The organism is Nitratireductor rhodophyticola (genome assembly GCF_019891355.1).
Taxonomy (GTDB): Bacteria; Pseudomonadota; Alphaproteobacteria; order Rhizobiales; family Rhizobiaceae; genus Nitratireductor; species Nitratireductor rhodophyticola.
Genome location: NZ_JAHSSF010000002.1, coordinates 115,344 through 227,225, shown reverse-complemented (window position 1 = coordinate 227,225; position 111,882 = coordinate 115,344). Strand labels below are relative to the sequence as shown.

111 protein-coding genes, 1 tRNA gene and 1 other RNA gene (2 of these 113 running past the window's edge) are annotated in these 111,882 nt (G+C 62.4%); 54 read left to right on the top strand and 59 right to left on the bottom strand.

Translation table 11 applies throughout. The features are described from left to right. A protein-coding gene (gene mutS / locus KUG85_RS06850) for a DNA mismatch repair protein MutS (RefSeq protein ID WP_223005212.1) crosses the window boundary here: on the bottom strand, nt 1-1,860 show its 5' portion. The gene continues 789 nt to the left of window position 1, outside the view; the window shows 1,860 of its 2,649 coding nt (coding positions 1-1,860); its start codon is at nt 1,858-1,860; its stop codon lies beyond the left edge, outside the window. Nucleotides 1,861-2,086: 226 nt separating this feature from the next. Here mutS and KUG85_RS06845 point away from each other — a divergent pair, with 226 nt between their 5' ends. Beyond that, nucleotides 2,087-4,372 (top strand): NADP-dependent malic enzyme, encoded by a 2,286-nt coding sequence (locus tag KUG85_RS06845; protein ID WP_223004651.1) that lies wholly within the window; start codon nt 2,087-2,089, stop codon nt 4,370-4,372. 74 nt (nt 4,373-4,446) lie between these two features. Here KUG85_RS06845 and KUG85_RS06840 read toward each other — a convergent pair whose 3' ends face one another. The 10 genes from KUG85_RS06840 to sppA form a co-directional block, all read right to left on the bottom strand. Further along, nucleotides 4,447-5,811, bottom strand: coding sequence for a hypothetical protein (locus KUG85_RS06840; RefSeq protein ID WP_090329216.1), 1,365 nt, complete (start codon nt 5,809-5,811; stop codon nt 4,447-4,449). A gap of 208 nt (nt 5,812-6,019) precedes the next feature. After that, on the bottom strand, nt 6,020-6,895 hold the full coding sequence (locus tag KUG85_RS06835; RefSeq protein WP_223004650.1) for a GNAT family N-acetyltransferase: 876 nt from the start codon (nt 6,893-6,895) through the stop codon (nt 6,020-6,022). Nucleotides 6,896-7,139: 244 nt separating this feature from the next. Continuing rightward, on the bottom strand, nt 7,140-9,428 hold the full coding sequence (locus KUG85_RS06830) for a PAS domain-containing hybrid sensor histidine kinase/response regulator (RefSeq protein ID WP_407673649.1): 2,289 nt from the start codon (nt 9,426-9,428) through the stop codon (nt 7,140-7,142). A gap of 73 nt (nt 9,429-9,501) precedes the next feature. Continuing rightward, nucleotides 9,502-10,497: an acrylyl-CoA reductase (NADPH) gene (gene acuI, locus KUG85_RS06825; RefSeq protein WP_223004648.1), complete on the bottom strand. Its 996-nt coding sequence runs from the start codon at nt 10,495-10,497 to the stop codon at nt 9,502-9,504. 63 nt (nt 10,498-10,560) lie between these two features. Then, a complete protein-coding gene (gene lspA / locus KUG85_RS06820) occupies nt 10,561-11,058 on the bottom strand; it encodes a signal peptidase II (RefSeq protein ID WP_223004647.1) in 498 nt (165 codons plus the stop codon). Then, complete coding sequence (locus KUG85_RS06815) at nt 11,055-11,915, bottom strand: TrmH family RNA methyltransferase (protein ID WP_223004646.1); 861 nt, start codon at nt 11,913-11,915, stop codon at nt 11,055-11,057. Before KUG85_RS06815 ends, lspA begins: the two co-directional genes overlap by 4 nt. Beyond that, nucleotides 11,912-12,940: a class I SAM-dependent rRNA methyltransferase gene (locus KUG85_RS06810; protein WP_223004645.1), complete on the bottom strand. Its 1,029-nt coding sequence runs from the start codon at nt 12,938-12,940 to the stop codon at nt 11,912-11,914. The genes KUG85_RS06815 and KUG85_RS06810 overlap by 4 nt, the downstream gene beginning before the upstream one ends. 99 nt (nt 12,941-13,039) lie before the next feature. Then, nucleotides 13,040-13,366, bottom strand: a complete 327-nt coding sequence (locus tag KUG85_RS06805) for a lipopolysaccharide assembly protein LapA domain-containing protein (protein WP_065817265.1) — start codon at nt 13,364-13,366, stop codon at nt 13,040-13,042. A 40-nt stretch (nt 13,367-13,406) separates the two neighbouring features. After that, entirely contained in the window at nt 13,407-13,697 is a 291-nt protein-coding gene (locus KUG85_RS06800; RefSeq protein WP_007008125.1) for an integration host factor subunit beta, read from the bottom strand. A gap of 75 nt (nt 13,698-13,772) precedes the next feature. After that, nucleotides 13,773-14,735 carry a signal peptide peptidase SppA gene (gene sppA, locus KUG85_RS06795; protein ID WP_223004644.1) on the bottom strand — a complete coding sequence of 321 codons (963 nt, stop codon included), beginning with the start codon at nt 14,733-14,735 and terminating at the stop codon, nt 13,773-13,775. A gap of 487 nt (nt 14,736-15,222) precedes the next feature. On the opposite strand from sppA, the gene lptC reads away from it, so the two are divergent. The 6 genes from lptC (at nt 15,223) to ptsN (ending at nt 20,262) form a co-directional block, all read left to right on the top strand. Beyond that, entirely contained in the window at nt 15,223-15,927 is a 705-nt protein-coding gene (lptC, locus tag KUG85_RS06790) for an LPS export ABC transporter periplasmic protein LptC (RefSeq protein WP_065817267.1), read from the top strand. A 44-nt stretch (nt 15,928-15,971) separates the two neighbouring features. Continuing rightward, nucleotides 15,972-16,529, top strand: a complete 558-nt coding sequence (locus KUG85_RS06785; RefSeq protein ID WP_065817268.1) for an LptA/OstA family protein — start codon at nt 15,972-15,974, stop codon at nt 16,527-16,529. 6 nt (nt 16,530-16,535) lie between these two features. After that, nucleotides 16,536-17,339, top strand: coding sequence for an LPS export ABC transporter ATP-binding protein (gene lptB / locus KUG85_RS06780; RefSeq protein WP_007008121.1), 804 nt, complete (start codon nt 16,536-16,538; stop codon nt 17,337-17,339). Between the two features lie 94 nt (nt 17,340-17,433). Next, a complete protein-coding gene (gene rpoN, locus KUG85_RS06775; protein WP_223004643.1) occupies nt 17,434-18,927 on the top strand; it encodes an RNA polymerase factor sigma-54 in 1,494 nt (497 codons plus the stop codon). Nucleotides 18,928-19,151: 224 nt separating this feature from the next. Next, nucleotides 19,152-19,727, top strand: a complete 576-nt coding sequence (gene hpf / locus KUG85_RS06770) for a ribosome hibernation-promoting factor, HPF/YfiA family (RefSeq protein WP_007008119.1) — start codon at nt 19,152-19,154, stop codon at nt 19,725-19,727. Nucleotides 19,728-19,797: 70 nt separating this feature from the next. After that, nucleotides 19,798-20,262 (top strand): PTS IIA-like nitrogen regulatory protein PtsN, encoded by a 465-nt coding sequence (ptsN, locus tag KUG85_RS06765; protein ID WP_007008118.1) that lies wholly within the window; start codon nt 19,798-19,800, stop codon nt 20,260-20,262. 53 nt (nt 20,263-20,315) lie between these two features. Here ptsN and KUG85_RS06760 read toward each other — a convergent pair whose 3' ends face one another. The 3 genes from KUG85_RS06760 to KUG85_RS06750 form a co-directional block, all read right to left on the bottom strand. Beyond that, on the bottom strand, nt 20,316-21,371 hold the full coding sequence (locus KUG85_RS06760; protein ID WP_223004642.1) for a C45 family autoproteolytic acyltransferase/hydolase: 1,056 nt from the start codon (nt 21,369-21,371) through the stop codon (nt 20,316-20,318). 154 nt (nt 21,372-21,525) lie between these two features. After that, on the bottom strand, nt 21,526-21,783 hold the full coding sequence (locus KUG85_RS06755) for a BQ00720 family protein (RefSeq protein WP_007008116.1): 258 nt from the start codon (nt 21,781-21,783) through the stop codon (nt 21,526-21,528). Between the two features lie 108 nt (nt 21,784-21,891). Continuing rightward, a complete protein-coding gene (locus tag KUG85_RS06750) occupies nt 21,892-22,317 on the bottom strand; it encodes an Hsp20 family protein (RefSeq protein WP_007008115.1) in 426 nt (141 codons plus the stop codon). Between the two features lie 113 nt (nt 22,318-22,430). On the opposite strand from KUG85_RS06750, the gene KUG85_RS06745 reads away from it, so the two are divergent. Further along, nucleotides 22,431-23,372 carry a nucleoside hydrolase gene (locus KUG85_RS06745; protein ID WP_223004641.1) on the top strand — a complete coding sequence of 314 codons (942 nt, stop codon included), beginning with the start codon at nt 22,431-22,433 and terminating at the stop codon, nt 23,370-23,372. Between the two features lie 25 nt (nt 23,373-23,397). Here the strand turns inward: KUG85_RS06745 and KUG85_RS06740 are convergent, their stop codons facing one another. The 3 genes from KUG85_RS06740 to KUG85_RS06730 form a co-directional block, all read right to left on the bottom strand. Beyond that, on the bottom strand, nt 23,398-24,294 hold the full coding sequence (locus KUG85_RS06740; RefSeq protein ID WP_223004640.1) for a ribokinase: 897 nt from the start codon (nt 24,292-24,294) through the stop codon (nt 23,398-23,400). Nucleotides 24,295-24,380: 86 nt separating this feature from the next. Further along, nucleotides 24,381-25,265 carry a methylated-DNA--[protein]-cysteine S-methyltransferase gene (locus KUG85_RS06735; RefSeq protein ID WP_223004639.1) on the bottom strand — a complete coding sequence of 295 codons (885 nt, stop codon included), beginning with the start codon at nt 25,263-25,265 and terminating at the stop codon, nt 24,381-24,383. Nucleotides 25,266-25,371: 106 nt separating this feature from the next. Then, nucleotides 25,372-25,857, bottom strand: coding sequence for a DUF2244 domain-containing protein (locus KUG85_RS06730; protein WP_223004638.1), 486 nt, complete (start codon nt 25,855-25,857; stop codon nt 25,372-25,374). Nucleotides 25,858-25,878: 21 nt separating this feature from the next. On the opposite strand from KUG85_RS06730, the gene nth reads away from it, so the two are divergent. Beyond that, nucleotides 25,879-26,619, top strand: coding sequence for an endonuclease III (gene nth / locus KUG85_RS06725; RefSeq protein WP_223004637.1), 741 nt, complete (start codon nt 25,879-25,881; stop codon nt 26,617-26,619). A 13-nt stretch (nt 26,620-26,632) separates the two neighbouring features. On the opposite strand, the gene KUG85_RS06720 is transcribed toward nth, so the two are convergent. Beyond that, nucleotides 26,633-27,367 (bottom strand): sulfate transporter family protein, encoded by a 735-nt coding sequence (locus KUG85_RS06720; RefSeq protein ID WP_223005211.1) that lies wholly within the window; start codon nt 27,365-27,367, stop codon nt 26,633-26,635. Between the two features lie 167 nt (nt 27,368-27,534). Here KUG85_RS06720 and KUG85_RS06715 point away from each other — a divergent pair, with 167 nt between their 5' ends. After that, nucleotides 27,535-28,527, top strand: coding sequence for an adenosine kinase (locus KUG85_RS06715; RefSeq protein ID WP_065817275.1), 993 nt, complete (start codon nt 27,535-27,537; stop codon nt 28,525-28,527). On the opposite strand, the gene KUG85_RS06710 is transcribed toward KUG85_RS06715, so the two are convergent. The 3 genes from KUG85_RS06710 to hrcA all read right to left on the bottom strand — a co-directional run bounded on the left by KUG85_RS06710 (nt 28,519) and on the right by hrcA (nt 31,121). Beyond that, nucleotides 28,519-29,151 carry a trimeric intracellular cation channel family protein gene (locus KUG85_RS06710; protein WP_065817276.1) on the bottom strand — a complete coding sequence of 211 codons (633 nt, stop codon included), beginning with the start codon at nt 29,149-29,151 and terminating at the stop codon, nt 28,519-28,521. The two genes, KUG85_RS06715 and KUG85_RS06710, sit on opposite strands and share 9 nt — an antisense overlap. 104 nt (nt 29,152-29,255) lie before the next feature. After that, the gene (gene grpE, locus KUG85_RS06705) at nt 29,256-29,915 is read right to left on the bottom strand and encodes a nucleotide exchange factor GrpE (RefSeq protein WP_065817277.1); all 660 of its coding nucleotides are present in this window, start codon (nt 29,913-29,915) and stop codon (nt 29,256-29,258) included. 120 nt (nt 29,916-30,035) lie between these two features. Then, nucleotides 30,036-31,121 (bottom strand): heat-inducible transcriptional repressor HrcA, encoded by a 1,086-nt coding sequence (hrcA, locus tag KUG85_RS06700; RefSeq protein WP_065817278.1) that lies wholly within the window; start codon nt 31,119-31,121, stop codon nt 30,036-30,038. A gap of 164 nt (nt 31,122-31,285) precedes the next feature. On the opposite strand from hrcA, the gene rph reads away from it, so the two are divergent. Genes rph through hemW form a run of 4 tightly spaced genes read left to right on the top strand, consistent with a single transcriptional unit; the run spans nt 31,286 to nt 34,238 of the window. Beyond that, nucleotides 31,286-32,002: a ribonuclease PH gene (rph, locus tag KUG85_RS06695; protein ID WP_065817279.1), complete on the top strand. Its 717-nt coding sequence runs from the start codon at nt 31,286-31,288 to the stop codon at nt 32,000-32,002. An 18-nt stretch (nt 32,003-32,020) separates the two neighbouring features. Then, complete coding sequence (locus tag KUG85_RS06690; RefSeq protein WP_223004636.1) at nt 32,021-32,434, top strand: VOC family protein; 414 nt, start codon at nt 32,021-32,023, stop codon at nt 32,432-32,434. Beyond that, complete coding sequence (gene rdgB / locus KUG85_RS06685; protein ID WP_223004635.1) at nt 32,431-33,078, top strand: RdgB/HAM1 family non-canonical purine NTP pyrophosphatase; 648 nt, start codon at nt 32,431-32,433, stop codon at nt 33,076-33,078. The genes KUG85_RS06690 and rdgB overlap by 4 nt, the downstream gene beginning before the upstream one ends. Further along, nucleotides 33,075-34,238 (top strand): radical SAM family heme chaperone HemW, encoded by a 1,164-nt coding sequence (hemW, locus tag KUG85_RS06680; protein ID WP_223004634.1) that lies wholly within the window; start codon nt 33,075-33,077, stop codon nt 34,236-34,238. Before rdgB ends, hemW begins: the two co-directional genes overlap by 4 nt. A gap of 3 nt (nt 34,239-34,241) precedes the next feature. On the opposite strand, the gene KUG85_RS06675 is transcribed toward hemW, so the two are convergent. Beyond that, nucleotides 34,242-35,459, bottom strand: coding sequence for a penicillin-binding protein activator (locus tag KUG85_RS06675; RefSeq protein WP_223004633.1), 1,218 nt, complete (start codon nt 35,457-35,459; stop codon nt 34,242-34,244). Between the two features lie 88 nt (nt 35,460-35,547). Here KUG85_RS06675 and rsmI point away from each other — a divergent pair, with 88 nt between their 5' ends. Both rsmI and KUG85_RS06665 read left to right on the top strand, forming a co-directional pair. Beyond that, a complete protein-coding gene (gene rsmI, locus KUG85_RS06670) occupies nt 35,548-36,456 on the top strand; it encodes a 16S rRNA (cytidine(1402)-2'-O)-methyltransferase (RefSeq protein WP_223004632.1) in 909 nt (302 codons plus the stop codon). After that, nucleotides 36,446-36,814: a YraN family protein gene (locus tag KUG85_RS06665; protein WP_223004631.1), complete on the top strand. Its 369-nt coding sequence runs from the start codon at nt 36,446-36,448 to the stop codon at nt 36,812-36,814. Before rsmI ends, KUG85_RS06665 begins: the two co-directional genes overlap by 11 nt. A 1,118-nt stretch (nt 36,815-37,932) precedes the next feature. On the opposite strand, the gene KUG85_RS06660 is transcribed toward KUG85_RS06665, so the two are convergent. After that, the gene (locus KUG85_RS06660; protein WP_223004630.1) at nt 37,933-39,303 is read right to left on the bottom strand and encodes a cytochrome P450; all 1,371 of its coding nucleotides are present in this window, start codon (nt 39,301-39,303) and stop codon (nt 37,933-37,935) included. 165 nt (nt 39,304-39,468) lie between these two features. Between KUG85_RS06660 and KUG85_RS06655 the strand changes: the two genes are divergently transcribed. Continuing rightward, a complete protein-coding gene (locus tag KUG85_RS06655; RefSeq protein WP_223004629.1) occupies nt 39,469-39,666 on the top strand; it encodes a CsbD family protein in 198 nt (65 codons plus the stop codon). A gap of 77 nt (nt 39,667-39,743) precedes the next feature. Here KUG85_RS06655 and aztD read toward each other — a convergent pair whose 3' ends face one another. Together aztD and znuA are read right to left on the bottom strand one after the other, a co-directional pair. Beyond that, nucleotides 39,744-40,967 carry a zinc metallochaperone AztD gene (gene aztD / locus KUG85_RS06650; RefSeq protein WP_065817288.1) on the bottom strand — a complete coding sequence of 408 codons (1,224 nt, stop codon included), beginning with the start codon at nt 40,965-40,967 and terminating at the stop codon, nt 39,744-39,746. A gap of 399 nt (nt 40,968-41,366) precedes the next feature. Then, the gene (gene znuA, locus KUG85_RS06645; protein WP_223004628.1) at nt 41,367-42,419 is read right to left on the bottom strand and encodes a zinc ABC transporter substrate-binding protein ZnuA; all 1,053 of its coding nucleotides are present in this window, start codon (nt 42,417-42,419) and stop codon (nt 41,367-41,369) included. A gap of 156 nt (nt 42,420-42,575) precedes the next feature. Here znuA and KUG85_RS06640 point away from each other — a divergent pair, with 156 nt between their 5' ends. Genes KUG85_RS06640 through KUG85_RS06630 form a run of 3 tightly spaced genes read left to right on the top strand, consistent with a single transcriptional unit; the run spans nt 42,576 to nt 44,663 of the window. Beyond that, nucleotides 42,576-43,448 carry an ATP-binding cassette domain-containing protein gene (locus tag KUG85_RS06640; RefSeq protein WP_223004627.1) on the top strand — a complete coding sequence of 291 codons (873 nt, stop codon included), beginning with the start codon at nt 42,576-42,578 and terminating at the stop codon, nt 43,446-43,448. Continuing rightward, nucleotides 43,438-44,271, top strand: coding sequence for a zinc ABC transporter permease subunit ZnuB (gene znuB, locus KUG85_RS06635; RefSeq protein WP_223004626.1), 834 nt, complete (start codon nt 43,438-43,440; stop codon nt 44,269-44,271). Before KUG85_RS06640 ends, znuB begins: the two co-directional genes overlap by 11 nt. Beyond that, nucleotides 44,268-44,663, top strand: a complete 396-nt coding sequence (locus tag KUG85_RS06630) for a Fur family transcriptional regulator (RefSeq protein WP_223004625.1) — start codon at nt 44,268-44,270, stop codon at nt 44,661-44,663. Before znuB ends, KUG85_RS06630 begins: the two co-directional genes overlap by 4 nt. Nucleotides 44,664-44,675: 12 nt before the next feature. Here the strand turns inward: KUG85_RS06630 and KUG85_RS06625 are convergent, their stop codons facing one another. Next, a complete protein-coding gene (locus KUG85_RS06625; protein ID WP_223004624.1) occupies nt 44,676-45,611 on the bottom strand; it encodes an Abi family protein in 936 nt (311 codons plus the stop codon). A 189-nt stretch (nt 45,612-45,800) separates the two neighbouring features. Between KUG85_RS06625 and KUG85_RS06620 the strand changes: the two genes are divergently transcribed. From KUG85_RS06620 to KUG85_RS06610, 3 genes are read left to right on the top strand one after another with little or no spacing between them, the layout of a single operon-like run. Beyond that, nucleotides 45,801-46,259 carry an Rrf2 family transcriptional regulator gene (locus tag KUG85_RS06620; RefSeq protein WP_223004623.1) on the top strand — a complete coding sequence of 153 codons (459 nt, stop codon included), beginning with the start codon at nt 45,801-45,803 and terminating at the stop codon, nt 46,257-46,259. 2 nt (nt 46,260-46,261) lie between these two features. Further along, complete coding sequence (locus KUG85_RS06615) at nt 46,262-47,149, top strand: NAD(P)/FAD-dependent oxidoreductase (protein WP_065817294.1); 888 nt, start codon at nt 46,262-46,264, stop codon at nt 47,147-47,149. Between the two features lie 23 nt (nt 47,150-47,172). Continuing rightward, nucleotides 47,173-47,847 (top strand): class I SAM-dependent methyltransferase, encoded by a 675-nt coding sequence (locus KUG85_RS06610; RefSeq protein WP_255606284.1) that lies wholly within the window; start codon nt 47,173-47,175, stop codon nt 47,845-47,847. On the opposite strand, the gene KUG85_RS06605 is transcribed toward KUG85_RS06610, so the two are convergent. The 7 genes from KUG85_RS06605 to KUG85_RS06575 all read right to left on the bottom strand — a co-directional run bounded on the left by KUG85_RS06605 (nt 47,810) and on the right by KUG85_RS06575 (nt 53,977). After that, a complete protein-coding gene (locus KUG85_RS06605) occupies nt 47,810-48,382 on the bottom strand; it encodes a P-loop NTPase family protein (RefSeq protein ID WP_223004622.1) in 573 nt (190 codons plus the stop codon). The genes KUG85_RS06610 and KUG85_RS06605 overlap by 38 nt on opposite strands. Nucleotides 48,383-48,484: 102 nt before the next feature. After that, nucleotides 48,485-49,816 carry a histidinol dehydrogenase gene (hisD, locus tag KUG85_RS06600; RefSeq protein WP_223004621.1) on the bottom strand — a complete coding sequence of 444 codons (1,332 nt, stop codon included), beginning with the start codon at nt 49,814-49,816 and terminating at the stop codon, nt 48,485-48,487. Between the two features lie 90 nt (nt 49,817-49,906). Then, the gene (locus KUG85_RS06595) at nt 49,907-50,404 is read right to left on the bottom strand and encodes a GAF domain-containing protein (protein WP_223004620.1); all 498 of its coding nucleotides are present in this window, start codon (nt 50,402-50,404) and stop codon (nt 49,907-49,909) included. 12 nt (nt 50,405-50,416) lie between these two features. Then, nucleotides 50,417-51,169, bottom strand: coding sequence for an ABC transporter ATP-binding protein (locus KUG85_RS06590; RefSeq protein WP_223004619.1), 753 nt, complete (start codon nt 51,167-51,169; stop codon nt 50,417-50,419). Further along, nucleotides 51,166-52,011, bottom strand: a complete 846-nt coding sequence (locus KUG85_RS06585; protein ID WP_223004618.1) for an ABC transporter ATP-binding protein — start codon at nt 52,009-52,011, stop codon at nt 51,166-51,168. The genes KUG85_RS06590 and KUG85_RS06585 overlap by 4 nt, the downstream gene beginning before the upstream one ends. Beyond that, the gene (locus KUG85_RS06580) at nt 52,008-52,904 is read right to left on the bottom strand and encodes an ABC transporter permease (protein WP_223004617.1); all 897 of its coding nucleotides are present in this window, start codon (nt 52,902-52,904) and stop codon (nt 52,008-52,010) included. The genes KUG85_RS06585 and KUG85_RS06580 overlap by 4 nt, the downstream gene beginning before the upstream one ends. Next, nucleotides 52,901-53,977: an ABC transporter permease gene (locus KUG85_RS06575; protein ID WP_223004616.1), complete on the bottom strand. Its 1,077-nt coding sequence runs from the start codon at nt 53,975-53,977 to the stop codon at nt 52,901-52,903. Before KUG85_RS06575 ends, KUG85_RS06580 begins: the two co-directional genes overlap by 4 nt. A gap of 235 nt (nt 53,978-54,212) precedes the next feature. On the opposite strand from KUG85_RS06575, the gene KUG85_RS06570 reads away from it, so the two are divergent. The 7 genes from KUG85_RS06570 (at nt 54,213) to queF (ending at nt 60,098) form a co-directional block, all read left to right on the top strand. Further along, complete coding sequence (locus KUG85_RS06570; protein ID WP_223004615.1) at nt 54,213-54,878, top strand: helix-turn-helix domain-containing protein; 666 nt, start codon at nt 54,213-54,215, stop codon at nt 54,876-54,878. 22 nt (nt 54,879-54,900) lie between these two features. Beyond that, entirely contained in the window at nt 54,901-56,487 is a 1,587-nt protein-coding gene (locus KUG85_RS06565; RefSeq protein ID WP_223004614.1) for an ABC transporter substrate-binding protein, read from the top strand. Between the two features lie 87 nt (nt 56,488-56,574). Then, a complete protein-coding gene (locus KUG85_RS06560) occupies nt 56,575-57,672 on the top strand; it encodes a M24 family metallopeptidase (protein ID WP_223004613.1) in 1,098 nt (365 codons plus the stop codon). Nucleotides 57,673-57,809: 137 nt separating this feature from the next. Then, entirely contained in the window at nt 57,810-58,538 is a 729-nt protein-coding gene (queC, locus tag KUG85_RS06555; protein ID WP_223004612.1) for a 7-cyano-7-deazaguanine synthase QueC, read from the top strand. Then, a complete protein-coding gene (gene queD / locus KUG85_RS06550; protein ID WP_223004611.1) occupies nt 58,531-58,887 on the top strand; it encodes a 6-carboxytetrahydropterin synthase QueD in 357 nt (118 codons plus the stop codon). Before queC ends, queD begins: the two co-directional genes overlap by 8 nt. Continuing rightward, the gene (queE, locus tag KUG85_RS06545; protein ID WP_223004610.1) at nt 58,884-59,615 is read left to right on the top strand and encodes a 7-carboxy-7-deazaguanine synthase QueE; all 732 of its coding nucleotides are present in this window, start codon (nt 58,884-58,886) and stop codon (nt 59,613-59,615) included. The genes queD and queE overlap by 4 nt, the downstream gene beginning before the upstream one ends. Nucleotides 59,616-59,630: 15 nt before the next feature. Then, nucleotides 59,631-60,098: a preQ(1) synthase gene (queF, locus tag KUG85_RS06540; protein WP_223004609.1), complete on the top strand. Its 468-nt coding sequence runs from the start codon at nt 59,631-59,633 to the stop codon at nt 60,096-60,098. Nucleotides 60,099-60,184: 86 nt separating this feature from the next. On the opposite strand, the gene KUG85_RS06535 is transcribed toward queF, so the two are convergent. Together KUG85_RS06535 and KUG85_RS06530 are read right to left on the bottom strand one after the other, a co-directional pair. Beyond that, nucleotides 60,185-60,634 carry a GNAT family N-acetyltransferase gene (locus tag KUG85_RS06535; protein ID WP_255606283.1) on the bottom strand — a complete coding sequence of 150 codons (450 nt, stop codon included), beginning with the start codon at nt 60,632-60,634 and terminating at the stop codon, nt 60,185-60,187. 638 nt (nt 60,635-61,272) lie between these two features. Next, the gene (locus tag KUG85_RS06530) at nt 61,273-62,484 is read right to left on the bottom strand and encodes an HNH endonuclease (protein ID WP_223004607.1); all 1,212 of its coding nucleotides are present in this window, start codon (nt 62,482-62,484) and stop codon (nt 61,273-61,275) included. A 433-nt stretch (nt 62,485-62,917) separates the two neighbouring features. Here KUG85_RS06530 and KUG85_RS06525 point away from each other — a divergent pair, with 433 nt between their 5' ends. Further along, nucleotides 62,918-64,105: a glycoside hydrolase family 5 protein gene (locus KUG85_RS06525; protein WP_223004606.1), complete on the top strand. Its 1,188-nt coding sequence runs from the start codon at nt 62,918-62,920 to the stop codon at nt 64,103-64,105. A gap of 128 nt (nt 64,106-64,233) precedes the next feature. On the opposite strand, the gene KUG85_RS06520 is transcribed toward KUG85_RS06525, so the two are convergent. After that, a tRNA-Ser gene (locus KUG85_RS06520) sits at nt 64,234-64,323 on the bottom strand. Nucleotides 64,324-64,553: 230 nt separating this feature from the next. Between KUG85_RS06520 and KUG85_RS06515 the strand changes: the two genes are divergently transcribed. From KUG85_RS06515 to KUG85_RS06490, 6 genes are all read left to right on the top strand, one after another. Then, nucleotides 64,554-64,865 carry a hypothetical protein gene (locus KUG85_RS06515; RefSeq protein WP_223004605.1) on the top strand — a complete coding sequence of 104 codons (312 nt, stop codon included), beginning with the start codon at nt 64,554-64,556 and terminating at the stop codon, nt 64,863-64,865. 276 nt (nt 64,866-65,141) lie between these two features. Next, nucleotides 65,142-66,134, top strand: coding sequence for a BMP family lipoprotein (locus tag KUG85_RS06510; protein WP_223004604.1), 993 nt, complete (start codon nt 65,142-65,144; stop codon nt 66,132-66,134). A gap of 127 nt (nt 66,135-66,261) precedes the next feature. After that, on the top strand, nt 66,262-67,644 hold the full coding sequence (locus KUG85_RS06505; protein WP_223004603.1) for a dipeptidase: 1,383 nt from the start codon (nt 66,262-66,264) through the stop codon (nt 67,642-67,644). 15 nt (nt 67,645-67,659) lie between these two features. Beyond that, entirely contained in the window at nt 67,660-68,277 is a 618-nt protein-coding gene (locus KUG85_RS06500; RefSeq protein WP_065817318.1) for a ribonuclease D, read from the top strand. Nucleotides 68,278-68,386: 109 nt separating this feature from the next. Beyond that, nucleotides 68,387-70,609, top strand: a complete 2,223-nt coding sequence (locus tag KUG85_RS06495) for a transglycosylase domain-containing protein (RefSeq protein ID WP_223004602.1) — start codon at nt 68,387-68,389, stop codon at nt 70,607-70,609. Nucleotides 70,610-70,684: 75 nt separating this feature from the next. Continuing rightward, a complete protein-coding gene (locus KUG85_RS06490; protein WP_065817320.1) occupies nt 70,685-71,428 on the top strand; it encodes an SDR family NAD(P)-dependent oxidoreductase in 744 nt (247 codons plus the stop codon). A gap of 44 nt (nt 71,429-71,472) precedes the next feature. On the opposite strand, the gene KUG85_RS06485 is transcribed toward KUG85_RS06490, so the two are convergent. Next, on the bottom strand, nt 71,473-71,919 hold the full coding sequence (locus tag KUG85_RS06485; RefSeq protein ID WP_065817439.1) for a baeRF12 domain-containing protein: 447 nt from the start codon (nt 71,917-71,919) through the stop codon (nt 71,473-71,475). A 226-nt stretch (nt 71,920-72,145) separates the two neighbouring features. Between KUG85_RS06485 and cysG the strand changes: the two genes are divergently transcribed. The 6 genes from cysG (at nt 72,146) to rpsU (ending at nt 77,364) form a co-directional block, all read left to right on the top strand. After that, complete coding sequence (cysG, locus tag KUG85_RS06480; RefSeq protein WP_223004601.1) at nt 72,146-73,573, top strand: siroheme synthase CysG; 1,428 nt, start codon at nt 72,146-72,148, stop codon at nt 73,571-73,573. Continuing rightward, nucleotides 73,573-73,881 (top strand): DUF2849 domain-containing protein, encoded by a 309-nt coding sequence (locus KUG85_RS06475; protein WP_065817321.1) that lies wholly within the window; start codon nt 73,573-73,575, stop codon nt 73,879-73,881. The genes cysG and KUG85_RS06475 overlap by 1 nt, the downstream gene beginning before the upstream one ends. 16 nt (nt 73,882-73,897) lie before the next feature. Continuing rightward, nucleotides 73,898-75,568: a nitrite/sulfite reductase gene (locus tag KUG85_RS06470; protein ID WP_223004600.1), complete on the top strand. Its 1,671-nt coding sequence runs from the start codon at nt 73,898-73,900 to the stop codon at nt 75,566-75,568. Beyond that, nucleotides 75,543-76,310 carry a phosphoadenylyl-sulfate reductase gene (locus KUG85_RS06465; RefSeq protein WP_223004599.1) on the top strand — a complete coding sequence of 256 codons (768 nt, stop codon included), beginning with the start codon at nt 75,543-75,545 and terminating at the stop codon, nt 76,308-76,310. Before KUG85_RS06470 ends, KUG85_RS06465 begins: the two co-directional genes overlap by 26 nt. Nucleotides 76,311-76,319: 9 nt before the next feature. Further along, nucleotides 76,320-76,841 (top strand): DUF934 domain-containing protein, encoded by a 522-nt coding sequence (locus KUG85_RS06460; RefSeq protein ID WP_223004598.1) that lies wholly within the window; start codon nt 76,320-76,322, stop codon nt 76,839-76,841. Between the two features lie 295 nt (nt 76,842-77,136). After that, entirely contained in the window at nt 77,137-77,364 is a 228-nt protein-coding gene (rpsU, locus tag KUG85_RS06455) for a 30S ribosomal protein S21 (RefSeq protein ID WP_007010888.1), read from the top strand. A gap of 105 nt (nt 77,365-77,469) precedes the next feature. Here the strand turns inward: rpsU and KUG85_RS06450 are convergent, their stop codons facing one another. From KUG85_RS06450 to KUG85_RS06425, 6 genes are all read right to left on the bottom strand, one after another. Then, a complete protein-coding gene (locus tag KUG85_RS06450) occupies nt 77,470-77,673 on the bottom strand; it encodes a hypothetical protein (RefSeq protein WP_065817325.1) in 204 nt (67 codons plus the stop codon). Nucleotides 77,674-77,793: 120 nt separating this feature from the next. Beyond that, nucleotides 77,794-78,822, bottom strand: a complete 1,029-nt coding sequence (locus KUG85_RS06445) for a trans-3-hydroxy-L-proline dehydratase (protein WP_223004597.1) — start codon at nt 78,820-78,822, stop codon at nt 77,794-77,796. A 3-nt stretch (nt 78,823-78,825) separates the two neighbouring features. Next, on the bottom strand, nt 78,826-79,938 hold the full coding sequence (locus KUG85_RS06440; protein WP_223004596.1) for a cis-3-hydroxy-L-proline dehydratase: 1,113 nt from the start codon (nt 79,936-79,938) through the stop codon (nt 78,826-78,828). 9 nt (nt 79,939-79,947) lie between these two features. Then, nucleotides 79,948-80,949: a 4-hydroxyproline epimerase gene (locus KUG85_RS06435; RefSeq protein WP_223004595.1), complete on the bottom strand. Its 1,002-nt coding sequence runs from the start codon at nt 80,947-80,949 to the stop codon at nt 79,948-79,950. Between the two features lie 12 nt (nt 80,950-80,961). After that, nucleotides 80,962-82,221 carry an NAD(P)/FAD-dependent oxidoreductase gene (locus KUG85_RS06430; RefSeq protein WP_223004594.1) on the bottom strand — a complete coding sequence of 420 codons (1,260 nt, stop codon included), beginning with the start codon at nt 82,219-82,221 and terminating at the stop codon, nt 80,962-80,964. 16 nt (nt 82,222-82,237) lie between these two features. Beyond that, nucleotides 82,238-83,695 (bottom strand): aldehyde dehydrogenase family protein, encoded by a 1,458-nt coding sequence (locus KUG85_RS06425; RefSeq protein WP_223004593.1) that lies wholly within the window; start codon nt 83,693-83,695, stop codon nt 82,238-82,240. A 296-nt stretch (nt 83,696-83,991) separates the two neighbouring features. Between KUG85_RS06425 and KUG85_RS06420 the strand changes: the two genes are divergently transcribed. After that, a complete protein-coding gene (locus tag KUG85_RS06420) occupies nt 83,992-84,666 on the top strand; it encodes a GntR family transcriptional regulator (RefSeq protein WP_223004592.1) in 675 nt (224 codons plus the stop codon). 9 nt (nt 84,667-84,675) lie between these two features. Here KUG85_RS06420 and KUG85_RS06415 read toward each other — a convergent pair whose 3' ends face one another. The 6 genes from KUG85_RS06415 to ffs all read right to left on the bottom strand — a co-directional run bounded on the left by KUG85_RS06415 (nt 84,676) and on the right by ffs (nt 89,771). Next, nucleotides 84,676-85,074 (bottom strand): Kazal-type serine protease inhibitor domain-containing protein, encoded by a 399-nt coding sequence (locus KUG85_RS06415; RefSeq protein WP_007009202.1) that lies wholly within the window; start codon nt 85,072-85,074, stop codon nt 84,676-84,678. Between the two features lie 385 nt (nt 85,075-85,459). Next, nucleotides 85,460-86,692 carry a lytic murein transglycosylase gene (locus tag KUG85_RS06410; protein ID WP_223004591.1) on the bottom strand — a complete coding sequence of 411 codons (1,233 nt, stop codon included), beginning with the start codon at nt 86,690-86,692 and terminating at the stop codon, nt 85,460-85,462. Between the two features lie 17 nt (nt 86,693-86,709). Then, a complete protein-coding gene (gene recR / locus KUG85_RS06405; RefSeq protein ID WP_223004590.1) occupies nt 86,710-87,315 on the bottom strand; it encodes a recombination mediator RecR in 606 nt (201 codons plus the stop codon). A gap of 52 nt (nt 87,316-87,367) precedes the next feature. Beyond that, on the bottom strand, nt 87,368-87,691 hold the full coding sequence (locus KUG85_RS06400) for a YbaB/EbfC family nucleoid-associated protein (protein WP_007009199.1): 324 nt from the start codon (nt 87,689-87,691) through the stop codon (nt 87,368-87,370). 17 nt (nt 87,692-87,708) lie between these two features. Next, complete coding sequence (locus KUG85_RS06395; RefSeq protein ID WP_223004589.1) at nt 87,709-89,547, bottom strand: DNA polymerase III subunit gamma/tau; 1,839 nt, start codon at nt 89,545-89,547, stop codon at nt 87,709-87,711. Nucleotides 89,548-89,674: 127 nt separating this feature from the next. After that, an RNA gene (ffs, locus tag KUG85_RS06390) (signal recognition particle sRNA small type) lies at nt 89,675-89,771 on the bottom strand. Nucleotides 89,772-89,900: 129 nt separating this feature from the next. Between ffs and KUG85_RS06385 the strand changes: the two genes are divergently transcribed. Together KUG85_RS06385 and nudC are read left to right on the top strand one after the other, a co-directional pair. After that, entirely contained in the window at nt 89,901-90,320 is a 420-nt protein-coding gene (locus KUG85_RS06385; protein WP_223004588.1) for an HIT domain-containing protein, read from the top strand. A 31-nt stretch (nt 90,321-90,351) separates the two neighbouring features. Next, complete coding sequence (gene nudC, locus KUG85_RS06380) at nt 90,352-91,320, top strand: NAD(+) diphosphatase (RefSeq protein ID WP_223004587.1); 969 nt, start codon at nt 90,352-90,354, stop codon at nt 91,318-91,320. Here the strand turns inward: nudC and KUG85_RS06375 are convergent. Both KUG85_RS06375 and KUG85_RS06370 read right to left on the bottom strand, forming a co-directional pair. Continuing rightward, nucleotides 91,317-92,189 (bottom strand): prephenate dehydratase, encoded by an 873-nt coding sequence (locus tag KUG85_RS06375; protein ID WP_088941562.1) that lies wholly within the window; start codon nt 92,187-92,189, stop codon nt 91,317-91,319. The two genes, nudC and KUG85_RS06375, sit on opposite strands and share 4 nt — an antisense overlap. Continuing rightward, nucleotides 92,189-92,935 (bottom strand): 3-deoxy-manno-octulosonate cytidylyltransferase, encoded by a 747-nt coding sequence (locus tag KUG85_RS06370; RefSeq protein ID WP_223004586.1) that lies wholly within the window; start codon nt 92,933-92,935, stop codon nt 92,189-92,191. Before KUG85_RS06370 ends, KUG85_RS06375 begins: the two co-directional genes overlap by 1 nt. A 197-nt stretch (nt 92,936-93,132) precedes the next feature. Here KUG85_RS06370 and KUG85_RS06365 point away from each other — a divergent pair, with 197 nt between their 5' ends. From KUG85_RS06365 to KUG85_RS06335, 7 genes are all read left to right on the top strand, one after another. Then, entirely contained in the window at nt 93,133-93,885 is a 753-nt protein-coding gene (locus tag KUG85_RS06365; protein ID WP_223004585.1) for a c-type cytochrome, read from the top strand. A gap of 152 nt (nt 93,886-94,037) precedes the next feature. After that, nucleotides 94,038-95,918, top strand: coding sequence for an extracellular solute-binding protein (locus tag KUG85_RS06360; protein ID WP_223004584.1), 1,881 nt, complete (start codon nt 94,038-94,040; stop codon nt 95,916-95,918). Further along, nucleotides 95,915-97,804 carry an extracellular solute-binding protein gene (locus KUG85_RS06355; RefSeq protein WP_255606282.1) on the top strand — a complete coding sequence of 630 codons (1,890 nt, stop codon included), beginning with the start codon at nt 95,915-95,917 and terminating at the stop codon, nt 97,802-97,804. Before KUG85_RS06360 ends, KUG85_RS06355 begins: the two co-directional genes overlap by 4 nt. Before the next feature lie 54 nt (nt 97,805-97,858). Continuing rightward, the gene (locus KUG85_RS06350; protein ID WP_007009192.1) at nt 97,859-98,971 is read left to right on the top strand and encodes a microcin C ABC transporter permease YejB; all 1,113 of its coding nucleotides are present in this window, start codon (nt 97,859-97,861) and stop codon (nt 98,969-98,971) included. Continuing rightward, nucleotides 98,971-100,122: an ABC transporter permease gene (locus KUG85_RS06345; RefSeq protein WP_223004582.1), complete on the top strand. Its 1,152-nt coding sequence runs from the start codon at nt 98,971-98,973 to the stop codon at nt 100,120-100,122. The genes KUG85_RS06350 and KUG85_RS06345 overlap by 1 nt, the downstream gene beginning before the upstream one ends. Further along, complete coding sequence (locus tag KUG85_RS06340; RefSeq protein ID WP_223004581.1) at nt 100,119-101,750, top strand: ABC transporter ATP-binding protein; 1,632 nt, start codon at nt 100,119-100,121, stop codon at nt 101,748-101,750. The genes KUG85_RS06345 and KUG85_RS06340 overlap by 4 nt, the downstream gene beginning before the upstream one ends. A gap of 17 nt (nt 101,751-101,767) precedes the next feature. Next, nucleotides 101,768-102,718 carry a 2-hydroxyacid dehydrogenase gene (locus KUG85_RS06335; protein ID WP_223004580.1) on the top strand — a complete coding sequence of 317 codons (951 nt, stop codon included), beginning with the start codon at nt 101,768-101,770 and terminating at the stop codon, nt 102,716-102,718. A 262-nt stretch (nt 102,719-102,980) separates the two neighbouring features. Here the strand turns inward: KUG85_RS06335 and KUG85_RS06330 are convergent, their stop codons facing one another. The 3 genes from KUG85_RS06330 to KUG85_RS06320 all read right to left on the bottom strand — a co-directional run bounded on the left by KUG85_RS06330 (nt 102,981) and on the right by KUG85_RS06320 (nt 105,669). Then, a complete protein-coding gene (locus KUG85_RS06330; RefSeq protein ID WP_223004579.1) occupies nt 102,981-103,835 on the bottom strand; it encodes a C40 family peptidase in 855 nt (284 codons plus the stop codon). Continuing rightward, nucleotides 103,832-104,182, bottom strand: coding sequence for a MarR family transcriptional regulator (locus tag KUG85_RS06325; protein WP_025029895.1), 351 nt, complete (start codon nt 104,180-104,182; stop codon nt 103,832-103,834). Before KUG85_RS06325 ends, KUG85_RS06330 begins: the two co-directional genes overlap by 4 nt. A 113-nt stretch (nt 104,183-104,295) precedes the next feature. Continuing rightward, on the bottom strand, nt 104,296-105,669 hold the full coding sequence (locus KUG85_RS06320) for a leucyl aminopeptidase family protein (protein WP_223004578.1): 1,374 nt from the start codon (nt 105,667-105,669) through the stop codon (nt 104,296-104,298). 121 nt (nt 105,670-105,790) lie between these two features. Between KUG85_RS06320 and KUG85_RS06315 the strand changes: the two genes are divergently transcribed. Continuing rightward, nucleotides 105,791-106,615 carry a tetratricopeptide repeat protein gene (locus tag KUG85_RS06315; protein ID WP_065817342.1) on the top strand — a complete coding sequence of 275 codons (825 nt, stop codon included), beginning with the start codon at nt 105,791-105,793 and terminating at the stop codon, nt 106,613-106,615. Nucleotides 106,616-106,678: 63 nt separating this feature from the next. Here the strand turns inward: KUG85_RS06315 and KUG85_RS06310 are convergent, their stop codons facing one another. The 5 genes in view from KUG85_RS06310 to KUG85_RS06290 are tightly spaced (at most 41 nt apart) and all read right to left on the bottom strand, a layout consistent with a single transcriptional unit that may run on beyond the window. Continuing rightward, the gene (locus tag KUG85_RS06310) at nt 106,679-107,668 is read right to left on the bottom strand and encodes a type II secretion system F family protein (protein ID WP_065817343.1); all 990 of its coding nucleotides are present in this window, start codon (nt 107,666-107,668) and stop codon (nt 106,679-106,681) included. Nucleotides 107,669-107,671: 3 nt separating this feature from the next. Further along, complete coding sequence (locus KUG85_RS06305) at nt 107,672-108,685, bottom strand: type II secretion system F family protein (RefSeq protein ID WP_065817344.1); 1,014 nt, start codon at nt 108,683-108,685, stop codon at nt 107,672-107,674. A 41-nt stretch (nt 108,686-108,726) separates the two neighbouring features. Beyond that, nucleotides 108,727-110,253, bottom strand: coding sequence for a CpaF family protein (locus tag KUG85_RS06300; protein WP_223004577.1), 1,527 nt, complete (start codon nt 110,251-110,253; stop codon nt 108,727-108,729). A 19-nt stretch (nt 110,254-110,272) separates the two neighbouring features. Then, nucleotides 110,273-111,553 (bottom strand): AAA family ATPase, encoded by a 1,281-nt coding sequence (locus KUG85_RS06295; protein WP_007010844.1) that lies wholly within the window; start codon nt 111,551-111,553, stop codon nt 110,273-110,275. Nucleotides 111,554-111,567: 14 nt separating this feature from the next. Next, nucleotides 111,568-111,882, bottom strand: the 3' portion of a protein-coding gene (locus KUG85_RS06290) for a CpaD family pilus assembly protein (RefSeq protein WP_255606280.1). The gene runs 447 nt beyond the window's last position; the window shows 315 of its 762 coding nt (coding positions 448-762); its start codon lies off the right edge, out of view; the stop codon is at nt 111,568-111,570.

Sequence of the window (111,882 nt, the reverse complement as noted above, 5' to 3'; positions counted from 1 at the left end):
TGTCGGCGAGAGATCGCAGTCATTGGCGACGAAAGGCTCGGCCAGTTGCCTGCGCAACGCCTGCTCCACCACCGGATGACGCCCGCCCTCAATGTGAAAGTCGAGACTGTCATCCACCTGCGGGCGGCAGTAGTTTTCCGCTTCCGCCAGCTCGGCAAGTGCTGCCGAAACATCGAGCACCGCTAGCGCATCCGCGGCAGCGCGGATGCGGTCGGCGGCGGACACGGCTTCCGACAGCAGCCGATCGAAGACGCCGAGCTCGATCTGCAGGGCCCGGTCGGCGGCATTGGCGATCTTCGTTTCCAGTTCCGCCAGCTCCGTCGTGGTGAAGCGCATGGCGTTGGCCATGGTCTGACGGTGGATGAAGCGCGCCTTGGCCTCGTCCGTGCCATTCATCACGCCGGCATTGTTGGCCGTCACCTCGATATAGTAACCAAGCACATTGTTGTGCCGGATCTTGAGCGACTTGATGCCCGTCTCCTCGGCAAGCTGCCGCTCCATCCCGGCGATAACCCGGCGCGACTGGTCGCGCAGCGCGCGCATTTCATCGAGCTCGTCATTGTAGCCAGCGCGGATGAAACCGCCGTCTCGCTTCAAGAGCGGAAGCTCATCGGAAAGCGCTCGCGACAGATGGGCAGCAAACTCCATGGGCAATCCGGCAATACCCGACAGCGCCCTGGCGATCTCCGCAGGCGTATCCCTGCCCTGAAGCAGCTCCGCCACGCCATGCGCGGCCTCGAAACCGGAGGCGAGTGCGCCGAGATCGCGCGGGCCGCCACGGTTGAGCGCCAGCCGCGAGAGCGCGCGGGCAATGTCCGGCACACCTTTCAAAAGCCGGCGCACATCTTCGCGCAAACCCGCCTCGGCGAGGAAGAACGAGACCGCATCGAGCCGACCGCCAATCGCTTCCGGATCGGTGAGTGGCGACATGAGCCGCTCGAACAGAAGCCGGCTGCCCGCGCCCGTCACCGTGCGGTCGATGGCCTTGGCAAGGCTGCCCTCGCGGCTGCCCGAAAGCGTGCGGCCAAGCTCCAGATTGGCGCGGGTGGCGGGGTCGATGAAGAGGCTCGCGCCTTCATCGTCGCGTTCGGGGCGGCCAAGCGGCGGACGCTCTGCCTTTTGGGTCTTCTCCACATAGGCGACAGCACCGGAAATGGCGGAAAGCTCGGCGCGGGAATAGCGGCCAAAGCCTTCCAGCGTCGCCACGCCATAAAAGCGCGTCAGGCGCATTTCGGCGGAGGCGGAATCGAACATGTTGGCCGGTTGAGGGTTCGCCACCCGGCCCAGAACATCGAAGGCAGGCCGGAAGGCCTCGTCATAATAGACGGCCTCGGGCACGATCAGCTCGCGCGGGTCGATGCGCAGCACATCGGCCAGAAGCCGGTCGGGCCGCGTCGGCGCGACGCGGAACGCGCCGGTGGAAATGTCGATCCAGGCGAGCGCAAGGCTCTCATCGCCGCCCTTCACCCGGCCAAGCGCCATCAGGTAATTGGCCTCGGATGGATCGAGGAGCTTTTCCTCGGTGATGGTGCCCGGCGTGACCAGCCGGATTACATCGCGCCGCACCACGGATTTGGAGCCGCGCTTCTTCGCCTCGGCAGGATCTTCCATCTGCTCGCAGACGGCCACGCGGTGGCCAAGGCCGATCAGCTTTTGCAGATAATCGTCTGCCGCGTGCACCGGCACGCCGCACATGGGAATGTCGTCGCCCTGGTGCTTGCCGCGCTTGGTGAGTGTGATTCCAAGCGCGCGGCTGGCAATCTCCGCATCCTCGAAGAACAGCTCGTAGAAATCGCCCATGCGGTAAAACAGGAGCGAATCGGGATTGGCCGTCTTGATCTCGATATATTGCGCCATCATGGGCGTTGCCCCGGCGGCGGCCTGCATTGCCTTGTGGCGCATGGGCGTTTCGTCGTTCAAGGAGGGCTCCCCAGCCTTTTGCATTGGCTTTGTACTGGCTTCAAATCAACAGCTTCAATCTGCTTGGCCATTTACTGGGCAAAAGTGTAGCCTTATGCACCCGTCACTGGCAAAACTCCACAGAAAGCATAAGCCAGAGCCCGTCTCCCGGAGGAAACAAGCCAACATGCCCAACGATAAAAAGTCCGAACGTCAGGGACCGTCCGTCAGCCCGCAGGAAGCGCTGGACTTCCACTCATCCGGCAGACCCGGCAAGCTGGAAATCACCCCCACCAAGCCCATGGCGACACAGCGCGATCTCTCGCTCGCCTATTCTCCGGGCGTTGCGGTTCCCGTTCAGGCCATTGCCGAAGACCCGAGCCGCGCCTTCGACTACACGACGCGCGGCAACATGGTGGCCGTCATTTCCAACGGCACGGCGATCCTCGGCCTCGGCAATCTGGGCGCGCTTGCCTCCAAGCCGGTGATGGAGGGCAAATCCGTGCTCTTCAAGCGCTTCGCCGATGTCGATTCCATCGATCTCGAGGTCGACACGGAAGACGCCGACGCCTTCGTCAATTGCGTCAAGCTGCTCGGCCCCTCCTTCGGCGGCATCAATCTGGAAGACATCAAGGCGCCCGAGTGCTTCATCATCGAAAGCCGGCTGCGCGAGCTGATGGACATTCCCGTCTTTCATGACGACCAGCACGGCACGGCCATCATCGCGCTGGCCGGCCTCATCAACGCGCTGCACCTCACCGACCGCGACATCAAGACGACCAAGCTTGTCTGCAATGGCGCGGGGGCTGCCGGCATTGCCTGTATCGAGCTTGCCAAATCGCTTGGCCTTGCGCCGGAAAACGTCTTCCTCTGCGATACGAAGGGCGTGGTCTACAAGGGCCGCGAGGAAGGCATGAACCAGTGGAAATCCGCCCATGCCGTGGAAACCGACAAGCGCACGCTGGCCGAGGCGCTGGAAGGGGCGGATGTGTTTTTCGGCCTTTCGGCCAAGGGGGCGCTTACGCCGGCCATGGTGCAGTCCATGGCGAAAAACCCGATCATCTTCGCCATGGCCAATCCCGATCCGGAGATTACGCCGGAGGAAGTGGCCGAAATCCGCACCGACGCCATCATGGCGACGGGCCGCTCGGACTATCCCAACCAGGTCAACAACGTCCTCGGCTTCCCCTATATCTTCCGAGGTGCGCTCGATGTGCGCGCAACCACCATCAACGACGCGATGAAGGTGGCCGCTGCCGAGGCGCTGGCCGAGCTTGCCCGCAAGGACGTGCCGGACGATGTGGCCGCCGCCTATCAGGGCAACCGCCCGAAATACGGCCCCAACTACATCATTCCCGTGCCGTTCGACCCGCGCCTCATCTCGGCCGTGCCGGTGGCTGTTGCTAAGGCGGCGATGGATTCGGGCGTTGCCCGCCGCCCCATCCTCGACATGCAGAAATACGAAAACGAGCTTTCGGCCCGCCGCGACCCGCTCGCCTCGACGCTCCAGCGCATCTACGACCGGGTGCGCCGCCAGCCCAAACGCGTGGTCTTCGCCGAGGGCGAGGAAGAACAGGTGATGCGCGCTGCCGCCTCCTATGTGAACCAGAAGCTCGGCACCGCCATCCTGCTCGGCCGGGAGGAGCAGATCCGCGAGACGGCGCGGCAGGCGGGCGTCGATCTTTCCAAATCCGGCATCGAGATCATCAATGCGCGGCTTTCGCGCCGCAACAGCATCTATGCCGACTATCTCTATGAGCGCCTGCAGCGGAAGGGCTATCTCTTCCGCGACGCGCAGCGCCTGATCAACAACGACCGCAACCATTTCGCCGCCACCATGGTGGCGCTGGGCGATGCGGATGCGATGGTGAGCGGCGTGACGCGCAACTATTCCACCGTGCTCGACGATGTGCGCCGCGTGATCGACGCGCGCCCCGGCCACCGGGTGATCGGCGTCACGCTGGCGCTGTGCCGCGGGCGCACCGTGCTCGTGGCCGACACGGCGGTGCACGACATGCCCAATTCCGAGGAGCTGGCCGATATTGCCGAGGAGGCCGCAGGGCAGGCCCGCCGCATGGGCTATGAGCCGCGCGTGGCGATGCTCGCCTATTCCACCTTCGGCCACCCGCCGGGCGAACGTTCCGAGCGCGTGCAGGAGGCGGTAAAAATCCTCGACAAGCGCCGGGTCGATTTCGAATATGACGGCGAGATGGCCGCCGATGTGGCGCTGAACCCGGATCTGATGCAGCAATACCCCTTCTGCCGCCTCTCAGGCCCGGCCAACGTGCTGGTCATGCCCGCCTTCCACTCCGCCTCCATCTCCACCAAGATGCTGCAGGAGCTGGGCGGCTCCACCGTCATCGGCCCGCTACTGGTGGGGCTGAACAAGTCTGTTCAGGTCGTTTCGCTCAACGCGAAGGATTCGGATATCGTGAACATGGCGGCGATTGCGGCTTATAATGCGGCGGTGTGATTGGGGGGATGAAGAAGGGGCTTTGTCGCACTGCCGCATCTCATCCTAAGACGGCTTGGGATGAGACCGGAGATTCAGTCGGCAGTTGCCCCCTCTTCTTCCTCAGCTATCCGACCGCCCTCACCGCAGATTCCATCTTCCGTGGCAGAGACTTCTCTTATCCTCGGTGCAGAAGGTTGCCATGCCTTGATGCGTTGGCCCGCGCGTTCGTAGAACTCCGGAACCAGTTTTTCTATATCGACTATAAAGTTCTTCCTCTGCCCAAACCGCCCCGCTAGGTTACGAACGAGACAAACTTCCAAAGTATGCAATTGAGCATTCGTCCTATCCTGAGAAATTATATCCGGATTTTCACGCAAAGTCGCTAAAGCGTGCTGAGTATAAACTCCCGGACCGGTCCAGTGCAGACGAACGAATAAGTCCTCAGGCGCTTCATTATTCAGCTGACGCAACAGCCAGTTCAACCTTGCCGTAGATTTGACCTTGTCAGCTGGAGCGCGCACCTTCATTGAAGCTGTAACTGTTTTCGTTTTCAGGTCGACGCAGAAATCCAAGGCTCCAGCAGCATCTCTTATATCCCAAGAAGTGAGTATGACGCTGTTCTTACTCAATTCCTCAAGATCTGATTTGAGCCGCGCTTGGCTATCATTCCGGTGGACACGTGGAAGACGTGTAGCGACTTGAACCCCGATCTTTCGTGACAGTATCAATGAGAGATCTCGCGCTTCTTGATACCAAGCATCGATGACCTCTTTGGCAAGTGGCGAGCGATGTGAAATCGCACTTCCATTTGCGACCGACTGCACCAATTCAGTCCAAGCGGCCGGCATACTGTCGAAGCCTTTCACACCAGCGCTATCGTGCGTTAGAAAACGAGCCAGTTCTACGAGAACACCTTCCTGGTCCTCATCTGCGACCTCGTCGTTCTGAAGCAAGAGATCAACCTGTGTGAGAATGTGCATCCAAGACCAGTGATAGAGTGCCACCTTAGACACGGCGCGCCTTGAGACTGGCACTGGATGCTCGTTAGGAGCAGGAGTAAATTGATTTGAAATTGTGATGACAGCATCAACATCATTGGCGCGAGCTAACTCCAGATATCGCTCCAGCTGATTTGGGTTGAGCTCCGCATTTCCGACCTTTGCTTCGACCAAGGCCTTCCATTCACGACGTCCGACTTTGAGAACGATCAACCCATCCGGCCTATCGCCTTTGGTCTTCTCATCCTTCTTGAAACACACTTCAGTGTAGCAAATGACCCGAGCCCGCGAACCCGCGCGCTGCCCGACGGTGGAGAGCATCGCGCGCCCGAACTCTTGGACATGCGCCAAACATGCCAGCACAACCGAAGTCGTCCTTCCTTCTTTAGAAGTATCTGAAAGAACGGGGAATAATCGTGCCTTCTCGCCCTTTGTGAGATATTCTGGAATGGAATTCATAAATTCTCCCCCTAGGTCACCCATCGCAATACTGCTGTGAGGGAGTAAAAATCGCAAGCGCCTTAGCGAAACGCGCTTCTTGATATTTTAAGGGGCAGCCCAAGAATGCGAAGACTGCCTCAACGCTCGGCAAGGCAGCCTTTGCAAAAGTAAAGCGCGAATAATAGTTCTCAAAATATTATTATCCGGCAAAAAGCCAATCCGAAACTCAAGCCGCAAAACGCTGCGCTTCGGCCCCGTAATAATTGATATATCGGTCCGAGATCGCCTCCACCGGCAGCACGACGAACACATCCGTGGTGCCGAAATCATGGTCGATGACGCAGCCATCGCCAAAGCGGGCGCCGAGGCGCAGATAGCCTTTGACGAGGGGTGGCATGGCGGCGAGCGCCGGGCGGGTCTGGATCGCTTCCTTCGGCATCAGGTCGAGCGGGGCATAGCGGCTGGCGACGGCGCGCACATGCCATTCCGCCTCCACCTGGCAGAAATGCCCGAGGAAGGAGAGCGCTTCCGCATGGGCGGCCGGCACCACGCCGGGGAAGGAGGCGCAGCCCATCATCACGTCGATGCGCTTCTTGCGGCAATAGGCCCAGATGCCCTGCCACAGAAGCTCGATCGTGCGCTTGGTGCGGTAGGGCGGCAGAACGCAGGAGCGGCCAAGCTCCAGAAAGCGGCGGCCCTGGTGACGGGCCATCAGCGTTTCGATGGCGAATTCGTCTGCGGAATAGAATTTTCCGGCCCGGCGCGCGCCCTCCGGCGTCAAAAGCCGGTAGGTGCCGACAATGCGGTCCACATCCTCGCCCGGGAGCGAAGTGTCGAACACCAGAAGATGGTCGCACACGGCATCGAACGCATCGGCGTCGCGGTCGGCACTCAGCGCGCCGAGCGGCGCTTTCGCGCCCATCTCGTCATAGAAAACCCGGAAGCGGATGGTCTGTGCGGCGGCGATCTCCTCCTCGTTGCGCGCAAGGCGCACTTCGAGCGAGCCGATGCGGCCCAGAAGCGCGTCATCGGCATCGCTCACGAGCGGCGGCCTTGCAGCCTGATCATCGAGAGAGGTGGGATTCAGCGTGATGCCCTGCATTGCTGTTGCTCCTCCGCTTGGCGTTGAAGCTGGAATAGTGATCGCTTGCGACAGAACTATGACACTATCGTCACACCGCGTGAGCGGCAAGCCGGCATGGAGCCCTCGCTCCGGCGGCAGCCGCCTTCTGCGACACCCGGCCCTGCCTCTCAATGGGTCCCGGGTCAAGCCCGGGATGACGCGGTGGTGCGGGGAGAAGGAGGCCGTCACAGCGGGCGCCAGGCCGGTATGTCCCACCCTGTTCTCAGGCAGTGACCTGCAGCTCCAGCGCGGCCAGAAGTTCGTCCGGGTCGAGCGGCTTGGTGACAAAGCCGTTGGCGCCATGGGCAAGCACGCCGCTGCGCGTCTCCTCCTGCCCGTCGGCGGTGAGAACGAGGATGGGCAGAGGTGCCAGCCCTGTTTCCTCCTCGTGCCGGCGGATGGCGTTGATGGCGTCGAGCCCGTCCATCACCGGCATGTGCAGGTCCATCAGCACCGCGTCGAAGCGTGTGCCCGGCGCGCTCACCGCCTCCACCGCCTCGCGCCCGTTGGAGACGAGCGTGACCCGATGCCCCGCGCGAGACAGTGTGGCGCGCGCCAGCATGGCGTTGATCTCGTTGTCCTCGGCCACGAGGATGTTGAGCCCGCCCGCGCGCCGCCCCATGGTCCCGGCGTCATGTGTGCGATCATGCGTTTCCGCAGCCGGCCAGGTGGCCTCGCCCTTGCTGCCCAAAAGCTGGCGCAGCAGCGTCCTGCCCCGCACAGGCCGCGCGAGAAACGCGCCATAGCCGCTGGCGCGGAACGCGGGAAGCCGCCCGCGCTCCGATGGCGTGATCAGCGTCAGCGCGCGGTCTCCGCCAACGCCCAGCGCGTGCAGACGGGTGATGAGCGCGCCATCGTCGCTTTCAAGCGAGGCGTCGACCAGCACCGTGTTGAACGGCCGACCGCTCTCTTCGGCGAGCCTTGCCGCGTCCTCCGCAGTGGCGGCGATGGCCGCGCGCCCGCCATGCACACGCACGGTCATGGCGATGGTTTCGGCCTCCTGCGCGAAGGGCGAAAGAATGACGGCGTTGACCTCTTCAAGCACGGGTTCGACGCGGCCCGCCTCTTCCGCCTCCGCGTCCAGCGGCAGGAGCACGGCAAATTCCGAGCCCTCGCCCGGCGTGCTCGCCACGCTGATTGCGCCATTCATCGCGTCGACAATGCGCTTGGTGATGGCAAGGCCGAGCCCCGCGCCGCCATGGCGGCGGGTGGAGCTGCCGTCCACCTGTTCGAAATCCTTGAAAATGCGGTTGATGTCGTCCTTTTCGAGCCCGGGGCCGGAATCGGAAACGGAAATCCGCAGCGCCGGCGCACCATTCTTCTCGGCGCGCGAAACCGCGACCGTCACCCCGCCCTCGTCGGTGAATTTCAGCGCGTTGCCGAGCAGGTTGATCAGCACCTGGCGAAGCCGACCCGGATCCGCCGTGATGGTTTCGGGCACATCCGGCGCGATGTAGCAGCCAAGGCCGATGTTCTTTGCAAAAGCGCGGGCAGACAGAAGCTCGACCACGTTTTCCACGAGCTCGTTCACCGGAAGCAACTGGGGCTCCAGTTCCAGCCGCCCCGCCTCGATCTTGGAATAGTCGAGCAGGTCCTCGATCAGCGCCACAAGCGCGCTCGCCGAAGTGGATACCGCGCCCACATAGGTGCGCTGCTCGGGCGTCAGTTCCGTGTCGGCCAGAAGCGTCGCCATGCCCATAATGCCGTTCATCGGCGTGCGGATTTCATGGCTCACCGTGGCGAGGAAGCTCGATTTCGCGCGGCTTGCCTGTTCGGCGCGTTCGCGCGCGTTGATCAGCGCCGTCTCGGCCCGCTTGCGGGCGGTGATATCGCGCGCAATGGCGCGGTGCGACACCGAATCCGCGCTGTCGTCGCGCACCGAGTGCTCGATCCATGAATACCAGCGCACCCCGCCACGCGTGTGGATCGCCACATCGGTGGAGCTCAGGCATTCGCCATCGGTGAAGGCGGCATCCGGCACGAGGCCGATGTCGATGCCGAGCTGGCTCAGCGTGCGGCCCACCAGGGTGGAAGGGTCGCGGCCCAGAAGGTCTGCAAACACGCGGTTCACATAGACGATGCGGCCGCTGCGGTCGCGGTGGACGATCAGGTCACCCAGCGCATCCACCAACCCGTGAAAGCGCTCCTCGCTTTCGCGCAGCTCCCACATGCGGTCGGCCAGTTCTTCGAGCTCGCCGCGATTGACCGCTTCGGATTCGGCCAGAACCGATGCCATGCGTCGATCCACCATGGACGCGCGAAGGGCGAGCGCCAGCGCAACACCACCCAGTGCCAGAAGCGCCATGCTGACAAGCGGCGAGGCACCGGTCAGATGACTCAGCCCCGCAATCAGCAGAATCGCCAGGCCGATAGCCAATTCGCCATGATGCGTCGGCACGGGAAGCCGCACCGGCGCGAGCGCCGGTGGCCTGATGCGTATCCTCTTGCGCGGCTGCCGCTCCCGGGGGAGCGTTTTTGCCGGCTTCGGGTCGCCTTTGTTTTTCCCCGCCATTGTCATGGCGAGAACAATAGGCGGCGGGCATTACGGAAGCTTTTGGCTGGCCGTTCGAATTTTAGCGAATGGCTTAACCGGGCATCTCCACAACCACGCGTCCGCGCACCCGGCCCTCGATGATGTCCGTTGCAGCCGAAATCACGTCGCTGAACGGCACGACGCTTGCGATCGCGCCGAGCTTCTTGTGGTCGAGTTCTTTGGCAATGCGCTGCCAGGCCTCCATGCGCAGTTCCTTCGGCGCCATGACGGAATCAACGCCCAATAGCGAGACGCCGCGCAGGATGAACGGCGCGACACTGGCCGGCAGGTCCATGCCCTGCGCCAGCCCGCAGGCCGCCACCGCGCCGCCATAGGAGGTCATGGAAAGCGCATTGGCAAGCGTGTGGCTGCCCACCGCGTCGATGCCGCCGGCCCAGCGTTCCTTGCCGAGCGGACGGGCGGGACCGGAAAGCTCCTCCCGGTCGATGATTTCGGCAGCGCCCAACTCCTTCAGATAATCGGCTTCGGATGCGCGTCCGGTGGAGGCGATCACGTGATGCCCCTGCCCGGCCAGGAGAGCGATGGCGACAGAGCCGACACCGCCGGCAGCCCCCGTCACCACCACCGGCCCACGCTCCGGCGTAATGCCGTGGCGCTCCAGCGCCATCACACAGAGCATGGCTGTGTAACCGGCTGTGCCCACCGCCATCGCATCTTTCGCGCTCATTCCGTCCGGCAGCGGCACCAGCCAGTCGCCGTTGACCCGCGCACGTTCGGCATAGGCGCCATAATGCGTCTCGCCCACGCCCCAGCCATTGAGAATAACCTTATCGCCCTCTTTCCAGCCGGTATGGGAAGATTTCGTCACCGTGCCGGCGAAATCGATGCCCGGTACGAGCGGAAAGCGCCGCACCACAGGGGCCTTGCCGGTGATGGCGAGCCCGTCCTTGTAGTTGACGGTGGTCGCCTCCACGGCAACGGTAACGTCGCCCTCCATCAGATCGTCTTCGGAAAGCTCCGTCCATTCGACCGATTGCTTCTTGTCCTCGTCGCGCGAAATCAGAACCGCTTGAAACGTGTCCGCCATCACTCACTCCGGCTGGTTACGGTCATCGATGATGGCAGACTTTGCGGCGCAGCGGGCGCGAGGTCAATCCGCGTGCGTCTGGCCGCCCGTGCGGCCGCGCCGCCAGTCGAGAAACTCGTCGAGGATGACAAGCCCCGCGCCGACGGTGATGAACACATCGGCCAGATTGAAGATCGCAAACGACCAGACCGGCGTGTGGAAATAGATGTAGTCGGTGACGAAACCGTTGGTGAGCCGGTCGATGAGATTGCCGAACGCCCCGCCCAGAATGAGCGCGAAGCCGAGCCGTGCCCATGTTTGCGCGGCCCCCGTGCGCAGTGCGAGATACCCGATGAACAGGATCACGCCTGCCATCACGAGGCTGAGTGCCGTGTCGCTCATGCCGGAAAACATGGAGAAGGCAATGCCGGTGTTGCGTGAATGCAGAAGCGAGAGGAACGGCAGAAGCTCGATCCGCTCATGCAGTGGCATCATCGTCTCGACCAGTTCCTTCACCACCTGGTCTGCGACCGTGAAGAGCACGATCAGCAGCGCGTAGAACCCGATGGCGCGCGCGCTCATGCGTCGGCCCTTTCTTCAAGCGGCAGCGCCTCGCGCCGGATTTCATAAAGCATCACCCCCGTTGCCACGGCGAGATTGAGCGAATCCGCCCGCCCTGCCTGCGGGATGCGCACGAGCGTGTCGCAGCTTTCGGCAAGCCGGTCCGGCAGGCCCTGCTGCTCATTGCCCATCAGGAGCAGGACCGGCCCCTTCTTGTAATCGACGGCGCGATAATCGACCGAGCCCTTCAGATGCGTGCCCACAACCCGGCCGGCAAAACCTTTCCGCCAGGCGAGAAACGCCTCTTCGCCCGTGCGCACGATGGGCACGGCGAATATGGAGCCCATCGTGGCCCGGACCGTCTCGAAGGAGAACGGGTCGGTGCAGTCGCCCACGAGGATGACGCCCTTTGCCCCCACCGCGTCCACGGTGCGCAGAACGGTGCCCAGATTGCCGGGATCGCGGACCCGGTCGAGCGCCACCCAGACGTCGCCATCGGCGGGCTTTACGGTTTCAAGCTTGGCCGTCTTCTGCTCGAAGACGCCGACAACCATCTGCGGATTGTCACGCTTGGTGATGGTCGAGAGCACCTTTTCGCTGACGATAAGAACAAGACCGCCGGATGCCACGGTGCGCGCGGCCAGCCGCTCCACCGCCTCATTGCCGCGCCCCGCCTTGGCATAGAGCAGCGTGCGGATCGTCCAGCCGGCATCGAAAGCGTCGATCACCAGCTTCTGTCCCTCGGCGATGAAGGCGTGTTCGCGGTCGCGATACTTCTTCTGCGCCAGCGCGCGAATGTCCTTGATGATCGGATTGGTGAGGCTGGTGACTTCCTTCACCTGACCCGGCCTGCGCCGCTCGTTGTCATGTCCGCTCATGATGCCACCCAGCGCGAAAACAGCGAGGTGGACAGGGCGCGGCCTGCCGACTTCTCGCGAATGATCAGTTCACCCGATTCCACCCGGCCACCATCGCCGGCAAATGTGTCGCGCATCAGGGCGTGGATGGCGAAGAAGGACGCGCGGATGGAATAGGCCGTCAGCACCACTGCCAGCGGCTTGGGTGTCAGGATCGAGCGGCAGAGATCGGCCAGATAGGGCAGATCCTCGAACAGCTGCCACACCTCGCCCTTGGGCCCGCGCCCATAGGCCGGCGGGTCGAACAGAACGATGTCATAAGCATTGCCGCGCCGCGCCTCGCGCTCGGCAAATTTGACGGCGTCCTCACAGATCCAGCGGATCGGCTTGTTGCCAAGGCCGGCCATTTCCTGGTTCTCGCGCGCCCAGCCGATCGCCTTCTTGGAAGCGTCCACATGGGTCACTTCCGCGCCGGCACGGGCCGCAACCAGCGAGGCAAGCCCCGTATAGCCGAACAGGTTCAGCACTTTCACCGGGCGGCGCGCCTCGCGCACCAGTGTTTCCATGTGCGACCAGTGGGTCGCCTGCTCGGGAAACACGCCAACATGGCGAAACGAGGTGAACCGTCCAAGATAGTCGATCCCGTCATGGCGCATTGGCCATGTCTCGCCGAGCGGCTCCCTGGGGAAGCGCCAGCGGCCCATACCTTCTTCGTCCGTATCGCCGGTAAAGATGGCATCCGCCCTGTTCCATTCCGCCGGGCCAAGCGCAGGTTGCCAGATCGCCTGCCCCTCAGGCCGCACGATGCGGTAGGGGCCGTACTGTTCGAGCTTCTGCCCTCCGCCGGAATCGAGCAGGGCATAGTCTTCATTCGGCAGCACTTCGAGAATGACGGGCAGGCGCTCATCCGGCAGGGCACCGCTGCGCCGCGGCGGCGCGGGGCGCGCGCTCGGCTCGGGCTGGCGCTGCGGCTTTTCACGCGGAGCTGTCTGTTTCTTCAGGCTGCGCCGGTCATCGTTCCGGCGTTTGGCGCGCGCAGGCTTCAATCGGGTCTCCGACACTGGGCAACTATGCCCGCGCTTCTGCCACAGCCGCGCCCCGCAGGCAACAAAGCGTCAGCGAAGCTCGCGCCTGCCCGGCAGGTTTCAGGAAGGGGAATGTTTGATCTGCGGCGCATTGCTGGCGGCAGCCGCCGGGGCCTGACGCAGCTTGTCGACCTCTTTCCTGCGTTCCCGCGCGTCGCGGCGGTAGCGCCCCTGGCGGAACCAGGTGGCGAGGCTGCCCACCACCATTCCAAGTGCCACGGAGGCAAAAAGATAGGCGAACAGCGGCCAATGGACGGTCAGGGCGGGATTGCCGGGATTGAACGGGTCGATGGTGAAAGGCACCAGAGCGCGGTTGGCTACGGCCAGCGCAATGATGATCACTGCCAACGGCACGAGAACAAGTACGAGAATGATGCGGTTGGCCATTTCAACCCACTGTTAATCTGGAAGACGCTTCAGGGAAGACTTACCGGTCCTTCTCCGCGTTCAGGCGTTCGCGCAGTTCCTTGCCGGTCTTGAAGAAGGGAACCCACTTTTCCTCGACCTCAACAGACTCGCCGGTGCGCGGGTTGCGCCCCGTGCGCGCCGGGCGGTTTTTCACCGAAAACGCTCCGAAACCTCTTAATTCCACGCGGTTTCCTTCCGCGAGCGCGTCGGAAATTTCCTCGAAGATCGCGTTGACGATGTTTTCCACGTCACGGAGATAGAGATGCGGATTGCGATTGGCAATCGTCTGCACGAGCTCTGATTTGATCATGGGTTCTTTTCCGCCGCTGAGTTGCCCTGTTTGTCGCCGGTTGTCTCTGACACAAAGATGATTTTGTTTGCTTTTTTAGTCAGTCAACCTTCTCATTTCAGGTTGCCAGACCGATAGCAGACCGTCAAGGAAGATGCGGTCGGCGCCAAGCTCACGCAGGATGTCGGCACCGCCTTGCGGCACGCCCAGAAACCGCGAGGCGATCTCGGGCAGGAAAAGGCTGCTCGCCGTTTCGCGCTTCTTCCATTCGACCACGTCGAGATCGTCGCTGAGCCCTTTAGAGACCAGCCATTCCTTTGCTTCACGCTCCCCGCCGAGCCCGTCCACCAGCTTGTTCTCAAGCGCCTGACGACCGGTGAAAACCGAACCGTCGGCGAGCTTCAGGACCTGGTCGCGCGAAAGCGGACGGCGTTCAGTCACGAGGTCGACGAACCAGTCATAGCTGTCGAGGATCATGGCGCGGATCATGGCACGCGCCTCGTCGCTGGTCGGCTTGAACGGCGAAGGCTCTGCCTTGAGCGGCGAGGATTTGATCTCTTCCAGCTTCACGCCAAGCTTGTCCATCAGCCCGCTGACGTCGGGATACTGGAACAGGACGCCGATGGAGCCAACGATAGAGGATTGCCGCGCGACGATGTGATCGGTGGCGCTGGCGATCATGTAACCGGCCGAGGCTGCAAGCGTGCCCACCTGAGCCGTCACCGGCTTCTCGCTGGCCAGGCGACGCACCTCTTCGTAGATCGCCTCGCCCCCGGCTGTGGTGCCGCCGGGCGAGTCGATCGTCAGGATCACGCCTTTCACCGATGGGGCTTCACGAATACGCTCAAGCCGCTCGAGCAGTTCGTCATCTTCGAAGATCGTGCCGGAAATCTTGACCTGCGCGATATGGTTCGCGGAAACGTCCACCGCGCTTCCCATGATCTGCCGTGTCGCGAACGCAATCGCCAGCACGATGACGGCAAAGGCCACGATCCGCCAGAATGTCAGCTTGCGCCGCAATCGCCGACGGTCGATGAGTTCATCCGCTCGAATGGACATGACAGCCTCGCTTTCACCGGAAAATTCGGTCCAAACCAAGCGCCTTTTAGTGCAAAGGCCAGTTCGGAGCCACCGCCTTTGTGCAAGATTCTGCAACAAGCGCGCATCATGGACACAAAAGCTGGAAAAATTGCGCTTAAATCATTGTCGTTAATCCAAAAATAGCCATATTGGGGTGAAAGTGAGAAGCGAGGGGCAAGTTTAGGACTTGGAGTTTTCCGGCCACGCAGTATTGGCTAGAGCATCGGACCGAAAAGTGGAATCCGGTTTTTGGATTATTCCGATGCTCCATCAATTGTTTAGATCGTCCTTTGCGCGTCTGGATGGACGCACGGAGATCTAGAGAGGGGTCGGCGACGGTGTTCCGCCGACATACGGATGGTACGTTCCCAATCGGAACGATGCTGGCTGTATCCGGGAAGGGCCACGCCCAGGCGGCCGAGTGACCGACTTGAGTAACCGGCTGCGGAACACGCGGAAAAATATGATGAGCAATCCTGTCAACAGCGGCGCCGGTACGGCGAAGAGCGGGCGCGGCGAGGCAATCCGCAGCAGCGAACGCGGTGTGGAAGCCTTTGAGCAGGCATCACGCCATTCGCAGCGCGTGCGACTTCTCAAACGCGTTCTCCCCGCGGCGGCGCTTGTCATCACCGTCGTGTTTGCCGGATATTCCTACATCTTCTCGGGCACGCACGGCGCCATAGATCTGGCGAGCGCGTCGATCGAGGGCGGTTCGCTGGTCATGTCCAGCCCGGAGCTGAACGGTTTCACCAATGACGATCGCCCTTACAAGATGACCGCCGAGCGCGCGCGTCAGAAGCTGGGCGGCGAGGATGTCATCGAGCTTGAGGGCATTCGCGCCCATGTGCCGGTCGACGCCGACAATTTCGCCACGATCCAGGCAAGCGACGGCATCTACGATCGCGGCAACAACCGTCTGGACATCACCAGCAAGATTTCGCTACGCACCACTTCCGGCATTGTTGCGACCCTCGATTCCGCCGAAATCGACATCGAAAAGAGCAGCCTCGCCTCCTCGAAGCCCGTGGAAATCGAGCTTGACGGAACGAAGATTGCAGCCGATTCCTTCGCGGCGGAAGACGGCGGCAAAGTGTTTGTATTCGATAAACGCGTTCGCGTTACAATCGACCCGTCGCGGCTTCGCGACACAGCGTCGGCAACGGGAAACTGAACCACGGTCACCGGCGCGATGGCCAGGCAATGGAGAGGAACACAATGCGCATCGGAAGCTTTTCAAGGCTCGCCTCTGGCGTGCTCCTTCTGGCGGGATTGTCTTCTGCCGCTTTTGCGCAGGATTCCCAGAGCCGCCTGACGGGCCTCCAGCTTTCCGGCGACAAGCCCATCCAGATCGAGAGTGAACGCCTCGAGGTGCGCGAGAGCGAGAACGTCGCGGTCTTCTCCGGCAATGTTTCCGTCGTGCAGGGGCCAACCCTGCTCAAGGCCGGGCGCATGAAGGTCTACTATCTGAAGGATGGCGGTTCGGCCGCCACCGGAAGCGCGAATATCGACCGGCTCGAAGTGGACGGCAATGTCTACGTGAAATCTGAGAACCAGGTCGCCACCGGCGACAGCGCCACGTTCGACATGGCGACCGAGGTGCTCGTCCTGTCCGGCAAGGAGGTTGTCCTGTCGGAGGGCGAGAACGTCATCGTCGGCTGCCGTCTCACCGTGCAGATGAAGAATGGTCAGGCAAAGCTCGATGGCTGCAAGGGCGGCAGTTCGGGCGGCCGCGTGAAGATGCTCCTCACCCCCGGCTCCCAGAACAGGCAGTAATCCGCGTTGATTTCCAAGTTGCGTAAGAAGCGGGCGGCGAAAGAGCCCGCCGCAGAGAATCCGGCGAGCGGCAAGCTGCCCAATTACAAGGGCACGCTTATCGCGCGCGGCCTGACCAAGGCTTACAAGGGCCGCCAGGTCGTCAGCGGGGTTTCCATCGGTGTGCGCGCGGGCGAGGCCGTGGGTCTGCTCGGCCCCAACGGCGCCGGCAAGACCACCTGCTTCTACATGGTCACGGGTCTCGTTCCCGTGGATCAGGGCACGATCCATATCGACGGGCACGACGTGACCGGAATGCCCATGTATCGCCGCGCGCGGCTCGGCATCGGCTACCTGCCGCAGGAGGCCTCCATCTTCCGCGGCCTGACCGTCGAGCAGAACATCCGCGCCATCCTCGAAGTGGTCGAGCCAAGCCGCAAGGAACGCGACAAAAACCTCGATGCGCTGCTTGAGGAATTCAACATCGGCCATCTGCGCAAATCGCCCTCGGTTGCGCTTTCGGGTGGTGAACGGCGACGGCTGGAAATCGCCCGCGCGCTCGCCAGCCGACCCAACTTCATGCTGCTCGACGAGCCGTTCGCCGGCATCGACCCCATCGCCGTGACCGATATTCAGCAGCTCGTGCGCCATCTCACCGCGCGCGGCATCGGCGTTCTGATCACCGATCACAATGTGCGCGAGACGCTGGGATTGATCGACCGGGCCTATATCATTCATGCCGGCCAGGTGCTCACGCACGGACGTCCCAACGACATTGTCGGCAATGCCGATGTGCGCCGTCTTTATCTCGGCGAAGGTTTCACCCTTTAGCCATCTGCCTCTTTCAGCTTGACAAGCAAAAGTCGGGCCAATTGAATCCGGTTTTCTCCCGGCACCCCTGCCGGGCGCAATCGGGGCTCATGTGATGGTGCTTGCGCCAAAACTCCATCTGCGTCAGACGCAATCGCTCGTCATGACGCCGCAGCTGCTGCAGTCGATCAAGCTGCTGCAGATGACGCATCTGGAGCTTGAGCACTTCCTCGACGCCGAGATCGAGCGCAATCCGTTGCTGGAACGCGGCGAAGACAATGCCGAGGAACGCGCCGAAACCTGGCAAAACGACCCAGAACCACGCGAGAACACCGCAGAATCCATATCGGACAGGCTCGATTCCTCGCTGGAAAACCTGTTTCCCGACGATCCGGGCACGCAGGAGCGCATCAGTTCCGATCTTTCGGCACAGTGGAAATCGGCCGGCGGCAATGGGCTTCAGGGCGGCAGCGGGACGGCCTTCGACCTGGAAAGCACAACGGCCGCCATCCCAACCCTGCGCGACCACGTCAACGGCCAGATAGCCCTGGCCTTCACCGATCCGGCGCAGTTGCTCATCGCCCATGAACTCGCCGATGGTCTGGACGAGGCGGGCTATCTCAGCCTTGACACCGGAGAACTTGCGCAACGCGTCGGCGCGGCCCGCGAAGCCATCAATACCGTCCTCTCCTCCTGCCAGACCTTCGATCCGCCCGGCATCTTTGCGCGCGATCTGGCCGAGTGCCTCGCCCTGCAGCTGATCGCACAGGATCGCTACGATCCGGCGATGAAGGCGATGGTGGAGAACCTGGAACTTCTGGCCAAACGCGACTTCCGTACCCTTGGCCGCCTGTGCGGCGTCGATGCGGAAGACCTCGCAGACATGCTGTCGGAAATTCGCGCGCTCGATCCCAAGCCCGGCATGGCATTCTCGGGCGGCACCGCAGACCCGGTCGTGCCCGACATCGTCGTCAGGGCGGCAAGCGACGGGAGCTGGGCGGTGGAACTCAATCCCGAGACCCTGCCACGCGTTCTCGTCAACGAGCCATACTACGCGCAGGTCTCCAGCCAGGCCCGCGAAGGGGAGCGCCAGTTCCTGAGCGAATGCCTGCAAAGCGCCAACTGGCTCGCCCGCAGCCTCGACCAGCGGGCAAAGACCATCCTCAAGGTTGCATCCGAGATCGTGCGCCAGCAGGACGCATTTCTGGTTCATGGCGTCAGCCATCTGCGGCCGCTCAATCTGCGCACCGTGGCAGAAGCCATCGGGATGCATGAATCGACCGTCAGTCGCGTAACCGTCAACAAATACATGATGACACCGCGCGGAACCTTCGAGCTGCGGTATTTCTTCACATCGGCGCTTGGCTCCGCGTCCGGCGGCGACGCGCATTCCTCGGAATCCGTGCGCGATCGCATTCGCGCCCTCATCGATGCCGAGAAACCATCGGCCGTGCTTTCCGACGACACCCTTGTGGATATGCTGCGCGAAGAGGGCATCGACATCGCCCGCCGCACCGTGGCCAAGTACCGGGAAGCGCTCAATATTCCCTCTTCGGTGCAGCGCCGCCGCGAGAAGAAGATGCTCGCGGCGGCAGGCACGCGCGCCTGATTGCGCGCGGGGTTGAATTGACAAGGGCGGCGGAAGCCACTAGAAGCCCGCCCGCATGGACTACCAGGCCTTGAGAGCCTTCGACTTTTTGTCCGCAGTGCCAGCAACCGAAGAAGGGATACGCGGCCGACTTACATCACAATCCGCCGCGGCACCTTGTACATGCAAGCCACACGTATAAACTCGATTCGTTCGGTGTCTGATCAGGAAAGGTCTGTTTTCAGATGAGCTTACGTATTTCCGGAAAGCATATGGACATCGGCGAAGCGTTTCGCTCGCGTATTGAGGAGCGGATCGGCGAAGCCGTCGACAAGTATTTCGATGGTGGGTTTGCCGGTCGCGTGACGGTTGAAAAGTCGGGTTCTCGTTTTGCCGCCGATTGTATGATCCATCTCGACACGGGCATGGTGTTGCAGGGCACTGGCCAGGCGCAGGAGCCGCAATCCGCTTTCGATGCTGCCGCCGAGCGCATCGAAAAGCGTTTGCGCCGCTACAAGCGCCGGCTGAAATCCCACAACAACGGCCAGAATGTCGATCCGATGGACATTGCGTATCGCGTCATGGCGCCGGTGGCCGAAGATGAAGAAGAGGTCCCGGAAGATTACGCGCCCACCGTGGTCGCCGAATCGAAGATGGCTCTGCAGACCATGTCTGTCGCCTCCGCCGTCATCGAGCTCGACACCAAGGACAATCCCGTCTTCGTGTTCCGCAATGCCGGAAACAACGAAGTGAACATTGTCTACCGCCGCGCCGATGGAAACATCGGCTGGATCGATCCGTCGGCAGTGGCAAGCGCATAGGTTCCGTGCCAGCCTCAGCGCCGGTCATGCAGCATGACCGGCGAACAGACAAAGCAGAGGATGCATAGACATGGATCTGAGCGATCTGATCGACCAGAAGGCCGTGATCCCCGCCCTGAAGGCCAATTCGAAGAAGCAGCTCCTGCAGCTTCTGGCCGAAAAGGCCGCCGCAGTGACCGGCCTGCCGGAACGCGAAGTCTTCGATACCATTCTGCAGAGAGAACGCCTGGGTTCCACCGGCGTCGGCAATGGTGTCGCCATTCCGCACGGCAAACTGCCCGGTATCGACCGTATCACCGGCGTGTTCGCACGCCTGGAGACCCCGGTCGATTTCGAGGCCATCGACGACCAGCCCGTCGATCTCGTTTTCCTGCTTCTTGCGCCCGAAGGGGCCGGTGCTGATCACCTCAAGGCGCTGTCGCGCATCGCACGCGTTTTGCGCGATGCCGACAACACGGCCAAGATTCGCGGCACCAAGGACGCGGCCGCCATTCACAGCTTCCTGTCGCAGACACCGGCTTCCAACGCCGCCTGAACGTTCAGCTCTTTCGGCGGCAGGACCACCGGTCCTCTTTGTAGACGGCCTTCTCACATGGAGAGGGCCGTTTCCTTTTCGACGACCGGTATCTGGTGAAACGGATTGGCCGGATCGTTGCCGCGGCGAATGTGCATGCGCCGTTCGGCCAGGTCCATCGCGATCGTGCAGACCGTGCCCTTGCGGCCAAGGAACCCTTCGCTGTCCCTGTAGGGTGCCAGGATCGCGTGCTCGGAGTGCTCCTGATCGGAAAGGACCGATTTGAGCCGTGCAAGGCCCGCCGGCGAGCCGGGAGCCGTCAGGGCGCGGATGCGGTCGAGCCGTGCTGTCGAATTTTCCAGCAATTCGGCATCCACAGGCGCATCGCAGGTCAGGTAGTGGTTGGTGTGGGTCGTGGCAGTGCCCCCTGCCTCCATGCGCCGCGCGGCATCACCCTCATATTCGATGTTGATACCGCGCCCGTCCGCACCTGCGACCAGCAGGTTCAGCGACCGGCCGGTGCCGGCACGCTCAAGCGTTTCTTCCACCTCTGCCCAGGATCCCGCGTCCAGAAGGGCGCGCAGGAGCACATGCGAGGGCAGGCCATTTGTCGGTTTCGGCGTGGGCAGAAAATTGAGACACACGCAGAAACCCGCATCGTTGAGCCCGACCTTTGCCAGAATGCCGGGCTCTGTCATGGTCAGGAAACGCCTGCCCCGCTCATCCTCGGAACGGATCAGAACGACCAGATCCTCGAGCTTTTCGGACCAGTCCCAGTTTTGACCCGCAAAAGGCGTTCCGGTGTATTGCACCACAGTGCATTCAGAGGCCGAAAGGGCCGCAAGCAGCTCGCTGCGAGCATTGAGCGCGTAGACCCATAACGGATCGACCTCGGCGCCCTCGGCGATCCCTTCGATTTCAGCCGCGTAGTGGGGATCGAACGCGCCGATAACGCCGCGAAAATGAGCAGCCACCGGAAGCAGTTCTTCGTCGGGCCGCGCGAAATACGCCCTGTAAAGGGAAAGCGTACGGTCAATCCGCTCGCCAAAGGCAGCGCCTATCTGCCGGCCCCGTTCCTCCGGTCTGCCCCAAACGTCGATCAGTGGAAATCTGGTTTTGCTGGCCGGCATGGCCTCCCCTCCAATCCTGGTGCGCGAAAGGCGCGGCTGCCATTGCCTGGAAGATCGGCTCTTCTGTCAAGACCCGGAAGCGTTCCGGAGCCAGATATGCATCAGGGCGCGCAGTCACCCGCACACCCTGACACTCTTGTTCAATGCCCCTGCCTCAGTGGAGGCTGACAGTTTCCAGATCGTTCTGCATCGCGCCTGCGAGCGCTGCGTCGCGCGCATCGGCCAGCAGGATCGGCTGTCCATCGGCCCCGAAAAGCGCCCATAACCGTGTGCCTGGCTTCAGGTCCGGCATGCCGGGGAACTTGCCCTGCAGATCCTCGGCGTCCATTTCGCGCATGTAAGCCACTGCGCCTTCGCCGATATGGGCAAGCTGCTGCTGGGTAATCGCGAATTTGTGCTCATGTTCGGTCATGCAAGCCTCCTTAGCGCAGGCGTTTCCCTATGAAACCAACCCGCTGAAGAGCCCAAGGTTCCGAAACGGGTCAGCCCGTCCGGTTTCCTCCCGAATAAGACCAGTATGTCAGTCTTTCACGGAAATGTTTATTTTTTGTACCAGCCGTTCCGGTTCGGGGCGGTCGAGATCGATGGAAAGAAGGCCGTTTTTCAGTTCGGCATTCAGAACCCGCATCCCTTCCGCCAGCACGAACATGCGCTGGAACTGGCGCGCGGCGATGCCGCGGTGCAGATACTCACGCTCGCCTTCATCCGCCTGCCGGCCACGAATAATGAGCTGGTTCTCTTCCGTCGTGACATCCAGATCATCAGCGCTGAAACCTGCCACGGCCAGCGTTATGCGCAGCGTCACGCCCTGTTCGTTCTCCGCGCGGATGCGCTCGATATTGTAAGGCGGGTAGCCATCGCCCGATTTCGCAATGCGCTCGAGCGTTTTTTCCATACTGTCGAACCCAAGTAGAAGCGGATTCGAAAAAGGAGTCATACGCGTCATTTAAACAGTCCTCAAAGAGCGACGTGGATAGAGAAAAACCCGGTTGGCATTTTTCTCTTCTCAACTGATATGGTCGCTCAAAACCCGCGTTTCAAGCATTCTGGAGCAACTGCATGGCGGCAGCGCGCAAGATTATTATCGACACGGATCCCGGCCAGGACGATGCGCTGGCCATATTACTGGCGCTGGGCAGTCCGGAGCTGGATGTGCTTGGCATCACCGCCGTCGCCGGCAACGTTCCGCTGGCCTTGACCGAGAAGAATGCACGCAAAATCTGCGAACTGGCCGGCAAACCCGAAACGAAGGTCTTCGCGGGCGCAATCCGCCCGCTGGTCCGCGATCTGGTCACCGCTGAACATGTTCACGGTCGCAGCGGGCTCGATGGCCCGGACCTGCCCGAACCTGAAATGCCCCTGCAGGAACAGCATGCGGTCGATTTCATCATTGAGACCCTGATGGCGCATGAAGAGGGCGAAATCACCCTGTGCCCCCTCGGCCCGCTCACCAACATCGCACTCGCGCTCAACCGAGAGCCGCGCATCGCCTCCCGCATCCGCGAAATCGTGCTGATGGGGGGCGGTTTCTTCGAGGGCGGCAACGTCACGCCCGCTGCCGAATTCAACATCTATGTCGATCCGCATGCTGCCGATGTGGTGCTGCGCTCCGGCGCTCCCGTGGTCATGATGCCGCTCGATGTCACGCACAAGGCGCTCACCACCCGCAGCCGCATTGCAGCCATTCGCGATCTGGGAACGAAGGTCGGGGACGCCTGTGCCGAGCTGCTGGAATTTTTCGAGCGTTTCGACGAGGAAAAATACGGCACCGACGGTGGCCCGCTGCACGATCCCTGCGTGATCGCCTATCTGCTCCAGCCCGAGCTCTTCGGGGGCCGCAGATGCAATGTGGCGGTGGAGACAGGCTCCGAGCTCACCATGGGCATGACGGTGATCGACTGGTGGCAGGTGACTGAACGGCCGAAGAACGCCCTCGTAATGCGCGACATCGACGCTGACGGCTTCTTCAAGCTTCTGACAAAACGGCTCGCGCGGTTGTAAGCCGCGCCGCCTATGAAGGGCGCACTCACGCGCGCGCCGCGTCGACATCCCTGCGAAGCGGGATGGCCGGCTGCGCGCCCGGCTTCAGGCAGGCCAGCGCTCCGGCCACCGTTGCCTGCCGCAGTGCCGATTCGAGGTCGAGTCCCTCGGACAGTCCAGCAGCCAGGTAGCCGCAGAAAGTGTCTCCCGCGCCGACAGTATCGACGGGGGTTATCTTCATCGAAGGGCAGGTGACGAAATCGTCAGGCGTCGCAGCCCACGCGCCTTCACCGCCCAGCGTCACAATGACGGTGCGGCCTGTTTTCGCGGCAAACGCCTTCATGCGCGCACGGCGATCTTTGCCGTCAAGTCCGAGCGCATCGGCATAAAGATCGAACTCGGTCTCGTTGGCGACAACATAATCGGCCCCTGCGAGGAGGTCCCTCGCCTCTGGCCGATAGGGCGCCGTGTTGAGAATGGAAATCGCTTCGGCCTTACGCGCAGCCTCTATCGCGGCGGCCACCGTTTCGATGGGAATTTCGAGTTGCAGGAGCACGTGGTTTCCGGCCGCGAGCGCTGCCTGCGCCACATGCCCCGGCAGAACGTCGGCATTGGCGCCCGGCACCACGGCAATGGTGTTTTCACCTTCCCGATCAACGAGGATGTGGGCCGTTCCCGTGGCGCTTTCGGCCTGATGTACGGCAGAGAGATCGACGCCCGCCGCTTTCAGAAGCTCCAGCGCCTCGCCGGCAAACGGATCGTTGCCCACGGCGCCGACAATGCGGGTATGCGCGCCGGCACGTCTGGCGGCCAGCGCCTGGTTTGCCCCCTTGCCGCCCGGGGCGGTGACGAACGTCTCGCCCGGTACCGTCTCGCCCGGCTTGGGCAGACGGTGAACGGTAGCGATCAGATCGAGATTGATGGAACCGATGATGACGATCAAGGCACACTCCCACGCAGATTTGCGGGGAACCTAGACCATTTTGCAGCACGGTGGAATCCACCGGTATTCCAACAGGAACAGCCGCATCAATCCGCCTGAGAGAGTTGCCCTGCTTCCCAGCCAAGGATCGCGCGTTTGCGCGTCAAACCCCAGTGATAGCCCGTCAGGGCACCGGATTTGCCGACCGCGCGATGGCACGGCACCACGAAGGAAACCGGGTTCGCTCCCACCGCCGCGCCAACGGCGCGCGACGCCGTGGGTTTGCCGATCCGCTCGGCGATGTCGGAATAGGCGCAGGCCCGGCCCATCGGGATCTTCAAAAGCGCATCCCACACCCGCACCTGGAAGTCTGTCCCGATCAGCACCACACGCAGCGGCTCTTCCGCGCGCCAGCGCGACGGATCGAACACCCGCGCCGCATAGGGCGCGGTGGCCGCCATGTCTTCCTCGTAATCGGCGTTCGGCCAGCGCGACGCCATATCCTCGAATGCCGCGCGCTCATCGCCCGGATCGCAGAAAGCAAGTCCCGCCAGACCGCGCTCCGTCACCATGACAAGCGCCTGACCGAAGGGCGAGAGATGAAAACCGTAGCGCATGGTGAGGCCTGCGCCCCGTGCCTTGTATTCACCGGGCGAGATCGCCTCATGCGTCACGAACAGGTCGTGCAGGCGCCCCGGCCCGGACATGCCGAGCTCCAGTGCCGCGTCGAGCAGCGGCATGCCCGAATCGAGCAGTCTGCGGGCGTGGTCGAGTGTCACCGCCTGCAAAAACGCCTTGGGCGAAAGCCCCGCCCAGCGCGTGAACAGCTTTTGCAGGCCGGTCGGCGTATCGCCCACTTCACCGGCGATTTCCTCCAGCGAGGGCTGGTCCCGATAGTCGAGGCTGATTTTCTCGATCACCCGGCGCACGACTTCGTAGTCGCTGCCTTCCGGCGTCACATCGCGTTGCAACAGGGCTGTCTGCACGTTCATGGTCTAAACTCCCGGCACCCGCCTTTGCGCTGGTGCCACATGACATCTTTCCTGAGTATGACCATGCCGCGTTTCGGGCCAGTCAACCACCCGTTTCCTGCCAAGTTCACCGGCCTCTGGCGGTGGCTAGCGCCTCTCCGAAAGCGGCGGCGAAACTCTCCCGGTCGTCTGGGTTCAGGAAACTGCCGAGGGCCACACGTTTGCCGCGCATCTCCACGGCCATGCCGGTGATGCCGATCTCATCGTGCCGGTCGATGCGAAACCGCGTCCAGAACGGGTTGAAATGGTGCTCCTCTGCCCTGCCCGAGGGCGGCACCTTGCGAATGTCGAGACTGGTGCGCGACAGCCGCACTTCCTCGCGCACGCGGGCGGCGCGATAGTTCAGCCGGAAGGCCACGTAGATCGCCAGAATGTCGAGCCCGAAGAAACCGAACACCGGCCAGGCGCCGAGCTTCAGGAACACCGCACCGATGGTCAGCCAGACGAGCAGCAGAACCGCCATGAGAATCGTGAAGCCGCGCATGCTCAGCGAGCGGTACGGCGTCAGCAACGCCTGAAAGACGGGAGCGTCTGCACTGTTTTTTTCGGCCATGATCCCGATTATAGAAGGCCCATGGAAAAGCCCAAGAAGAAAATTGCCGCGCCCCGCAAACCCGCCCGCTCCCGCAAACGCAAAACCGTCTATTCGCCCGAGGAGATCCACGAGATTTTCCGTCGCTTCTCGGTTCAGCGGCCAGAGCCGAAAGGCGAGCTTGAGCATGTGAATGCCTTCACGCTTCTTGTTGCAGTGGTGCTATCGGCGCAGGCGACAGATGCGGGCGTGAACAAGGCGACGCGCGATCTTTTCAAGGTTGCCGATACGCCGGAGAAGATGCTGGCACTCGGCGAGCAGAAGGTCGGCGAATACATTCGCACCATCGGGCTCTGGCGCAACAAGGCGAAGAACGTCATCGCGCTCAGCGAGGCGCTGATCCGCGATCACGGATCGCAGGTGCCCGACAGCCGCGAGGCCCTCGTCACCCTGCCCGGCGTCGGTCGCAAGACGGCCAATGTGGTGCTTAACATGTCGTTCGGCCAACCGACCATGGCTGTCGACACGCATATTCTGCGCATCGGCAATCGCATCGGGCTTGCTCCCGGCAAGACACCGGAACAGGTGGAATATACGCTGGTGAAGATTATCCCGGCCGAATTCATGCGCCACGCCCATCACTGGCTGATCCTGCACGGGCGCTATGTCTGCAAAGCGCGTAAACCCGATTGCCCAGCCTGCGTCATCGCTGACATCTGTAAATCGGCAGAAAAGACAAGCGAAATTCCCGCTCCGCTGATGAAGCTGGCGCCGCAGGCCTGATCGCCCGCTTCGACTACCCGCGCAGCTCTGCACTTTGCCCAGCGCGGGCTGCATCTTCCTGCGAGATCATCTTGTGCAGATGAACCATCATGGCGGCGGCGAAAAGCGGTGTCAGAAGGTTGAGGATCGGCACGGCGAGGAATCCCGCGATAACGAGACCGGCCAGAAAGATCGTGCCCGCATGGCGGCGGCGCAGCGCCTTGGCTTCAACCTCGCTGCGAAACCGCATGGCGGCAAACTCGAAGAACTCACGCCCAAGCAGATAGCCGTTCACCAGAAAGAAGGCGAGAATGTTGATGCCGGGTACAAGAAGCAGGAATAGCGCGACGATGTTGCCCAGAATGACGACACCGAAAAACTTGATCGACGTGGCGATCGCAGCGCCCAGCGGCAGCGCCTTTCCGGGCGGGTCCTGCGGATAATCTTCCTTCTCGACGACTTCGGCCACATCGTCGAGAAACAGACCGGCGATCACGGCCGTTACCGGCGCGATGAGAAGCGCAAGGCCGGCAGCGAGCCCAAGCCCTGCGGCAATCGCCGCAACGAAACTCAGCCAGCCAAGCCATGACGGCAGATCGGGAAACAACGCGTCGAACCAGGGCAGTGCGAAATATTCGAACAGCTCTTTTGCGCCGAACCACACGCCGAGAAGCACCAACAGCGTCAGACCCAGCGTCTTGAAAAACACGCCACGGAATTCGCTGGAAAAGAGGCGACTTATGGCGGCGCGCGCCGCGTCGAAGATCATGCGCTTTGAGGCCCTTTCAGGTTTGTCTGCGGTTTCGAGATAGGAACCCTTTCGGGTCGACGCAAGGCGCATGGCCCGCACCAATGACTTGCAAATCGCGCTCAAACCGCTAAACCGCCCGGAGCTTCAAGCCAAAACGCTTCCCTTGCATATCTGGAGATCTGAATTTGAGCGAATATGACGTGCTGTGCATCGGCAACGCCATTGTCGACATCATCGCCCGCTGCGACGAAGCGTTTCTGGAAGAAAACAACATCATCCGTGGGGCGATGAACCTGATCGACGTCGATCGCGCCACGCTGCTTTACGACCGCATGGGTCAGGCCATCGAGGCCTCCGGCGGCAGCGCCGGAAACACGGCAGCCGGCATCGCCAGCCTCGGCGGCAAATCCGCCTTCTTCGGCAAGGTCTCCAACGACACACTCGGCGAAATCTACGCGCACGACATCCGTGCGCAGGGCGTGGCGTTCGATACGAAGCCGCTCATGGGCCACCCGCCGACAGCGCGGTCGATGATCTTTGTCACGCCTGATGGCGAGCGTTCCATGAACACCTATCTCGGTGCCTGCGTGGAACTCGGCCCCGAAGACGTCGAAGAAGACAAGGCCAGCGGCTCGAAGGTGACTTATTTCGAGGGCTACCTGTGGGATCCGCCACGCGCCAAGGAAGCGATCCGCATGACCGCCGACGCGGCCCATGCTGCGGGCCGCGAGGTGGCCATGTCGCTGTCCGATCCATTCTGTGTCGACCGCTATCGTGACGAATTCCTGGAGTTGATGCGCTCGGGCCGGGTCAACATCGTCTTCGCCAATGAGCACGAACTGCTCTCGCTTTATCAGACCGCATCATTCGACAGCGCTCTGGAGGCAATCCGCAGGGACACCCGTCTGGCGGTCGTCACCCGCTCCGAGAAGGGCTCGATCATCATCACGGATGAAGAGACGATCCCCGTCGAAGCCATCCAGATTCACGAGCTGGTGGACACCACCGGTGCCGGCGATCTCTACGCTGCAGGCTTCCTTTACGGCTACACGAACGGGCACAGCCTGCGCGACTGCGGCCGTCTCGGCTCCTTCGCCGCCGGTCTCGTGATCCAGCAGATCGGCCCACGCCCGCAAAAGGATCTGCGCTACGAGGCGCAGCAGGCCGGTTTACTCTAGTTCCTCGGGCGGGCGGCCGGGCCGCGACCGGTAGCGCGGGATTGTCCAGCCAAATCCGAGAGCTCCGCCGCGCACCAGAAATGCCGCTGTGACAGCGATCAGGGCTGCAACCGCCCCCTCAACTCCGGCAAGGTCGGCGACGGTGAACACACCCGCGCCGACAAGAGCGGCCGTGACATAGACTTCGGGTCTCAGGAGCACCGAGGGTTCACCGGCCAGAACATCGCGCAGGACGCCTCCGAACGTGGCCGTCAGCATGCCGGTGACCAGTGCAACGATGGCCGATCCGGAAGCCTCAAGTCCCTTGGCAGCACCAAGCACCGAGTAGGCCGCGAGGCCGGCTGCATCCAGCCACAGGAGCAGCCGGTATCGATACTCCACCAGCGGCGCAGCGAAGAAGACCAGCACCGCAACCGCGGCGCAAACGATGATGTAAATGTGGTTTTCGACCCAGAAGACCGGCACACCAAGCACAAGGTCACGCAGCGTGCCGCCGCCGGTGCCCGTCACCCCGGCGAGAAAGACAAAGCCGATGAGGTCGAGTTCCTTGCGCGAGGCGGCAAGCGCCCCTGTCGCCGCGAACACGGCCACGCCGGCATAATCGAGAAGCTGAATCAGATCCATCTGGCCCTCCACACTCTGGATAGCCGAAGGACCGATGAATAGGAAGTAAGCAGCGACCTGACTGTCGCTGCCATGCCTTCAGAACCGGGGCAGCGGTTTTGATGTCAGGCGTCGCGCTCGGCCTGCGGATTGGGCGGACCGGGTTCCGCGGCAACATTCTCGCCGTTCTGTACAGCACCCGCCTTGGGGCCGCCCTTGGCGACACCCACCATGGCCGGGCGCAGAACACGCTCGCCGATCACATATCCCTGCTGCACCACCTGAACGACGGTGTTTTCAGGGGTTGCCGGATCCGGCACTTCGAACATCGCCTGGTGAAAATGCGGATCGAAGCGCTCGCCCTTGGGGTCGATCTGCTTCACCCCATGGCGCTCCAGCGTGGAGAGCATGGAGCGCTCGGTCATCTCGACGCCTTCCATCAGCGAGGAAAGGCCGCTGTCAGCGGTAGCGCGAGCCTCCGCCGGCACCGCCTCGAGCGCACGGCGCAGATTGTCCGAAACCGTCAGCATGTCGCGGGCAAATCCGGCGATCGAATAGCTGCGCGCTTCGGTAACATCGCGCGCGGTGCGCTTGCGCAGGTTTTCCATCTCGGCGGCGAGGCGAAGGGCGCGTTCCTTCAGCTCCTCGTTTTCCTTGGCCAGCCTTACCAGGACGTCTTCTTCCGAAACCGCCTCTTCGCCGGCGTTCTCCTCGAACGCCTTCACGTTCGGGTCCTCTGCCGCTTCGGTTCTGGCCTGTTCGTTGTCCTTAGCCTGATTGGTCATGTCAGTCCGTCTATGGTTTTAGAATTGTTCGAATATTGCGCCCGATATCGAGGTTCGCGTCGGCAAAATCAAGGGGTGGCCTGATGCTTGGTCCGGTGAGTTCTCCCCCGCCAGTCTAAATCAGCGCAGCAAACGCCCCACGATCTGCGCCGTATAGTCCACCATCGGCACGATGCGGGCGTAATTCAGTCTGGTGGGTCCGATAACGCCGAGCGCACCGATCACACGCGATTCCTGGTCGCGATAAGGCGCCACAACGAGTGACGAGCCGGAGAGCGAGAAAAGACGATTCTCCGAGCCGATAAAGATGCGCACACCGGACCCCTCTTCCGCCATGTCGAGAAGCTGGATCAGACCTTCTTTGGTTTCCAGATCTTCGAACAGGCGCCGCAGGAGTTCCAGATCAGCTTCGGCCGTCAGGTTTTCAAGCAGATTGGCCCGCCCACGCACAATCAGCCGCGCCGGCTGGCCGCTTTCGGCGCCCGCCCAGACGGCAAGCCCCTGCTCCACAAGCTCCTGCGACAGCGTGTCGAGTGCGGCGCGCGTTTCCTCCTGCAGACGCGAGAGCTCGGCCCGCGTTTCGGCCAGTGTGCGGCCACGAATATGCGCATTGAGGAAGTTCGAGGCCTCGTGCAGTTGCGATATGGTGACGCCCTCGGGAAGGTCGATCACGCGGTTCTCCACGTCCCCGTTCTGCGAAACGAGAATGGCCAGCCCCTTGCGCGGCTCCAGCTGCACGAATTCGATGTGCTTGAGCGCCGCTTCGGACTTGGTTGCAAGAACAACACCCGCCCCGCGTGAAAGCCCGGAGAGAAGCTGGCTTGCCTCAGTCAGCATATGGTCCAGCGAATGCCCGCTGCTCGATGCCTTGACCTGCGTTTCGATGATGCGGCGCTCATCATCGGAAAGATCGCCGATCTCCATGAACGCATCGACGAAAAAGCGCAGCCCCTGCTGCGTGGGCATGCGACCGGCGGAAACATGCGGGGCATAGATGAGCCCCAGATGCTCGAGATCGCTCATTACATTTCGGATCGTGGCCGGGGAAAGCTGCGTCGACAGAATGCGCGAAAGATTGCGCGAGCCAAGCGGATCGCCATCTCTCAGATAGGTTTCGACGATAACCCGAAAAATCTCGCGGGACCGACTATCCAGCGATTGCAGTGCGTGTTCCTGAAATTCTCTGTCCAAGACCGGTTTCGTCATTCACGACCTCTGATCAGCTGAATATAAGCGCGGCCAGTATGAAAACAACAGTCTTCTTGGTTAGTATCTGGCCGGTTTTCCGCCGGTTTCCGGAATTCCTTTGCGTTCGTGAATGCGTAAAGTTACAAGCCGCCAATACTTGATAACTCTGGAGAGAACCGCCCATGCGCCCTTCCAAACGCGAACCCGATGAAATGCGTGCCGTCAGCTTCGAGCGCGGCTTTTCCAAGCACGCTGAGGGGTCGTGTCTGGTGCGCTTCGGCGACACCCATGTGCTGTGCACGGCGAGCCTTGAAGAGCGTGTGCCGCCATGGCTGCGCAATTCCGGCCAGGGCTGGGTGACGGCGGAATACGGCATGCTGCCGCGCTCCACTGGCGACCGCATGCGCCGCGAGGCCTCTTCCGGCAAGCAGGGCGGCCGCACGCTCGAAATCCAGCGCCTCATCGGCCGCTCGCTCCGCTCGGTCGTGGACCTGCAGGCCCTTGGTGAGAAGCAGATCACCGTCGACTGCGACGTGATCCAGGCCGACGGCGGCACCCGCACGGCGGCCATCACGGGTGGTTTCATCGCCCTTTCGGACTGCCTTTCCTGGATGGAAGCGCGCCAGATGGTCAGCCGCGACAAGGTTTTGAAAGATCATGTCGCCGCCATCTCCTGCGGCATCTACAGCGGCACGCCCGTTCTCGATCTCGACTATGCCGAAGACTCGGCTGCGGAGACCGACGCCAATTTCGTGATGACGGGCAAGGGCGGCATCGTCGAGATTCAGGGCACGGCCGAGGGCGAACCTTTCTCCGAAGACGAGTTCGCAGCCTTGATGGGGCTTGCCCGCAAGGGTATCACCAAGCTCGTGGACATGCAGAAGATGGCCATCTCCTGAACTGGCGCAAAGCGAACCATGCAACCCTCGGCAATCCTTGAAGCCGCGCTCTACGTAAGCGATCTTGCCGAAGCCGAACGCTTCTACGGCGAAACGCTTGGGCTGGAGCGGATCGCCAGAGTCGAGGGCAGGCATGTGTTCTTTCGCTGCGTGCAGACCGTGCTGCTGCTGTTCAACCCGGCGGCAACCGCCGAACCGCCCGCAGCCGACGCCCGGCTTCCCGTGCCGCCACACGGAGCCCAGGGGCCGGGGCATCTTTGTTTTGCTGCGACCGCCCAAGAGATCAATCGCTGGAAGGCGCATCTTGAAGCGGCCGGCATTGCCATCGAGGCAGATTTCGAATGGCCGAGTGGCGGCCGCTCGATCTATTTCCGCGATCCTTCCGGCAATTCGCTCGAATTTGCCGAACCGCGCATCTGGGGACTGACTTGAGACCGATCGACAACAAGACCTTCGTGCTCGCCAGCCATAACAAGGGCAAGCTACGCGAGTTTTCAGACCTTTTGGCCCCGTTCGGCTACACGGTGCGCTCGGCTGCCGAGCTCGGCCTGCCCGAGCCGGAAGAGACCGGCACGACGTTTGAAGAGAACGCCCGCATCAAGGCACTGGCCGCAGCCGCGGCCACCGGCCTGCCGGCGCTTTCCGACGATTCCGGCCTCTGCGTGGACGCGCTGGACGGTGCGCCCGGCGTCTACACCGCCGACTGGGCGACCAAGGACGACGGCAGCCGCGACTTCATGATGGCCATGGAGAAGACGGAAAAGCTGCTCTCCGAAACCGGCGCAGACACGCCGGAAAAGCGCACCGGTCGCTTTGTGGCAACGCTATGCCTCTGCTTTCCCGATGGCGAGACCGAGTATTATCGCGGCGAAGCAGAAGGCCATCTGGTCTGGCCGCCGCGCGGCACGGACGGGTTCGGCTATGACCCCGTGTTCCAGCCCGAGGGCTACAACATCACCTTCGGTGAGATGACGGCTGAGGAAAAGCACGGCTGGAAGCCGGGCGACGAGCAAGCCCTCTCCCACCGTGCCCGCGCCTTCCAGAAATTCGCCCGCGCCAGGCTGGGCGCCGCGTGATCACCCCGCTCGATACGGCTCCGGGTTTCGGCGTCTATCTGCACTGGCCGTTTTGCGCGGCCAAATGCCCTTATTGCGACTTCAACAGCCATGTGCGCCACCAGCCGGTGGACCAAGCCCGCTTTGCCGCCGCCTTTGAGCGCGAGCTTGCCACCATGCGTGCGCGAACCGGCCCCCGCACCGTTACCAGCATTTTTCTCGGCGGGGGGACGCCCTCGCTGATGGAACCCGGAACCGTCGGTGCGCTGCTTGATGCCGTTGCGGCCAACTGGAGCGTTCCCAACGGTATCGAGGTGACGCTGGAGGCCAATCCAAGCTCCGTCGAGGCCGACCGCTTTCGCGGTTACCGCGCGGCCGGCGTCAACCGTGTTTCGCTCGGCGTTCAGGCGCTCAACGACCGGGATCTGAAATTTCTCGGACGGCTGCACAATGTCGAGGAAGCGCTGAAGGCGATCGGGCTTGCCCGCAAAATTTTTCCACGCCTCTCCTTCGACCTGATCTATGCCCGCCCGCATCAGAGCGAGGAAGCCTGGGCCGGCGAGCTCGAACAGGCCATCGGCCACGCGGCAGATCATCTTTCGCTCTATCAGCTCACCATCGAGGAAGGCACGCGCTTCCAGCTTCTTCATGAGGCCGGAAAGCTTGCCATGCCGGATCAGGATCATGCCGCGCGACTTTACGAGATCACGCAGGCGGTGACGGCGGCACGGGGGCTGCCGGCCTATGAGATTTCCAACCACGCCCGCCCGGGCGCGGAGAGCCAGCACAATCTCGTCTACTGGCGCTATGGCGAATATGTCGGCGTCGGCCCCGGCGCCCATGGGCGGTTCATCGAGGATGGCCGCCGCCATGTGACGTTCACCGAAAAGATGCCGGAGGCATGGCTCGAACGCGTCGAGACCGAGGACCATGGCGTGATCGGCGGCGAGGTTCTGACTCGCGACGAAGAAGCCGATGAGTTCCTGCTGATGGGGCTGCGGCTTGTCGAGGGCATAGACCTGCCACGCTATGAAGCGCTTTCGGGCCGGGCGCTTTCCAATGCGCGCATTGCGGTGCTGCAGGAAGAGGGCCTGATAGAGCCCGTCGGTAACACGCGCCTGCGCGCGACAGCAAGGGGCATGATCGTGCTGGACGCGGTTGTCGCCGATCTGGCCCGATAGCGCCTAACTGCCGCCACCAAACCGTGACGGCGCCGCGTCAATGATGCCGGCCCTGCCTTCGCGCACTTCATAAATGGCGTATCCGCGCTCGGTCGTGCCGTCGCCCAGGAAGCGGAAAAGGCCAGTATAGCCATTGAAGCCGACCGGCGTTTCAAGCGCGTGACGCTGGATCCCGCCGCCGCCCTTTGCGATGTTGGCGACCAACACAACCGAGTCATAGGCAAGCGCGGAGGTCAATGACGGCTCGGCGCCGAACCGCGCCTGATAGCGCTGCTTGTAGGCGTTGACGCGGCTCTGGTCCGTATCGGCAAACCAGCCGCCCTGAAGCGCCGGATCGGCCAGATTGGCGCTCGTCCATTGCCCGGTCCCCAATAGCTTCTTGCCGGAAATGTCTATGCCGGTTTCGGTCATGGTGGATGCGATGGTGGCCGGGCTCGTGCCGCCATCGGGGATGAACACGGCATCCGCCGCGCGCACCGCATCGGCAACGCCCTGCACCGCTTCATAGACTGACATGTTGTCATAGGCATAGCGGGCGACCGCCGTCACCTCACCACCCATGGACAGCATGGTGCGACGCGCTTCAGCTTCCGCAATATCGCCGGCAGCCCCCTCGGGCAGGATCGCCACCACGCTGCGCACGCCCTGACCTGCGGCATAGGAAAGCGTGCGCTGGACCACGCCCTGCGGAAGGAAGGAATTGAGATAGACCCCCGGCGATGCCGCGGCGCGATCCGAGGAGAACGCGACCATCGGGGTCTGCGATGTTCCGAGCGCCTGGGCAGCGGCGCGCACATTGGCCGAAAAGAGCGGGCCCAGCACGGCGGCAGCACCTTCGGCGGAGGCCTGACCGGCAGCGATTGCAGCGCCCTCCGTGGTCCCGCCCGTGTCCTTCACGACCAGTTCAAGCGCGTTGAGACCGACGTCGTCCATCGCAAGCAATGCGGCGTTCTTCAGCTCGGCAGCGATGCGGCTGGCATTGCCTTCGCCGGTTAGTGGCAAAAGCAGCGCGACCCGTGTCTCTCCCGTACCGATCACCTCGCCCGAGGCGGGCACGCGCGGCGTATTGTCCACCACCGGCTGCGTGGCAATGGTCTGAGCGCCCGGCTGCGGCATGCCGTAGGGTACATCGCCCCCCACGCAGCCACCGAGCACCAGAAGGCCGGCCAGCGCCAGCGAGAGGATCCCGGCTCTGCGACCGGGCGATGTCCAGACTTTCATACGTCGCATCCGTCCCAAATTCAGCGCGCGACTTTGCAACCCACATGCCTCCATGTCAAAGAGATGAGCGAATAAGGATCAAAGAGTTATGGATAACCCGCGCGGGGAGAAGAGTTTCGTCGTTGGCAGCGCCCGCATCGGCGCGGCACCGCTGGAGCCGGCGCTCTATCTCGTGGCAACGCCCATCGGCAATCTGGGCGACATCACGCTGCGCGCGCTCGAGGTGCTTGCCGGGGCGGATATCGTCGCCTGCGAGGACACCCGCGTTTCGCGGGTGCTTCTTGCGCGCTACGGCATCGGCCAGAGCCTCACCGCCTATCACGAGCACAATGCGGACAAGGCCGGCCCGCGCCTTCTGGCCGCACTCGAAGCGGGACAGAGCGTTGCGCTCATCTCCGACGCCGGCACGCCGCTCGTCTCCGATCCCGGGTATCGTGTCGTGGATCAGGTGATCGAAAAGGGTCTGCGCGTCGTGCCCATTCCGGGACCCTCTGCGGTGCTGGCAGCACTCTCGGCGTCGGGCCTGCCGACGGATGCTTTTCTTTTTGCCGGCTTTCTGCCCGTGAAGGACGGGCAGCGCCGCACGCGACTTGAAACCTTTCGCCAGACGCCGGCGACGCTGGTGTTCTTCGAATCGCCGCGCCGCGTCGATGACAGTCTGGCCGCCATGGCGGACGTGCTCGGCGGCACGCGGCAGGCCTGTGTGGCGCGCGAGCTTACCAAAACCTTCGAGGAGCTGCGGCGCGGCACGCTCTCGGATCTGGCCGCGCATTATGCAGACACCGGCGCGCCCAAGGGCGAGGTGGTGGTGTGCGTGGCGCCGCCGGACAGCGAGGAAGAGACAAGCGCGGAAGATGTGGACCGGCTGCTCATGGCGCTCTCCGAAGAGATGTCCGCCTCGAAAGCGGCGGGTGAGGCTGCCCGCATGACCGGCGGGCGCAAATCCGAGCTCTATCAGCGGCTTCTTGCGCTGAAGGCCGAGCACGATGCGGAGTGAGGCGCGGCAGAAAGCCTATCGGCTCGGCCATCGCGGCGAGTGGCTGGCGGCCATGGCGCTGCGGCTGAAGGGCTATCGCATACTTGCCCGCCGCTACCGAACGAAGCTTGGCGAGATCGACCTGATCGCCCGGCGCGGCGATGTGGTGGCGATTGTCGAGGTGAAGGCACGCCCGACCGTGGAAGCGGCGATGGATGCGGTGGCCCATCATGCGCAGACCCGCATCGAGCGCGCGGCGGACCTCTGGCTTGCGCGCCAACCCGACCACGCGCGCCTTTCGCTGCGCTTCGACCTCGTGGCCGTGCTTCCGCGCCGATGGCCGGTGCATGTGGAGAACCTTTTCCAGGGACGCGGGTGAGGACCGGGCCGTGCTCTTGCGCATTCTGCCAATGGGTCCCGGGTCAGGCCCGGGATGACGGCTTCCTTCTCCCCGTCTGCGGGGAGAAGGTCCCGGCAGGGGGATGAGGGGCGGGCGGCGCCTTGCCAGCTTCTCCACCTCTGTCGGTATCCCGGCCACTGATGGCGCTCGCCCCTCATCCTCACCTTCTCCCCGCTCGCGGGGAGAAGGGGGCGTTTGACGTTGGTGCGCATTCTGCAGAGGGGATGGGGCGACGACCGGCCGTGTTTCTGCGGGTTTTTCCAATCGATCGCGGCTTCCAGGATGACGGCCTCCTTCTCCCCGCCTGCGGGGAGAAGGTCCCGGCAGGGGGATGAGGGGCGGGCGGCGCCTTGCGATCCTCTCCACCTCTGACGGTATCCCGGCCACTGACGACGCCTGCCCCTCATCCTCACCTTCTCCCCGCTCGCGGGGAGAAGGGGGCGTTTGGCGTTGGTGCGCATTCTGCAGAGGGGGGTGTGGCGCGGGCATTTCAAGACAGGCTCCTTCGTTCCCGCGCGGGGTTTCGCCGGGGTTTGCATCGTTCGGGAAACGGGGCGCGTTTTTCGTGCCTCTCTGTTGTGAAGTAAGTGGCGCGAAAAGCGCGCCCCGCCGGCCGCTGTCCCGTCTGCCGACCGGTCACTCGGGCGAACGTCGCCCTAGCGGCTTTTCCGCAACCGGTCTTGAAACCGGCCGCCGGCCTTTCGCGGGCCCTCACAGGCCTCGGGTCACCGAACCCGAGGGGGAGGCTGCCGTCGCCCCTCCTGATCCCCGGCTCCGGACCCGGTTCCCGACAGGGGCGATGGCGGGAAGTGTAGTGGAGGTTTTGGGGGTGGGGGAGAAAAGAGCGAATAGGGAGTAGCGAATAGCGAGTAGGGAATGTGCTTCATCCGCCTCGTCGTCCTATGGCTTGACCATGGGAGCCATGCCTTTGCGCTGGTGACGGGGTGCGGGCGAGAAAAACTGCGTGTCGCCTTGAAGGGCTGCGGTTTATCCCCGGCGCTACGGGATGGATCCTCGGATCAGGTCTGAGGATGACGAAGGTGGGTGGGTTGTGGGGAGGAAGCGGCTCTGGTGGTGATGCTTATCCTGATGCGGTGTCAGCGGTGGGAGACGCGCATGGGCAGGCCGCCCTGGGGCTGGGTGGTGAGCTTCTGGACAGGCCAGGGCTTCGTTTCCGGCAGCGTGTCGAAACGATAGCGGGAGAGGAGGATGGCGAGTGCAATGACCGCTTCCTGCATGGCGAAACTGGCGCCGATGCACACGCGCGGGCCGGCACCGAAGGGCAGATATTGATAGCGGTCGAGCTCTTCGCGGTTCCCGGGGTGGAAGCGGGCCGGCATGAAGGCATCCGGCTTATCCCACAGGAGCCGGTGGCGATGGACCGTCCACGGCATGACGAGCACCTGTGCGCCCTTGACGATGGTGAAATCGCGGTAGCGATCTTCCGCGAGCGCTTCGCGGTTGATCGAGGGCGCGGGTGGATAAAGCCGCATCGCCTCCTCGAAGGCGGCGCGGGTGAAGGGCATGGCGTCGAGCCAGCGAACGGGATCGGGTTCGCGTGCGAGCACTGCGTCGATCTCGTCCTCGACCTTTTCACGCTCCCACGGGGCTGAGGCGAGGCAATAGATCGTCCAGCCGAGAGCGCGCGCCGTGGTTTCGTGGCCGGCACCGATGAAGGTGATGATGTTGTCCTCGATCTCCGCACGGGTGAGGCCTTCCGGCCCCTCGGCGCGCAGGAGGAGCGTGAGGAAGTCTTCCGGCACGTCGTGGCCGGACGCCATCTTCTCGCGGCGCATGGCCATCGTCTCGGCGACGATGTCGCGGAAGAACTTTAGCGAATTGCGGCCCAGAAGACGCGTGATGCGCGGGAGCCAGTCGGGTGCGCCCAGAAGATCGAGCGGGTCGACGCGGCCCATGGTCTCGAACAGGCGATCCACCTGATGGGCGAAACTGCCGGGCTCGCCGGCGATCTCGCCGGAAAAGAGCGTTTCGGCGAGAATGTCGAAGGTGAGAAGCGTCATGTCGCGCGAGACATCGACCGGTTGGTTCACGTTTTCGTATCGTGCGACGAAGGCCTGGGTGCGCTCGAGCATCGGCTTAGCGAAGCCGGCGATGTGGCGCGGGGTGAAGACCGGCGCCATGGCCTTGCGCGAACGGCGCCAGACCGCGCCTTCGGCCGTCAGGAGCCCGTCGCGCAGGATGGGGCGCAGGATCTTCTGGCGCACGCGGGCCATCCTGTAGTTTTTCGCGTTGTCGACGAGGACATGGCGGATGAGGCCCGGATCATTGGCGATGACGAGCGGGCCGCCGATCGTGTTGTCGATGGAAATCCACGGTTCGTTGTAGGAGGGTTCGCCCCACAGTTCGAGCGGATTGCGATAGACGATGCGCATCATCTGAAGGGTCGAGGGCGGGCTGGTGCGCGGGCGCGGCGCAGGCGGCACGAAAGGCGCGGGCTGGCTTTCCATCAAAGGTTCCTTTCCCGCTTAATCTAGGGACAGGAGCCCCGGCGTTCAAATCGGCATATGGCGAAAACAAGGCGGGAACCACATCGTGCCTCGCGCATTATCGAGCCACCTAGGCCGATGACCTCAACCGGAGTGCACTCCTTTCAAAAGCGGAAGGATACCGACATGAATTGGAATCAGATCGAAGGCAATTGGGAACAGTTCAAGGGCAAGGTCCAGCAGCACTGGGGCAAGCTCACCAATGACGACCTGGATGTCGTTCGCGGCAACCGCAAAGAGCTCGCCGGCAAGCTGCAGGAACGCTACGGCAAGGCCGAGGAAGAGGCCGAGCGCGAGATCGACGACTGGCTTTCCCGTCACTGATCGAACCATGGCATGAAAATGCAACGCCCCGCCGGAAAGAAAGGCGGGGCTTTGTTTTTTGCGGGGTTGGCCCGCGATCAGTGGTTTTCGTGGCTTTCGCCCGAGCCGCCGACGGCGACGATGTTGTAGGGCATGCCCTCGACCGCTATGTCGCGCGCTTTCTCGAAGCTCGCAGCATCGACGGCATGGACAACGCTTTTGAGCGGGTCGGTGACCACGATCTCGTCATGCGTGACGGCAATGCGCGGGCGCGGGTCTGACCAGTGACCGTCCATGGAATAGGGTGCGGTCAGCTCAAGCGACTGGTCGATCTTGCCGGACAGGACATTGATGCGGTTGAGCTTGCCGTCCTCGGTGAAGACATAGGCGAATTTGGGCCGCACCGGGTCCACCACGAAATGCACGGCGCGTACCGGGAGCTCGATCAGGCGGAAGGCGTCTTCATCTTCCGGGTCGATCAGCACGAGGTTCGACTTGCCGAAATTTCCAAGGAAATACTGCAGCGCCTTGCCGCCGGCGAGTGTGGAGACCTTGAGGTCGTCCGGCAGACCGTCGGTATAGGCAATGTGACGGATTTCAGGAACCGCACTGCGTCCGCCCGTGACGAGCAGCAGGCCCGTATCGCAGGCGATTGCCGTGATGTTGCCCGAAGTCGCCTCACCGTGCAAACCGGGGCAGGCAACGGATTCGCCGATGGCTGCGCCCTTTGCATCCACCACCTGAACACCCTCGGGCAGTTCGCTCGGGTCTTTGCTGTTGGGCACTGTGACGATTGCGTGTGCGCCATAGGGGATCACAACGCCATGGTGCGGTGCCGAGGTCGTGATTTCGCGGATGTCGGGCTTTCCCTCGGTGACCGCCTTCTCCGACACAAGCCGCGCAACGCCTTCGCCATCGAAGAAGAGCGCGATCTCGCCATAATGCGCCACGAAATGCACCGGGCGCTCGCCGTCGACGGAGCCTTCCAGCGCTTTGGGTTCCGTGACCTCGATATCGGCATGGTCGCCATGGTCGTCGAAGTGAATGCCGGTGGAGAAGGCCGTGACCGTGTTGGCATCGCGCTGGACGGCGAAGACGGTTTCATTGCTCTCGGTCGCATAGATGCGGGCCGGAGCTTTAAGCGAGAAGGTTTCAATCGTCTCGCCCTTTTCCGCATCGAGCACGCGAAGCTCCGGCGCGGTGTGATCGGCGATGAAGAGGCGCCACGCCTCGTGATCGTCCGCGTGAACGGGCTGGATGGCGGCGAGCGCCGTGCCCAGTGCGAGAACGCCCGTGTTCATAAGACGGTTGAACGGTCGCATTGCAATTCTCCTTACTGTTATAACGTTTCGATATCAGGTTGAAATCTTGCTGCGCCCCCCAAGGGGGGCTGTGTGTGCTTGGGGCATGGGCACCCCTGAGGGCCCCTTGGGGACCGACACCTTTGCCGGTTCTGAAGTCTGCTTTGAGAAGGGCTGGATGTGCGCCGATACCGCCCTCCCCCGATGTTCGATCATGAGCGCCATGACGCAGTGAACGGCGCCCGGAATAGGCACTGTCTGAACCGGGCGCCCGCCTGACCCTGGGGGCTTGTGTGCCAGGCGATCCGCTGGGCTTCCCCGGCCGTGGGCCGGGACGTTCATCGTTTTACCGAAACGCTGACGCGGCGGCGGCACCCAGTCCCCGGCAATCGCGGAAAGAATCCGATTTCCGCTTCTTCCTTACTTCGTCAGACAACCCCTGAAGGAGGCCGCCATGCCGCGCATCAGCTCGAAATAGAGATCCTGGCCGTCCGCGATCTCGGCACCGAGCGGATCGAGAACACCGGATCTGGCATCGGTTCCCTCGGTGACGACTTCCACGAGACGTGGCTCGAACTGGGGTTCGGCGAAGACGCAGGCGGCGTCGAGTTCGCTGACCTTTGTGCGGATCTCATCCACCCGCTGAGCCCCGGGGATGACCTCCGGGCTGACCGTGATGGACCCGGCGGCGGCAAGGCCGAAGCGCTTTTCGAAATACTGATAGGCATCGTGGAAGACGATGAAGGGACGGTCCCTGACGGGCTCGATCTCGGCTGCGATTTCCGTTTCCAGCGCCTCGATGCGCTCGTTGAGCCTTGCCGCATTGGCTGCGTAGGTTGAGGCATTTTCGGCGTCGGCTTCGCTCAGGGCCTCGGCGATGGCATTGACGATGCTTTTCGCATTTTCCGGGTCGAGCCAGATATGCGCATCCGGGCCATGATCGTGGTGGTCGTGTCCCTCATGTGCATCGTCGTCATGGGCATCGTCGTCATGGGCATGGTCCGTTTCGGCGTGATCCTTCTCACCCTCCTCGTGATCATGGCCTTCCTCATGATCACCATGACCGTCTTCATCGCCGTGGGAATGCGCTTCGAACGCCCCGCCCTCGCGCATGTCGAGAAGCGTGATGCCTTCGCTTTCGGAGAGGCTTACCAGCTTTGCCTCGCCGGCCAGCGTCTCAAGCGGCTTCGCCAGAAAGACCTCCAGATTGGGGCCGACCCAGAACACGACATCGGCAGCGGCCAGCATGCGCGCCTGGGAGGGACGCATGGAATAGGTGTGCGGCGAGCCGGCGCCCTGCAGGATGAGCTGCGGCTCGCCGACACCTTCCATCACCCCGGCCACCAGGGAGTGCACCGGCTTGATGGAAGCCACGACCTCCAGATCGGCTGTGGAAGCGCCGGTTGCCCCGGCTGAAGCGAGCAGCGTGAGGGCGGATGCTGCGGCAGCGAGGGAAAGGCGAAACGATTTCATGGCTGGCTCCTGTCAGGCGTCGAACGAACAGACGGACATGCAGCCACAACACCGGCTCCCCACTTGGCCCCTACCGGCACAAATGTTATGACATTACACATCCTTGCGTTACGCTATAACGTGTGCCATATCCGCTGACAAGTCGGAAAAATTCACATGCTGGAAAAATCAAAATCATTGGCACAGACCTCCAGCGACATGCTGGTGGAGATGCACAATGCCGGGGTCAGCCGCGGCGGGCGCTGGCTGGTGCGCGGGGTTGACCTTTCGGTGCGGCGGGGCGAGATCGTGACGCTGATCGGGCCCAACGGATCCGGCAAGAGCACGACGGCCAAGACGGCGATCGGCATCATCCAGCCGAGCGAGGGCCATGTGCACCGGGCAGGCACGCTGAGAGTGGGCTATGTGCCGCAGAAAGTGGCGCTCGACTGGACGCTCCCGCTCAGTGTGGAACGGCTGATGACGCTGACGGCACCGGCAGGCCGGCAGGAGATCCGCACCGCTCTTGAGGCTGCCGGCGTGGGGCATCTGGCGGAGCGGCAGGTGGCGGCCCTTTCCGGTGGCGAATTCCAGCGCGCGCTTCTGGCCCGCGCCATGCTGCGCAAGCCGGACCTCCTGGTGCTCGACGAGCCGGTTCAGGGCGTGGATTTCACGGGCGAGGTGGCGCTCTACGAGCTGATCCGCGACATAAGGGACCGGACGGGCTGCGGCATACTGATGATCTCGCACGATCTGCACATCGTGATGGCCGACACCGACACGGTGATCTGCCTGAACGGCCATGTGTGCTGCCGCGGCGAGCCGCAGAGCGTGATGGACAGCCCCGAATACCGAAAGCTCTTTGGCACGCGCGCCGCCGAGGCGCTGGCGCTTTATCGCCATCATCATGACCACACGCATCTGGCCGACGGCCGTGTGCGCCATGCCGATGGAACGATCACCGAGCACTGCCACAAGGATGACGGTCACCACCACCATGACCATGTGGGTACCGAAGCGCCGGCAAAGGGGGGCAGCGATGCTCGATGATTTCTTTATCCGCGCGCTTGTCGCCGGTATCGGCCTTGCCCTGGTGACGGGTCCGCTCGGCTGTTTCGTCGTGTGGCGGCGCATGGCCTATTTCGGCGACACGATGGCGCATTCCGCACTTCTGGGCGTGGCGCTCTCGCTGGTGATGGAGATCAACCTCATGGTGGGCGTGTTCCTGGTGGCGGCGCTCGCCTCGCTGGCGCTCATCTTTCTGGAACGGCGGCGGGCGCTTTCCACCGACGCGCTGCTCGGCATCCTCTCGCATTCCACCCTTGCGCTCGGCCTTGTCATGGTCGCCTTCATGACATGGGTGCGGGTGGACCTGATGGGCTTTCTGTTCGGCGACATTCTCGCGGTGTCGAAGGCCGATATTGCGGTGATCTATGCCGGGGGAGCGGCAGTGACTGCCCTGCTCATCTGGCTGTGGCGGCCACTACTGGCAGCCACGATCAACCCAGACATCGCGCAGGCCGAGGGGTTGAAGCCCGAACGTTCGCGCTTCGTCTTCATGCTGTTGATGGCGGCGGTGATTGCCATTGCCATGAAGCTTGTGGGCATCCTGCTCATCACCGCACTGCTGATCATCCCGGCGGCCACGGCGCGCCGCTTTGCCAGCGGGCCGGAGGTCATGGCCGTGCTCGCCGCGCTGATCGGTGCATTTTCGGTTGTCGGCGGGCTGACGGCGTCGCTGCAATTCGATACACCTTCGGGACCGTCCATCGTGGTGGCGGCGCTTGTGCTCTTCCTGCTGAGCCTGACGCCCTCACCCGTGGCGAAAGGCGAAGCGCCCTCCGATACGCCCTCCACGGAGACAAAACCATGAGTGCCGATCTGACACGCAACCAGGCGCTGGTGATGAAAACGCTTTCCGGTGCCGAGGCTCCGCTCAGCGCCTACACGATCCTCGACCGGCTGCGCGGCGACGGGCTGCGCGCGCCGCTGCAGGTCTATCGCGCGCTCGAAAAACTGACGGAGCTGGGGCTGGTGCACCGGCTGGAGAGCCTCAACGCCTTCGTCGCCTGCGCGCATCCCAACTGCCATGAACAGGAACTGATCGCCTTTGCCATCTGCGAGGCCTGCGGCAAGGTGGAAGAGTTTTCCGACGACGTGGTGAAGGACCGGCTCGACGGCTGGACCCGCTCGCACGGTTTCAGGCCGGCCAAGACGACAATCGAGATTCGTGGCAATTGCAGCGGGTGTGCGGGCGGAAAATAGCGAACGATTGCTCTATCGCTGTCCCGTTTGCACCCAAGCAGGGCGTTGCCTCCAATCCCCGGGAAAGCCCATGTCGCGGCGATGCTCAGAGGATACCCCTTCCAAAAGCCCCCTCAACCTCATCCGAAAGCTGCTGTCGGTTCGCTGATGATCCAAGAGGCGCAATAGTACAATCAGAACATTGTATATGTGATTGTCGTTCTGGCGCTGCCCCTTGTGTTCAACCAGTACCAGATCATTGTTCCAGTGATTGATTTTGGGTATGCGCTTCAGGATACGACGATTCCATAGTCGAGCGTGATGCGCGCATATATTCCGCACAAAAGACAAAACCTGCAGAACGCCCTCTGTGACCTGCCCGGATGGCAATCCCAAATCCGCCGCAACAGCCGATTTAACGCTGCTGTCTTTTGTTGCCTGAAACCATTTCGACAGTTCGCCCAATGACATCAGTTCCGTGGCAGCCCAAAGGGGTGGAGAGTAGGGCTCCGTGTACTTGCCTTTATAGTGAATTACAAAAGTCTCTTTAGAAGAGTCGACTGATCGCGCCAATCGTACAAGCTGCTCACTGTGACGCAATCCATCGCCAAACAGGCTGTGGTCCAGATGAGCGTGTGCACCATACTTATGGACCAGTCGATAGGTCCAACGTGAGCGCAGATGAATTTCGATACGCTCTATTGCCTCCATTAGAAGAAGGCGCAACCGTCGATCAAAAATATATGTATCTCTAATGCTGTTGAAATGCGTGCCTGCTTTGAAACGTTTACTGCGAACCTTGCCTTCTGGAGCCACTTCTTCGTGTGGAAGCCAATAAGCGCTCATCCGGTAGTAACCGACTGATGCAAGCCACAACTCCGCATCTTCCCGCGATGGGACCGCCATCCCCCGCTCGATCAACAGGTCGACTTGCTCAGCAATACCCGTCGGTGTCTTGGAGTATTTCACTGTACCGCAGTGCAGATAAAAGGAACCCCCCGGTATTGAGCTCAGTTTTACAACTGATCGCCTGGGGGGTGTTGTTATAAGCATAGATACACACGCAATGCTCACCTGTCAAGAATCCGGCCTGAACGATTACATGGAAGCAAGCTTCTCCCCTTGACGCATGCCTCGAATCGTAACTACATAAGTTACATGAAACGAGACAGCCGCCTTTCCTCCGTCCTGCACGCGCTGCTTCACATGCACGAAGCGGACGGGGCGATGACATCCGAGACGCTGGCCAAGTGCCTCGGTACCAATCCCGTGGTCGTGCGGCGCACGATGGGGCTGTTGCGCAAGGCGGGGATCGTGACCTCGGATCGCGGGCCGGCCGGCGGGTGGCGCATCGCGGCAGACCTCAGGACCGTCACGCTCCGGCAGTTGCATGCTGCCCTGGGGGAGCCCGCATTCTTTGCCATCGGAAACCGCAATGAGATGCCCGAATGCCTGGTGGAGCAGGCGGTCAATGCGGCGCTCGACGACACATTCATCAAGGCAGAAGCGCTGCTTCTGGAACGTTTTTCACAAATCACGCTTGCCGACCTCGCCGCCGATTTCTCTCGCCGGTACGCCGAGCGCCGCAGGCAGGGGCCCCAGGGTCAGGACCTATGAATATGAAACAGGATGTCATCATCATCGGCGGCAGCTATGCCGGCATGGCCGCGGCACTGCAGCTTGCAAGAGCGCGGCGCAGGGTGCTGGTTATCGATGCGGGCGAAAGACGAAACCGCGCGGCCAGGCACTCCCACGGATTTCTGAGCCGCGACGGCGCCGATCCGGCGCAGATCGCGCTGGAGGCCCGGCGTCAATTGCAGGCATATCCAACTGTGAACGTGATCGCCGCCCGCGCCACTGCCGTTTCCGGCGAGCGCGACCGGTTTGTCGTCGAATGCGCAGATGGCGCGCACCATCCCGGCCGCCGCGTGATCTTTGCCACGGGCGTGCGCGACCATCTGCCGGCCATCGAGGGCATGGCAGAGCGCTGGGGCCGCAACATTTTCCATTGCCCGTATTGCCATGGGTATGAGCTGAACCAGGGGCGCATTGGCGTGATCGGCAGCGGCGAAATGTCGACCCATCAAGCCGAGCTTCTGACCGAGTGGGGTGAGGTCACCTTCCTGCCCAACGATGCGCTGACGCTCGACCCGGAGACAAGGGAGAAGCTCATCCAGCGCGGAGCAAGCATCGAAACGACAGGCATTGCACGCATCGCCAATGACGCGGATGTGGAGCTTGCGGACGGGCGGGTTCTCTCTTTTTCGGGGCTCTTTGTGGCGCCGCGGGTGGAGCCGGCCAGCAACCTTCCGGTGGCGCTCGGCTGTGCGCTTCAGGAGACGCCGATGGGGACGCAGGTCGAAACGGATGCGTCCAAGGAAACCAGCGTTTCGGGTGCCTTTGCCTGCGGCGATGTCGCGCTGGTGCCGCATTCCGTTTCGCTTGCCGTGGCGGACGGGGCGATGGCCGGCGCGCAGGTTCACCGCTCGCTGGTCTGGCCCGGATAGGACGCGACATGCCTCCTTCACAGATGACAGCCACCACTCCGGCAGACGGGTATGAGGAGCGGGTGATGCGGCAGGTGCCGGGCCTTGCCGACATGCATCGCATGGCCGGCATCCTGCTGGCAGAGCGTGTTCCGCGAAACGGGCGGGTTCTCGTGCTCGGTGCGGGCGGCGGGCTGGAACTGCGCAATTTTGCACGCGCCTATCCCGGCTGGCGCTTCGACGGCATCGATCCCTCCGCCGACATGCTGGCGCTGGCGCGGGCCACGCTTGGTGAGATGCAAAACCGGGTTACCTTCCACCAGGGCTATATCGAGGACGCGCCCGAGAAGCGTTTCGATGGCGCTTCCTGCTTCCTCACCCTGCATTTTCTGCCGCGTGAGGCCCGGCTCGACACGCTGCGGACGCTGCATTCCCGGCTTCAGCCCGGAGCGCCGCTTGTCGTGGCACATCACAGCTTTCCCATCGAAACGCCAGCCGGCGAGCGCTGGCTCAGGCGCAATGCGACCTTTCACGCAGCATCGGGTGAGGTATCGGGCAAGGTGATGGCCCAGATCGCGGCGATGCGACAGAACCTGCCCGCATTGGCACCGGAGGAAGATGAAGCCCTGCTGGCGGAAGCCGGTTTCGGCGATATCGAGCTTTTCTATGCGGGCTTCAGCTTCAGGGGCTGGGTGTGCCACGCGCTCCCCGCTGTCTGACCGGGGACTGAAGCTCCCAGGCGCAGTACAGATCGCTAAGCGCGCGGGCCGTCCGGCATTCAACGGCTGGCAGGCCGGACCTGCGCACAACATCTGCGTATTTGGCATCGCTGTTGCGGGTCTTGACGAGGATCCAGTGGATCATCTCCCATTTGATGCTGTCCTGCGCGCCTTCCAGATGCCCGGCGCGATCAGCCCGGTTGACCAGCGTGCGCTTCAGATAGCGCCCGATGCGCAGCCACGGGCTGGACGTGATGAGGATGATGCCGGTGGCGCGAGCCAGCCGCTGCGGCATGAGGCGGGAGTAGTTTCCCTCCATCACCCAGCTTTCCTCCTCAATCGCCGCATCGTGCAAAGCCCTGAACTCGGCCTCCGGCCGCGTCTGCCAGTCGGTGCCCGGCAGATGCTGTAGCTGATCGAGATGGACCGCCGGAAGCCCGAGTTTTTCGGACAGGGCGAGAGCCAGCGTTGATTTACCCGCGTTGGACGGGCCGAGAATGACAATGCGCTCGCCGAGCGATGCAAGGGGCAACATGAGAACACCGATGGATTGCAAGGGGCGGTTGCAATGCGCTTTGCGGGTGATTCTGTCAAGAATTGCGTGCTGGTGGCGTTTCCTTGAAGGCCGCTTCGCGCCCTACTCGCCCTTCTCTACGTGATTGTTCCTGAGCTTCGTCACCGCATTTCCATGGGCATCGAAGCCCTCATAGCGAGCAAAGCGCAGCGTGTGCGGCGCGAACTCGGCATAGCCCTGTGCGGTCACGTGCCCGATGGACGAGGTTTTCATGAAGTCGTGCACGCCGAGCGGCGAATGCGCGCGCGCCATGCCCGACGTCGGCAGAACGGCGTTCGGGCCCATCGCGTAATTGGCCATGGAGCCCGCCGCATATTCGCCCAGCAGGATTTCCGACGCATTGCGCACGCGCGACAGATATTCGAACGGCGTCTTGGACAGGATCTGCAGGTGCTCGGGCGCGTAGTCGTTGACGAAGGCGAACGCCTCTTCCGGCGTGTCCGCCAGAACGATGCCGCCGCTTGTGCCACCCAGAACATCGGAGGAGTAGCGCACGCGCTCGGCGCTCATCTCCGCCCAGTATTTCGGCAGCGCATCGCGCACCTTTTCCGCAACGTCGCGCGACCAGGTGACGAAGAAGTTGGAGCTGTCGCTGCCGTGTTCGGCCTCGACCAAGAGGTCGAGCGCCGCGATTTCGGGGTCGGCTGTCTCATCGGCCAGCACGATGCTCTCGGTGGGGCCGGCGGGGAGACGCGAAGCGATCTGGCCCTGAAGCAGGCGCTTGGCGGCGGCGATCCACGGGCTGCCGGGGCCTTCGAACTTGGCGCAGCGCGGCACCGTGTCCGTGCCATAGGCGGCAGCGGCGACGGCCTGACCGCCACCGGCCTTGTAGACATGCTTCACGCCGGCAATACGCGCGGCAACCAGCGTCGCCGCATCCACCTTGCCGTCCGGTCCGGGCGGGGTGAGCACGATGGGCATCGGCACGCCGGCCACCACGGCCGGGATCGCCGTCATGAGCGTCATGGAGGGGAAGGTGCCCTTGCCGCGCGGCGAATAGAGCGCAACGCTGTCAATGGGCGTGGCGCGCTCGCCCACCAGAACGCCGGGGCGGATTTCCTTCATCCACATTTCTTCAGGCCGCTGCGCCTCGTGGAAACGGCGGATATTGTCGGCGCAGAATTCCAGCGTCTCGATCATCTCCGGATCGAGTGCCTTGAAGGCGGCGTCGAAATCCTCTTCCGTCGCAGCGATCGCGTCCGGCTCGACCTGCGCCTTGTCGAACATGCGCGCGAAGCGGGCCAGCGCCACATCGCCCTCCTTGCGCACCGCCTCGATGATGGGCGCGACATTCTCCAGAAAATGGGTGAGATCGTCTTCCGTTCGCGTCAAGAGCGTCTTGCGCTCTTCAGCAGACAGTTTCGACAGTTCGTGCCAGGCAACGCGGTTCGACATTTTCACTCTTCCTAGGGTTGTGCGACAGGCGGTTTTGCCGCCCGCGGCACGTATACCCTATTTTCTCCCGAGGCAAAGATGGGAAACGGCTTAACCCAGTGCCCGGCTGGCGAGATATGCAGCCTTTGCCGGCACCGAGAGCCAGGCCTTCGCAAGCGCCACGCGCTCGGGCGTGTAGTGATGCTCGACATCAAGCATGTTGACGGTGCCGACCAGCGTATCGCCCAGCACCACCGGCAGGTTGATGACCGAGCCGCAGCCGAGCTTGCCGATCAGCGTGGCGTCGGGGAACACGGTGTCGATGTCGGCCAGCGTGTTGGCGACGAAGCATTCGCGCTTCTTGTGCACGGTCTCGAACCAGCGGTCATAATGGATCGGCTTGGTGCCAGACACCGGATACTCTTCCGGATGCGAGGTGTAGGAGCGGCTTGCCGTTTCCGTCTTCATGTCTGCCGTCATGAAGGTGAACAGCTTCGTGCCGACCACGGCACGCGTCAGCTCCAGCAGCGCATCGAAGGGTGCATCCGGGGTCGTGGCGCGTGAAAGCGCACGGTCGAATTCGGCCAGCGGGCCGGTGTAGTCGGTCATGTTCAGTCTCTGTTATGCGGGTTGGAGCGTGCCGCCGCTGGCGGCGTAGAGTTCGCGCGAATAGGAATCGGAAAGCCGACCCGTCTTCAACGCATCCACCTCTGCGATCTCGACAACGCGGCCATGACGCATGACCGCCATCCGGTCGCAGAGGAAGGAGACCACGGGCAGATTGTGGGTCACCATCAGATAGGTGAGCCCCTGCTCGCGGCGAAGCTTCTTCAGGAGGTTGAGGATTTCCGCCTGCACCGACACGTCGAGCGCCGAGATGGGCTCGTCGAGCAGCATCACGCGCGGCTCCAGCATCAGCGCACGGGCAATCGCCACGCGCTGCCGCTGGCCGCCCGAAAGCTGGTGCGGAAAGCGGAAGCGGAAACGCTGGTCGAGACCGACCGCGTCGAGCATGTCCTTCACGCGCGTGTCGCGCCCGCCAATGCCGTGCACGGCAAGCGGCTCGGCCAGGCAGTCATCCACCGTCTTGCGCGGATGCAGCGATCCATACGGATCCTGAAACACCATCTGGCAGACCTTTGCGAACTCCCGGTCCGGCGCATGGCCGCGCGGCTTTCCAAGTACGGAAATCTTGCCGGTCCAGTCGGGCGCAAGCCCGCTGATCGCCTTCAGGATGGTCGATTTGCCGGACCCCGACTCGCCCACCAGCGCAAAGCTCTCGCCCTCGGCGACCCAGAAATTGACATCGAACACCACCGGCGTCTTGCCGTAGCTGATCGACAGGCTTTCGAGATGAATTGCGGCGTTCTTCATGTACCCGCTCCCGTGGTCCAGGTGCTGCGGTCGAGCACCGGCAGTTCGTCGCGGTCCTCGTCCATGCGTGGCATGGCGGCGAGAAGGCCCTTCGTATAGGGGTGCGTCGCCTTGTTGAGATCGCTGGCCTTGCAGGTTTCAACGATCTCGCCGCTGTTCATCACGAGGATGCGGTCGCAATAGCGCGAGACGAGGTTCAGATCGTGGCTGATGAGGATCAGCCCCATGCCCTTGCCGGTCACGAGATCGTCGATGATGTCGAGCACCTGCGCCTGCACCGAAACGTCGAGCGCCGAAGTCGGCTCGTCGGCGATCAGAAGGTCGGGCTCCGGGATGAGCATCATGGCGATCATGACGCGCTGGCCCATGCCGCCCGAAACCTCGTGCGGATAGAGGTTCGCCACCCGCTCCGGTTCGTTGATGCGCACGGCTTCCAGCATGGAAAGCACCCGCGCCTTCAGCTCGCTGCGCGGCAGCTTCTTGTGGGTGAGCAGCGCCTCGCCGATCTGCTCGCCGATGGTCATCACCGGGTTCAGCGAGAATTTCGGGTCCTGCATCACCATGGAGATACGCGCGCCGCGAAGCTCGCGCATCTGCCGTTCACTTTGCGACAGAAGGTCGATGCCGTCGAAGGTCATCCGGTCCGCCGCAACGCGGCCCGGCTTGCGGATGAGCCGCAGGATGGAGCGACCCGTCATCGACTTGCCGGAACCGGATTCGCCGACGATGCCCAGACGCTCACGGCCAAGCGAGAAGGAAATGCCCTTCACCACGTCGACCGGTCCCCTGGACGTCGGGAAGGTGACGGTCAGGTTTTCGATTTCAAGCAGCGGTGCGCTCATTGCTTTTCTCCCTGCTTGGGATCGAGCACGTCACGCAGACCATCGCCCAGGAAGCAGAAGCCGAGGCTGACGAGAATGATCGCAAAGCCCGGCATGGTGGCGACCCACCATTGATCGAGGATGAAGTTGCGCCCGCGCGAGATCATCGCGCCCCATTCGGGAAGCGGCGGCTGCGCGCCGAGGCCAAGGAAGCCGAGGCCGGCGGCGGTGAGGATGATGCCCGCCATGTCGAGCGTCACGCGCACAATGGTCGAGGACGCGCAGAGCGGCAGCACGTGACGCAGGATGACCCGCGTTGCCGAAGCACCCTGCAGCCTGACCGCCGAGATGAATTCCGAATCCCGGAAGGTGATCGTCTCGGCGCGAGCGATGCGCGCATAGACCGGCCATGCGGTGATGGCGATGGCGATGATGGCGTTTTCGATGCCCGGTCCAAGCGCCGCCACGAAGGCAAGCGCCAGAATGAGCTTCGGCATCGACAGGAAGATGTCGGTCACGCCCATCAGGACGCGGTCGACCCAGCCACCGAAATAGCCGGACACCGCACCGACCACGAGGCCGATGGGGGCGGCGATGACGGCCACCATTGTGACGATCAGAAGCGTGATGCGCGCACCGTAGACGACGCGCGAATAGATATCGCGGCCAAGCTCATCCGTGCCCATCCAGTGTTCGGCGGAGGGCGGCATGAGGCGGTTTGCGAGATCCTGCCCAATGGGGGAGTAGGGCGCAATCAGCGGTGCGAAGATCGCCATGACGACCAGCACCAGCACGATCAGCGCGCCGACAACGGCGAGCGGATTGCGTAACAGTGCGGTCCAGACGCGCCATGCGCGGCCCATATTGGCCTGCAGGCGCGAGGTCGGGGAATCGTCGAGAAGCCAGTCAATCATCGGCGTGCCCTCGGGTCGAGGATGCGGTAAAGCACATCGGAAATCTTGTTGATCATGATGAAGACAGCGCCAATCACCAGCGTCGCGCCGAGAACGGCGTTCATGTCAGCGGTCAGAAGCGCGGTCGTGAGATAATTGCCGATGCCCGGCCACGAGAACACGGTCTCGATCATCACCGACCCTTCCAGGAGTGCTGCATAGGACAGGCCGATCACGGTGATGAGCTGGATGCGGATCGGATAGAACGCATGCCGCCAGATGACACGGCGTTCAGACACGCCCTTCACGCGCGCCGTGGTGACGTACTCCTGCCCGAGCTGGTCGAGCATGAAGGAGCGCGTCATGCGGGCGATATAGGCCAGCGAGAAGAAGCCGAGGATCGATGCCGGCAGCATCAGATGGTCGAGCGCGTTCCAGAAAATATCCCACTCGCCGGCGATCACGCTGTCGATGAGATAAAGCCCGGTCACGGGATCGAGCAGACCGTCATAGAAGATATCGACGCGGCCCGGGCCGGCAACCCAGCCAAGCCCCGCATAGAAGACAGCGAGACCGACAAGGCCGAGCCAGAAGGCAGGCACCGAATAGCCGAGCAGGCCGAGCACGCGGATCACCTGGTCGATCCAGCTGCCCTGATGCGTGGCGGCGACAACGCCCATGGGCACGCCCAGCACGACACCGATGATGATGCCGATGGTGGCCATTTCCAGCGTCGCGGGGAAAACGCGCGCCAGATCATCGACCACCGGGCGCCCGGTGGAGATCGACATGCCGAGATCGCCTGTCAGAACGTCGCCCACATAGGCGAAGAACTGCACGATGAGCGGTCGGTCGAGCCCCATGGCCTGACGCGCTGCCTCATAGACTTCCTGTGTCGCCCGGTCGCCAACAACCGAGAGCACGGGATCGATCGGCACGACACGACCGATGAAGAAAGTGATGGCCAGCAGGCCGAGAAATGTGCCGGCGACGACGATGGCGAAACGCAGAACGCTCGCAACGCCCTCGAAGGCACGGCCGGCCAGCATGCCCATGCGTGCGCTGGCAGCCCCGGTGGATGGTTCAAATGCCATGGCTTTTTCACTCTCTGGCCGCTGTTTCTGTTGATGGATGCCCCAAATGCGCGCCCCTCTCCCCTGGCTGACCTGCAAGCCGGCGCGCACAGCACCAAGAAGCCAACATTCTGTTTTCATGCAGTTTTGCGGCGCAAAAAGTTCACCCCGCGCCCTGCAAAACCTTTTAAAAAAGCGTTTGGATGATACAAAGAGATCTGGTTACATCAAAAAAAATTTTGTGGAGGAAAGAACTTTGAGCACGCAGCCGGCCCGCGCCACGCCCGATGTCGACACTAGGATCGGTGTGCTGATACGCGCGCGCCGCCGGCAACTCGGCCTCACCCTGCAACAGCTTGGCAAGGCGGCTGGTCTTTCCGTCGGTTATCTGAGTCAGGTTGAGCGCGACAATGCGACACCAACGCTCGGTTCGCTCGCCGGCATTGCCCGCGCGCTGGGTGTCGGGCTCGATTATTTCATTGCCCAGCCCCGCGCCGAGGACGGGCTGACGCGGACCGAAAGCCGCCAGCAATTTTCAATTGCCGGCTCCTCGATCATCTATGAGCGGCTCGGGACGGAGTTTCCCGGCAGCCAGCTATCCTCTTTCGTGCTGACCGTGCCGCCCGGCTATTCCTCGGAGACGGTGAGCCATGAAGGCGAAGAGCTGATCTACATTCTCGAAGGCACCATCACCCAGTATCTCGACGGCGAGGAAATGGTGATGAAGGCCGGCGACAGCCTGCACTATCGCGGCAACACCCCGCATGCCTGGAAGAACACCACCGACACGCTGGCCCGCATTCTGTGGACAGGCACGCTGACTGTGCTCGGCGCCAATGGCCAGGCCGGCAACCGCATCGAACTGGTTTCGCCGGACAGGGCCTCCGGCAATCCCACCAGAAAAACCGAGAGCAATTCCTGATCCAGAAAAGGGGGAGAACATGATGAAGCTCTTCAAGACGGCGCTCCTTGCCGCCGCCCTCACCATGCCGCTTTCGCAGCATGTGCTCGCAGCCACGCCGGACAATGTGCTGGTCGTCGCGCAGAACATCGACGACATCGTCGCCATCGATCCAGCACAGGCCTACGAGTTCTCGTCGGGCGAGCTGGTCACCAACATCTATGACCGTCTCGTTCAGTATGACGCCGAAGACCCGACGGTGCTCGCTCCCGGCCTTGCAGCCGAGTGGGAAGCCGATGCGGAAGCAAAGACCATCACCTTCACCATGCGCGACGACGCGACCTTCCATTCGGGCAACCCGGTGCGCGCGGAAGACGTGGCGTTTTCCTTTGCCCGCGTCATCAAGCTGAATCTGACCCCGGCGTTCATCCTCGCCCAGCTCGGCTGGACGGCGGAGAATGTGGACCAGATGGTCACCGTCGACGGCAACAAGGTTGTCGTGAAATATGAGGGCGATTTCTCGCCTGCCTTCGTGCTCAACGTGCTGGCCGCGCGCCCGGCTTCCATCGTCGATGAAAAGACGGTCATGGAGCATGAAGAAAACGGCGACATGGGCAACAAGTGGCTCAACGCCAACTCCGCCGGTTCCGGCCCGTTCAAGCTGACGGCCTATCGCCCCGGCGAGCTGGTGCGCATGGGCGCCAATGCCGACTACTTCAAGGGTGCGCCTAAGGTCGAGAACGTCATCATCCGTCACGTGGCGGAAGCAGCAACCCAGCAGCTTCTCCTTCAGTCGGGCGATGTGGACATGGCCCGCAACCTGACGCCGGACCAGATCAACGGCATCAGCGCCGACAACATCAAGGTCGAGACTTATCCGCAGGCCGCCGTGCATTTCGTCTCCTTCAACCAGAAGACGGAAGCGTTGCAGCCCGAAGCCGTCTGGGAGGCCGCGCGCTACCTCGTCAACTACGAAGGCATGACCGAAAGCTTCCTCAAGGGACAGATGGAAATCCATCAGGCCTTCTGGCCGAAGGGCTTCCCCGGTTCCTATGACGAGACGCCCTACACCTACGACCCGGAGAAGGCGAAGCAGATCCTTGCCGATGCCGGTGTGGAAACGCCGATCAACGTGACGCTCGACGTCATCAACTCGACGCCGTTCACCGACATGGCGCAGTCGCTGCAGGCAAGCTTCGCGGAAGCCGGCATCAATTTCGACATCATCCCCGGCACGGGCTCGCAGGTCATCACCAAGTATCGTGAGCGCAGCCACGAGGCGATGCTGCTCTACTGGGGCCCGGATTTCATGGATCCGCACTCCAACGCGAAGGCCTTCGCCTATAACCGCGACAATTCCGACGACAACTACCAGGCCACCACCACATGGCGGAACGCCTGGGCCGTGCCGACGGAGATGAACGACAAGACCGCTGCGGCTCTGGCCGAATCCGACGCCGACAAGCGCAACGCGATGTATGTCGAGCTGCAGAAGGAGGTGCAGGCCAAGTCGCCGATCGTCATCATGTTCCAGGCTGCCTATCAGGTGGCGATGGACAAGAAGGTGAACGGCTATGTGAACGGCGCCACCTCCGACTTCGTCTACTACCGGCTCGTCACGAAAGACTGAGACCAGCCGCAGTATTCGAGGCCGCCCCGCCAGACGTGGCGGTCTCCTTTCTTTTCAAAGCGCCTCTCTCAAATCTGGAGTTTTTCGATGCCCACCACCTCCAACCGGCGGCTTGAGGCCCTGCGCGAGCGCATGCGCGAAACCGAGACCGATCTCGTCGCCATCGGCCCGTCGAGCCACATGATTTATGTGGCGGGCCTTGATCCGCATGGCGACGAACGCCCTGTCATGTTGCTCGTCTCGAAGGATCATGCCGGCTTCCTGATGCCCGCGCTCAATGTCGACAGCTCGCGCCAGAAGACCGACCTGCCCTTCTTCCCCTGGCGCGACGATGACGGCCCGGACGCGGCCCTTGCGGAACTCCTCACGGCATCGAACCTACCGGCGGCTCCCAGCGTCGTGATCGACGAGACGATGCGCGCCGATTTCGCGCTGCTTCTGCTCGACGCGCTGCCCGGCGCAAAGCGCCGCTTCACCGACGACACGGTCGGCCATCTGCGCGCCCGCAAGGACGAAGACGAGTACAAGCGCCTGAAGGCGAGCGCAGTGCTCAACGACAAGGCCGCCATGGCCGGTTTCGATGCGCTGAAGCCCGGTGTCACCGAGCTGGAAATTTCCGCAGCCATCCGCGACGTCTACAAGGCGGCGGGTGCGGTGCCGGTCTTCACCAGCGTCTGCTTTGCCGGCAATGGCGCGTTCCCGCATCACCACACCGGCGACACGAAGCTGAAGGAAGGCGACGCGGTTCTCATCGACACCGGCGGCCGGCTGGACGGCTACCCCTCCGACATGACGCGCGTCGGCTACTACGGAAAGCCCGATGCGGAGTTTGAGAAGGTTTACGCCATCGTCGAGCAGGCGGTTGTCGCGGCGCTGAATGCGGCAAAACCCGGCGTTTCGGCCAAGGCCATCGACAAGGCCGCGCGCGACGTGATCACCGAGGCCGGCTATGGCGACTGTTTCCCCCACCGCACCGGCCACGGGCTCGGCATCGACATTCACGAGCCGCCCTACATGACCGCCACCTCCGAGACCGTTCTGGACGAAGGCATGGTGTTCTCCATCGAGCCCGGCATCTACCTGCCCGGCAAGTTCGGCCTGCGGCTGGAAGAGATCGTCATCATGCGCGCCGACGGTGCGGAGATCCTCTCCGACCTGCCGCGCACCGCACAGCTGCGCGGATAAAAGCTCACAACGCCAGGCGGCGGTCGGGAAACCGATCGCCGCTTTTCTTTGGGCTGAAGGTCTGATACGCCTCCAGCCGCCGGAGAATTCCGGCACCGGTCGCAGCCTACCCGGTCATTAAAACAAGGAACCCGATCATGAAAACGCTCGTCGTCTGCTCAGGCGGACTCGATTCCGTTTCCCTTGCCCACAAGGTGGCGCGGGAACGAACCCTTATTGGCCTGATCTCCTTCGATTACGGCCAGAGACATCGCAAGGAGCTGGATTACGCGGCAAAGGCTGCCGCCCGGCTCAGCGTCCCTCACGACCTTCTCGACATCTCCGCCATCGGCCGGCATCTCTCCGGCTCGGCTCTAACCGACGCCATCGACGTGCCGGACGGGCACTATGCCGAGGAGACCATGCGCGTGACGGTGGTGCCCAACCGCAACGCCATCATGCTCACCATCGCCTTCGGCATTGCCGCAGCGCGCGGGGCCGATGCCGTCGCCGCCGCCGTTCATGGCGGCGATCACTTCATCTATCCCGATTGCCGGCCGGGCTTCATCGATGCGTTTCAGGCGATGCAGGATGCTGCGCTCGAAGGCATGGGCGCGGTCAGCCTCTACACGCCCTTCGTGAACGGCACCAAGGGCGACATCGTGCGCGAGGGCGCGCGCGTCGAAACGCCCTTTGCCGAAACCTGGTCCTGCTACAGGGGCGGCGAAAACCATTGCGGGCGCTGCGGCACCTGCGTGGAGCGGCGCGAGGCCTTCCACGAAGCCGGCGTGCCCGACCCCACAATCTATGACGATCCGGACTTCTGGCTTGCTGCCACCGGGCAGACCACCCCACGACAGACCAACGGGGAAGCAAAGCATGTATAGGGTCAGCAAGGAGTTTCACTTCTCCGCCTCGCACCGCCTGGCGAACCTGCCCGACGACCACCCCTGCGCGCGGCTGCACGGGCACAATTACATCGTGGTGGTGGAACTGGCCGGGGAGCGGCTCGACAATCACGGCTTCGTGCGCGACTACCGCGAGCTCAAGCCCCTGAAAGACCATATCGACGACACGCTCGACCACCGGCACCTGAACGATGTGTTCGGCCATGACGGCGTCACCGCCGAGTTTCTGGCCAAGTCACTCTTCGACTGGTGCCGGACGCGCTGGAGCGAGGTGTCGGCGGTGCGCGTGAGCGAGACGCCCAAGACCTGGGCGGAATACCGGCCATGAGCACGCTGCGCATCGCCGAGATTTTCGGCCCCACGATCCAGGGCGAAGGCGCGCTGATCGGCATGCCGACCGTGTTTGTGCGCGCCGGCGGCTGCGACTATCGCTGCCGCTGGTGCGACAGCCTGCATGCCGTCGACAATGCCTATCGCCATGACTGGGTGCCCATGCGGAGCCAGGACGTGCTTGAGCGCATAAGGGAGCTCTCCGGCGGCGCGCCGGTCATGGTCTCGCTGTCCGGCGGCAACCCGGCGATCCAGCCCTTCGAAGAGCTGATCGATGCGGGCCGCGCCGAGGGCTATCGCTTCGCGCTTGAAACGCAGGGCTCCGTCGCCCGTGACTGGTTCGCAAAGCTCGACATGCTGGTTCTGAGCCCCAAGCCGCCCTCCTCTGGCGAGACGGTGGACTGGGAGCGTTTCGACGCCTGCATAGCCGCCGCCGGATCTGCATCCACGGTGATGAAGATCGTCGTCTTCGACGAGGCCGATTATCGCTGGGCGAAGGATGCGGCTGAGCGCTACCCCGCCCTGCCCCTCTACCTCCAGCCGGGCAACCACACCCCGCCGCCACCAACCCCCGAGGCCGAAGCCGAGGATGCCGCCATCGACATGGAAGGCATTCTGGAGCGCATGCGCTGGCTGGTGGACCGCACCGTGGCCGACCGCTGGTTCTCCCCCCACATCCTGCCGCAGCTCCATGTGCTCCTGTGGGGCAACCGGCGCGGCGTCTGAAAGGAAGCGACCGCCATGACCGACAAGACCATCTACGACGACCTGACCCTTCTGGGCGGCAGGACCGAACTGCCCGGATCGCCCGAAGAAGCCGTGCTCGAACGCGTGCCCAACCCGCAGGAGGATGTGCGCTACGCCGTGCGCTTCACCGCGCCGGAATTCACGTCGCTCTGCCCGCTCACGGGCCAGCCCGATTTCGCCCATCTGGTGATCGATTATGTGCCGGCCGGCTGGCTGGTGGAGAGCAAGTCGCTAAAGCTCTATCTCGGCGCGTTTCGCAATCACGGCGCGTTTCACGAAGACTGCACCGTCTCCATAGGCCGCCGCCTCTGCGACCTTCTGGACCCCCACTGGCTGCGCATCGGCGGCTACTGGTATCCGCGCGGCGGCATGCCCATCGACGTGTTCTACCAGACCGGCGAACCGCCAAAGGGTGTGTGGATCGCCGATCAGGGCGTCCCGCCCTATCGCGGGCGGGGCTGAGGCAATGGCAGCAGAGTGAGGGAGGGCGGCGGTCCAATGCCTCTCTGCAAGGGGCCGGAGAGCGCGAGGCTCCCCGGCCCTTCACGTTACACGTCGAGCCGCATCACCATTTCGCCCTCAATGGTTTCGCCGGTTGGCCGAAAACCCGCCCGTTTATAGAGCCTGATGGCAGCCTCGTTTTCGGGCTTCACCCCCAGCATGACGAACGGGCAGTCCGGCAGCGCGGACAGCCTGCGGACGATGAGCGAAAGCGCTGCCGCCCCGCAACCGTGCCCCTGGAAGCGGGCGTCGATCATCAGACGGTAGAGCCAGCGATTGCCATCGTCTTCGTCGAGGGCGTGCATGGCGAACCCGACGGGCTGCCCTCCCGCCCGGATAACGAGGGGAACGCAGGCGTCGTTCTCGTCCGCTTCCTCGAGCGAATCCGCGTTTGACGCCACAAACCGGGTCTGCTCATCGGCAACGCGGAGCGCGTAGAGATCTGCACGGTCCTCCGGACTGACGACATGCACGGTGACGGATGACGCAGGCGCCATCCGATGCGATGATTTCTTTTCCATATTTTCCTGCAACGGTGCACACGAGCACCGAAAATGAGCTTCGTTGCAGAGCGCAGATCGAGGGCAGGTCCACCCTCGATACGCTCCCCGATGCTCGCTGCCGCAGGGTTTTTTAAAGGATTGCGATCCCCGGAACAGCGAGCGCAGATTTACCGATAAAGCCAAACATTGCGCGCCTCCCTGATCGTGGTTCACCATTTCGCCACTACACGCATGGCGCGCGCGCCGCAAGCGGTTTCGAAGCCGTCGACCGTCGATTGGGGGGCGCGGGATTGTCTGCGTGAAAACGCCAGTGCATTGCCCGGCGCAACGCGGCATCATGGGCCTGTGGCGCGCGAAAATCAGTTGCGCAAAGTTCCCTTGCTGGGAGGAACTCGGGGTATGGAGTCGATAAAATGGAGAAGCGCGTCTACGCGATAGCTCTCAAAGTTGAGGAAAGGACGATTGGCAGCGATGAGGTGGGAACCGGTCATTCGTATGATCGCATTATCTGGCAGCTATGCGGATAAAGCGACCAAAAAAGTCCTAAATATCCAGGTTCGAGGCCGGTCAATCTCATATCACATACACTTGTTTTTCTACTCCGCCACAACATCATAAATCCGGTTCATTGTTTATTGAAGCTTTCGAAGCAATTCCCCAAGATCCTTATACTTATTGCTCTTTCGTAGCCAGAAATGCGCAATGTAGTGGCAGTTCGGACAGAGCGTCACAAGATCTTCAATAGTGGTTCTCTTAGGATGCTTCCGCTCTGATAGAGGGTCAAGATGGTGGACATGGACGATTTTCTTTTTAAACGAAAAATTGCAAGCACGGCACGAAAACTTGTCTCTTTTCTTCGCTTCAGATGAGAGCCTTGCTGATCTCTTTATTAGATAACCTTTCGTTTCTTCCTTTTCTCCTTCATCTTCAGAAAAGTCTTGTGCAAGCTGCTCAATATGAATTTCGTCTTCAATGGACGCAATTAGCTGTTGAGTTGCTCCTTTTTTATCGTTCCAAAGCGACCGCACTTGATCAAGATAGAAGAACCACCGGTACTTATAGTCAGGGTCCCCTTCATCTCCATATTTTTCATATAGCCGCGCACGAATTAGCCGGATCTTTTCCTCCCGACAGATGATGTCTGGGCGATCCGCTATTATGTGCTCAAAGACTTTTGTTATCTGCTGCTTGTGGTTCTCGGAAATAATGGACTCGTAGCGACTTGGATCTGACAGGTGCAAGAGCGCGGAATGAACCCCGCAAACTCTCTCGACAGAAAAGCGCCCCTCTTTTGCAGTCCCAGCATAGATTGCTGAGTAGCTCAGTTCCGCGACTCGTTTTTTTGCAGACGCGACATCTACAATGCCTTCTTCACTGGACAGACGACTCAAAACACTAAGTAACGCAATCAGCTCCCAATACTTATTCAACAAATACCATTGCCCGGGCATTGCGATGGCGTCAGGGCCACTGCTGAAGAAATACTGTTCCCCCGACACTACCTCGCTGCCATCAAACCATCGCATCGCGTAAGAACGTTTAGTATCTCGCGAAATGTTGCCTACAGGCATAGCCCACAAGAACTCTACATTGGCAAAAACAATTTTGCTATTGACTGAAGCATTAGAAAATTGATCCACAATTTTTGATGTGAAATCTTTCTTTGACTCATCATATCCTTCTACGAAGCACGAATGAATTTCTTCAAAAGCCTCGTCTAATTCTAACTTTTGCTTGTGATTAGTAGTGTAACTTTTTTTATCAATTATGACTGCCTTTAAGAATTCATCAAATACGGAATAAGCTCGGAAGCGGTGCCAATCAAATTCTTTATAATTTTTCATTCCATCCTCTCATATGGATTGAAAAGCAGGTCGTTATTGCAGTATACAAAAATTGTTTTCGGATTTGTGAAATATTTATTGTAAGTCGGCTAACGTCACGCTCAAACATCTCAATATTCAGTTGTTTCTGATTCGCTGATACATCGAGAATGCAAATCTGAAATGTCCACAATGGGCTCAAACCGGACATGCGACGGTGCAGAGGATTAGCGCCTTGTTGATAACCAACCCTTGCCGCTCACGGCCCTTAGCTGCCGTCCGCATCTCGGAGTACGGGGCTCGATAGCTGACATTCGATGCAGCCGCGAAAACTCTGATGATCCGCTGGCAGCTATGCGTACGCCGCTTGCCAGATCGCTGGCCGTTGCGACCAGATTGCCGTTTTCGGTGCACGATGATACTGCCCCGACAAATCATCATCGATGAGGCCTTAATGTCCTTCAAGACATTTCTCCACTCTGCCGCCGTCATTACCGCGTTCGTGCACCCCGCTACCGCAGCCGACCTGATGTCCTTCTGGGACAGCCCTGTAAAGGGCGGCAATGTCTTCAATGCAGCGCCCAAAGAGGAAGCATACTTTCGGGCATTGGTGGATACCGGCGCAACCTGGGTGCGGCTGACCTTCAGCAAGTGGGAAGGCCAAGAACGCGATTTTCTGATCGGGGATGCGGACGACTATGACAGTCTCATCCCCGAAGATCTCGCAGTGCTACGCGCTGAACTTGACGCCGCCCATGCGGTCGGCCTGAAGGTGGTCATTGCCCCGCTCACCCTGCCGGGTAGTCGCTGGTCGCAGCAGAATGGCGGCGAGTTCGACGACCGGCTGTGGGAGGATTCGGCCTATCAGGACCAGGCGGCGCAGTTCTGGGCCGATCTCGCGACAGCGTTGAAAGATCACCCGGCAATCGCGGCGTACAATATCCTGAACGAACCCGCCCCGGAAAAGATGGCAGGCGGTGTGGAGAACGGTTCCGACCAGGCGTTGCACGATTGGCAGAATGCACAGGCCGGGGGCACTCGCGACCTGACAGCCTTCTATGACAAGGTCATTGCTGGAATTCGCGAAGTAGATTTGCTGACGCCAGTCATGGTGGATGGCGGCTGGTTCGCCAATCCGCGCTCGCTGGCGGCGTGGCCAAGGGCGCTGTCGGACGACCGGGTGCTCTATGCCTTCCACATGTACGAACCTTATGCCGCTACCAGCGCACCAAATATGAAACGCGATGTGCCTCTCCGCTATCCGGGGGTAGTTACAGAATATGCCGGTGGCGAGGAAAGCTGGAATCGGCAGGCTGTTGCCTCCCATATCGGCGCTGCCTTCAACTGGGCAGAACAACAGGGGCTCCCGCCTACACGCGTTGTCGCCGCCGAGTTCGGCTGTATGCGGCGTTGGGCTGATTGTGGCAAGTACCTTACCGATGTGATGGACGCGGTCGAGGAACGCGGAGGTCATTGGGCCTTTTACTCTTTCCGCGAGGATGAATGGGAGGGCATGGATTACGAACTTCCCACCAGCGTGGCACCGGGCCAGTTCTATTGGCTGACCGAAGAAGGAAAGGACGCAAACCTTCCACGCGATGGAGAGCTTATGGACCTGTTGCGGGATCGCATGCGGTCATGAAGTGAACTTCTGCTCTGGGCTCACAGCAGACGTTCGCTGCGATGGGTCCGAATGGCCGAAACGGCATCAATTTCAGCCGCTACCGGCTTTCAAGACCTATCGGGCTGTACAGCAGAATCATTGAAAAATGGCGGAGAGAGAGGGATTCGAACCCTCGATACGGTTTCCCGTATACACGCGTTCCAGGCGTGCGCCTTCAACCACTCGGCCACCTCTCCACGGCGCGGCGTTGTGAGCCGCGCGAGGGTCATCTAGTCGATCTGATCGAGAATGCCAAGACCAGTCTGTGACAGTTTTGCAATTTGCCGCACTTTCCCGCGTGCCTTCCTCACATACGCTCAACTTTCCGTAGGGTGATTGCCAAGCGCAGCAGCGGGGCCTATGTCTCGCACCGAACGTTTCGTCGTCTGAAGACCGAAACCGGCACCGGCACGGATGTGAGGCCCGAATGTTTCGTCTGTTCCTGCGGATACTGGCTGTTCTCGCCCTCGCAGTCGCCGTCGTCATGGCGGTGATCGATGCGACACGCTCCATCGCGGCTTCGGCACTGACCTTCACGCCGCTCGGCGAAAGCTGGTATGCCGTCTCACCCGATACGCTCAATCTCGCACAGGCGACGATCCAGCGCTACACGCTCCCCGCCATCTGGGATCCCTTCATCATCCAGATCCTGACCCTGCCGGGCTGGCTGGTCTTTCTTGCGCTGGCCCTCGTCTTTTACATCGCCGGATACCGGCGTCGGCGGACTGTTCTTGTCTGAATGCAGGAAAGAGGCAGGCCTGCCGCCGGTTGAAACGGGAACTGCAAGACTATCCCAAGTCGTTTTTCCGGACGGTCAAAATTCCGCGTGAATTTTCATTTCAGCCATGCAAGAGTGGCCGCAAGGGGAGAGCGGAAGACTTTCCCCATGCCGTTCCCGATGGTCCACGGCCGTTGCGGGACGCTCGCAGGAGCGCTTGAGCGGATCTGCCATTCGAGGCTGCCCGCTCATGCGGCGTAACCAGAAACGCAAGACAACCGACAGGGTGTGGATCACATGAAGCGTATTGTTCTCGGCCTTCTGGCCGCAACCGCACTTTCCGCAAGCGCATTTGCGGATGAGATCGCTCCGGCTCTCATCTACGATCTGGGTGGCAAGTTCGACAAATCGTTCAACGAGGCGGCCTATAACGGCGCCGAGCGGTTCAAGGAAGAAACCGGGATCGAATATGTGGAGTTCGAAATCTCCAACGACGCCCAGCGCGAGCAGGCCCTGCGCCGCTTCGCCGAAAACGGCCGCAACCCGATCGTCATGGCGGGGTTCACCTGGGTCGATTACCTGAAAAAGGTCGCGCCGGAATATCCCGATACCGATTTCACCATCATCGACGATGCGGTCGACGCGCCCAATGTGCGCTCCGTGACCTTCAAGGAGCAGGAAGGCTCCTATCTCGTCGGCATGCTGGCCGCACTCGCCTCGGAAACCGGCACGGTCGGCTTCGTCGGCGGCATGCAGGTTCCGCTCATCGGCAAGTTCGAGTGCGGCTATGTGGGCGGCGCCAAGGCTGCCCGCTCCGACGCCAAGGTGATCCGCAATTACACGGGCGACACGCCTTCCGCATGGAACGACCCGACCAAGGGCGGTGAGATCACGCGCACGCAGATCGACCAGGGTGCAGACGTGATCTATCACGCCGCGGGCGGCACGGGCGTTGGCGTGCTCCAGGCGGCGGCGGATGCCGGCAAGCTCGGCATCGGCGTCGATTCCAACCAGAACGGCCTGCATCCCGGCCATGTTCTGACCTCGATGGTCAAGCAGGTGGACGTTGCCGTCTACAATGCCTTCATGGACGCCAAGAACGGTGCGTTCAGCTATGGCCTTCAGGACCTCGGCCTGGCCGAGGACGGCGTGGGCTATGCGATGGACGACAACAACAAGGACCTCATCACGGACGAGATGAAGGCTGCAGTTGAAGAAGCCAAGCAGAAGATCATCGATGGCGAGATCGAAGTGCACAACTTCCTGAGCGACAACGCCTGCCCCTACTGAGGCAGCGCAGCGTTCGACTGGACCAATCCGAAGGGCCGCCGATGCGGCCCTTTTTCCTTTCCTCATCCGGGCCCGAATGTGTTAGGCCGCTTCAACATCTTCTCCGAACAGTCTTCAGGAGCTTTCCATGTCCGATATCGCCCCGGTTCTCGATCAGCTCGATCGTTCCATCGATCAGAGTCTGGAGCGGCTCTTCCACCTTCTGAAGATCAAATCGATCTCCACCGACCCGGCCTTTGCCGGCGACTGCCGCAAGGCTGCCGAATGGCTGGTGGAAGACCTGAAGACAATCGGCTTCGAGGCCAGCGTGCGTGACACGGCAGGCCATCCGATGGTGGTGGCGCATCACGAAGGCGAAGGGCCGCACGTGCTTTTCTATGGGCATTACGATGTGCAGCCGGTCGATCCGCTGAACCTGTGGGAGAACGACCCGTTCGACCCGTCGGTGAAAGAGATCGAGCCCGGCCGCAAGGCGATCATCGGGCGCGGGTCTTCCGACGACAAGGGCCAGCTCATGACCTTTGTGGAAGCCTGCCGCGCCTATAAGGCGGTGCATGGCAAGCTGCCCTGCAGGATCACCATCCTGTTCGAGGGCGAGGAAGAATCCGGCTCGCCTTCGCTGCGCCCTTTCCTGGAAGAAAACCGCGCAGAACTTTCGGCCGAATACGCGCTGGTGTGCGACACCGCCATGTGGGACCCGGAGACGCCCGCCGTCTGTGTCGGCCTGCGCGGGCTTGTCGGCGAGGAGATCACCATCAAGGCGGCGGACCGCGACCTGCATTCGGGCTTTTTCGGCGGCGCGGCGGCCAATCCGATCACGGTTCTGGCCCGCATTCTGGGCGACCTGCATGACGAGAACGGGCGCATAACCGTGCCCGGCTTCTATGAGGGCGTTGAGGAAACACCGGCGGACATCCTGAAAAGCTGGGAAGGGCTGGGCGAGACGACCGAAAACTTCCTCGGTCCGATCGGCCTTTCAAAGCTTTTTGGCGAGAAAGACCGCTCGGCGCTGGAGCTCGTCTGGGCGCGCCCCACGGCGGAAGTGAATGGCATCACCGGCGGCTATACCGGCGAAGGCTTCAAGACTGTCATTCCGGCTGAGGCTTCCGCCAAGGTCTCGTTCCGGCTGGTGCACAGGCAGGACCCGGACAAGATCCGCACCGCCTTCCGCAAGTTCGTCGAAGAGCGGCTGCCGGCCGACTGCCGCGTGGAGTTCCATCCGCATGGCGGTTCGCCGGCCTTCCAGCTCGATTACGACATGCCGCTGGTGACGAAGGCGCAGGGTGCGCTGAGCGACGAATGGCCAAAGCCCGCAGTGGCAATCGCCATGGGCGGTTCCATTCCGATTGCCGGCGAGTTCCGCCGCATGCTCGATATGGAAACGCTTCTGGTCGGCTTCGGCCTTCAGGATGACCGTATCCATTCGCCGAATGAGAAATACGATCTCAATTCGTTCCATCGCGGCCAGCGCTCCTGGGTCCGCATTCTCGATGCCCTGAGCAGCAAGTAAGCCTGGAAGAACACCATGACGATCCGATTTCACAAGAACGACCTGCCCGATCTCAGCAACTACGATGTCGATGCCGTTGCCATCGACACGGAGACGCTGGGCCTGAAGCCCCACCGCGACCGGCTGTGCGTGGTGCAGCTCTCGCCGGGCGACGGCACGGCCGATGTGGTGCAGATCGATGCCGGGCAAAAGAAGGCGCCGAACCTCGTCGCGCTTTTGAAGAACCGCAAGATCACCAAGCTGTTTCACTATGCGCGTTTCGATCTGGCGGTGCTTTATCACAGCTTCGGCGTGATGCCGGAGCCGGTGTTCTGCTCAAAAATCGCCTCGCGCCTCACCCGCACCTACACCGATCGGCATGGGCTAAAGGATCTTTGCAACGAACTGCTTGGCGTGTCGCTTTCGAAGGCGCAGCAATCGTCCGACTGGGCAGCCGAGGAGCTTTCGCCCGAGCAGCTCGAATATGCGGCGTCCGACGTGCTCTACCTGCACCAGTTGCGCGAAAAACTCATGGAGCGGCTTGAGCGCGAAAAGCGCACGCGCGAGGCCGAAGCCTGCTTCCGCTTCCTGCCGACACGGGCGAAACTGGACCTGATGGGCTGGGAAGAGGCAGACATTTTCGCCCATAGCTGAGGGTCTCCCGCCGATTTTGTTTAATTTGACTTAACTGCGCCTTAAACCGCTGCCTTTTACTGTGCCCGCATGAAATGTGTGGGTGCATGGTTGCGGGGTTTGTGAGCGTATGGCGCGCAGGACGAAAAACCGAAGGATCGAGCCGACTTTCGACGCGCCGGCGGCGCGCCGGAGCAGCGACGATCTGAAACTCGGTGACAGCGACCGCGTCGTGCCTTCGCGCCAGCGACGCAGGCCCGCCGGAGGCAAGAGCGCCAAGGGAGCGAAACGCACCCGCCGTGCGAGCCCGCGACGCAGGAATGGGCGTGGGAGCGGCGGTGGTTTCTTCGGTTTCCTGCGCACCGCCATCTACTGGTCGCTCGTTCTGGCGCTGTGGGGCGGCATCGCCGCTGTCGGCATCACCGCCTATTACGGCGCCAAAATGCCTTCGGCGACCACCTGGGAAATCCCCGACCGCCCACCCAATGTGAAGATTGTCTCGGCTGACGGAGACATGATCGCCAATCGCGGCATGACCGGTGGCGAGGCGGTGGGCCTGCATGAGATGTCGCCGCATATCCCCCAGGCGGTTATCGCCATCGAGGACCGCCGGTTCTACTCGCATTTCGGTGTCGACCCGATCGGCCTTGCCCGCGCCATGTCGGAAAACCTGATCGCCGGACGGCTGACGCAGGGCGGCTCGACCCTGACGCAGCAGCTTGCCAAGAACCTCTTTCTCAAACCCGACCGCACCATCGAGCGCAAGGTGCAGGAAGTGCTGCTGGCGCTGTGGCTGGAGCAGAAACACTCCAAGGACCAGATCCTGGAGATGTATCTGAACCGTGTCTATTTCGGCTCGGGCGCCTATGGGGTGGAGGCGGCCTCGCGGCGCTATTTCAACAAGTCCGCGCGCGATGTCACGCTCTCGGAAGCCGCCCTTCTGGCCGGGCTACTGAAGGCGCCCTCGCGGCTCTCGCCGGCGCGCGACCCGCAGGCCGCCGAAACACGGGCGCAGGTGGTGCTGACCGCCATGCGCGACCAGGGCATGATCGGCGACGGCGAGATGACCACCGCGATGAGCAGGCCCGCCACCCGCGCTGCGGCCTACTGGACCGGCTCGGAGCACTATTTCGCCGACCGGGTGATGGAGGAACTGCCTGGGCTGATCGGTGACGTGAAGGGCGATATCATTGTGGAAGCCACGGTCGATCTGAGGCTCCAGAAACAGGCCGAGAAGACCATCCGCAGCCTGATCGACGAGAAGGGCGGGAAGCTGGCCGTCAGCCAGGGGGCGCTCGTCTCCATAGACACCACCGGCGCTGTGCGGGCCATGGTGGGCGGCTATGACTATGCCAACAGCCAGTTCGACCGCGCCTCCGAAGCGCGCCGGCAGCCGGGCTCGGCCTTCAAGCCCTTCGTCTTCATGGCCGCGCTCGAGCAGGGCCGGCGGCCCGACAGCGTGCGCAACGACGCGCCGATCAAGATCGGCAACTGGACGCCGGAAAATTACAAGGGCAAGTATTATGGCCCGGTCACGCTCTCCGAAGCGCTGGCGCGCTCGCTGAATTCGGTCGCTGCGCAGCTTGCCATGGAGGCGGGCCCCAAATCGATCGTCGAGCTCGCCCACCGGATGGGCATCGAATCCGATTTGAAGGCCAACGCCTCCATCGCGCTCGGCACGTCGGAGGTCACGCCGCTGGAACTGACGGCGGCCTATCTGCCCTTCGCCACCGGCGGCTACAGACCCGAGGTCTATTTCGTCCAGCGGATCACCACGCCTTCCGGCAAGGTGCTTTACCAGCATGACAGGCCGCGCATGACGCGGGTGGCAAGCCCCGAGATCATCGGCATGATGAATGCGATGATGCAGGGAACGGTGGACTATGGCAGCGCGCGCGCAGCAAATATCGGCCGCCCGGCAGCGGGCAAGACGGGAACCACACAGCAATCGCGCGATGCCTGGTTCGTTGGCTATACGGCCAATCTGGTGACGGGCGTCTGGTTCGGCAACGACGCCTCCAAGGCGACGAAGGCAACCGGCAGTTCCCTGCCCGTACCGGCCTGGAAAGCCTTCATGGAGGAAGCCGAAAAGGGCCGCCCCGTGAAACGGTTGCCTGGATCGTGGAGCCCCGGCGCACCGGGCATTGTTGCCCATGAGCCCGCAGCCCGTCCTGTGCCTCAGGCTGCGGTTGGCAGCGGAGCGCAGGCACGGCCCACACCGCAGGCGGCCATTCCAGCCGCAGGCGATCCGGGGCACACGGCCTCGGTGCGTCGCCCCGTGCCGCCGGCCGATGTGGGCGGCGGCGCACAGAGGAAACAGACCTCCATCCTCGACATCATTCTCGGAAATTAGAGCCGGCCGGTCCGCTTTTGCCTATCGCATTCCCCTGCGCTCTCGCTTACATAGGAGCGGAACAGGGAGCAGGGCATGGCCGACGAACGCAAGACACTGGTTTTGACCGGCGCAAGCCGGGGCATTGGTCACGCGACGGTGAAGCGTTTTTCGCGGGAAGGCTGGCGGGTGATCACCTGCTCAAGGCAAGCCTTTGCGGAGGATTGCCCGTGGCCCGCCGGGCCGGAAGATCATATCAAAGTCGATCTTTCCGACCAGGAAGACGTGGGTATCGCCATCGCCGAGATTCGCCACCGGCTGGAGGCCAATGGCGGGCGGCTCGATGCGCTGGTCAACAACGCCGCCATCTCGCCCAAGCTCGAAGGCGGCAAACGCATGAACTCCATCGAAACGCCGATGCATGTCTGGCGCGATGTTTTTCAGGTCAACTTCTTCGCGCCCATCATGCTGGCGCGGGGACTCTTCAAGGAACTGGGCAACGCCAGGGGCTCGATCGTCAATGTCACGTCCATTGTCGGCAGCCGGGTGCATCCCTTCGCGGGAACCGCCTATGCGACCTCGAAAGCCGCGCTCGTGGCGCTCACACGCGAAATGGCCGGAGATTTCGGCCCGCACGGCATCCGCGTCAACGCCATCGCGCCGGGCGAAATCGAAACCTCCATCCTTTCCCCCGGCACGGAAAAGATCGTCGAGACCATTCCGCTGCGCCGGCTGGGGCAGACATCGGAGGTGGCCGATACGATCTATTTCCTGTGTTCGGATCAGTCGTCCTATGTGTCGGGGTCCGAGATCCACATCAATGGCGGGCAGCACGTCTGAGTCAGCGCGTGGCATCTGGCGCCGGCGCCGATACCCGACCATACCTACTGCATCAGCACCTTCTCGATGTCGCCGACCGTGTGATTGGTGAGCGTCTTGGCGACCTCGCCGATCACCCTGTCTTCCACTTCCTTGTGCATTTCCTTGCGCAATTCGCCCAGTACCAGCGGCGGGGCGACGAGGACGAGCTTGCTGAACTTGCCCTTGTGGGCGAGCTTGTAGAGGCGCTCGGCAACATCACCGGCAAAACGCTCCTTTTCGATGCGGTGCCAGTCCGTCTCATCCACGGCGCTGCGGTGCGCGCCGTGACCATCATTGAAGCGTCCCGGCCTGTCCGTGCCCTGCTCGCGGCTTGGCGGATTTTCCTCGTGGATCGTACGCACCACCTGAAGATTGGGGTAGGTCGCATCGCCTTCATTGCGCAGGAACAGTGCCTTCTCGCCATCGGCAACGACAACCCATGCATCGTGTACAAGCCGGAACTCAGCCATATCGATCTCCATTCTTTCCGTGGTTTTGAGGAAACGCAGCCTGCCGCTTCCCGTTCCACACGACGGATATGGGTATCCGCGCAGGGCCGGGGAAGGATTTCCTGCCGAAAAGCGGTGCGGCGAAAAAGCAATCTTGTCGCATACGCGCGACGGCGAGTGTGTTTCTTCTCAACAAACCATGCAAACCGCCATTATTCCGGGCATCTTTCACGAAGGCTCGCGAACCATGGCGACAGACACTCAGAAGCTTGCCGCTTTCCCCGTGTTCATGCGGGTGGAGAACCGTTCGGTTGTCATTGTCGGCAATGGCGACGAGGCGCTCGCCAAGGCGCGGCTTCTCAGCCAGTCGAGCGCGACGCTCACACTTGTTGCCGATGCGCCTGAAAAGACGCTTGCCGACTGGGCCGAGACCAATGACGCCCGCTTGATCAGGGCGCCCTACGCGCCGCGCTATATCGAGAATGCAGCGCTGGTCTTTGCCGCGACCGATGACGAGGCGCAGGATCGCGCCATCGTGGCGGATGCGCGGGCGCGCTCCATTCCCGTCAACGCGGTGGACCGGCCCGAGCTTTGCGATTTCTACACGCCGGCTCTCGTGAACCGGGCTCCGCTCGCAGTTGCCATTGGAACCGAGGGGGCCGGCCCCGTGCTGGCGCAGATGGTGCGGGCGCGCGTCGACCAGATGCTCTCCCCGTCGCTCGGCACACTCGCCCATCTCGCCACCCAGTACCGCGACGCCGTCGACAGGCTGGTGCCGCGCGGGCTCGCCCGCCGACGCTTCTGGAAAGCCTTTTTCACCGGCGATACGGCACGCGCGGTCGAGCGCGGCGACGTGGCCGCCGCCCGCCGCAGCGCCTCCAGCCTTCTTGCCGCCGGTGAGGACATTCCCGGCCACATCGCGCTGGTGGGCGCAGGCCCCGGCGCGGAAGACCTCCTGACGCTGCGCGCGCAGCGCCTTTTGATGGAGGCCGATGTCATCGTCTACGATGCACTGGTGCCGGAAGCTGTGGTGGCCATGGGCCGGCGGGACGCCGAGCGCATCTCCGTCGGCAAGCGCAAGGGCTGCCACTCCAAAAGCCAGGAGGAGATCAACGATCTGCTCGTGGCACTTGGCCGTGACGGCAAACGCGTTGTACGGCTGAAATCCGGCGATCCGCTGATCTTCGGGCGCGCGGGTGAGGAAATGGCGGCACTCCGTGAAGCGGGTGTCTCCTATGAAGTTGTGCCGGGCGTGACTGCCGCCTTCGCCGCCGCCGCCGATTTCGAGCTGCCGCTGACGCTGCGCGGGATTGCCTCCTCCATCGTGTTCACCACCGGACACGACCTGAAAGGCCGCACCCTGCCGGACTGGGCGAGCCTCGCCGTCTCCGGTGCGACCATCGCCGTCTATATGGGGCGCTCGGTGGCTGCCGATGTGGCGGGGCGTCTCGTCGAGGCCGGCCTCTCGCCGGACACCGCCGTGGCCGTGATCGAGAATGCCAGCCGCGACGACAGGCGGCTCCTGCACGGGACGCTGAACGACCTGCCCTCGCTTGCCGACCGCAACGAACTGACCGGCCCCGTGATGACGCTGATCGGCGATGCCGTGGCCGGCGCGAATTTCGAGCGCTCGGAAGCGCTCGCAACCCACAAGCACCAGCTGGAGCGCGCGTAATGAAGATAGTTGCCGCCAATCGCCTGACCGATGGTGAAACCGTGTGGCTGGGAGCCGGCGACCGCTGGGTCGACACGATCGACGCCGCCCATGTGGCCAGGGATCCCGAGGATGAGGCACGCATTGCCGCTGCCGGGAACCTCGCTCTTGCCGCCAACATCGTGATCGATGTTTCGCTGGTCGACGTGGAGATCGTGGAAGGCCGCATCCTCCCCAGACGTCTGCGCGAGCGCATCCGCGCCGGCGGCCCTTCCATTCACCCCGAGATCGGCAAGCAGGCGCGGAACGCCGCGCTCAGCGCCGCCTAAAGCCAGGTCACGCCCCATGTATCGTTACGACGAATTCGACCAAGCCTTCGTGAAAGCCCGCGTTGCGGAGTTCAGCGACCAGGTGGAGCGCCGCCTATCGGGTGAGTTGACGGAAGACCAGTTCAAGCCGCTCCGGCTGATGAACGGCGTCTATCTGCAGCTTCACGCCTATATGCTGCGGATCGCCATTCCCTATGGCTCCCTCTCGCCGCGGCAGATGCGGAAGCTAGCGCATATCGCGCGCACCTATGACAAGGGCTATGGCCACTTCACCACGCGCCAGAACCTGCAGTTTCACTGGCCGAAGCTGGTCGACATTCCGCGTGTGCTCGAAGAGCTTGCGGAAGTGGAGATGCATGCCATCCAGACCTCCGGAAACTGCATCCGCAATGTGACGGCAGACCATTTTGCCGGCGCGGCGGCGGACGAGGTGGCGGACCCCCGCCCCTATGCCGAAATCCTGCGGCAATGGTCGTCGCTGCATCCGGAGTTTTCCTATCTGCCGCGCAAGTTCAAGATTGCCGTGACGGGTGCTGCGCGCGACCGCGCGGCCATTGAGGTGCACGATATCGGCCTGCATCTGAAAAAGAACGAAAGAGGCGAGCTCGGCTTTGCCGTGTTTGTGGGCGGCGGTCTTGGCCGCACGCCCATGGTCGCCAAGAAGATTCGCGATTTCCTGCCCGAACGCGACCTGCTCTCCTATGTGACGGCGATCCTGCGCGTCTACAATCTGAGCGGACGGCGCGACAACAAGTACAAGGCGCGCATCAAAATCCTGGTGCACGAGACCGGCACGGAAGAGCTGAAGGCGCAGGTGGAGAAGGAGTTCATTGCGCTGAAGGAAAGCGAACTGAAACTGCCCGAGGCCGACATCCGCGCCATCGAAACCTATTTCGCGCCGCCAAAGCTGAAGGCACGCCCGGAAGGCGACGCGGCGGTGAGCAAAGCGGTCAAGGCCAACCCCGGTTTTGCCGACTGGCTGCGCCGCAACGCGCATACGCATCGCAACCCCGACTATGCCTCCGTGACCGTGTCGCTGAAGGGCATCGGCGAGGTGCCGGGCGATGCGACAGATGCACAGATGGACGCGATTGCCGACCTTGCAGAGCAGTATGGCAATGACGAAATCCGCGTCAGCCATGAGCAGAACCTGATCCTGCCGCATGTGGCGCGGGCCGATCTTCCTGCGCTTCATGCAGCCCTTGTCGAGATCGGGCTGGCAACCTCCAATGCCGGGCTGATAACCGACATCATCGCCTGCCCCGGGCTCGATTACTGCGCGCTGGCCAATGCCCGCTCCATTCCGGTGGCGCAGGAGATTTCTGAGCGCTTTGCCACACAGGCCCGGCAGGACGAAATCGGCGATCTGCAGATCAAGATTTCCGGCTGCATCAATGCCTGCGGCCATCACCATGTGGGCCATATCGGCATTCTGGGTGTCGAGAAGAAGGGCGCCGAGCTCTATCAGGTGACGCTCGGCGGCTCGGCGCGCGAAGGCTCGACCATTGGCGAAATCATCGGGCGCGGCTTTGCACCCGACGAAATCACGGACGCGGTGGAGACCATTGTCGACACCTATCTCGCCAGACGCGAAAGCCGCGACGAGAGCTTTCTCGACGCCTATCGCAGGCTTGGCCCCGCACCATTCAAGGAGGCGCTTTATGGCCACGAAGCCAAGGCAGCCTGATCGTGATTTCGCCGCCAGCGGCGATGCCAACGAACTCGCGGATGTGCTGAACCTGCGCTACGGGCATCTGCCGGCGGAGGAGATCATCGCCGTGGCGATCGATCTCTTCGATGACGCCGGCGGCATTGCAGCGACGTCCTCGTTCGGGGCGGATTCGGCGGCGCTTCTGCACTTGATCGCCGAAGCGGAGCCCGGTCTGCCGGTCACCTTTCTCGACACCGGTCAGCACTTTGGCGAGACGCTGCAATATCGCGATCAGCTCGCGGAAGATCTGGGTCTGACCAATATCGTGATCGTGAAGCCGCTGGACGATGCGCTCACTGCCGACGATCCCGACGGCATTCTGCACCAGAGCGACACGGACCGGTGCTGCGCGATCCGCAAAGTGGAGCCCATGGCCCGCGCCGTCGCGCCCTACCGCGCGTGGTTTACCGGCCGCAAACGCGGGCAGGCGTCGACACGGACAGAGATGCCGGTGTTCGAGGCGGTCGGCCCGCGCATCCGCGTCAACCCGCTGGCGCGGTGGACGACCGAGGATCAGGCCGACTACATGCGCCGGCACGATCTGCGCCAGAACCCGCTGGTGGCGTTCGGCTATCTGTCGATCGGGTGCTTTCCCTGCACAAGCCCGGTGAAGCCTGGCGAAGACCCGCGCTCCGGCCGCTGGGCCGGACAGGCGAAGACCGAATGCGGCATTCATCTGCCCGGCCTTGAAGCTGCGCTCCCTTCGGCTTCGGGATAGGAGTTTTTCATGAGCAATTCAGACATCCGCCTCTGGTCGCCGGAGGGTTTCCGGGAAAATCACTGGCAGAAGGCCGAGGACGCCGCCGCGCTGAACGACAGCGGACATGTGATCCTGCCGCTCGCGGTTTTTCTCGAACTCGACGATGAGGTGCGCGAAGGCGCTGCGGAGCGCATTGGCGTCGAGCTTCAGCCGGGCGATGCACTCGACGCGCTGTTGCCGCATCTCAGACATCTGCCACTGGTGGCGCTCGCCTTCCCCGCTTTCAACGACGGGCGCAGCTATTCCAAGGCGGAACTCCTGCGCACGCGCCACGGATACCGCGGGGAGATCCGCGCCACGGGCGACGTGCTGATCGACCAGGTGGCGCATATGGTCCGGGTCGGATTTTCCACACTCGAAATTATCAACCCGTACACGATCAGCCAGCTTGAGAGCGGAAAGGAAGCGGGCATTCCGCTCTACTATCAGCCGGCAGCGAAAGCGGCGGCCGCGCCGGGCTCCTATGCCTGGCGGCGTGTTTCGGCCTGATTTTCCGGGATTTTTTGACGAAAAGGCGGGATTCCGGCGCTTTTCTGCGTCATTTCATCTCGAAATCCACCGGTTTCGACCTATATCTCTGCCAAGGGGTGCATTCCGCACAACTTCTGTTATGGTGCGCCCCATCTTGAGTCGCCCCTTTGCCGGGCGCTTTTGCATCTCTGCGCCGGCTGATGCCAGGCCCTTGCACCGATGTGGAATAAGATTGACCGAGAGCTGCCCTTCGCGCTTTCCAGCGCCCTGGCCATGCTCAACCACTGAAACGCCAACTGAAGAAGGAAGTCCATTGCAGGTTATCGTTCGCGACAACAATGTCGATCAGGCCCTGAAAGTGCTCAAGAAGAAGATGCAGCGCGAGGGTGTTTTCCGGGAGATGAAGTCCCGCCGTTCTTATGAAAAGCCGTCGGAAAAGCGCGCACGCCAGCGTGCCGAAGCTGTCCGTCGCGCACGCAAGCTGGCCCGCAAGCAGGCCCAGCGCGAAGGCCTTCTGCCGAAGAAGCGCCGCGCAGCCTGAGGGCTGACGACCAGGCCTTGCCTGGCTTTACCGGATTTTGAAGCAGGGACGGCGCGGCTCAGGCCCCGTCCCTGTTTCGATTCACGGGTTCGGTATGGAAACGGATCAGCCGGCGCGGCGCTCGGCCTCGTCGAGCTTGCCCAGAAGGTCATGAAACTCTTCCGGCATATCGGTATCCAATGAAAAATGCGGCATCTGGTTCAGAAACCGCGTGTTTTCAGGCTGGCCAAGACGCTTTCTGACACTGCGCACAGTGTCAGCGCGATTTGCGTCGCCCCGGCGCTCCTGTCGTTTGATGTGTTGCGTCATTGTCCTTTCTCTATGGTTTCAAATCGCACTCAGGGAGTTAAACCGCCAGATGTGGATTTGTTCCGAGAAATAAGGCACTTCGGCCACATTCGAGCAACAGGGTAAATTTTTCCTAAAATCTTATATATCGGCCCAGGTGTCTGAAATCCTGTATCCCTGCGGCCAAGGATCCGAGGGGTCGAGCATGAGCTGATGCGTGCCGGTGACCCAGCCTCGCCCCGCGATTTCCGGTATGATAGCCGGCTTGCTTCCGGCCCCGGTTTCAGCTGTGATACGGCATTCGAAACGCGAGCCGAGGACCGACACGCCCGTAAAGCGGTCTCCCACCTTCATGCGCCCGCGCGCGTGGAGCACGGCCATGCGTGCGGAACAGCCGGTGCCGGTGGGTGAGCGGTCGAGTTTCGCCGGGCGAATGACGACCGTGTTGCGGCCGACGAGACCATCCGCGGTTTCCTCGACCGGCAGGGCGAGCTGGCAAAAGGAGATGTGATCCCATTCCGGATTTTCGGGGTGGGTGAAGCCAAGCTGCTCATTGGCAGCCCGTGTGATCTTCGCGCCGGTTTCGGCCAGATCGCGGGCTTCATCCGGCGTGACGGAGAAACCGAGTGCGGCAGCATCGGCGATGACGAAACTGTCGCCGCCATAGGCGGTATCGACCGTGAGCGTGCCGAGACCCGCGACCTCCAGAGGCGCGTCCAGACGGTCAGCGAAGGAGGGCACATTGGTGACACGAATGCGCTCTGCCTTGCCGTTGCGGCATTCGGCAACCACCTGAACGAGACCGCCCGGCGCTTCCAGAACGAGCTTGGTCTCGGGCTCGGTCATCGGCACTATGCCTGTGTCGAGCAACACGGTGGCGACGCAGATGGAATTGGAGCCCGACATGGGCGGCGTGTCTTCCGGCTCCATGATGATGAAGCCCATATCGGCTGCCGGATTCTTCGGCGGGACGAGAAGATTGACATGGCGGAAGACGCCGCCGCGCGGCTCATTGAGCATGAAATTGCGCAGGTTTTGATCTCGGGCGATGAAACTGCGCTGCTCCCACAGCGTATCCCCGGGCGGTGGGAGCACCCCGCCGACAATGACGTCGCCCACCTCGCCCTCGGCATGGCAGGAGACGATGTGGATGACCCGGCTGGAGCGCATGGCTCAAGCGCCTTTGCCAAACGACAGGACCGGCGCGCCGAGCGCTTCGAAATCAGGCTCGATGCCGAGGCCCGGCCCGGACGGTGCCTTCATGCCGCCATTGACGCGCTTCGGCGCGTTGGTGGCTATGGTTTTGGTGCCGTAGGAATTGAAATCCGTTGCCGAGAAGACGAAATCGGACGGCGTCGACTGCGCCAGATGCGCGATCGCGGCGGTGACGATGTCGCCGCCCCATGTGTCTTCGATGGTCATGGGGATGCCGTGTGCCACGCACACATCGCGCATGGTGCGCGCCTTCGAGAGGCCGCCGACCTTGGAGATTTTCAGGTTGATGACGTCGAATGCGTCGTCGGCCAGACCGCGCACGAGCATGTCGAGCCCGGTGATGTTTTCATCCATGACGAAAGGCTTTGCCGTGCGCCGGCGGATCGACAGGCACTCGTCATAGGTGGCGCATGGCTGCTCGATATAGACATCGAGATCGGCCACCGCATCGACCACGCGTGCTGCCTCGTGCCGCGTCCAGCCGGTGTTGGCGTCGGCCACGAGAATGTCCGTGGCGTCGAGGATTTCGCGGCAGGCGCGGATGCGGGCGATGTCGTCATCCGCATTGCCGCCGACCTTGAGCTGGAACTTGGTGTAGCCCTCGGCCTTGTAGCCGGCGATCTTCTTCGCCATCTGATCCGGGTCTTCCTGCGAGATGGCGCGGTATAGGCGCACCTCGTCCTGCGCACTGCCGCCAAGAAGCGTGACCAGCGGCAGATCACTCGCCTTGCCGAGAATATCCCAACAGGCGATGTCGAGCGGCGCTTTCACATAGGGATGGCCGTTGAGCGCGGCATCCATCGTTCGGTTGACGAGACCGAGATTGGTGGGATCGAGGCCGATCAGCTTTGGTGCGATTTCCTCAAGGCCGGCCCGGACACCGCGCGCATAGGACGGCAGATAGGCCGAACCCAGCGGGCAGCATTCGGCATAGCCGGTGATGCCCTCATCCGTCTCGATGGCGACGACGGTGGAATCGAAGACCTCGACGAAGTTTCCGTTCGACCATGAATAGCGCCCTTCCTTCAGCGGCAGGTCGACCTGATGGGCGCGGATAGCTGTGATTTTCATGGTCTCTCCTCAAACGACAACAAAGCCATGGGCATAGGGATCGCGGTCGTCGATCATGATCGTGTTGTAGCCCGTGACACGCGCCCAGCCGGCGACCGAAGGCACGATGGCGGGCTGGCCTGCAACCTGCGTTTCGGCCTCCACACGACCTTCGAACATGGAGCCGATGATGCTTTCGTGGACGAAATCGTCGCCGGGTTTCAGGAGCCCTTTCGCATGCCAGTGCGCCATGCGCGCCGAGGTGCCCGTGCCGCAGGGCGAGCGGTCTATCGCCTTGTCGCCATAAAACACCGCGTTGCGCGCATGGGCCTGCGGCTGTGTGGGGCTGCCAGTCCACAGAATGTGGCTCAGGCCCTTGATGTCGGGCTTTTCAGGATGGACGAAATCGTATTTCGCGTTGAGGGCGGCGCGCAGTTTCGGGCTCCAGCCAATGAGTTCGCCCGCCGTGTGGTTCGCCATATCCTCGAAGGCCGCCTGCGGCTCGACAATGGCGTAGAAATTGCCGCCATAGGCGACATCGACCGTGATTTCGCCAAGCCCCTCGACCTCGGCGGTCAGTCCGGTCGCGTGAACGAAGGCCGGCACATTGGTGAGGCGCACCTTTTCGACAAAACGGTCGTTCTGCTCATATTCCGCGACGACGAGACCCGCCGGCGTGTCGAGACGGACCACGCCGGGCTCGCGCGGACGGATGAGGCCGTTCTCGATGCCGATGGTGATGGTGCCGATCGTGCCATGCCCGCACATGGGCAGGCAGCCCGACGTTTCGATGAAGAGAATGCCGATGTCGCAATCCTCGCGCGTGGGCGGATAGAGGATGGAGCCGGACATCATGTCGTGGCCGCGCGGCTCGAACATCAGACCGGTGCGGATCCAGTCATATTCGGCGAGGAAATGCGCGCGGCGCTCCAGCATGGTGGAGCCCTGAAGCTGCGGGCCGCCACCGGCCACGACCCGCACGGGGTTTCCGCAGGTGTGTCCGTCGATGCAGGTGAATGTGCTGACCGCCATGATGCTTTCCTGTCAAAACCGGCCGGGCCGGAAGGGCGATATGTCGATGGGTGGGGTTCGCTCGAGGATCAGATCGGCGACGAGCCGCGCGGTGGCGGCCGACTGGGTGAGCCCCAGATGGCCGTGGCCGAAGGCATAGAGGATGCGGGGGCTGGAGGAGGCCCGCCCGATGACCGGGAGCGAATCCGGCATGGAGGGGCGCGAGCCCATCCACTCCGTTCCGCCTTCGCGCTTCAGCCCCGGCAGGAAGCCGGCGGCCTTGTCGAGCATGTGCCGTGCGCGCTTGTAATTGACGGGGGCATCGAAGTCGGCAAGCTCGGACGCGCCGCCAACGCGAATGCCGGTGGCAAGCGGCGTGACCACGAAGCCGTGCGCTGGAAAGATGACCTGACGTTTCAGATCGAAACTGCCGGGTGGCAGCGTGGTGTTGTAGCCGCGCTCGGGTGTGACGGGCAGCCTCTCGCCGAGGAGGGCAGTGAGCCTGTTCGACCACGGCCCGGCGGCGAGAACGGCATGGCCTGCCTTGAGGGTTCGGCCACCCTCAAGAGTGACCATGACGCCTTCGGTGCTATCGGCCAGATGAGAGACCGCTCCCGCGACAAGCTGGACGCCCCGCGCCCGGGCGGCTTCCAGCAGGGCAAGCGCATAATCGCGCGGGTCGCTGACCGTTTTCCACTGCGGCAGGAACACGCCCTTCACCAGACGGGGCGAGAGGCCCGGCTGCAATTCGGCAAGGCGCGCGCCTTCCACGTGCTCGATCTCGACGCCGGCCTTTTCGCAACGCTCCCAGCTTTTCAGCGAGGCGCGCCATGCGGCCTCGCTCTCATATAGCTCCAGAGCGCCATCATGGCGCACCAGATGGTCGAGCCCGGCTTCTTTCGTGAGGGTTGCCGTTTCGGTTTCGGAGAGCCTGTTCAACGCCGCCTGCGCCGCCGTGCTGGCCTCGATACGGTCTGGCATGGAGGCTCGGAAGAAGCGCAGAAGCCAGGGCAGAACCGACGGGAACTGCGCCGGCGGTATAGAGAGCGGCCCCAGCGGATCGAACAGCCATTTGGGCGCCTTGAAGAGAATGCCGGGTGACGCCAGCGGAAGGATGGAAGGAAAGGCGAATGCGCCGGCATTGCCCCGGCTCGCGGCGTTGGCCGGCGCATCGCGCTCGATGAGCGTGACATGCCGGCCCGCCTCAGCAAGGCGGAATGCGGTGGCTATGCCGATGATGCCGCCGCCTATGATGGCGACATCGGCGTTTCCCTGCGAACGGGCTTTGCCCATCCTCCCCTCCCGCCGATCAGGGCTGCGTGTAGGCCGTTTTCACCGTCGTGTAGAACTCGACGGCGTAGCGTCCCTGCTCGCGCGAACCGAAGCTCGAGCCCTTCGTGCCGCCGAAAGGCACGTTGTAGTCGACACCGGCGGTCGGCAGGTTGACCATGACCATGCCGGCCTCCGACTTCTGCTTGAAGTCGCTCGCATATTTGAGCGAGGTGGTGCAGATGCCCGAGGAGAGACCGAAGCTCGTGTCGTTGGCGACGTGCAGCGCTTCCTCGTAATCCTTGACGCGGATGACGCTGGCGACAGGGCCGAAGACCTCCTCGCGGTTGATGCGCATGTCATTGCTGGTTTCGGTGAAGAGTGCAGGCGCCATATAGAAGCCGGGCTTCTCCAGCGTCAGGCGCTCGCCGCCGATGGCGAGCTTCCCGCCCTCCTGGCCGGCGATCTCGACATAGGACAAATCCTGCTCGAGCTGCTTTTCGTCGACCACCGGGCCCATCTGTGTCTTCGGGTCGAGCGCATCGCCGACGACGAGGGTCTTGAGCTTTTCGGTGAGTGCGGAGACGAAACGGTCGTGAATGCCTTCGGACACGACGAGACGGCTGGACGCGGTGCAGCGCTGGCCGGTGGAAAAGAATGCGCCGTTGAGTGCGGCACCAACTGCCACGTCGAGATCGGCATCGTCCAGAACCACAAGCGGGTTCTTGCCACCCATTTCGAGCTGCACCTTCTTCAGGTGCTCGCCACAGGCTGCCGCAATGCCGCGGCCCGTGGGTACGGAACCGGTGAAGGAGATTGCGCGGACCTTCGGGTTTTCGATCATGCGCGGGCCGAGCTCGGAACCGCGGCCCGCAACCAGATTGAACACACCTTCTGGCAGACCGGAGCGCGAAAGGATTTCCGCCAGCGCCCAGGCGGAGCCCGGCACGAGCTCGGCCGGCTTCAGCACGACCGCATTGCCATAGGCGAGCGCCGGGGCGATCTTCCACGCCGGGATGGCGATGGGGAAGTTCCACGGGGTGATCATGCCGATAACACCCATGGGCTCGCGGCGCATGTCCACCTCGACGCCGGGGCGGATGGAATCGAGACGCTCGCCCGGCAGGCGGACGGCCTCGCCCGCGAAGAACTTGAACACCTGACCGGCACGCACCACCTCGCCGATGCCTTCCGCCAGCGTCTTGCCTTCCTCGCGCGAAAGCAGACGGCCAAGCTCGTCTTTGCGGGCGATGATCTCATTGCCAACGGCGTCGAGAATGTCATAGCGCTGCTGCGGGGTAGACCGCGCCCAGCCCGGCGCCGCGTCATGCGCCGCGTCGATGGCGCGATCGAGATCGGCCCCGCCGGAGCGCACTGCCAGACCAACGACATCGCGCGTGTCGGACGGGTTGATGTTTTCAACCTGACTGTCGCCCTCGATCCATTCGCCGGCAATGTAGTTCTTGAAATGGTTGGTGCCTGTCTCGCTGAGCGCCATTGGTGGAATACCCCCGAATTCTATCAGTTTCAGTTTGTTGGCCAGTTTCAGTTCGGCCGGCAGCCTAGCGCAGACGCCACATGCCAGTCATGCGATGGTTCGTTATGCCAGCCTGCCATTTGCACATGATGCGCTGATCGACGCTGGAAAGCGCCCTGCTCCCACAAGCGGCTCACCAAACATTGCGGAAGAGTCTTTAACTCAGATTGGATCCAATATACAATCGTAAAATGAAGCATCATTCGATGTGGCAGGAGCGCAGGCATGTCAACGGGGCCGCAGGCGGGATTCAGGGAATGAAGCTGGAAACCATTGATGTAAGACAGACAGCCTCGGCGACCGACCTGGTGTTCGAAGCCCTCCGCAAGGCCATCATCGAGGGCGAACTGGCGGAAGGCGAACACCTGCGGCAGGACCATATCGCTCAGATGTTCAACACCAGCCGCATTCCCGTGCGCGAAGCACTGCAGCGGCTGGAACAGGACGGGCTCGTGACCACCCAGCGCTACCGGGGCACGGTTGTGGCGGCCCTTTCCGCTGTGGAGATCGAGGAGATTTTCGAGTTTCGCGCCCTGCTGGAGAGCGAGGTTATCCGCCTTGCGGTGCCGGCGCTCACGCGGAAACAACTGGATGCCGCCCGCACGAACCTCGAGGCTTTTGCCACAGCCTCAGACCCGGGCGGCTGGGGCGAGGCGAACCGAAAATTCCACTATGGCCTCTATGAAGCGGCTGACCGCCCCTATCATCTGCAGATCATCCGCTCGTCACTCGACCGGGTCGACCGCTATCTGCGGGCGCAGCTCACCCTGACGGACGGCAAAAAGCGCGCCCACCGGGAACATCTCAGCATCCTTGACGCCTGCGAAAGAGGCGACGCGGATGAAGCGGCCAGCCTCACCCGCGGCCATATTCTGGATGCCGGCCGCTCGCTGCTCGCCATTCTGGAGAAGCGACGCGGCCAGAGCGTTTAGCACACTCTCTCAGCACTCTCCGGGGCGAACGACCCGGAAGCCGGCTGCGCGCGCCGTGCACGCATTGCCGAACGTGCGGCGCTGACCACCCCTGCGCGCACAGACAGGGCGGTATTCACGGGTGCAGATCTGCGGACGCTCGGGCCGGCTGGACTGAGGCCGACAGGTTCCCGGTCGCACGATCCTGAAGCCCTGCGCGCGTGCCGAACAGGCATTGCCGAACGTGCGTTGCTCGCCGCCGCGTCGCGCGCAGACGGGATTGTATTCCATCGTGCACATCTGTGGGCGGTCCGGCCGCGGCGGACGCGGACGGTTCGGCCCTTCCTCCACGACAACGGTGCAACTGGCCAGAATGATCGCCCCACCGGCAAGCGCGGCGAAACGGGACATGAGTTTTGCAATGATCACCGGTCTTTCCCTCTCTCGACTGCAGGCATGGAAATTCCGCGCCTTGCCCCGAAAGCAGATTAGCCGATTTTCGGGCGGCTTCCAGCCCGTGCCATGACGATCACGTGACTGCCTGCTGCCTAGGGTCAGGACCCATTAATATGGCCGCAATGGTCGGCCTGATTTGTGCGGATACGCGAAGCAAGGCCGCAGGAAGACTTCATGCCTTTCAAGGTCTTGCGACAAAGTAGGCCGTGCAAATCAGGCCGATCCGAAGGACGTTCGATAGACCGGTGACCTGCTGCGTCAAACCCCTTGACCGGGGGAAGGACCCCGCTCTGCGGGCTTTTCCTTGCATCTCTTGGTCTATCGATCGCCATTGCGGCCATATTAATGGGTCCTGACCCTAGCGCAGCCGCCGGATCGTATCGCCGGCGGGGAAGCAGGTGGGCGCGATGCCGTTCTTCTGCTGCCAGTCGCCGATGGAGCGCCGGGTCTTGAACCCGACGAGGCCGTCAGCGCCGCCGACATCATAGCCAAGCCTTTCGAGCCCACGCTGCATGGCCGCGACATCGCCACGGTCGAAGCCGCCGACACGCTCCCATGAGCCGGAAAATTCGCTGTTGCCATACATGATGCGGTCGCCCGCGTGGCCGACGAACAGCGCGTATAGATCGCTCTCGTTGTAGTCCTTGAGGCGGTAGAAGTTCGGCGTGACGATGAAGGCCGGACCGAAGCGGCCTGCGGGCATCATCAGATAGCCCTCGCCGCGCAGCTCATGCTCGGGAAACGCCTTGCCGCCGACCCGGCGAATGCCGAGCGCCTGCCAGTCTGCTATGCGTTTTCCACGATCAGGGCCCTCAAGCGCACAGGACACGGATTGCGGAACTGTGACTTCAAACCCCCAGTCGCGCCCGCGCACCCAGCCATGCTGCGCCAGGTAATTGGCGATGGAAGCCAGCGTGTCGGCCTCGGATTTCCAGATGTCGGCGGTGCCGTTGCCATCGCCATCGACGGCGTATTTCAGATAGGAACTGGGCATGAACTGCGGCTGGCCCATCGCGCCAGCCCAGGAAGAGCGCATGGCGCGCGGCGAAACGCCCCGGCGCTCCACCATCTCGAGTGCCGACAGAACCTCTTCCCGGAACATCTCTTTTCGTGTGGCAAGGAAGGCCTTGGTGCCGAGTACCTCAAAGGCGTCATGGGGGATTTTTGCGCGTCCGAAGCCCGATTCACGGCCCCAGATGGCAAGCACGATGCCGCGCGAGACGCCATAGCGCTTTTCGATTGCAGAAAGGACGCCGGAAAGCTGGCCGGCGCGGGAGCGGCCGCCTGAAACGACACCACCGATGTGCTGGAAATAGGCGGACGGGGCGCGGAATTCGGCCTGGTGCTGCCTGTCACTGCGCGGCTTGCTCTCTCCCGGCAGAACGAGATCTGGCAGCTTCAGATTGGGCGAGACACTGGCGAAGGCGTCGTTGAAGGTGGCGGAAGAAATGCCGCGACGCTGCGCCTCCGGCCAGAGGTCTTGTGCGAGCCAGTCGCGGAACTGCGCCTCGATGGACTGCGCCGACGCGGCACCCGCCACAAGCAAGACGCAAAGGGCTGCAATCAGCCGGATCGAGTTGCGAAGACTCAAGGCGTTTCTCCCGCTGTTCAAAAGCTCGTGCGCGACTTCAACGCTGCCGAAAGCGTTCCCTCATCCAGATAGTCGAGCTCACCGCCCACCGGCACGCCGTGGGCGAGGCGCGTGACCTTCACCTCCATGCCGGCCACCTGATCGGTGATGTAGTGGGCTGTGGTCTGCCCCTCCACCGTGGCGTTGACGGCGAGGATCAACTCCGACACGCCGCCTTCGGCCACCCGCCCGACCAGCCTCTTGATGTTGAGATCGTCGGGTCCGATCCCATCGAGCGGGGAGAGCGTGCCGCCGAGAACGTGATAGCGCGCATTCATCGCGCCGGCGCGCTCCAGCGCCCAGAGGTCGGACACATCCTCCACCACGATAATGGTGGTGCCGTCGCGGCGCGGATCGGTGCACAGCGTGCAGGGATCGCTGGTGTCGACATTGCCGCAGGTCGAGCAGACCCGCACCTTGTCAACGGCCTCGGCCATGGCCGCTGTGAGCGGAGCGAAGAGCTGGTCTTTCTTCTTGATCAGATGAAGTGCAGCCCGCCGGGCCGAGCGCGGCCCGAGCCCCGGCACACGCGCCAGGAGCTGGATGAGACGCTCGATTTCCGGTCCGGCAATGGATTTGGACATGGCTGCTCCGCCCACGCATGGCCAGTGCAGGACTGGCCTTACCCTTATTCTACTAGAAAGGCAGCTTCATGCCGGGCGGGATCGGCAGGCCGGCGGTCATTTCCTGGGTCTTTTCCTGAATCGCTGCCTCGAGCTTCGATTTCGCGTCATTGTGCGCGGCGAGGATCAGGTCTTCGAGGATTTCCACATCGTCCTCCTTGAAGAGCGAGGGGTCGATCTTCAACGCCTTCATCTCGGATTTTCCGCTCAGTGTCACCTTGACCGTGCCGCCACCGGCCTGGCCCTCGATCTCCATCTCGGCCATTTCTTCCTGCATGGCCTGAAACTTGGCCTGCATTTCCTTGGCCTTGCCCATAAGGCCCATCAGATCGCGCATTGTGGTCTCCAATTCACTCAGAAATCGTCGTCGTCATCATCGTCCGGATCGACCGGATCAATTGCGTCGGCTGTCTCTTCGACCGCATCAGGGTCGGTTGCATCCGGGATGCGGATGTCGATGATCTTCGCGCCGGGGAAACGGTCGAGAATGGCCGCGACCGCCGGGTCGGCCTTCGCGTCGGCGATCGCGCTCTCGCGGCGGCCCTCCTCCTGCTCGGCGAGCGTCGGCCCGCCAGCCTCGCTCGACAGCGAGACGATCCAGCGACGGCCGGTCCACTCCTTCAGCCGATTGGTCAGGTCACCCATCACCGTCTTGGGCGCATCCTCGGTCAGGCTGATGTCGAGGCGACCCGGCTCAATCGAGACAAGGCGGACACACCGCTTGAGAAGGACCTTGAACGCCATGTCGCGCTTCGCATCGGCGAGTCTGGCGATGTCCTCAAGCGATTTGAGCGGGACCGCATCGGGCACCGCCTCTTCGGCAACCACCGGCGTCTGCATCGCCACGGGCGCTGCTTCCGGCTGGACGAGACGCATGGTCTGACCGCCACCGGAGACCGGCGCATGCTGGGTCGCAACGGCGGATGCCATTGCGCCACCGCCGCCATTGCCGGACGGTGAAACCCCGCCGGGCGCCGGAGGCTGGCCCTGCCCGTTGCCCGCGCCTGCCGGCATGTCGTCGAGCCGCTTCAGCGCCTCATCGAGTGTCGGAAGGCTGGCGGCATGGGCGATGCGGATCAGCACCATCTCGCCGGCGGCCATGGGCCGGCCGGAAGACTGTACCTCCTGAATGCCCTTGAGGAGCATCTGCCATGTGCGCGAGAGGACGCGCACGGACAGTGTTTTCGAGAATTCGAGCCCGCGCGTGCGTTCGTCCTCGGAAAGTGCTGCGTCTTCGGCAGCTTCCGGCACGAAACGCAGACGGGTGACCAGATGATTGAACTCGGCAAGGTCGTTGAGCACCGTTGCCGGGTCGGCGCCGACGTCGTATTGCGCACGGAACTCGGCCAGCGCGGCAGCTACATCGCCCTTCATCAGGTCTTCGAACAGGCCGATAATGCGGCTGCGGTCCGCCAGCCCCAGCATGTCGCGCACGGTTTGCGCCGTGACCTTGCCGGAGGAATGGGCAATCGCCTGATCGAAGATCGACTGGGCGTCGCGCATCGAACCTTCGGACGCGCGCGCGATCATGGCCAGCGCCTCGTCCTCTGCCTCCACGCCCTCCAGCCCGCCGATGCGGGCGAGGTCGGCCTTGATCATGGCTGCATCGATGCGACGCAGATCGAAACGCTGGCAGCGCGACAGGATGGTGATGGGAACCTTGCGGATTTCCGTGGTGGCGAAGATGAACTTCACATGCGGCGGCGGCTCCTCAAGCGTCTTCAACAGGCCGTTGAAGGCCTGGTTGGAGAGCATGTGGACCTCATCGATGATGAAAACCTTGTAGCGCGCGGAGACCGGCGCGTAGCGCACCTGATCGATGATGTCGCGTATGTCGTCGATGCCGGTGTGCGAGGCGGCATCCATCTCGACCACGTCCACGTGACGGCCTTCGAGGATGGCGCGGCAATGTTCGCCCTCAACGGTGAGATCGACCGTTGGCGCATCGATGGTGTCTGTCTTGTAGTTGAGTGCGCGTGCGAGAATGCGCGCCGTCGTGGTCTTGCCCACACCGCGCACGCCGGTCAGCATCCAGGCCTGTGCTATGCGCCCGGCGTTGAACGCGTTGGTGAGCGTGCGCACCATCGGCTCCTGGCCGATCAGTCCGGTGAAATCACTGGGGCGGTATTTGCGGGCAAGAACCCGGTAGGCGCCGCCGGCCCTGTCGCTTGCTTTGGTGCCGGCCTCGGTCATTGCCCTCTTGCGCTCCGTGTTTTGTCCTGACGCCGGCAGTGTCCCCTTGGACAAGGTTCTGCGTCAATGGACAATGTGGACGGCAAGGCTGAAATCCGGTGAATGCGGCCAGGAAAACAAGAAGAAGGTGGGAGGCTGGCACGGCGACCCGTGCCTGGCTCGTTAGGGCTGCTTCCTTCCGGACCTGACCCGGTTGGCGAGTGGCTCGTCCACCACCAACCTCCCGGCCCCCATATCGGAAATTGTGAAGGCAAATGCAAGGGAGGAGATGCGCTTTCCTGTCAACGAACAATCATTCGCTTGCAGGCGTGCCCGGCACATTCTAGCCTTGATCCAGGTGTTGAGGACAATTGATGCTGCCAGACGCAAAAAAGGGTTTCGAGCTTGATCCACGGCTGGAGGCGGAAAGCCTGCATGTGATGTGGCTCGGGCTTTGCGAACTGCGGCTTTGCGATGACAGGCGCTGGCCCTGGCTGATCCTGGTGCCACAGCGCCCGGGCTCGGAGGAAATCCACGACCTGACGCCTCTCGATCAGGCGATGGTCAGCTTCGAGACCAATCTGGTCGCGCAGATGCTGAAAGATATGACGGGCTGCACGAAGATCAACACTGCCGCGCTCGGAAATGTGGTTCGCCAGTTGCACATCCACGTGATTGCGCGGAGCGAGGGCGATCCGGGCTGGCCAGGCCCCGTCTGGGGATATGGTGTCCGCGAACCTTATCGCCGCGAAGACCTGCACCAGCTCGCCGAAACGATTCGCGGCAAGTTATGAGCCCATCCCGAAAACCGACAGATCATCTTTCATGACCTTTCCATTTTTCGACACCGCACGCGACGAGGCGAGCCAGCGCGTTGCCTTTTCCGGAAACCGCATCGACAGGCAGGCCGAAGCCCGCACCGACGATGCCGCCGAACAGGCGCTGAAGGCCCGGGATGCGCGCCTGTTGCTGTTTGCGCAGGGGCGGCTCTTTCTGCGTGTCGAAGGTGACAGGGCTTTCGACCCCTATTTCACCCGGGACGAAACCCCGGCCTTTGCGCCCGATCTGAAACAGGCGGTGCTGCTTGGCCATGAGAACGGAATTCCCGTGCTGGCCGTGCCGTCAGCGGCGGATATCGAGGCACTGCCCACACCGGTCAAGGCCATCGACTATCGCTCGATCTATATGCAGGGGCTTCTGGAGCCAACCGCGCTCGGCGCGCTGGCACAGGGCGCGGCGCTTCTTGCCTGGCACGAGAGCCACCGTTTCTGCGGGCGCTGCGGCAATGAAACAGAGATGCGGGATGGTGGCTACAAGCGTCACTGTCCGACCTGCGGGCGCGATCATTTTCCGCGCACCGATCCGGTGGTGATCATGCTCGCTGTCCGTGGCGAGCAGTGTCTGCTGGGACGCAGCCCCCATTTCGCTCCCGGAATGGTTTCCTGCCTTGCCGGTTTTGTGGAGCCCGGCGAGACAATCGAGGCTGCGGTGCGCCGCGAAACACGGGAAGAGGCGGGGATTGCCGTCGGCGCAGTCGCCTATCATGCGAGCCAGCCCTGGCCGTTTCCCTATTCGCTCATGATCGGCTGCTATGGCCAGGCCGAGAGCGAAGCGATCACCATGGATGAAAACGAGCTGGAGGATTGTCGCTGGTTTTCCCGCGACGAGGTGCGCCTGATGCTGGAAGACAGGCACCCGGACGGCCATCGCGTACCGCCTCGGGGCGCGATAGCCAACAGGCTCATCCGCGACTGGGTGCTTGGATCGGATCCAGGCCAGATGGACGGCGGTTAATCGTCGTCCTCGGTCTGCGTTGCGCGGAACGGGTGGGCCTCATAGACACCAAGAATGCGCACTTCACGCGAGAAGAAGCTCAGTTCCTCAAGCGCCAGCGCGACATTGCGGTCGTCGGGATGCCCTTCAACATCGGCATAAAACAGGGTGGAGAAGAATTTGCCGCCAAGCTGATAGCTTTCCAGTTTGGTCATGTTGACGCCGTTGGTGGCAAAGCCGCCCATCGCCTTGTAGAGCGCGGCGGGAACGTTGCGCACCCGGAAGATGAAGGTGGTCATCATCAACTGATCCGGCGCGGTCCGCGCGGCCAGCTTCTGCTCCTTCGATAGCACAACGAAGCGGGTAACATTGTTGTCGGTGTCCTCGACATTCTCCATGGCGATGTCGAGGCCGTAGAGCTCTGAGGCAAGCCGGGGCGCCAGCGCGGCGTTGGAACGCTCGCCCATTTCGGCGACGAGGCGGGCGGCACCCGCGGTATCGCCGGCGACCGTGCCCTTCCAGCGGTTCTTGCGGATGATGTTGCGGCACTGGCCGAGCGCATGAATGTGGCTGTAGACCGTCCTGATCTCCCCGGTCTTCACGCCCGGCAGCACCATGAGCTGAAAGTGGATCGGCAGGAAGTACTCACCGACAATGTGCAGCTTCGAACGCGGGAGAAGGTGGTGGATGTCGGCCACGCGCCCGGCGATGGTGTTCTCAATGGGGATCATTGCCAGGTCGGCGGCGCCGGTCTCGACCGCAGTAAAACAGTCTTCAAAGGTTGGACACGGAAGCGGCTCCATGTCGGGAAACATGTTGCGGCAGGCCGTATCGGAATTTGCACCGGGTTCGCCCTGAAAGGCGATCTTGTTTGTCTTGGCTGCCATGATCATGTGTCCGTTTTCAATGCTAGTATCTGCCTGGCTTTCTCCAGGTCTTCTGGCGTATCGACGCCAAGCGGCACCGAAGCGACGATCTGCGCATCGATGCGCATACCGGCCTCCAGCGCCCGCAACTGCTCAAGCCGCTCGCGCTGCTCGAGCACCGATGGCGCAAGGGAGACGAAACGCTCCAGCGCGGCGCGACGATAAGCGTAGATGCCGACATGATGGTAGAGCGGCCCTTCGCCCCATGGGGCGGTGGCGCGGGTGAAATAGAGCGCGCGCAACCGCGACGGTTCGTCATCGCTGGGCGCGCCCACGATCTTCACCACGTTCGGGTTGATCTTCTCCGCTTCATCCACGATCTCGACGCCGAGCGTGGCGATGTCGACCCGGGGATCGTCCAGCGGGCCGGCGACGGCGCGGATGTCCTCAGGAGCGATGGTGGGCAAATCGCCCTGCAGATTGATGATGCTCTCATAGCGGCCTTCGGGATCGATGCTGCCCAGAGCCTCGAAGATGCGATCGGAACCGGACTGATGGTCGGCGCGGGTCATGATGGCTGTGAAACCGGCTTTCTCGACGGCGTCGGCCACCTCTTTCGAATCGGTTGCGACCGCAACCTGCCCGGCGCCGCTCTCCGAGGCCCGAAGTGCCACCTGAACGATCATCGGCAGTCCGGCAATGTCCGCCATCGGCTTGCCGGGCAAGCGTGTCGAAGCCATGCGCGCGGGAATGACGATGAGGCTGGACATCAGGGCGGGAACTCTCTTGAATCGCTAAAGTGGCAAAAAGTCTCACTGGGAAGTGCCTTATATGTGTTGCATGCGCGGAGCAAAAGACCTAGTTTCCGCGCGATTTTACCGGCAACGGCCGAACGCGGGGGACAACGGTGCTGAAGTTTCGTTCTTCTCGCCGCCGCGAGCGTCCGGAATAGGGAGCCTCAGGGCGTATGAACTCGTTCGAACTCAACAAAATCCTCGGCGCGCTTCTTGGCGCCGTTTTCGTCATCTTCTCGGTCAGCATTCTTTCGGACGCGATCTTCTCCTCGCCTCCGCCGGCCACGCCGGGCTATGCGATCGAGGTGGCTGAGGACGATGGGGCCGGTGCATCCGACGAACCGGCAGAGCCAGAGTCCATTGCGCCGCTGCTGGCTTCCGCCGATGCAGGCAAGGGCGAGAACATCTTCAAGCGCTGCCAGGCCTGCCATACTGTCGATGACGGCGGTGCCAACAAGGTCGGCCCCAATCTCTGGGAGATCGTCGATCGCCCAATCGCCAGCCATGAGGGCTTCGGTTATTCGGCTGCGATGCAGGAATTCGCACAGGGCGGCAGCGTCAAGTGGACCTATGAGAACCTGGACCACTTCCTGACCAATCCGAAGGGGTTCGTTTCCGGGACCGCGATGGCATTCGCCGGCCTCAAAAAGATTGAGGATCGCGCCGACCTGATCGCCTATCTGCGCCAGCACGCTTCAAGCCCGGTGCCTCTGCCTGAACCCGAGGCCGAAGGTGGTGACGACGCCGCAGCAGCGCCCGCCGAAAGCGAAGAAGCAGCACCGGCTGCCGAGGGCGAGGCGACACCGGCAGAAGAATCGGCCGCACCAGCCGAAGCGCCCAGCAACGGAGACTCTGCGCCTGCTGAGGAAGCCCCGGCTGAAGAGGCTCCTGCCGAGGACGGCGACAGCGCCGCATCCGGCAACTAACGAAAATTTAATTTTAGCAAACTTGAAAAAGCCGGTTTCGACCGGCTTTTTTGTTGCCTGAAAGAGGCTTTCAGGGAGACCGTATCCCTTGCCATGCGTGGGGGATGGTCTACCTTTCGGCTGGGAACCAAAAACAATATGAGGAGAATGCCATGCGGGTGATCGGTGCGAGAGCAATATGGGCGGCCTGTCTCGCCACGGCTCTTCTGTTCGCCAGCCATCCCGCCAGCGCCGAAGACGAGTGGCTTACCAACTCGTCCCTCATCCAGCCTGAAAGCGAACAGGGGTCTTTCGAGCGCTACGACTATGTGAATCCCGACGCGCCCAAGGGTGGGACGCTGAATTCGGTGGCGCTTGGCACCTATGACAGTTTCAACCCGTTCATCGTGCGTGGCACCCAGGCGGCGGGGCTCAACTATTTCGGCGGTCTCCTCTGGGACACGCTGATGCAGCAATCGCTGAAAGAGCCGAGCACGAGCTATCCGCTGATCGCCGAGGCCTTCAAGCATCCTGAAGACAATTCTTCCGCCACCTATCGCATCAACCCGAAAGCGCGCTGGCACGACGGTGCGCCGATCACGGCGGAAGACGTGGTCTGGTCTCTCAACATGCTCAAGAAGCACAGCCCCCAGCACACGCGCTACTTCTCCAGTGTGGTGGAGGCGGTGGCCCTTTCCGAGCGCGAGGTGGAGTTCCGCTTCGACCAGAAGGGCAACAAGGAACTGCCACACATCATGGGCGACCTGCCGGTTCTGCCCAAACACTGGTGGGAAGGCACGGACGCCGACGGAAAGAAGCGCAACTTCACCCAGCCCACGCTCGAGCCGCCGCTGGGCAGCGGGCCTTACAGGATCGAGAGCTTTACGCCCGGTTCCGAGATCGTGTGGAAGCGGGTGGAGGATTACTGGGCAGCCGATTTGCCGGTGAATGTCGGGCGCTACAATGTGGACCGGCGCAAATACACCTACATCCAGGATGAGAACGCTGCCTGGCTCGCCTTCACCAAGGGCGGCCTGCAGGACATCCGCGTGGAGAACCGCTCGCGCCGCTGGGCGACGGAATACACGTTCCCGGCCGTGAAAGATGGCGACGTCATCAAGAAGGAATTTCCGACTGGCGGCGCCGAGCCCATGCAGGGCTTCGTGCTGAACACCCGCCGACCCAAGTTTCAGGACCGCCGCATCCGCGAGGCGCTGACCCTCGCCTTCAACTTCGAAGACATGAACCGGACGCTGTTTTTCGACAGCTATACCCGCACGGACAGCTATTTCGAAGGGACCGAGCTGGCCGCCACCGGCCTGCCGGAGGGGCGTGAACTGGAGATCCTCGAAGAATTCAGGGACAAGCTTCCGCCGGAACTTTTCACCGAGGAATTCAAGCTGCCGGTCTACGACAATCCGCAGGCGGAACGAACCTATCTGCGCGAGGCCATCAAGCTCTTTTCCGAAGCAGGCTGGAGCATCAAGAGCGGCAAGATGACGAACAATGGCACCGGCCAGCAGTTCAGCATCGAGTTTCTCGGCAACAGCCCCAGCGACGAAATCACGACCAGCCCCTATATGGCGGCATTGCGCAAGATCGGCATCGACGTATCCCTGCGCATCATCGATCCGTCGCAATATGTAAACCGCATCCGCAATTTCGATTTCGACGCGGTGGCAAGCATCTTCGTCAACTCGCTTTCGCCGGGCAATGAACAGCGCGAATACTGGGGTTCCAAGGCCGCCGACACGCCCGGCACCCGCAATCTTGCCGGCGTGAAGGACCCGATCGTCGACGCGCTGGTCGAGAAGATCATCTATGTGAAGGACCGCGAAGAACTGGTCGCGGCCAGCCGGGCGCTCGACCGCGTGCTTCTGTGGAACTATTACTGGGTGCCGCAATGGCACGCGCCCTATGTCCGCATTGCCTACTGGAACAAGTTCGGCATGCCGGAGAAGCAGCCCGAATATGCCGGCGTCGATCTTGAATCATGGTGGATCGATCCGGAACGCGAGAAGGCTCTCGCCGCCAAATACCGGAGCCAGAATTGAGCGGGCGCGCCACGGTGCCGCATCGGCTCCCGCGTCGGGACTTTCTGGCGCTCGCCGGTGCGGCCATCGCCACGCCTCTTTTGCCGCGCGACGTGTTCGCCAATGTGGAGACGGGCACGCCGCTGCATGGCCTTTCGGCGTTCGGCGATCTGAAATATGCGCCGGGCTTCAGCCATTTCGACTATGCCAGCCCGGAGGCGCCGAAGGGCGGCACCTTCAACTTTCAGCCCGGTTACTGGTACTACAACCAGAACGTCCTGACCTTCAACACGCTGAATGCCTTCGTGCGCACCGGGGACGCGCCGCCGCGCATGGAGATATGTTACGATTCGCTGATGGTGCGCGCCTATGACGAGCCTGACGCAATCTATGGGCTTCTGGCCGAAAGCGTGACACTTTCCGACGACCGCAACGGGTTCACCTTCAAACTTCGGCCGGAGGCGCGTTTTCATGATGGCTCGCCTGTCACCGCCGAAGATGTCGCTTTCTCCTACAATCTGCTGAAGGAGAAGGGGCACCCGCAATTGCAGCTGCCTCTTACCGAGATGGCCGAGGCCTCGGCGGAAGGGTCCGATCTGGTCCATCTGCGGTTTTCCGGGCGGCAGTCGCGCCGTAACATTCTGACCGTGGCCGGGTACCCGATTTTCTCAAAGGCCTTTGTCGAGGAGAACGGCTTCGACAGTTCCCGTCTCGTCCCGGTGCTCGGCTCCGGCCCTTACAAGGTGGGACGGTTCTCCGCCGGGCGCTACGTGGAATATGAGCGGGTTGCAGACTACTGGGCGCGCGAGCTTGGCCCTGCAAAGGGGTTCAACCATTTCGACACGATCCGCATCGACTTCTACCGCGACCGCAATGCCGGGTTCGAGGCTTTCAAGAAGGGCGATGTCTACTGGCGCGAAGAGTTCACCGCGCGCGTTTGGGCTACGGGATACGATTTTCCGGCCATCCGCGACGGACGCGTGGTGCAGACTTATATCCCCGGTGAAAAGCGCCCGCAGCTCTATGGCCTGGTGCTGAACCAGCGGCGCGAGCAATTCAAGGATGTGCGGGTGCGCGAGGCCATCAGCCTGTGCTTCGACTTCGAATGGACGAACCGCAACCTCTTCTACGACGCCTATGCGCGATCGCACTCCTTCTTCGAGCGCTCGCTTTACATGGCCGAGGGGGAACCCTCACCCGAGGAGCAGGCGCTGCTCAACCGGTTTCGCGGGGAAGCGCCGGAGGCAGCGTTTGGCGAGGCGGTGAAGCAGCCGGTTTCCGATGGATCGGGTCGCGACCGCAACAATCTGAGACGCGCACGCCAGCTTCTGACAGAGGCCGGCTGGACCCCGCGTGACGGTGTTCTCCACAATGAGAAGGGCACGCGCTTCACGCTGGAATATCTGGTGCGGGATGAACTCTTCCTGCGGCAGGATGCGAGCTTCGGCGAGAACCTGCGGGCCATCGGCATCGACGCTTCCACCCGCGTGGTCGATGCCTCGCAGTATCAAAGCCGGCAAAATGCGTTCGATTTCGACATGATCTCCATGGCGATCGGGCTGACGGCCACACCGGATGCAAACGGGCTAGAACAGATATTCCACTCGCGCACGGCAAGTGTCGAAGGGACCTACAATTTTGCAGGCACAGCCGATCCGGTGGTCGATGAACTGATCGAAATTGCCGGTAAGGCGAAAAGCCGCGACGAACTGACCGTCACGCTAAAGGTGCTGGACAGGGTCTTGCGTGCAAGGCGCGACTGGATTCCAAATTGGCACCTGACGAATCACCGCGTGGCCCACTGGGACATGTTCGGCTACAGCGAGAACAAGCCGGATTATTTCTTCCCAGTGGAATCGCTCTGGTGGTTTGAGCAAGAGAAGGCAAAAGCGATTGGCAAGGCGTAAGGGCGGCGTGGCAGATTTTCTCTCAGTTTCAAACATGAATAGAGCGGCTGACTGATGGGCGCCTATATCCTGCGACGTCTGCTGCTCATGATCCCGACCCTGTTCGGCATCATGGCCATCTCCTTCATCGTCGTGCAGTTCGCACCGGGTGGCCCCGTGGAACAGGTGATCGCCCAGATCACCGGCCAGGCCGGCGGCGCCGATGCGCGCATTTCCGGCGGCGGTGGCGATTTCGGCAATCAGGGTTTTGACGGCGGGACTGTCGAGGGCAGCGGCGTGACCTCGAAATATCGCGGTGCGCAGGGTCTCGATCCCGAGTTCATCGCTTCGCTGGAGAAGCAGTTCGGTTTTGACAAGCCGCCGCTTGAGCGCTTCGCCCTGATGATCTGGAACTATGCGCGGTTCGATTTTGGCGAAAGCTATTTCCGCGACATTTCGGTGATCGACCTGATCCTCGAGAAAATGCCGGTCTCGATCTCGCTTGGCCTCTGGATCACGCTGATCTCCTACGGGATTTCGATCCCACTCGGCATCCGCAAGGCCGTGAAGGACGGCTCGGCGTTCGATGTGTGGACCAGCGGTGTGGTGATCGTCGCCTATGCCATTCCGGGCTTTCTGTTCGCCATTCTCCTGATGGTTCTTTTCGCCGGCGGCTCCTTCTTCGACTGGTTTCCGCTGCGCGGCCTGACCTCCGACAATTGGGAGAGCCTTTCCTGGCCGGCGCGCATTCTCGATTATTTCTGGCACCTTGCCCTGCCGCTGACGGCCATGGTGCTCTCGGCCTTCGCCACGACGACGCTTCTGACCAAGAACTCGTTTCTCGATGAAATCCGCAAGCAGTATGTGGTAACCGCACGCGCCAAGGGGCTTTCCGACCGGCAGGTGCTCTACGGCCACGTCTTCCGCAATGCGATGCTGATCATCATCGCCGGATTTCCCGGCGCGTTCATCTCGGCGTTCTTCACCGGGTCGCTGCTGATCGAGAGCATTTTCTCGCTCGACGGGCTCGGCCTGCTCGGCTTCCGTTCGGTGATCGACCGCGATTACCCGGTGGTGTTCGCCAATCTCTACATCTTCTCGCTGATGGGTCTGTTTATCAGCCTCATCTCGGATGTGACCTACACGCTGATAGACCCCCGCATCGACTTCGAGCGGAGGGATGTGTGATGTCCGATATTCAGGTGCAAAGCGAAGTGGCGGCGGTGCGGCGCCCCGGCAGAAGGCCGTGGCTTTCGCCGATCAACAGGCGTCGCTGGCAGAACTTTTGCGCCAACCGGCGCGGCTACTGGTCTCTCTGGCTATTCCTGATCCTCTTCGTGCTGTCGCTGTTTGCCGAATTCCTGGCCAACGACAAGCCTATCCTCGCCTATTACAAGGGCGAAGTTCTGTTCCCGGTTCTGGTGGATTATCCGGAGGAGAAGTTCGGCGGTTTCCTCGCGGTGACAGACTATCGCGATCCGATCATTTCCGAGGAGATCGAGGCCAATGGATGGATGGTGTGGCCGCCCATACGCTATTCCTACCGCACGGTGAACAACGAAATTCCCGAAGCGGCGCCGGCCAAGCCTTCATGGATGTACACCAAGGAAGAGCGTTGTGGGCGCTATCTGCAAGGGGTGGACGACCCGGCCTGCACGCCCGGCAACTGGAACTGGCTCGGCACGGATGACCAGGCGCGCGACGTGCTCTCGCGGGTGATCTACGGGTTCCGCATCTCGGTTCTTTTCGGCCTGATCCTGACCGGCGCCTCGGCGCTGATCGGCGTGAGCGCCGGCGCGATCCAGGGCTATTTCGGCGGCTGGACCGATCTTCTCTTCCAGCGCTTCATCGAGATATGGTCCTCCATTCCGGTGCTCTATCTGATCCTGATCATCGCCGCCGTTCTGCCGCCGGGCTTCTTCATCCTGCTCGGCATCATGCTGCTTTTCTCGTGGGTGGCTTTCGTGGGCGTGGTGCGCGCCGAATTCCTGCGCGCGCGCAATTTCGAATATGTGAGTGCGGCGCGGGCGCTTGGCGTTTCCAACCGCACGATCATCTTCCGCCACCTTCTGCCCAATGCGATGGTGGCCACCCTCACCTTCCTGCCCTTCATCCTGAACGGCTCGATCACGACGCTGACCTCGCTCGACTTTCTGGGCTTCGGCCTGCCGCCCGGCTCCCCTTCGCTGGGGGAACTGTTGCGGCAGGGCCAGCGCAACCTCAACGCGCCATGGCTCGGCATCGCCGGCTTCCTGAGCCTTTCGATCATGCTGTCGCTCCTGATCTTCATCGGCGAAGCCGTGCGCGACGCCTTCGACCCGCGGAAGACGTTCAAATGAGTGACAGTCCCCTCCTCTCGATCCGCGATCTATCCGTGTCCTTCCGGCAGGGCGCGCAGGAGACGCTTGCGGTCGATCGCATCTCATTCGACATCGCGCGTGGCGAGACCGTTGCACTTGTGGGGGAATCGGGGTCCGGGAAATCGGTCTCGGCGCTCTCGGTCCTGCGGCTTTTGCCTTATCCGGCGGCGAGCCATCCCTCCGGCGAAATCCTCTACAATGGCGTTGACATTCTCGCTGCCGACGAGGCAACGCAGCGCAAGGTGCGCGGCAACGAAATCTCCATGATCTTTCAGGAGCCGATGACCTCGCTCAACCCGCTGCACACGATCGAGCGGCAGGTGGGTGAGGTGCTGAAACTGCACCGCGGAATGGGAGACAGGGCGGCGCGGGAGAGGACCCTCGAATTGCTGGAGCAGGTCGGCATCCGTGACCCCGAAAAGCGGCTCGATTCCTTTCCGCACCAGCTTTCCGGCGGCCAGCGCCAGCGCGTGATGATCGCCATGGCGCTCGCCAACGAGCCCGACCTCCTGATCGCCGATGAACCGACCACCGCGCTCGACGTGACAGTGCAGGCGCAGATTCTCGAGCTTCTGGCCGATTTGCGGCGCAAAAAGTCCATGTCGATGCTGTTCATCACCCACGATCTCGGCATCGTGCGAAAGGTGGCCGACCGGGTCTGCGTGATGACCGACGGCAAGATCGTGGAAAGCGGGCCGACGGAACAGATTTTCGCCAACCCGCAACACGCCTATACGCGCCATCTGATCGAAGCCGAGCCAAAGGGACGGCCGCCCAGGGCGGACGCGAATGCCGAAACGGTGATGAAGGGCGACGAAATCAAGGTCTGGTTCCCGGTGAAGAAGGGGCTTTTGCGCCGCACGGTCGATTACATCAAGGGTGTCGACGGGGTGGATGTGACCGTCCGCGCGGGCCAGACGCTCGGCGTGGTGGGCGAATCGGGCTCTGGCAAAACCACGCTTGGCCTGGCCCTTGCCCGCATGATCGGCTCGGAGGGCCACATCCACTTTTCTGGCAACGAGATCGATCATCTCTCGTTTCGGCAGATGCGCCCCTACAGGCACGACTTGCAGGTGGTGTTTCAGGACCCCTACGGTTCGCTCAGCCCGCGCATGTCTGTCGCCGAAATCATCGAGGAAGGGCTGCGCATTCACGAGCCTGGCCTTTCGGCCGATGAACGCGACGCGATGGTGGTCGATGTCCTGAAGGAGGTCGATCTCGACCCCGACAGCAGGTTTCGCTACCCGCATGAATTTTCCGGCGGGCAGCGCCAGCGTATCGCCATTGCCCGCGCCATGGTGCTGAAGCCGCGTTTCGTGATGCTGGACGAGCCCACCTCGGCGCTCGACATGAGCGTGCAGGCGCAGGTGGTGGACCTGTTGCGTGATTTGCAGAAGCGGCACAATCTGGCCTATCTCTTCATCAGCCATGACCTGAAAGTGGTGCGCGCGCTTGCCAATGAGGTGATCGTCATGCGTGCCGGCAAGGTGGTGGAGGCCGGTCCGGCGGAGCAGATTTTCGATGCACCGCAAACCGACTACACACGCGCGCTGATCGCAGCCGCGTTCAACATCGAAGCCATGCCCGGAGGCGTGGTCAGCGAATAAAAATCGAGGGGCAAACCATGAGCACACCGGAACGCGGTCGCGTCCTTCTTTCCGTCACCGGCTTCAACCCGCAGCGCTGGTATGACCTTCTCTCGAAAGAGCGGGATGTCGTGCTGGAGCCCGACGGGGCGGAAGACCCTTCGATCGATTATGCCGTTGTCTGGAAACACCAGAAGGGCGCACTCGCCCGACTGCCGAACCTGAAGGTCATCTTCTCCATCGGCGCTGGCGTGGATCACATCTTTGCCGACGATCAGGTGCCGGATGTGCCCATCGTGCGCGTGGTTGCGGAAAACCTCACGCAGTATATGTGCGAGTATGTGACGTGGCGGGTGCTCGACCATCACCGGCAGGGCGCCGTCTACCGGGAACAGCAGGTCAGGAAAGTCTGGCACGAGCCGCGGCAGCCGCCCGCCAACGAGGTCTCGGTGGGCATTATGGGGCTCGGTCAGCTCGGCACACGCGCCGCGCAGGCGCTGCGTGCGGTCGGTTTTTCGGTGAATGGCTGGAGCCGCACGCCCAAGCATGTCGATGGCGTCAATGGTTTTCACGGCGAGGACGGGCTGACGCCCTTCCTAAACGCCACCGACATTCTGGTGGTGCTTCTGCCGCTGACGCCCGCGACCCATGGCATTGTGAGCCATTCGCTGCTGTCGCGCCTGCGGCAGGACGGACCGCTGGGCGGTCCCTGCCTCATCAATGCGGGGCGCGGCGGCCTGCAGCGCGAGGCCGACATCCTGAAAGCGCTTGAGGAGGGTGTGCTGAAGGAAGCGAGCCTCGACGTGTTCGAGCGCGAGCCGCTGGCGCCGGAAAGTCCTCTCTGGTCGCATCCACGGGTTTTCGTGACACCGCATGCGGCTGCCACCTCCGACCCCGCACATCTGGTGCCGCCCATGCTACGGCAGATGGATGCGTTCGAGAGCGGCGAGGCACTGGAAAACCTCGTTGATCGAAGCGCGGGGTACTAGGGTCAGGACCTATTAATATGGTCGCAATGGTCGGCCTGATCTGTGCGGATACGCGAAGCAGGACCGCAGGAAGACTTCACGTCTTTCAAGGTCTTGCGACAAAGTAGGCCGTGCAAATCAGGCCGATCCGAAGGACGCTCGATAGACCGGCGATCTGCCGCGTCAAACCCCTTGACCGGGGGGAAGACCCCGCTCTGCGGGCTTCTCCTTGCATCTCTTGGTCTATCGAACGCCATTGTGATCATATTAATAGGTCCTGACCCTAGGGCCGGCGATAGTGCGTCGGGCGACCGTAGAGCCGTTCGATCCGCTCGATGGCATCTTTCAGCAATTCGCGTGCGACGGTCATCGTGTTGCCGTTGGCGTGGAGCATCATCTCGTGATCCAGCATGATCGCCACATGGCCTTTCCAGAAAACGAGATCGCCACGGCTGAGCCCGGTTTGATCGGGCTCAATCACGGTGCCGATGCTCGCGGCCTGCATGTCCGTATCACGCAGGACGGTTCTTCCGGCCATGCGCATGGAAAGCTGGACCAGACCGGAACAGTCGATACCGAAGCCGCTTGCTCCACCCCACAGATAGGGTGTGTGCAGAAAGGTTTCTGCAACCGTGACATAGTCCTCGTCATGTGTGTCGAGCGGCTGCAGGTGCCCGGCGATCATCGCGCCGCCCGAGGCGAGAAGCGCATATCGCGTGCCGCGGTTTTCGACCGTTTCCGTGACACAGACCGCCGCACCGATGCTGTGCGCCGCGATTGCGGGAGCCTTCAGCTCCGGCTCCGGATAGACGAAACTGCGCTGCGCACGAACGCGATGCGTGGGGGCGACATCATCGTTCGCAAGCGAAGTGGCATTCACATAGCCCACATACCCATCATGCTCTGCCTGCACCCAGGCCCAGCCTTCGCGCCGCTCGAAGACACGCACCCGGTCGCCATGGAGGAACTGGGTGTCGATGCCGGCGTCGAGACGCGGGGCGCTGTGCACATCGACGACGGGCGCGCCAATGCGGGCGGGCGTGCCGGCGGTGAAACGCTCCGCCTTCACCCTGCCCTCAAGACGGGCATCGGCAAGGTCTGCCCGGTGGGCGTGAAGGCGACGGTCGAGTGTCGTCATAAGGGGAGCTCCGCGGATTTTGCCACCACCACATCGCCGAACCGCTCCACGAACAGGGCACCCTCGACGGTGCGCTTGATCAGGACGTTGCGGCGGTCGCTCGGGTCGCGGTGGCGTGAAACGAGTTTCAGTGCGCCCATCGTGTCGAGTGCGCGGGTGATGACGGGTTTGGAGACATCCAGTTTCTCGGCGAGCCCGCGCACGGTGTGCGGCGGCGGGTCGAGATAGATCGTCAGAAGGATCGCAAGCTGGCGTTCGGTGAGGTCCGGTGCCTTGCCGCGCACTTCGGCAAGGCTGACCTGCTGCCACAGACGCAGCGCCTGGCTTGGCCTTAGCTGGACGGACATATCAGGACCTGCCTTCACGGAGGAAACTGGAAACCGTTTCGGTTCCGTATCATTCATGCCGCGAAAGGCGCGCCGAGGCAAGCGCCCCATGCGCTCACCCAACCGAAGCTGATCTACTTGCCATAACGCTCTGTCAGCACGCGTTCGATGGCGCGGATGCCCTGCGCCTCGCCGCCGACCGGCGCATATGGCCTGTCGACCGGGTTCCAGCCATAAATGTCGAAATGCGCCCAGCTCTTCGCCTTCTCCACAAAACGGCCAAGGAAGAGGCCGGCAATCGGCGAACCGGCGAAGCCATCGAGCGAAACATTGTTGATGTCGGCGATCTTGGAATCGAGACGTGAGAGATAAGGCTTCCAGAGCGGCATCCGCCAGAGCGGGTCGGCGACCGCCTCCGAGGCCCGAGCCAGGGCTCCCGCCAGCGCTTCATCATCGGTGTAGAACGGCGGCACATCGGGGCCGAGCGCAACGCGCGCGGCACCGGTCAGCGTCGCCATGTCGATCAGGAGCTCCGGCTCTTCTTCGTCCGCGAGTGCCATCGCATCGGCCAGCACCAGCCGCCCCTCGGCATCGGTGTTGCCGATCTCGACGGTGAGCCCCTTGCGGCTGGTCAGCACATCGCCTGGCCGGAAGGCATTGCCGGCCACGGCGTTCTCCACCGCCGGAATGAGCACACGCAGACGAATGTCGAGCTTGGCCGCCATGAGCATCGAGGCAAGTCCGAGCACATTGGCCGCGCCGCCCTTATCCTTCTTCATGAGCAGCATGCCAGCGGCGGGCTTTATGTCGAGACCGCCCGTATCGAAGCAGACGCCCTTGCCGACAAGCGTGACCTTTGGTGCTTCTTCCCGCCCCCAGCGCAGATCGAGAAGGCGTGGCGCGGCCTCGGCAGCGCGGCCAACCGCGTGGATCATCGGCAGGTTTTCCGTGAGGAGATCCTCACCCGCCGTCACCGCCATCGTTGCGCCATGCTCCGAGGCGAGTGCGCGGGTGGCGGCTTCAAGCGCATCGGGCCCCATATCGCCGGCGGGCGTGTTGATGAGATCGCGTGCAAGGACGCTGCCGCCGGCCAGCCTCTCCACGCGGCCTGCATCCACCCCTTCGGGGACGGCGAAGCGAAGCGCGCTGCGCGGTTTCTTGCCATAGCGCGTGAAGGCATAGGAGCCGAGCATCAGGCCTAGGGTGGCGAGTTCGGCGTCTTTCGGCGCGGCGGCAAAGTGCCAGTCGCCTTCCGGCAGATGACGGGCGAGCGCGCCGGTGTCAAGCGGACTGGCGGCGTCAGGCTGGCCAAGCCCGAAGAACGCGCCGGCGACCGCGCCGTTCTTGCCCGGTATCGTCAAAACCCTGCCCGCAGCGCCCGCAAAGCCGTTTGCCCGTGCCCAGGCGATGGCGTCCTTCGGCGCATCGCAGGCGTCCAGGCTATCGGCCTCGACCGTGTAAACCGGCAGCGATGAAGCCGGTTTCGAGCTCAGGAGCGTGACGGGCATTTGTTGTCTCCACGTTTAGGTTTTGCGGCGCGTTTTAACGCTCCGTTAGGGTTAACAGAATATTTCTCTCTGTTGAGAGTTGGCCGGAGGGCGGCCGAAGCCAATCGGAGGGCGCGCGCAGATGTTTACCGAACAGCGCACGAATGCAACCGCAAACAGGATAACCATGACGGCCGTGGCGCTGATTATGGCAGTGTCAGTGGCCGGCTGCGCCAGGGATCGTATGACCACCGGTTCGATCAGCCGCAGCACGCCCAAGGCCGTTTCCAACGTTGCGACGATGAGCGAACCGCAATTACGCAGTGCCGCGGACTCCCTCGGTCGCGCCTACACACAGAACACCAAGGATAAGGCAACGGCATTGCGTTACGCCTCCGTGCTTCAGATGACCGGGCGCGTCGACCAGTCTCTGGCGGTGATGCGCAAGCTTGCCATCGATCATCCCAAGGACCGCGAAGTGCTGGCCGCCTATGGAAAGGCACTGGCGGCAGCCGGAGAGCTGCAGCCGGCGCTTGATGCAGTGCGCCGCGCCCAGACGCCGGAGTATCCCGACTGGCGCCTGCAATCGGCCGAAGGCGCGATCCTGGATCAGCTCGGCCAGAAGGACGCGGCCCGGACGCTCTATCGCCAGGCGCTCAATTTAAAGCCCGGTGAGCCTTCCGTCCTTTCGAACATGGGAATGTCATATCTGCTCGAAGGCGATCTGAAATCGGCAGAGCATTATATGCGGCAGGCAGTGCAGGCTTCCGGCGCCGACAGCCGTGTGCGGCAGAACCTGGCGCTGGTCGTCGGCCTTCAGGGACGATTTGGCGAAGCTGAACAGCTCGCCCGGCAGGAGCTTTCGCCTGAACAGGCCGAAGCCAATGTCGCATATCTGCGGTCCATGCTCGCGCAGCAGAATGCGTGGAGCCAGATCTCCGACGACAACAAGAAGAAGCGCCAGTAACAGCGCTTCATTTCCAAGGCACACGTTCTGAAAAGGCCGCTTCGAGCGGCCTTTTCCATGACGTCAGAACAGTCCCTGCTGTTTGATCTGGATGCCGGCCGGCCCGAGAATGACAGCAAACAGGACGGGGATGAAAAAGAGGATCATCGGCACGGTGAGTTTGGGCGGCAGAGCGGCCGCCTTTTTCTCCGCCTCGTTCATGCGCATTTCACGGCTCTCGTCCGCAAGAACCCTGAGTGCATGGCTGACGGGCGTGCCATAGCGTTCGGCCTGGATCAGCGCCTGCGTGACGCTCTTCACCGTCTCCAACCCGGTGCGCGCGGCGAAATTCTCATAGGCCTGACGCCGTTCCTGCAGGAAGGAGAGTTCGGCATTCGTCAGCACCAGCTCCTCGGCCAGCGCGACCGACTGGGCGCCGATCTCGTCCGCCACACGGCGGAAGGCAGCTTCAATCGACATGCCCGATTCAACGCAGATCAGCATCAGATCAAGCGCGTCCGGCCATGCAAGCTGGATCGATTTCTTGCGCTTTGCCGCAAGGTTGCTGACATACAGCACCGGTGCATAGAAGCCCGCATAGGCGGCGATGATGCAGACGAAGGCCTTCACAAACAATGGCTGCTCGGGCAGCCCGCCGAGCATGAAAATGTAGACGCCTGCCAGAAGCAGCGTCACAAATGGAAGAACGAGCCGGAAAAACAGAAACTTTGTCAGCGGGTTCTGACCGCGGAAGCCGGCTGTGCGGAGTTTGGCCACCGCCGCATCATCGGCCAGTGCGCGGCGCAGATCGAGCCGATCAACGATGGCGCGCATGCCTTCAGACTGATGCTCGCGCAGGCCCCGGCGGCGCTTGTCGGCCTCGGCGGCCAGACGCGCGCGCTGCCGCGCCCGCAGCTCCTCGCGCTCCAGCGCCACGCTTTTCATGCGGGATTTCAGCGGATCGCCGCCAAAGGCCGGCAAAAGCGTGAACACCGTCGCAAAAACCGCAACCGCAACCAGAATTGCAATCAGGAAACTGGGCTCGATGATACTTCCGACGACGTCTGAAGGCATTGTCTAAACCTCGAAATTGATCATGTTCCGCATCACGAGAATGCCAATCGTCATCCACAGTGCGGAGAAGCCCAGAATCAGATGCCCGGCGCTCGTCGTGAAAAGCGGCATGATGTAGGTCGGGCTGGTGAGATAGACGAGGAATGCGACAACAAATGGCAGGGCACCGATGATAACGGCCGATGCCTTGGCTTCCATCGAAAGTGCCTGAACCTTCGCCTTCATCTTCTTGCGGTTGCGCAGAACCCGCGACAGATTTGACAGCGCCTCAGAGAGATTGCCGCCCGCCTGCGACTGGATCTGGATAACGATGCCGAAGAAGTTCGCTTCGGGGCAGGGCATCGTCTCACCCATCCGCAGGCAGGCCTCCGGCGTCGAAACGCCCATCTGCTGGGCTTCCACGATCCGCCGAAACTCGGTGCGCACAGGCTCCTGTGCCTCACTTGCAATCAGGCGGATGCCATCATTGATCGGCAGGCCCGATTTCACCGCACGCACGATAACATCGAGCGAATTTGGAAACTCGTTCAGGAATGCCTTGACCCGGCCACGGCGCTTCCAGGCAACGAACCAGCGCGGCAGGCCCAGCGCTCCGACGATCAATGCGCCCGGGAGAACAAGAAGCGGGGCGCCCATGATGAAAACCACCAGAGTAAACGCCAGCGCGCAGATCGCAGAAACGATGTGAAACCGCTCCGGCGTCACGTTCATTCCGGCCTGTTTGAGCTGCATCTTCAGCGGTGGCTTGCGTACCTTGCTGTCGCGCTTCTTCTGCCGTTCTTCCAGATCCTTCAGCGAATCCTGGATGGATTTGCGCCGTTTCGCCGTTTCGGCCACGCGGTCGCGCGACGCCTTGATCGAAATCTGGTCAGTCTGCGCCCGCTTGACGGTATCCAGCCGGCGGCCGACCTTCTTTTCCGCCGCCATGTTGTTGAACATCAGCGCATAGGCCACCGCGCCGGCGCTACAGCCGGCCAGAAGCACGAATGCAATCAGAGTGATGTCCATTCCAAACATGGTTTTACCCGCTCAAACCGGAACAGGAAGCCGCTGACATTTTAGTCAGACTTCCTTTCCATCGCTTCCAGCGCATTCGCCAGACGCTGCTCTTCACCATAGTAACGGGCGCGGTCCCAGAAATGCGGCCGCGCGATGCCCGTCGATACGTGCTCGCCAATGATCTTGCCGTTCGCGTCCTCGCCCTTCATGTCGTAGAGCATGAGGTCCTGCGTGATGATCACATCGCCTTCCATGCCGATCACCTCGGTCACATGGGTGATGCGGCGCGAACCGTCGCGCAGGCGCGTCGCCTGGATGATGACATCCACCGAACCGACAATGATCTCCCGCACCGTTTTCTGCGGCAGCGTGAAGCCGCCCATGGCGACCATGGATTCGATGCGGTTCAGACACTCACGTGGGTTGTTGGCGTGGATCGTTCCCATCGAACCGTCATGGCCCGTGTTCATCGCCTGAAGGAGATCGAACACTTCCGGGCCGCGAACCTCGCCGACGATGATCCGTTCGGGGCGCATGCGCAGACAGTTGCGCACCAGGTCGCGCATGGTGACTTCACCCTCGCCCTCAAGATTGGGCGGGCGGGTTTCCAACCGTACCACATGCGGCTGCTGAAGCTGCAGTTCGGCGGAGTCCTCGCAGGTGATGATGCGCTCGTCGAGATCGATGAAGCTGGTCAGACAGTTGAGCAGCGTCGTCTTGCCCGAGCCGGTGCCGCCCGAAATCAGGACATTGCAGCGCACCCGGCCGATGATCTTCAAAAGCTCGGCGCCTTCCGGCGAGATGGCGCCAAAGCGGACCAGCTGGTCGAGGGTGAGCTTGTCCTTCTTGAATTTACGAATGGTGAGCGACGCGCCATCGATGGCGAGCGGCGGCGCGATGACGTTCACACGGGAGCCGTCGGGCAGGCGCGCATCGCAGATCGGGCTCGATTCGTCGACGCGGCGGCCGACCTGGCTGACGATGCGCTGGCAGATGTTGAGAAGCTGCTGGTTGTCGCGGAAGCGCACGCCGGTCTGTTCGACCTTGCCGTTCACCTCGATGTAAACATGCTCGGCACCATTGACCATGATGTCGGCGATGTCGTCACGCGCCAGGAGCGGTTCCAGCGGGCCGTAGCCGAGCACGTCGTTACAGATGTCTTCGAGCAGTTCTTCCTGCTCGGAGATGGACATCGCAAAATTCTTGATCGCGATGATATCGTTGACAATGTCGCGGATTTCCTCGCGCGCACTATCGGGGTCGAGATTGGCGAGCTGCGAGAGATCGATGGTCTCGATCAGCGCCGAAAAGACCTGGCTCTTGGTGTCATAGTAGGACTCGCTGCGCGCCCGGGCCGGCTGCGGCGACCGCGCCGGCGGCGGGGGTGGCGGTGCGGACGGCGTGGGCCTGGGTGCCTCAGCCCGGGGCCGCGGGGCAGGATCCTGCGTGGCAGGCGCGGCCTTTTGCGGACTCGGAGATGCGGGCCGTTCCGGCGTCAATACGTCGGTGCCGCCCGAAAAGGACTTCGGGGTTTCGGTGTGCGGCGCTGTGGGATGCGGGACGCCTGTCCCTCTCTTTCCGAACATCTGACGCTACCAATCCGTATCAGCTCTTGCGTTTCAACCTGTCCAGGATGCCGGACAAACCGCTCTTCTTTTTTGGCTTCACATCACGCCGGCCTGTCAGCACATGGGCGAGATCGTTGATCGTCTCGACGATCGGGTTGCTGGCGTCCATTTCGCCCAGCATGCGACCATTGTTGGCCGCATTGCCGAACAATTGCGGCTCAAACGGAATCGTCGCTGCCGGGATCACGCCGAGCGGCTCTGCAAAGTCTTCCAGCGAAATCTCGGGCCGCTTCGGAATGCCTGCCTGATTGAGCAGAAGAACCGGCGGCTTGTCGTTGGGCCGCAACTTCTTCAGCGTGTCGATCAGGTTCTTCGTGTTGCGAAGGTTGGCAAGGTCCGGTGTGGCTGTGATGACGATCTCGTCGGCCTGCGCGAGGGTGGTCTTGGTCCAGCCGTTCCATGCATGCGGAACGTCGAGAACCAGAACCGGCGCGGTGCGCTGCGTGGTATCGATGATCTGCGCAAAGGCCTCCGGATCGAAATCATACACGCGATCGAGCGTGGAAGGCGCCGCAAGAAGGGAAAGCCGCTCCGCGCACTGCGCCAGAAGACGGTCGAGATAGACCTCGTCGATGCGCTCGGGCGAAAACACCGCCTCGGCGATGCCCTGCGCGGGATCCTGATCGAAATTGATATTGGCCGTGCCGAAAGGCAGATCCAGATCAGCGACCACAACTTCATTTTCGAAAAGGTTGGAGATCGCCCAGGCCACATTATGGGCCACGGTGGACGAACCGACCCCGCCCTTGGCGCCGACAAATGCAATGGAATGCCCAAGTGGCTCGGCTTCGGGATCGACAAAGATGTTGGCGATCACGCTGACAATGTCAGCCATGGAGATCGGTGCGACCACATATTCGGAAATGCCGGCGCGGATCAGCTCGCGGTAGAGCCAGACATCGTTGTAGTGCCCAATAATGATGACTTTCGTCGAGGGATCGCAGACCCCTGCCAGTTCCTCAAGCGAGGCAAGCAGTTCTCTCGGTTCACTGGACGATTCAACGATGACGAGGTTCGGCGTGGCCGCGGTCTGATAGAACTCGACCGCTGTCGCCACACCGCCCATATGCACCTTGAGATGGGTTTTCGCCATGCGGCGATCTTCGCCCGCCCGTTCGATCGGGTTGGCGACGCTGTCGGTCTCGCAGAACGCCTGAATCGATATTCTCGGTATCGGACGCAGCTTCTGAAGCGCAGGCGACGCGCCGTCCTCGGGGGCGAGATCCTCGTGATCCGTTTCGTAGGCCAGATTGCTCATGTCATGCCCCTCGCCTAGTACGCGATCTCTCTGGTGGCCCGGAAGTCTTCGGACACCTTGCCTGGTTTATAAATGCTCTCGGCGCCGCGATACTTGTCGATCACGCCCATGCGGTTCTCGGCATCGATCTCACCCTGCTTGCGCGGGCCGAGGAAATCGTTCGGATTGGCGACCTGGGCGGCGAGATTGTTCTGATAGGAGCAACCGAAATTCGCGTAGTGCTTGTTGTCGGTCGTATCGAGAATGTCTGCCGGCCAGCGGCCGCACTGATTGGTGGATGCCTTGACCACCGGATAGGAGACACGGATCGGCGGCGCAGTGTCGGGCGA

Bases quoted from the DNA above. Each gene is read 5' to 3' on its own strand.
- KUG85_RS06845 (WP_223004651.1), top strand. From the start codon at position 2,087: ATGCCCAACGATAAAAAGTCCGAACGTCAGGGACCGTCCGTCAGCCCG.
- KUG85_RS06840 (WP_090329216.1), bottom strand. From the start codon at position 5,811: ATGAATTCCATTCCAGAATATCTCACAAAGGGCGAGAAGGCACGATTA.
- KUG85_RS06835 (WP_223004650.1), bottom strand. From the start codon at position 6,895: ATGCAGGGCATCACGCTGAATCCCACCTCTCTCGATGATCAGGCTGCA.
- KUG85_RS06830 (WP_407673649.1), bottom strand. From the start codon at position 9,428: ATGGCGGGGAAAAACAAAGGCGACCCGAAGCCGGCAAAAACGCTCCCC.
- acuI (WP_223004648.1), bottom strand. From the start codon at position 10,497: ATGGCGGACACGTTTCAAGCGGTTCTGATTTCGCGCGACGAGGACAAG.
- lspA (WP_223004647.1), bottom strand. From the start codon at position 11,058: ATGAGCGCGCGCGCCATCGGGTTCTACGCGCTGCTGATCGTGCTCTTC.
- KUG85_RS06815 (WP_223004646.1), bottom strand. From the start codon at position 11,915: ATGAGCGGACATGACAACGAGCGGCGCAGGCCGGGTCAGGTGAAGGAA.
- KUG85_RS06805 (WP_065817265.1), bottom strand. From the start codon at position 13,366: ATGGCCAACCGCATCATTCTCGTACTTGTTCTCGTGCCGTTGGCAGTG.
- KUG85_RS06800 (WP_007008125.1), bottom strand. From the start codon at position 13,697: ATGATCAAATCAGAGCTCGTGCAGACGATTGCCAATCGCAATCCGCAT.
- sppA (WP_223004644.1), bottom strand. From the start codon at position 14,735: ATGTCCATTCGAGCGGATGAACTCATCGACCGTCGGCGATTGCGGCGC.
- lptC (WP_065817267.1), top strand. From the start codon at position 15,223: ATGAGCAATCCTGTCAACAGCGGCGCCGGTACGGCGAAGAGCGGGCGC.
- KUG85_RS06785 (WP_065817268.1), top strand. From the start codon at position 15,972: ATGCGCATCGGAAGCTTTTCAAGGCTCGCCTCTGGCGTGCTCCTTCTG.
- rpoN (WP_223004643.1), top strand. From the start codon at position 17,434: ATGGTGCTTGCGCCAAAACTCCATCTGCGTCAGACGCAATCGCTCGTC.
- hpf (WP_007008119.1), top strand. From the start codon at position 19,152: ATGAGCTTACGTATTTCCGGAAAGCATATGGACATCGGCGAAGCGTTT.
- ptsN (WP_007008118.1), top strand. From the start codon at position 19,798: ATGGATCTGAGCGATCTGATCGACCAGAAGGCCGTGATCCCCGCCCTG.
- KUG85_RS06760 (WP_223004642.1), bottom strand. From the start codon at position 21,371: ATGCCGGCCAGCAAAACCAGATTTCCACTGATCGACGTTTGGGGCAGA.
- KUG85_RS06755 (WP_007008116.1), bottom strand. From the start codon at position 21,783: ATGACCGAACATGAGCACAAATTCGCGATTACCCAGCAGCAGCTTGCC.
- KUG85_RS06750 (WP_007008115.1), bottom strand. From the start codon at position 22,317: ATGACGCGTATGACTCCTTTTTCGAATCCGCTTCTACTTGGGTTCGAC.
- KUG85_RS06745 (WP_223004641.1), top strand. From the start codon at position 22,431: ATGGCGGCAGCGCGCAAGATTATTATCGACACGGATCCCGGCCAGGAC.
- KUG85_RS06735 (WP_223004639.1), bottom strand. From the start codon at position 25,265: ATGAACGTGCAGACAGCCCTGTTGCAACGCGATGTGACGCCGGAAGGC.
- KUG85_RS06730 (WP_223004638.1), bottom strand. From the start codon at position 25,857: ATGGCCGAAAAAAACAGTGCAGACGCTCCCGTCTTTCAGGCGTTGCTG.
- nth (WP_223004637.1), top strand. From the start codon at position 25,879: ATGGAAAAGCCCAAGAAGAAAATTGCCGCGCCCCGCAAACCCGCCCGC.
- KUG85_RS06720 (WP_223005211.1), bottom strand. From the start codon at position 27,367: ATGATCTTCGACGCGGCGCGCGCCGCCATAAGTCGCCTCTTTTCCAGC.
- KUG85_RS06710 (WP_065817276.1), bottom strand. From the start codon at position 29,151: ATGGATCTGATTCAGCTTCTCGATTATGCCGGCGTGGCCGTGTTCGCG.
- grpE (WP_065817277.1), bottom strand. From the start codon at position 29,915: ATGACCAATCAGGCTAAGGACAACGAACAGGCCAGAACCGAAGCGGCA.
- hrcA (WP_065817278.1), bottom strand. From the start codon at position 31,121: ATGACGAAACCGGTCTTGGACAGAGAATTTCAGGAACACGCACTGCAA.
- rph (WP_065817279.1), top strand. From the start codon at position 31,286: ATGCGCCCTTCCAAACGCGAACCCGATGAAATGCGTGCCGTCAGCTTC.
- KUG85_RS06690 (WP_223004636.1), top strand. From the start codon at position 32,021: ATGCAACCCTCGGCAATCCTTGAAGCCGCGCTCTACGTAAGCGATCTT.
- KUG85_RS06675 (WP_223004633.1), bottom strand. From the start codon at position 35,459: ATGAAAGTCTGGACATCGCCCGGTCGCAGAGCCGGGATCCTCTCGCTG.
- rsmI (WP_223004632.1), top strand. From the start codon at position 35,548: ATGGATAACCCGCGCGGGGAGAAGAGTTTCGTCGTTGGCAGCGCCCGC.
- KUG85_RS06665 (WP_223004631.1), top strand. From the start codon at position 36,446: ATGCGGAGTGAGGCGCGGCAGAAAGCCTATCGGCTCGGCCATCGCGGC.
- KUG85_RS06660 (WP_223004630.1), bottom strand. From the start codon at position 39,303: ATGGAAAGCCAGCCCGCGCCTTTCGTGCCGCCTGCGCCGCGCCCGCGC.
- KUG85_RS06655 (WP_223004629.1), top strand. From the start codon at position 39,469: ATGAATTGGAATCAGATCGAAGGCAATTGGGAACAGTTCAAGGGCAAG.
- aztD (WP_065817288.1), bottom strand. From the start codon at position 40,967: ATGCGACCGTTCAACCGTCTTATGAACACGGGCGTTCTCGCACTGGGC.
- znuA (WP_223004628.1), bottom strand. From the start codon at position 42,419: ATGAAATCGTTTCGCCTTTCCCTCGCTGCCGCAGCATCCGCCCTCACG.
- KUG85_RS06640 (WP_223004627.1), top strand. From the start codon at position 42,576: ATGCTGGAAAAATCAAAATCATTGGCACAGACCTCCAGCGACATGCTG.
- znuB (WP_223004626.1), top strand. From the start codon at position 43,438: ATGCTCGATGATTTCTTTATCCGCGCGCTTGTCGCCGGTATCGGCCTT.
- KUG85_RS06630 (WP_223004625.1), top strand. From the start codon at position 44,268: ATGAGTGCCGATCTGACACGCAACCAGGCGCTGGTGATGAAAACGCTT.
- KUG85_RS06620 (WP_223004623.1), top strand. From the start codon at position 45,801: ATGAAACGAGACAGCCGCCTTTCCTCCGTCCTGCACGCGCTGCTTCAC.
- KUG85_RS06615 (WP_065817294.1), top strand. From the start codon at position 46,262: ATGAAACAGGATGTCATCATCATCGGCGGCAGCTATGCCGGCATGGCC.
- KUG85_RS06610 (WP_255606284.1), top strand. From the start codon at position 47,173: ATGACAGCCACCACTCCGGCAGACGGGTATGAGGAGCGGGTGATGCGG.
- KUG85_RS06605 (WP_223004622.1), bottom strand. From the start codon at position 48,382: ATGTTGCCCCTTGCATCGCTCGGCGAGCGCATTGTCATTCTCGGCCCG.
- hisD (WP_223004621.1), bottom strand. From the start codon at position 49,816: ATGTCGAACCGCGTTGCCTGGCACGAACTGTCGAAACTGTCTGCTGAA.
- KUG85_RS06595 (WP_223004620.1), bottom strand. From the start codon at position 50,404: ATGACCGACTACACCGGCCCGCTGGCCGAATTCGACCGTGCGCTTTCA.
- KUG85_RS06590 (WP_223004619.1), bottom strand. From the start codon at position 51,169: ATGAAGAACGCCGCAATTCATCTCGAAAGCCTGTCGATCAGCTACGGC.
- KUG85_RS06585 (WP_223004618.1), bottom strand. From the start codon at position 52,011: ATGAGCGCACCGCTGCTTGAAATCGAAAACCTGACCGTCACCTTCCCG.
- KUG85_RS06580 (WP_223004617.1), bottom strand. From the start codon at position 52,904: ATGATTGACTGGCTTCTCGACGATTCCCCGACCTCGCGCCTGCAGGCC.
- KUG85_RS06575 (WP_223004616.1), bottom strand. From the start codon at position 53,977: ATGGCATTTGAACCATCCACCGGGGCTGCCAGCGCACGCATGGGCATG.
- KUG85_RS06565 (WP_223004614.1), top strand. From the start codon at position 54,901: ATGAAGCTCTTCAAGACGGCGCTCCTTGCCGCCGCCCTCACCATGCCG.
- KUG85_RS06560 (WP_223004613.1), top strand. From the start codon at position 56,575: ATGCCCACCACCTCCAACCGGCGGCTTGAGGCCCTGCGCGAGCGCATG.
- queC (WP_223004612.1), top strand. From the start codon at position 57,810: ATGAAAACGCTCGTCGTCTGCTCAGGCGGACTCGATTCCGTTTCCCTT.
- queD (WP_223004611.1), top strand. From the start codon at position 58,531: ATGTATAGGGTCAGCAAGGAGTTTCACTTCTCCGCCTCGCACCGCCTG.
- queE (WP_223004610.1), top strand. From the start codon at position 58,884: ATGAGCACGCTGCGCATCGCCGAGATTTTCGGCCCCACGATCCAGGGC.
- queF (WP_223004609.1), top strand. From the start codon at position 59,631: ATGACCGACAAGACCATCTACGACGACCTGACCCTTCTGGGCGGCAGG.
- KUG85_RS06535 (WP_255606283.1), bottom strand. From the start codon at position 60,634: ATGGCGCCTGCGTCATCCGTCACCGTGCATGTCGTCAGTCCGGAGGAC.
- KUG85_RS06530 (WP_223004607.1), bottom strand. From the start codon at position 62,484: ATGAAAAATTATAAAGAATTTGATTGGCACCGCTTCCGAGCTTATTCC.
- KUG85_RS06525 (WP_223004606.1), top strand. From the start codon at position 62,918: ATGTCCTTCAAGACATTTCTCCACTCTGCCGCCGTCATTACCGCGTTC.
- KUG85_RS06515 (WP_223004605.1), top strand. From the start codon at position 64,554: ATGTTTCGTCTGTTCCTGCGGATACTGGCTGTTCTCGCCCTCGCAGTC.
- KUG85_RS06510 (WP_223004604.1), top strand. From the start codon at position 65,142: ATGAAGCGTATTGTTCTCGGCCTTCTGGCCGCAACCGCACTTTCCGCA.
- KUG85_RS06505 (WP_223004603.1), top strand. From the start codon at position 66,262: ATGTCCGATATCGCCCCGGTTCTCGATCAGCTCGATCGTTCCATCGAT.
- KUG85_RS06500 (WP_065817318.1), top strand. From the start codon at position 67,660: ATGACGATCCGATTTCACAAGAACGACCTGCCCGATCTCAGCAACTAC.
- KUG85_RS06495 (WP_223004602.1), top strand. From the start codon at position 68,387: ATGGCGCGCAGGACGAAAAACCGAAGGATCGAGCCGACTTTCGACGCG.
- KUG85_RS06490 (WP_065817320.1), top strand. From the start codon at position 70,685: ATGGCCGACGAACGCAAGACACTGGTTTTGACCGGCGCAAGCCGGGGC.
- KUG85_RS06485 (WP_065817439.1), bottom strand. From the start codon at position 71,919: ATGGCTGAGTTCCGGCTTGTACACGATGCATGGGTTGTCGTTGCCGAT.
- cysG (WP_223004601.1), top strand. From the start codon at position 72,146: ATGGCGACAGACACTCAGAAGCTTGCCGCTTTCCCCGTGTTCATGCGG.
- KUG85_RS06475 (WP_065817321.1), top strand. From the start codon at position 73,573: ATGAAGATAGTTGCCGCCAATCGCCTGACCGATGGTGAAACCGTGTGG.
- KUG85_RS06470 (WP_223004600.1), top strand. From the start codon at position 73,898: ATGTATCGTTACGACGAATTCGACCAAGCCTTCGTGAAAGCCCGCGTT.
- KUG85_RS06465 (WP_223004599.1), top strand. From the start codon at position 75,543: ATGGCCACGAAGCCAAGGCAGCCTGATCGTGATTTCGCCGCCAGCGGC.
- KUG85_RS06460 (WP_223004598.1), top strand. From the start codon at position 76,320: ATGAGCAATTCAGACATCCGCCTCTGGTCGCCGGAGGGTTTCCGGGAA.
- KUG85_RS06450 (WP_065817325.1), bottom strand. From the start codon at position 77,673: ATGACGCAACACATCAAACGACAGGAGCGCCGGGGCGACGCAAATCGC.
- KUG85_RS06445 (WP_223004597.1), bottom strand. From the start codon at position 78,822: ATGCGCTCCAGCCGGGTCATCCACATCGTCTCCTGCCATGCCGAGGGC.
- KUG85_RS06440 (WP_223004596.1), bottom strand. From the start codon at position 79,938: ATGAAAATCACAGCTATCCGCGCCCATCAGGTCGACCTGCCGCTGAAG.
- KUG85_RS06435 (WP_223004595.1), bottom strand. From the start codon at position 80,949: ATGGCGGTCAGCACATTCACCTGCATCGACGGACACACCTGCGGAAAC.
- KUG85_RS06430 (WP_223004594.1), bottom strand. From the start codon at position 82,221: ATGGGCAAAGCCCGTTCGCAGGGAAACGCCGATGTCGCCATCATAGGC.
- KUG85_RS06425 (WP_223004593.1), bottom strand. From the start codon at position 83,695: ATGGCGCTCAGCGAGACAGGCACCAACCATTTCAAGAACTACATTGCC.
- KUG85_RS06420 (WP_223004592.1), top strand. From the start codon at position 83,992: ATGAAGCTGGAAACCATTGATGTAAGACAGACAGCCTCGGCGACCGAC.
- recR (WP_223004590.1), bottom strand. From the start codon at position 87,315: ATGTCCAAATCCATTGCCGGACCGGAAATCGAGCGTCTCATCCAGCTC.
- KUG85_RS06400 (WP_007009199.1), bottom strand. From the start codon at position 87,691: ATGCGCGATCTGATGGGCCTTATGGGCAAGGCCAAGGAAATGCAGGCC.
- KUG85_RS06395 (WP_223004589.1), bottom strand. From the start codon at position 89,547: ATGACCGAGGCCGGCACCAAAGCAAGCGACAGGGCCGGCGGCGCCTAC.
- KUG85_RS06385 (WP_223004588.1), top strand. From the start codon at position 89,901: ATGCTGCCAGACGCAAAAAAGGGTTTCGAGCTTGATCCACGGCTGGAG.
- nudC (WP_223004587.1), top strand. From the start codon at position 90,352: ATGACCTTTCCATTTTTCGACACCGCACGCGACGAGGCGAGCCAGCGC.
- KUG85_RS06370 (WP_223004586.1), bottom strand. From the start codon at position 92,935: ATGTCCAGCCTCATCGTCATTCCCGCGCGCATGGCTTCGACACGCTTG.
- KUG85_RS06365 (WP_223004585.1), top strand. From the start codon at position 93,133: ATGAACTCGTTCGAACTCAACAAAATCCTCGGCGCGCTTCTTGGCGCC.
- KUG85_RS06360 (WP_223004584.1), top strand. From the start codon at position 94,038: ATGCGGGTGATCGGTGCGAGAGCAATATGGGCGGCCTGTCTCGCCACG.
- KUG85_RS06350 (WP_007009192.1), top strand. From the start codon at position 97,859: ATGGGCGCCTATATCCTGCGACGTCTGCTGCTCATGATCCCGACCCTG.
- KUG85_RS06345 (WP_223004582.1), top strand. From the start codon at position 98,971: ATGTCCGATATTCAGGTGCAAAGCGAAGTGGCGGCGGTGCGGCGCCCC.
- KUG85_RS06340 (WP_223004581.1), top strand. From the start codon at position 100,119: ATGAGTGACAGTCCCCTCCTCTCGATCCGCGATCTATCCGTGTCCTTC.
- KUG85_RS06335 (WP_223004580.1), top strand. From the start codon at position 101,768: ATGAGCACACCGGAACGCGGTCGCGTCCTTCTTTCCGTCACCGGCTTC.
- KUG85_RS06330 (WP_223004579.1), bottom strand. From the start codon at position 103,835: ATGACGACACTCGACCGTCGCCTTCACGCCCACCGGGCAGACCTTGCC.
- KUG85_RS06325 (WP_025029895.1), bottom strand. From the start codon at position 104,182: ATGTCCGTCCAGCTAAGGCCAAGCCAGGCGCTGCGTCTGTGGCAGCAG.
- KUG85_RS06320 (WP_223004578.1), bottom strand. From the start codon at position 105,669: ATGCCCGTCACGCTCCTGAGCTCGAAACCGGCTTCATCGCTGCCGGTT.
- KUG85_RS06315 (WP_065817342.1), top strand. From the start codon at position 105,791: ATGTTTACCGAACAGCGCACGAATGCAACCGCAAACAGGATAACCATG.
- KUG85_RS06310 (WP_065817343.1), bottom strand. From the start codon at position 107,668: ATGCCTTCAGACGTCGTCGGAAGTATCATCGAGCCCAGTTTCCTGATT.
- KUG85_RS06305 (WP_065817344.1), bottom strand. From the start codon at position 108,685: ATGTTTGGAATGGACATCACTCTGATTGCATTCGTGCTTCTGGCCGGC.
- KUG85_RS06300 (WP_223004577.1), bottom strand. From the start codon at position 110,253: ATGTTCGGAAAGAGAGGGACAGGCGTCCCGCATCCCACAGCGCCGCAC.
- KUG85_RS06295 (WP_007010844.1), bottom strand. From the start codon at position 111,553: ATGAGCAATCTGGCCTACGAAACGGATCACGAGGATCTCGCCCCCGAG.